The 115,012-nt window shown below is 56.6% G+C and carries 106 protein-coding genes (2 of these 106 only partly in view); 66 read left to right on the forward strand and 40 right to left on the reverse strand.

The genetic code is table 11. From position 1 onward, the window contains the following. Nucleotides 1–118, forward strand: partial view of a peptidase gene (locus AAC060_RS05695; protein ID WP_339823936.1) — the final stretch only. The gene continues 620 nt to the left of window position 1, outside the view; 118 of the gene's 738 nt are visible here — the last part of the coding sequence; the start codon falls outside the window, past its left edge; it ends in the stop codon at nt 116–118. Here the strand turns inward: AAC060_RS05695 and AAC060_RS05700 are convergent. After that, nucleotides 115–2,136, reverse strand: a complete 2,022-nt coding sequence (locus AAC060_RS05700) for a GMC family oxidoreductase N-terminal domain-containing protein (protein ID WP_339823939.1) — start codon at nt 2,134–2,136, stop codon at nt 115–117. The genes AAC060_RS05695 and AAC060_RS05700 overlap by 4 nt on opposite strands. Nucleotides 2,137–2,338: 202 nt before the next feature. Here AAC060_RS05700 and AAC060_RS05705 point away from each other — a divergent pair, with 202 nt between their 5' ends. The 3 genes from AAC060_RS05705 to AAC060_RS05715 all read left to right on the forward strand — a co-directional run bounded on the left by AAC060_RS05705 (nt 2,339) and on the right by AAC060_RS05715 (nt 5,063). Further along, a complete protein-coding gene (locus AAC060_RS05705; protein ID WP_339823942.1) occupies nt 2,339–2,908 on the forward strand; it encodes a hypothetical protein in 570 nt (189 codons plus the stop codon). A 3-nt stretch (nt 2,909–2,911) separates the two neighbouring features. Next, complete coding sequence (locus AAC060_RS05710) at nt 2,912–3,637, forward strand: hypothetical protein (RefSeq protein WP_339823944.1); 726 nt, start codon at nt 2,912–2,914, stop codon at nt 3,635–3,637. A gap of 121 nt (nt 3,638–3,758) precedes the next feature. Next, nucleotides 3,759–5,063 (forward strand): FAD-dependent oxidoreductase, encoded by a 1,305-nt coding sequence (locus AAC060_RS05715; protein ID WP_339823946.1) that lies wholly within the window; start codon nt 3,759–3,761, stop codon nt 5,061–5,063. A gap of 28 nt (nt 5,064–5,091) precedes the next feature. Here AAC060_RS05715 and AAC060_RS05720 read toward each other — a convergent pair whose 3' ends face one another. Beyond that, a complete protein-coding gene (locus AAC060_RS05720; protein WP_339823949.1) occupies nt 5,092–6,444 on the reverse strand; it encodes a hypothetical protein in 1,353 nt (450 codons plus the stop codon). A gap of 60 nt (nt 6,445–6,504) precedes the next feature. Further along, complete coding sequence (locus tag AAC060_RS05725; RefSeq protein WP_339823951.1) at nt 6,505–7,410, reverse strand: alpha/beta hydrolase; 906 nt, start codon at nt 7,408–7,410, stop codon at nt 6,505–6,507. A gap of 78 nt (nt 7,411–7,488) precedes the next feature. Here AAC060_RS05725 and AAC060_RS05730 point away from each other — a divergent pair, with 78 nt between their 5' ends. Next, nucleotides 7,489–9,231, forward strand: a complete 1,743-nt coding sequence (locus AAC060_RS05730; RefSeq protein WP_339823953.1) for a D-aminoacylase — start codon at nt 7,489–7,491, stop codon at nt 9,229–9,231. 52 nt (nt 9,232–9,283) lie between these two features. On the opposite strand, the gene AAC060_RS05735 is transcribed toward AAC060_RS05730, so the two are convergent. The 3 genes from AAC060_RS05735 to dnaN form a co-directional block, all read right to left on the reverse strand. Beyond that, nucleotides 9,284–11,365, reverse strand: coding sequence for a TonB-dependent receptor (locus AAC060_RS05735; RefSeq protein WP_339823955.1), 2,082 nt, complete (start codon nt 11,363–11,365; stop codon nt 9,284–9,286). Nucleotides 11,366–11,462: 97 nt separating this feature from the next. Continuing rightward, a complete protein-coding gene (locus AAC060_RS05740) occupies nt 11,463–11,909 on the reverse strand; it encodes a hypothetical protein (protein ID WP_339823957.1) in 447 nt (148 codons plus the stop codon). Between the two features lie 400 nt (nt 11,910–12,309). After that, on the reverse strand, nt 12,310–13,425 hold the full coding sequence (dnaN, locus tag AAC060_RS05745) for a DNA polymerase III subunit beta (RefSeq protein WP_339823959.1): 1,116 nt from the start codon (nt 13,423–13,425) through the stop codon (nt 12,310–12,312). A 229-nt stretch (nt 13,426–13,654) separates the two neighbouring features. On the opposite strand from dnaN, the gene AAC060_RS05750 reads away from it, so the two are divergent. From AAC060_RS05750 to rlmN, 3 genes are read left to right on the forward strand one after another with little or no spacing between them, the layout of a single operon-like run. Then, a complete protein-coding gene (locus AAC060_RS05750; RefSeq protein ID WP_339823961.1) occupies nt 13,655–14,299 on the forward strand; it encodes a histidine phosphatase family protein in 645 nt (214 codons plus the stop codon). Then, nucleotides 14,296–14,790: a hypothetical protein gene (locus AAC060_RS05755; protein WP_339823963.1), complete on the forward strand. Its 495-nt coding sequence runs from the start codon at nt 14,296–14,298 to the stop codon at nt 14,788–14,790. Before AAC060_RS05750 ends, AAC060_RS05755 begins: the two co-directional genes overlap by 4 nt. A 33-nt stretch (nt 14,791–14,823) precedes the next feature. After that, nucleotides 14,824–16,071, forward strand: coding sequence for a 23S rRNA (adenine(2503)-C(2))-methyltransferase RlmN (gene rlmN / locus AAC060_RS05760; RefSeq protein WP_339823966.1), 1,248 nt, complete (start codon nt 14,824–14,826; stop codon nt 16,069–16,071). Between the two features lie 249 nt (nt 16,072–16,320). Here rlmN and AAC060_RS05765 read toward each other — a convergent pair whose 3' ends face one another. Further along, nucleotides 16,321–16,860, reverse strand: a complete 540-nt coding sequence (locus AAC060_RS05765) for a porin family protein (protein ID WP_339823968.1) — start codon at nt 16,858–16,860, stop codon at nt 16,321–16,323. A 227-nt stretch (nt 16,861–17,087) separates the two neighbouring features. Here AAC060_RS05765 and AAC060_RS05770 point away from each other — a divergent pair, with 227 nt between their 5' ends. From AAC060_RS05770 to AAC060_RS05870, 21 genes are all read left to right on the forward strand, one after another. Continuing rightward, nucleotides 17,088–17,900, forward strand: a complete 813-nt coding sequence (locus AAC060_RS05770) for a cytochrome b/b6 domain-containing protein (RefSeq protein WP_339823970.1) — start codon at nt 17,088–17,090, stop codon at nt 17,898–17,900. Continuing rightward, nucleotides 17,897–18,655: a molybdopterin-binding protein gene (locus AAC060_RS05775; protein WP_339823972.1), complete on the forward strand. Its 759-nt coding sequence runs from the start codon at nt 17,897–17,899 to the stop codon at nt 18,653–18,655. The genes AAC060_RS05770 and AAC060_RS05775 overlap by 4 nt, the downstream gene beginning before the upstream one ends. 35 nt (nt 18,656–18,690) lie before the next feature. Beyond that, nucleotides 18,691–19,941 (forward strand): cyclopropane-fatty-acyl-phospholipid synthase family protein, encoded by a 1,251-nt coding sequence (locus tag AAC060_RS05780; RefSeq protein ID WP_339823974.1) that lies wholly within the window; start codon nt 18,691–18,693, stop codon nt 19,939–19,941. A 119-nt stretch (nt 19,942–20,060) separates the two neighbouring features. Then, nucleotides 20,061–21,278 (forward strand): argininosuccinate synthase, encoded by a 1,218-nt coding sequence (locus AAC060_RS05785; RefSeq protein ID WP_339823976.1) that lies wholly within the window; start codon nt 20,061–20,063, stop codon nt 21,276–21,278. A gap of 90 nt (nt 21,279–21,368) precedes the next feature. Next, nucleotides 21,369–22,343, forward strand: coding sequence for a calcium/sodium antiporter (locus AAC060_RS05790; protein ID WP_339823977.1), 975 nt, complete (start codon nt 21,369–21,371; stop codon nt 22,341–22,343). A gap of 125 nt (nt 22,344–22,468) precedes the next feature. Beyond that, nucleotides 22,469–23,026 (forward strand): ribosome maturation protein RimP, encoded by a 558-nt coding sequence (gene rimP / locus AAC060_RS05795; RefSeq protein WP_339823979.1) that lies wholly within the window; start codon nt 22,469–22,471, stop codon nt 23,024–23,026. A gap of 2 nt (nt 23,027–23,028) precedes the next feature. Further along, nucleotides 23,029–24,660 (forward strand): transcription termination factor NusA, encoded by a 1,632-nt coding sequence (gene nusA / locus AAC060_RS05800; RefSeq protein ID WP_339823981.1) that lies wholly within the window; start codon nt 23,029–23,031, stop codon nt 24,658–24,660. Then, nucleotides 24,641–25,324, forward strand: coding sequence for a DUF448 domain-containing protein (locus AAC060_RS05805; RefSeq protein ID WP_339823983.1), 684 nt, complete (start codon nt 24,641–24,643; stop codon nt 25,322–25,324). The genes nusA and AAC060_RS05805 overlap by 20 nt, the downstream gene beginning before the upstream one ends. A gap of 63 nt (nt 25,325–25,387) precedes the next feature. Further along, nucleotides 25,388–27,970, forward strand: coding sequence for a translation initiation factor IF-2 (infB, locus tag AAC060_RS05810; RefSeq protein WP_339823984.1), 2,583 nt, complete (start codon nt 25,388–25,390; stop codon nt 27,968–27,970). Between the two features lie 102 nt (nt 27,971–28,072). Further along, nucleotides 28,073–28,483, forward strand: coding sequence for a 30S ribosome-binding factor RbfA (gene rbfA / locus AAC060_RS05815; RefSeq protein ID WP_339823986.1), 411 nt, complete (start codon nt 28,073–28,075; stop codon nt 28,481–28,483). Between the two features lie 89 nt (nt 28,484–28,572). Continuing rightward, entirely contained in the window at nt 28,573–29,151 is a 579-nt protein-coding gene (locus AAC060_RS05820; protein WP_339823988.1) for a thymidine kinase, read from the forward strand. 100 nt (nt 29,152–29,251) lie between these two features. Beyond that, the gene (locus AAC060_RS05825) at nt 29,252–29,794 is read left to right on the forward strand and encodes a GNAT family protein (RefSeq protein ID WP_339823990.1); all 543 of its coding nucleotides are present in this window, start codon (nt 29,252–29,254) and stop codon (nt 29,792–29,794) included. A 2-nt stretch (nt 29,795–29,796) separates the two neighbouring features. Beyond that, nucleotides 29,797–30,525 carry a hypothetical protein gene (locus AAC060_RS05830; protein WP_339823991.1) on the forward strand — a complete coding sequence of 243 codons (729 nt, stop codon included), beginning with the start codon at nt 29,797–29,799 and terminating at the stop codon, nt 30,523–30,525. A gap of 27 nt (nt 30,526–30,552) precedes the next feature. Next, entirely contained in the window at nt 30,553–31,527 is a 975-nt protein-coding gene (gene truB / locus AAC060_RS05835) for a tRNA pseudouridine(55) synthase TruB (protein WP_339824707.1), read from the forward strand. 25 nt (nt 31,528–31,552) lie between these two features. Beyond that, nucleotides 31,553–31,822, forward strand: a complete 270-nt coding sequence (rpsO, locus tag AAC060_RS05840) for a 30S ribosomal protein S15 (protein ID WP_339823992.1) — start codon at nt 31,553–31,555, stop codon at nt 31,820–31,822. Between the two features lie 267 nt (nt 31,823–32,089). Beyond that, a complete protein-coding gene (gene pnp / locus AAC060_RS05845) occupies nt 32,090–34,381 on the forward strand; it encodes a polyribonucleotide nucleotidyltransferase (protein WP_339823993.1) in 2,292 nt (763 codons plus the stop codon). Nucleotides 34,382–34,572: 191 nt separating this feature from the next. Continuing rightward, on the forward strand, nt 34,573–35,358 hold the full coding sequence (locus AAC060_RS05850) for an outer membrane protein assembly factor BamD (RefSeq protein ID WP_339823994.1): 786 nt from the start codon (nt 34,573–34,575) through the stop codon (nt 35,356–35,358). Between the two features lie 56 nt (nt 35,359–35,414). Further along, nucleotides 35,415–37,079, forward strand: coding sequence for a DNA repair protein RecN (gene recN / locus AAC060_RS05855; RefSeq protein WP_339823995.1), 1,665 nt, complete (start codon nt 35,415–35,417; stop codon nt 37,077–37,079). Nucleotides 37,080–37,220: 141 nt separating this feature from the next. Next, on the forward strand, nt 37,221–37,631 hold the full coding sequence (locus AAC060_RS05860; RefSeq protein WP_339823997.1) for an endonuclease domain-containing protein: 411 nt from the start codon (nt 37,221–37,223) through the stop codon (nt 37,629–37,631). A gap of 160 nt (nt 37,632–37,791) precedes the next feature. Then, nucleotides 37,792–40,101, forward strand: coding sequence for an NAD-dependent DNA ligase LigA (gene ligA / locus AAC060_RS05865; protein WP_339823999.1), 2,310 nt, complete (start codon nt 37,792–37,794; stop codon nt 40,099–40,101). Between the two features lie 44 nt (nt 40,102–40,145). Further along, a complete protein-coding gene (locus AAC060_RS05870) occupies nt 40,146–40,994 on the forward strand; it encodes an alpha/beta hydrolase-fold protein (RefSeq protein WP_339824001.1) in 849 nt (282 codons plus the stop codon). 53 nt (nt 40,995–41,047) lie between these two features. Here the strand turns inward: AAC060_RS05870 and AAC060_RS05875 are convergent, their stop codons facing one another. Next, nucleotides 41,048–41,734: a TIGR02117 family protein gene (locus tag AAC060_RS05875; RefSeq protein ID WP_339824002.1), complete on the reverse strand. Its 687-nt coding sequence runs from the start codon at nt 41,732–41,734 to the stop codon at nt 41,048–41,050. A 29-nt stretch (nt 41,735–41,763) separates the two neighbouring features. On the opposite strand from AAC060_RS05875, the gene phhA reads away from it, so the two are divergent. Next, nucleotides 41,764–42,660: a phenylalanine 4-monooxygenase gene (gene phhA, locus AAC060_RS05880; protein ID WP_339824003.1), complete on the forward strand. Its 897-nt coding sequence runs from the start codon at nt 41,764–41,766 to the stop codon at nt 42,658–42,660. A gap of 661 nt (nt 42,661–43,321) precedes the next feature. Here the strand turns inward: phhA and AAC060_RS05885 are convergent. After that, a complete protein-coding gene (locus tag AAC060_RS05885; RefSeq protein ID WP_339824004.1) occupies nt 43,322–44,314 on the reverse strand; it encodes a 50S ribosomal protein L11 methyltransferase in 993 nt (330 codons plus the stop codon). Nucleotides 44,315–44,317: 3 nt separating this feature from the next. Then, entirely contained in the window at nt 44,318–46,198 is a 1,881-nt protein-coding gene (locus AAC060_RS05890; protein WP_339824005.1) for an ABC-F family ATP-binding cassette domain-containing protein, read from the reverse strand. A 163-nt stretch (nt 46,199–46,361) separates the two neighbouring features. Between AAC060_RS05890 and AAC060_RS05895 the strand changes: the two genes are divergently transcribed. Together AAC060_RS05895 and AAC060_RS05900 are read left to right on the forward strand one after the other, a co-directional pair. Further along, entirely contained in the window at nt 46,362–47,993 is a 1,632-nt protein-coding gene (locus AAC060_RS05895) for a M20/M25/M40 family metallo-hydrolase (protein WP_339824710.1), read from the forward strand. A 128-nt stretch (nt 47,994–48,121) separates the two neighbouring features. Beyond that, nucleotides 48,122–49,414: a DUF4010 domain-containing protein gene (locus AAC060_RS05900; protein ID WP_339824713.1), complete on the forward strand. Its 1,293-nt coding sequence runs from the start codon at nt 48,122–48,124 to the stop codon at nt 49,412–49,414. A 14-nt stretch (nt 49,415–49,428) separates the two neighbouring features. Here AAC060_RS05900 and AAC060_RS05905 read toward each other — a convergent pair whose 3' ends face one another. Both AAC060_RS05905 and AAC060_RS05910 read right to left on the reverse strand, forming a co-directional pair. Further along, complete coding sequence (locus tag AAC060_RS05905; protein WP_339824006.1) at nt 49,429–50,109, reverse strand: spermidine synthase; 681 nt, start codon at nt 50,107–50,109, stop codon at nt 49,429–49,431. Next, the gene (locus tag AAC060_RS05910) at nt 50,106–50,819 is read right to left on the reverse strand and encodes an SDR family oxidoreductase (RefSeq protein WP_339824007.1); all 714 of its coding nucleotides are present in this window, start codon (nt 50,817–50,819) and stop codon (nt 50,106–50,108) included. The genes AAC060_RS05905 and AAC060_RS05910 overlap by 4 nt, the downstream gene beginning before the upstream one ends. A 201-nt stretch (nt 50,820–51,020) precedes the next feature. Between AAC060_RS05910 and sdhC the strand changes: the two genes are divergently transcribed. Genes sdhC through sdhA form a run of 3 tightly spaced genes read left to right on the forward strand, consistent with a single transcriptional unit; the run spans nt 51,021 to nt 53,655 of the window. After that, the gene (sdhC, locus tag AAC060_RS05915) at nt 51,021–51,434 is read left to right on the forward strand and encodes a succinate dehydrogenase, cytochrome b556 subunit (protein WP_339824008.1); all 414 of its coding nucleotides are present in this window, start codon (nt 51,021–51,023) and stop codon (nt 51,432–51,434) included. Between the two features lie 14 nt (nt 51,435–51,448). After that, nucleotides 51,449–51,838 (forward strand): succinate dehydrogenase, hydrophobic membrane anchor protein, encoded by a 390-nt coding sequence (sdhD, locus tag AAC060_RS05920; protein ID WP_339824009.1) that lies wholly within the window; start codon nt 51,449–51,451, stop codon nt 51,836–51,838. Beyond that, the gene (sdhA, locus tag AAC060_RS05925) at nt 51,838–53,655 is read left to right on the forward strand and encodes a succinate dehydrogenase flavoprotein subunit (protein WP_339824011.1); all 1,818 of its coding nucleotides are present in this window, start codon (nt 51,838–51,840) and stop codon (nt 53,653–53,655) included. The genes sdhD and sdhA overlap by 1 nt, the downstream gene beginning before the upstream one ends. Before the next feature lie 265 nt (nt 53,656–53,920). On the opposite strand, the gene AAC060_RS05930 is transcribed toward sdhA, so the two are convergent. Continuing rightward, on the reverse strand, nt 53,921–54,211 hold the full coding sequence (locus AAC060_RS05930; RefSeq protein ID WP_339824013.1) for a GIY-YIG nuclease family protein: 291 nt from the start codon (nt 54,209–54,211) through the stop codon (nt 53,921–53,923). A 131-nt stretch (nt 54,212–54,342) separates the two neighbouring features. Between AAC060_RS05930 and AAC060_RS05935 the strand changes: the two genes are divergently transcribed. After that, the gene (locus AAC060_RS05935; RefSeq protein WP_339824014.1) at nt 54,343–54,963 is read left to right on the forward strand and encodes a LysE family translocator; all 621 of its coding nucleotides are present in this window, start codon (nt 54,343–54,345) and stop codon (nt 54,961–54,963) included. Nucleotides 54,964–54,976: 13 nt separating this feature from the next. Here the strand turns inward: AAC060_RS05935 and AAC060_RS05940 are convergent, their stop codons facing one another. Both AAC060_RS05940 and AAC060_RS05945 read right to left on the reverse strand, forming a co-directional pair. Then, nucleotides 54,977–55,468 carry a hypothetical protein gene (locus tag AAC060_RS05940; RefSeq protein ID WP_339824016.1) on the reverse strand — a complete coding sequence of 164 codons (492 nt, stop codon included), beginning with the start codon at nt 55,466–55,468 and terminating at the stop codon, nt 54,977–54,979. 22 nt (nt 55,469–55,490) lie between these two features. Next, entirely contained in the window at nt 55,491–56,639 is a 1,149-nt protein-coding gene (locus AAC060_RS05945; protein WP_339824018.1) for an alpha-hydroxy acid oxidase, read from the reverse strand. Nucleotides 56,640–56,766: 127 nt separating this feature from the next. Here AAC060_RS05945 and creD point away from each other — a divergent pair, with 127 nt between their 5' ends. Beyond that, nucleotides 56,767–58,182, forward strand: coding sequence for a cell envelope integrity protein CreD (creD, locus tag AAC060_RS05950; RefSeq protein ID WP_339824020.1), 1,416 nt, complete (start codon nt 56,767–56,769; stop codon nt 58,180–58,182). 45 nt (nt 58,183–58,227) lie between these two features. Here the strand turns inward: creD and AAC060_RS05955 are convergent, their stop codons facing one another. Further along, nucleotides 58,228–59,139 carry a neutral zinc metallopeptidase gene (locus AAC060_RS05955; protein ID WP_339824022.1) on the reverse strand — a complete coding sequence of 304 codons (912 nt, stop codon included), beginning with the start codon at nt 59,137–59,139 and terminating at the stop codon, nt 58,228–58,230. A 125-nt stretch (nt 59,140–59,264) separates the two neighbouring features. Between AAC060_RS05955 and AAC060_RS05960 the strand changes: the two genes are divergently transcribed. The 7 genes from AAC060_RS05960 (at nt 59,265) to AAC060_RS05990 (ending at nt 65,068) form a co-directional block, all read left to right on the forward strand. Continuing rightward, on the forward strand, nt 59,265–60,050 hold the full coding sequence (locus AAC060_RS05960; protein ID WP_339824024.1) for a 3-hydroxybutyrate dehydrogenase: 786 nt from the start codon (nt 59,265–59,267) through the stop codon (nt 60,048–60,050). Next, nucleotides 60,047–60,637 (forward strand): DUF4893 domain-containing protein, encoded by a 591-nt coding sequence (locus AAC060_RS05965; RefSeq protein WP_339824025.1) that lies wholly within the window; start codon nt 60,047–60,049, stop codon nt 60,635–60,637. The genes AAC060_RS05960 and AAC060_RS05965 overlap by 4 nt, the downstream gene beginning before the upstream one ends. Nucleotides 60,638–60,708: 71 nt before the next feature. Then, nucleotides 60,709–62,031, forward strand: coding sequence for an amidohydrolase (locus AAC060_RS05970; RefSeq protein ID WP_339824026.1), 1,323 nt, complete (start codon nt 60,709–60,711; stop codon nt 62,029–62,031). Next, the gene (locus AAC060_RS05975; RefSeq protein WP_339824027.1) at nt 62,032–62,397 is read left to right on the forward strand and encodes a hypothetical protein; all 366 of its coding nucleotides are present in this window, start codon (nt 62,032–62,034) and stop codon (nt 62,395–62,397) included. Between the two features lie 162 nt (nt 62,398–62,559). Next, nucleotides 62,560–62,979 carry a rubrerythrin family protein gene (locus AAC060_RS05980; RefSeq protein ID WP_339824029.1) on the forward strand — a complete coding sequence of 140 codons (420 nt, stop codon included), beginning with the start codon at nt 62,560–62,562 and terminating at the stop codon, nt 62,977–62,979. 108 nt (nt 62,980–63,087) lie between these two features. Continuing rightward, nucleotides 63,088–64,419 carry a heterodisulfide reductase-related iron-sulfur binding cluster gene (locus AAC060_RS05985; protein ID WP_339824030.1) on the forward strand — a complete coding sequence of 444 codons (1,332 nt, stop codon included), beginning with the start codon at nt 63,088–63,090 and terminating at the stop codon, nt 64,417–64,419. Nucleotides 64,420–64,474: 55 nt separating this feature from the next. Further along, nucleotides 64,475–65,068, forward strand: a complete 594-nt coding sequence (locus AAC060_RS05990) for a DUF3501 family protein (protein WP_339824031.1) — start codon at nt 64,475–64,477, stop codon at nt 65,066–65,068. Here the strand turns inward: AAC060_RS05990 and AAC060_RS05995 are convergent. After that, nucleotides 65,065–65,475 carry a hypothetical protein gene (locus AAC060_RS05995; protein ID WP_339824032.1) on the reverse strand — a complete coding sequence of 137 codons (411 nt, stop codon included), beginning with the start codon at nt 65,473–65,475 and terminating at the stop codon, nt 65,065–65,067. The genes AAC060_RS05990 and AAC060_RS05995 overlap by 4 nt on opposite strands. Before the next feature lie 195 nt (nt 65,476–65,670). On the opposite strand from AAC060_RS05995, the gene AAC060_RS06000 reads away from it, so the two are divergent. The 5 genes from AAC060_RS06000 (at nt 65,671) to AAC060_RS06020 (ending at nt 74,112) form a co-directional block, all read left to right on the forward strand. Next, nucleotides 65,671–67,062, forward strand: coding sequence for a short-chain fatty acyl-CoA regulator family protein (locus tag AAC060_RS06000; RefSeq protein ID WP_339824033.1), 1,392 nt, complete (start codon nt 65,671–65,673; stop codon nt 67,060–67,062). Between the two features lie 162 nt (nt 67,063–67,224). After that, nucleotides 67,225–68,613: a TIGR03013 family XrtA/PEP-CTERM system glycosyltransferase gene (locus AAC060_RS06005; protein WP_339824034.1), complete on the forward strand. Its 1,389-nt coding sequence runs from the start codon at nt 67,225–67,227 to the stop codon at nt 68,611–68,613. A 1-nt stretch (nt 68,614) separates the two neighbouring features. Beyond that, complete coding sequence (prsK, locus tag AAC060_RS06010) at nt 68,615–70,711, forward strand: XrtA/PEP-CTERM system histidine kinase PrsK (RefSeq protein WP_339824036.1); 2,097 nt, start codon at nt 68,615–68,617, stop codon at nt 70,709–70,711. Further along, nucleotides 70,708–72,093 (forward strand): PEP-CTERM-box response regulator transcription factor, encoded by a 1,386-nt coding sequence (gene prsR, locus AAC060_RS06015; RefSeq protein ID WP_339824038.1) that lies wholly within the window; start codon nt 70,708–70,710, stop codon nt 72,091–72,093. Before prsK ends, prsR begins: the two co-directional genes overlap by 4 nt. Before the next feature lie 6 nt (nt 72,094–72,099). After that, a complete protein-coding gene (locus tag AAC060_RS06020) occupies nt 72,100–74,112 on the forward strand; it encodes a tetratricopeptide repeat protein (protein ID WP_339824040.1) in 2,013 nt (670 codons plus the stop codon). A 7-nt stretch (nt 74,113–74,119) separates the two neighbouring features. Here AAC060_RS06020 and AAC060_RS06025 read toward each other — a convergent pair whose 3' ends face one another. Beyond that, nucleotides 74,120–74,464: a GntR family transcriptional regulator gene (locus tag AAC060_RS06025; protein WP_339824042.1), complete on the reverse strand. Its 345-nt coding sequence runs from the start codon at nt 74,462–74,464 to the stop codon at nt 74,120–74,122. A gap of 70 nt (nt 74,465–74,534) precedes the next feature. After that, complete coding sequence (locus tag AAC060_RS06030) at nt 74,535–75,149, reverse strand: nitroreductase (RefSeq protein WP_339824043.1); 615 nt, start codon at nt 75,147–75,149, stop codon at nt 74,535–74,537. Nucleotides 75,150–75,308: 159 nt separating this feature from the next. Here AAC060_RS06030 and AAC060_RS06035 point away from each other — a divergent pair, with 159 nt between their 5' ends. From AAC060_RS06035 to AAC060_RS06045, 3 genes are read left to right on the forward strand one after another with little or no spacing between them, the layout of a single operon-like run. Continuing rightward, nucleotides 75,309–76,898: a peptide MFS transporter gene (locus AAC060_RS06035; protein WP_339824045.1), complete on the forward strand. Its 1,590-nt coding sequence runs from the start codon at nt 75,309–75,311 to the stop codon at nt 76,896–76,898. 16 nt (nt 76,899–76,914) lie between these two features. Then, complete coding sequence (locus AAC060_RS06040) at nt 76,915–78,315, forward strand: amidohydrolase (RefSeq protein WP_339824047.1); 1,401 nt, start codon at nt 76,915–76,917, stop codon at nt 78,313–78,315. Then, entirely contained in the window at nt 78,312–79,607 is a 1,296-nt protein-coding gene (locus AAC060_RS06045; protein WP_339824048.1) for an amidohydrolase family protein, read from the forward strand. The genes AAC060_RS06040 and AAC060_RS06045 overlap by 4 nt, the downstream gene beginning before the upstream one ends. Before the next feature lie 3 nt (nt 79,608–79,610). Here AAC060_RS06045 and AAC060_RS06050 read toward each other — a convergent pair whose 3' ends face one another. Next, a complete protein-coding gene (locus AAC060_RS06050; protein ID WP_339824050.1) occupies nt 79,611–80,603 on the reverse strand; it encodes an aldo/keto reductase in 993 nt (330 codons plus the stop codon). Then, nucleotides 80,600–81,820, reverse strand: coding sequence for a cation:dicarboxylase symporter family transporter (locus AAC060_RS06055; RefSeq protein WP_339824051.1), 1,221 nt, complete (start codon nt 81,818–81,820; stop codon nt 80,600–80,602). The genes AAC060_RS06050 and AAC060_RS06055 overlap by 4 nt, the downstream gene beginning before the upstream one ends. 174 nt (nt 81,821–81,994) lie before the next feature. On the opposite strand from AAC060_RS06055, the gene glmM reads away from it, so the two are divergent. From glmM to AAC060_RS06080, 5 genes are read left to right on the forward strand one after another with little or no spacing between them, the layout of a single operon-like run. Then, nucleotides 81,995–83,335 (forward strand): phosphoglucosamine mutase, encoded by a 1,341-nt coding sequence (glmM, locus tag AAC060_RS06060; protein ID WP_339824052.1) that lies wholly within the window; start codon nt 81,995–81,997, stop codon nt 83,333–83,335. Continuing rightward, on the forward strand, nt 83,335–83,562 hold the full coding sequence (locus tag AAC060_RS06065) for a DUF1272 domain-containing protein (protein WP_339824054.1): 228 nt from the start codon (nt 83,335–83,337) through the stop codon (nt 83,560–83,562). Before glmM ends, AAC060_RS06065 begins: the two co-directional genes overlap by 1 nt. Then, nucleotides 83,556–83,747, forward strand: a complete 192-nt coding sequence (locus AAC060_RS06070; RefSeq protein WP_339824055.1) for a hypothetical protein — start codon at nt 83,556–83,558, stop codon at nt 83,745–83,747. The genes AAC060_RS06065 and AAC060_RS06070 overlap by 7 nt, the downstream gene beginning before the upstream one ends. Further along, nucleotides 83,744–84,517: a bifunctional hydroxymethylpyrimidine kinase/phosphomethylpyrimidine kinase gene (gene thiD / locus AAC060_RS06075; protein WP_339824057.1), complete on the forward strand. Its 774-nt coding sequence runs from the start codon at nt 83,744–83,746 to the stop codon at nt 84,515–84,517. Before AAC060_RS06070 ends, thiD begins: the two co-directional genes overlap by 4 nt. Next, nucleotides 84,514–85,071: a ribonuclease HII gene (locus AAC060_RS06080; RefSeq protein ID WP_339824059.1), complete on the forward strand. Its 558-nt coding sequence runs from the start codon at nt 84,514–84,516 to the stop codon at nt 85,069–85,071. Before thiD ends, AAC060_RS06080 begins: the two co-directional genes overlap by 4 nt. On the opposite strand, the gene AAC060_RS06085 is transcribed toward AAC060_RS06080, so the two are convergent. Beyond that, nucleotides 85,068–86,099, reverse strand: coding sequence for an acyl-CoA desaturase (locus AAC060_RS06085; RefSeq protein WP_339824061.1), 1,032 nt, complete (start codon nt 86,097–86,099; stop codon nt 85,068–85,070). The two genes, AAC060_RS06080 and AAC060_RS06085, sit on opposite strands and share 4 nt — an antisense overlap. Before the next feature lie 332 nt (nt 86,100–86,431). Here AAC060_RS06085 and AAC060_RS06090 point away from each other — a divergent pair, with 332 nt between their 5' ends. Next, nucleotides 86,432–87,583, forward strand: a complete 1,152-nt coding sequence (locus tag AAC060_RS06090) for a DNA methyltransferase (RefSeq protein WP_339824063.1) — start codon at nt 86,432–86,434, stop codon at nt 87,581–87,583. Between the two features lies 1 nt (nt 87,584). Continuing rightward, nucleotides 87,585–88,721 carry a dihydropteroate synthase gene (gene folP, locus AAC060_RS06095; protein ID WP_339824065.1) on the forward strand — a complete coding sequence of 379 codons (1,137 nt, stop codon included), beginning with the start codon at nt 87,585–87,587 and terminating at the stop codon, nt 88,719–88,721. Nucleotides 88,722–88,883: 162 nt separating this feature from the next. Here the strand turns inward: folP and AAC060_RS06100 are convergent, their stop codons facing one another. The 3 genes from AAC060_RS06100 to AAC060_RS06110 form a co-directional block, all read right to left on the reverse strand. Beyond that, nucleotides 88,884–90,131 carry a M14-type cytosolic carboxypeptidase gene (locus tag AAC060_RS06100; RefSeq protein ID WP_339824067.1) on the reverse strand — a complete coding sequence of 416 codons (1,248 nt, stop codon included), beginning with the start codon at nt 90,129–90,131 and terminating at the stop codon, nt 88,884–88,886. Between the two features lie 17 nt (nt 90,132–90,148). Further along, the gene (locus AAC060_RS06105) at nt 90,149–93,139 is read right to left on the reverse strand and encodes a TonB-dependent receptor (protein WP_339824069.1); all 2,991 of its coding nucleotides are present in this window, start codon (nt 93,137–93,139) and stop codon (nt 90,149–90,151) included. A gap of 311 nt (nt 93,140–93,450) precedes the next feature. Further along, complete coding sequence (locus tag AAC060_RS06110) at nt 93,451–94,692, reverse strand: threonine ammonia-lyase (RefSeq protein WP_339824071.1); 1,242 nt, start codon at nt 94,690–94,692, stop codon at nt 93,451–93,453. 75 nt (nt 94,693–94,767) lie between these two features. Here AAC060_RS06110 and AAC060_RS06115 point away from each other — a divergent pair, with 75 nt between their 5' ends. From AAC060_RS06115 to AAC060_RS06130, 4 genes are all read left to right on the forward strand, one after another. Then, complete coding sequence (locus AAC060_RS06115; protein ID WP_339824072.1) at nt 94,768–95,640, forward strand: NAD(P)-dependent oxidoreductase; 873 nt, start codon at nt 94,768–94,770, stop codon at nt 95,638–95,640. Between the two features lie 15 nt (nt 95,641–95,655). Continuing rightward, on the forward strand, nt 95,656–97,326 hold the full coding sequence (locus AAC060_RS06120) for an amidohydrolase family protein (RefSeq protein WP_339824073.1): 1,671 nt from the start codon (nt 95,656–95,658) through the stop codon (nt 97,324–97,326). A gap of 201 nt (nt 97,327–97,527) precedes the next feature. Continuing rightward, entirely contained in the window at nt 97,528–97,761 is a 234-nt protein-coding gene (locus AAC060_RS06125; RefSeq protein ID WP_339824074.1) for a hypothetical protein, read from the forward strand. A gap of 161 nt (nt 97,762–97,922) precedes the next feature. Continuing rightward, nucleotides 97,923–98,675 carry an arginyltransferase gene (locus AAC060_RS06130; protein ID WP_339824075.1) on the forward strand — a complete coding sequence of 251 codons (753 nt, stop codon included), beginning with the start codon at nt 97,923–97,925 and terminating at the stop codon, nt 98,673–98,675. Between the two features lie 93 nt (nt 98,676–98,768). Here AAC060_RS06130 and AAC060_RS06135 read toward each other — a convergent pair whose 3' ends face one another. The 3 genes from AAC060_RS06135 to arfB all read right to left on the reverse strand — a co-directional run bounded on the left by AAC060_RS06135 (nt 98,769) and on the right by arfB (nt 101,408). Then, nucleotides 98,769–100,121 (reverse strand): RcnB family protein, encoded by a 1,353-nt coding sequence (locus tag AAC060_RS06135; RefSeq protein WP_339824076.1) that lies wholly within the window; start codon nt 100,119–100,121, stop codon nt 98,769–98,771. A 161-nt stretch (nt 100,122–100,282) separates the two neighbouring features. Then, on the reverse strand, nt 100,283–100,768 hold the full coding sequence (locus AAC060_RS06140) for a GAF domain-containing protein (RefSeq protein ID WP_339824077.1): 486 nt from the start codon (nt 100,766–100,768) through the stop codon (nt 100,283–100,285). Between the two features lie 241 nt (nt 100,769–101,009). Further along, nucleotides 101,010–101,408 (reverse strand): alternative ribosome rescue aminoacyl-tRNA hydrolase ArfB, encoded by a 399-nt coding sequence (gene arfB / locus AAC060_RS06145; RefSeq protein WP_339824079.1) that lies wholly within the window; start codon nt 101,406–101,408, stop codon nt 101,010–101,012. A 364-nt stretch (nt 101,409–101,772) separates the two neighbouring features. Here arfB and AAC060_RS06150 point away from each other — a divergent pair, with 364 nt between their 5' ends. Beyond that, nucleotides 101,773–102,480 (forward strand): response regulator transcription factor, encoded by a 708-nt coding sequence (locus AAC060_RS06150; protein WP_339824081.1) that lies wholly within the window; start codon nt 101,773–101,775, stop codon nt 102,478–102,480. Between the two features lie 82 nt (nt 102,481–102,562). On the opposite strand, the gene AAC060_RS06155 is transcribed toward AAC060_RS06150, so the two are convergent. The 5 genes from AAC060_RS06155 to AAC060_RS06175 all read right to left on the reverse strand — a co-directional run bounded on the left by AAC060_RS06155 (nt 102,563) and on the right by AAC060_RS06175 (nt 106,456). Beyond that, nucleotides 102,563–103,330, reverse strand: a complete 768-nt coding sequence (locus AAC060_RS06155) for a metallophosphoesterase family protein (protein ID WP_339824082.1) — start codon at nt 103,328–103,330, stop codon at nt 102,563–102,565. Between the two features lie 108 nt (nt 103,331–103,438). Next, nucleotides 103,439–104,620, reverse strand: a complete 1,182-nt coding sequence (locus tag AAC060_RS06160; RefSeq protein WP_339824084.1) for a saccharopine dehydrogenase NADP-binding domain-containing protein — start codon at nt 104,618–104,620, stop codon at nt 103,439–103,441. A 54-nt stretch (nt 104,621–104,674) separates the two neighbouring features. After that, complete coding sequence (gene dcd, locus AAC060_RS06165) at nt 104,675–105,229, reverse strand: dCTP deaminase (RefSeq protein ID WP_335653044.1); 555 nt, start codon at nt 105,227–105,229, stop codon at nt 104,675–104,677. A 19-nt stretch (nt 105,230–105,248) separates the two neighbouring features. After that, nucleotides 105,249–105,941: a GH25 family lysozyme gene (locus AAC060_RS06170; RefSeq protein WP_339824087.1), complete on the reverse strand. Its 693-nt coding sequence runs from the start codon at nt 105,939–105,941 to the stop codon at nt 105,249–105,251. A 32-nt stretch (nt 105,942–105,973) separates the two neighbouring features. Further along, on the reverse strand, nt 105,974–106,456 hold the full coding sequence (locus tag AAC060_RS06175; protein ID WP_339824089.1) for a UPF0262 family protein: 483 nt from the start codon (nt 106,454–106,456) through the stop codon (nt 105,974–105,976). A gap of 152 nt (nt 106,457–106,608) precedes the next feature. Between AAC060_RS06175 and AAC060_RS06180 the strand changes: the two genes are divergently transcribed. Next, nucleotides 106,609–108,108, forward strand: a complete 1,500-nt coding sequence (locus AAC060_RS06180) for a replicative DNA helicase (RefSeq protein ID WP_339824091.1) — start codon at nt 106,609–106,611, stop codon at nt 108,106–108,108. Between the two features lie 76 nt (nt 108,109–108,184). Continuing rightward, nucleotides 108,185–108,631: a DUF3592 domain-containing protein gene (locus AAC060_RS06185; RefSeq protein ID WP_339824093.1), complete on the forward strand. Its 447-nt coding sequence runs from the start codon at nt 108,185–108,187 to the stop codon at nt 108,629–108,631. A gap of 43 nt (nt 108,632–108,674) precedes the next feature. Here the strand turns inward: AAC060_RS06185 and AAC060_RS06190 are convergent, their stop codons facing one another. The 7 genes from AAC060_RS06190 to AAC060_RS06220 all read right to left on the reverse strand — a co-directional run. Then, complete coding sequence (locus tag AAC060_RS06190) at nt 108,675–109,457, reverse strand: phosphoadenylyl-sulfate reductase (RefSeq protein ID WP_339824094.1); 783 nt, start codon at nt 109,455–109,457, stop codon at nt 108,675–108,677. Then, nucleotides 109,450–109,875, reverse strand: a complete 426-nt coding sequence (locus tag AAC060_RS06195; RefSeq protein WP_339824095.1) for a DUF934 domain-containing protein — start codon at nt 109,873–109,875, stop codon at nt 109,450–109,452. Before AAC060_RS06195 ends, AAC060_RS06190 begins: the two co-directional genes overlap by 8 nt. Then, the gene (locus AAC060_RS06200; protein WP_339824097.1) at nt 109,868–111,502 is read right to left on the reverse strand and encodes a nitrite/sulfite reductase; all 1,635 of its coding nucleotides are present in this window, start codon (nt 111,500–111,502) and stop codon (nt 109,868–109,870) included. Before AAC060_RS06200 ends, AAC060_RS06195 begins: the two co-directional genes overlap by 8 nt. 1 nt (nt 111,503) lies before the next feature. After that, nucleotides 111,504–111,800 (reverse strand): DUF2849 domain-containing protein, encoded by a 297-nt coding sequence (locus AAC060_RS06205; RefSeq protein ID WP_339824098.1) that lies wholly within the window; start codon nt 111,798–111,800, stop codon nt 111,504–111,506. Continuing rightward, nucleotides 111,797–112,588, reverse strand: a complete 792-nt coding sequence (cobA, locus tag AAC060_RS06210) for a uroporphyrinogen-III C-methyltransferase (RefSeq protein ID WP_339824099.1) — start codon at nt 112,586–112,588, stop codon at nt 111,797–111,799. Before cobA ends, AAC060_RS06205 begins: the two co-directional genes overlap by 4 nt. A 102-nt stretch (nt 112,589–112,690) precedes the next feature. Beyond that, the gene (gene astD, locus AAC060_RS06215) at nt 112,691–114,100 is read right to left on the reverse strand and encodes a succinylglutamate-semialdehyde dehydrogenase (RefSeq protein ID WP_339824100.1); all 1,410 of its coding nucleotides are present in this window, start codon (nt 114,098–114,100) and stop codon (nt 112,691–112,693) included. 136 nt (nt 114,101–114,236) lie between these two features. Beyond that, nucleotides 114,237–115,012, reverse strand: the 3' portion of a protein-coding gene (locus AAC060_RS06220; RefSeq protein ID WP_339824102.1) for a YdiU family protein. Its footprint extends 625 nt past the window's final position; 776 of the gene's 1,401 nt are visible here — the last part of the coding sequence; its start codon lies beyond the right edge, outside the window — the gene reads right to left on this strand; the stop codon is at nt 114,237–114,239.

A 115,012-nucleotide genomic window follows, 5' to 3' on the forward strand; every position in this document is an offset into this window, starting at 1 on the left:
TACGCAACAGCAGAGGATCGAAAAAGACGATCCCTATTTTCAGGCAATTTCTGAAGGCTGGGGGGATGCATTGAAAAATGCGTTTCAATCACTGCCCGATTTCAGCTTTAAAAATTAACCGAAGCGCCTTTTTCCCGCCATCGCCCTGTGCGCCATCGCCATCGTGGTGAGCTGTGCGTTGACGCGTATGCAGCTTGGCATCACGCTGGCATCGGCAACATAGCAATTGGTTGTATTGTGCACGCGCTGGTTAAGATCAACAATGCCCTTATGCGGGTCTATGTTGATCGCATTGCCGCCGTGGGGATGGGAACTCGACAGGACGACATCATCCGGCTCGACGATTGCCTCTTCGTAAAAGGCGTCAATCTCGTCATGGCTCATGTCACAGGTCAGCGTCTGGCCACGGAGCAGGGCTGGGTAGACTTCGATTGCGCCGTTGAGAAAATGCACCTTGGTCATTGTCGCCAGCGCGCGGCGCAGTAGAGCCAGCTCCTCCTCGCCGATTTTCAGCTTGAGCTTGCCATTTTCCATATAGCCGAGCCGGTCGGCGGGAAACAGGACGCCTGCGGAAACCAGCCGGTTATAATTTTTCATCCGCTCATAATGGTCTTCAAACCATCCCGGCACGAGCGTAGCCATGCTCATCGGCGGCTGGAAATGGCTTTCGATCAGAAAATCACCGCGATCGACATAGGTCGCCATCTGGTCTTCGTTCCAGACGTTCACGTCCATGCCCTCGGGCATCAGGGCGACCACCGGGCAGGCGATGTTGAGCGAGATATTGGTCCCTGATTGCAGGATACCGCTATTGTAGAGCAGATTGCTGGAGGCGAGCGCTCCGGCTGCCACCACCACGCCTTTGCGGGCACGAATTGTCCGCTTCTGGCCGTTGGCGAGCCTGATCTCGACGGCCTTTGCGACCCGCTTGCCATTGGCGCCTTCGCCCCACAGGATTTCGGTAGCTTCGGCTTTGTGCAATATCCGGGCCGGCTTGTCGCGCGCATCGCTGGTCGCATGGGTCAGGAAGCTTTCCGGCATCGCTTTTTTCCGGCCATAGGGGCAACCGGTGTTGCAATAGCCGCAATATACGCATTCGCTATCCGCTGTTTTCGGTCCGTAGTTTTTCCTGAACCAGGCGGTGACCGCCTTGTGGTCCATCGGGTCGCTCGATTGGGCCGCATATTTGTTCCAGCCGTCGATCAGATGCGGACCGTTGTTGCGACCGGTGACATGGTCGATTTCCGATACTTCGAGCGCATTTTCTACCGCCTCGTAACTGGCCGCAAGTTCCGCTTCTCCGACCGGAGCGCCGAGCTTTGACCAGATATCATAAACATCTTCGGCGTCCGGATGGACGAGCCCTTCATGCTTCATCCGGAGGCAGATGCCATTGTTGATGACGGTGGAGCCGCCGACGACGCGACCCTGAAACACGATGATGTCGCGGTCGGATGTTGTTTGCAGGGCGCCATCCTTGAACAGACGCGCGGTCATCCGTGCTTCTTCATGGGTGATGCGGGATGAGGGATAATGGCTGCCGGCTTCGATGATCAATGCCTCGTGCCCCTCGTCGGCGACCGCAGCAGCAGCAACGGCGCCGCCAGCGCCGGAACCGATTACGATTACATCGGTTTCTTCCGGGATGGCCTGATGGCCGACGAAGACTTCGGCGGTCAGATCGCGGCACGTTTCACGACGAACCGGACGTTCACCGGCGGCGGAGCGGTCACGTTGCGCCGGCAGTTCGTAAGCGAGGTCGGCCAAGACCGGGTTGTCGAAATTCTCTTCTTCATCGCCATGCTGCCAATGGCCATAATAGCCGGCCAGGATGACGCCCTTGGTCCGTGCAATATCCTGGAACAGATCGATCCGCGCGTTCCGCAGCCGCCGGTTGATCAGTCTTTTTCGTAAAGCCGGTGTCGCGACCAGGAAAAGCGGGCCGCCGAGGACCAGAAACAAGCCATAGAGCGCCATCCCGATTTCATCCGGCTTGTCGCCGTCGATGTTGGAAAAATGTTCCTGCAGGTTCTCGACCACCTGGTCGGCGGAAATCACCATTTTGCGGTCGTGAAACAGAGCTTCTGCCGTCGCCTTTATGATCAGCGCCTGCAGTCGATTGAATGGTTTCTGCAATTTCCCTCTCCCTCGGTGCGACCCGGGGTGTCTATTGTTGCGCTATAATCCTCCGGAGCGTGATCGTCCATGACTATGCCACACCGGTTGCGGCATGCTGCGATTTTTCTATCCGGGTTTTAGTCAGGATGTGATTAAAGGCACTGCTTGTGACAGCGCGGATGATAGGATATGTTATGTTCATAACAATCGAGAGTTTGTCATGCGAAAAGAAGTCCGTCGTTTCCGTTCCAAACTGGTCGTCGCTATATCTGTTGCGGCACTGGCGATTCCCGCGCCCGCTTCGGCACAATTTGGCGGGTTGTTCAAAAAGAGATCGTCGAGCACGAGCGCCGGCAGCGCGTCGAAGGATTGCGCCACCGATCCGGCAAACTCGATTGGCAAATCCATATTGGGTAACATGATCGGAGATTTTACCGGGCGGGCCACGCGCAGCATGGGCGTCATCGGATCCTATATTCCCCGGGCAGAAGTAGCGGACACGCTGACCAACAGTATCGCGTGCCAGCTTGATCCTGACGAGCAGTTGCAAGCGGCGGATGCGACGCGCGACGTGACGCGATCCGCAGAAGTTGGCAGCAGCGCGGAATGGACCAGTCAGACACGTGCCAATGTATCGGGAAGTTCTACCGCGACATCAAAAACGCAAACGGCAGATGGCACAAGTTGCATGAGCATCACCGATGTCATCATTGTCGATGGCGAAGAAACCCGCGTGTCGAAGCGGATGTGCAAAGGTGCCGGTGAAACGCGCTATGTTGTGATGGTCTAAAAAATGAGCAATAGAAGCAAAGTCATAAGAGCCGTAATTGCCACTGCCTCTTTATTGGTCATGGGCGCCAGTGATGTAAAGCCCGGCATGGATCCGGACAATCCGACTTGCCCGCGCTATCCCAACTGGTCGTCGTCTGCGAAGATGGAACTGACTCCCGTGGATCGCAAAGGCACCAAGATATTGCTCGCCGAGGGCGCGATTGATGCCGGGCTGCCCGACCGGTTGCGCAAGGCGCTGGCGAAGAACCCGGATATTTCCGAAATCTGGCTGCGCTCGCCCGGCGGTGTGGCAAGAGCGGGCAATGAAGCCGGCCGCGTGATCCGGGAGGCGGATGCCTCTATCATCACCCGCATTCCCAAGGGATGGACCTGTTTCAGCGCGTGCAATTTCGTGTTCATGGGCGGCAGGGCGAGGATCGTCGAACCCGGCGCCCATTTCATGGTCCATATGTTCACCATGACCGGCGATCGCAACGCGATCAATTACAGCATCGAGATGGGGACGGATTCTACAGTCGGCCTGATCGGCGAAGTGGAGCAGGAAAGTGCGCTGCTAGCGACAGAAGACAATGACTTTCTGATCCGCATGGGTGTCTCGCGCAAATTATTGTCGGAAGTCATGTATAAAACCAGCGCGGTCAAAAGCGGTGACAGCGACAAGGCGACCCGTCGCTGCCTGACCGAAGAGGAAGCGCTGCGTTACAATGTGGCCAATGTAACCGGCTAGAACGGCATGTGAAGCAGCCCGGCCTCCCGAAAATGACAGCCATGCTTTTGCTTTTCTTTTGAAATTATGGCGTTAGCATGGGCGAGAGCCAATCGGGCCAGATAATCGGGGAGGCAGCATAATGCGTCATATTGCGATCATCGGATCGGGACCTGCAGGCTATTATTCGGCAGAAGCCGCGCAGAAGAAATTTGGTGAAGAGGTCGCGGTCGACATTATCGACCGGCTACCCGTCCCTTTCGGTCTGATCCGCACTGGCGTTGCACCCGACCATCAATCGATCAAGGCCGTCTCGCGACGCTACGAGAAAACCAATCTTGGCGACAATGTGCGCTTCGTCGGCAATGTCACGGTTGGCGAGGACGTCAGTGTTGCCGAATTGCAGGGCCTCTATGACGCCGTGGTGCTGGCAACCGGCGCGCCGAATGACCGTGTTCTCGATATCCCCGGCAGCGACCTTCCCGGTGTCATCGGCAGCGCTGCTTTTGTCGGATGGTATAATGGCCATCCGGATTTCAAGGATCTCGATCCGCCGCTCGACGCCACATCGGTCGCGATCATCGGCAATGGCAATGTAGCTCTCGATGTCGCGCGGATATTGGCGAAGACCGAAGATGAATTTGCCGGCAGCGATATTGTCAGCCACGCGCTCGATGCGCTGAAGAATAGCAAGATCAGGAAGATCACTCTGCTGGGCCGGCGCGGCCCGCACCAGATCGCGATGACACCGAAAGAACTGGGTGAACTGGGGCATTTGCATCAGGCGCGTCCGGTCGTCGATCCACTCGACTTTCCCGATGAAGGCGATGATGCGATGCTCGAACCCGGCATGCGCAAATCGGTCACCCATTTGCGCAGCTTTTACGAGCGGGCTGGGGAACTGCTCGACAAGCCGATCCAGATTGATTTCGATTTTTTCGCCATGCCGGTTGAAATTCGCGGAGACGGCAAGGTCGAGAAGCTGGTCATCGAGCGCACCGTGCTGGATGCCGATATGCGCTCCAACGGGACCGGCGAACAGTACGAGCTTGATTGCCAGATGGTGATCAGCTGCATCGGCTATCGCACCCCGCCGATCGAAGGCGTTCCCTATGAACATGGTCGCGGCCGTTTTGCCAATACCGACGGACGGATATTGCCCGGCCTCTATTGCGTCGGCTGGGCGCGGCGCGGCCCGTCGGGAACCATCGGGACCAACAAGCCGGACGGCTTTGCAATTGTCGATGCCATCGCCGAAGATATCGGTTCGGGCAATCGGAAGGAAGGCCGCGCAGGACTGGATCGATTGCTCGACGAGCGCGGCGTAGAAGCGGTCACCTTCCGCGACTGGAAGAAAATCGAGGAAGCTGAAATTGCGAGAGCACGAGACGGTTCACCGCGCGAGAAATTTACCGATATCGCCGACATGATTGCAGCGCGGGGTTAATGTAGATTTCCAAAATAATTTATCCGGCTTATTCTGCCTCAATCGAATTCGTATTTTCAGATATTGTATTGGGGCTTACAGTCTCTGGACTGACTCGTTCTTGCGACAGTTTCGGAGGTGGAGGAGCCCACTGCCGTATATGCTGGCCCACCGATTCATAAAAATGTGGGACTGAAGTTTCTAACTCTTGGATTATTGTTCTGGTTTGGCCGAACCGATTGCCCAAATCTACCGGCATGATAACATCAAAACCGACGACCGTCATTTTGCCTTTATCTTCGCCAATCCTGTCTGGGTTCTCTCGTAGGTCACTCAAGGGCAGCTGAGTGGTTGGTGAAGATCCGGGCCAATACATTCTGATATGTGCTTTTGAATCTGCCTGTTTGGGGATCTGTCGTAACAGCCAATTCAAGCGAGCTTTATTCGAGACTTTATCGCCGGGAGCCTTGACGTACATCGAGTTTAGAATGGAGCGACGGCGTAGATCGACTATCACCGATAGGGGTGATGCCGCATCAGGCACGTCCAAATTGATAGCCAATGCCTGCTTCGAAACGAGTTCCTTTACGTCGCTCTCGAACTTTGCTCCCGGACTTGAAGATTCTGCGCGTGATAGTTTTTCACGCACAAATGTACCGAGTTGACGGCTAAGGATAAGACTCAGATCTTTTGTTTCTTGCTGCCAAGCTTCAACGACGGCATTGAGGTCATCGTTGCGCACCAGTTTTCCGCCAGCTTGCACTAGAGCGCACACTGCACTCCATGCTTTCGGCATTTGAGAGAAGCCTTCCACCCCTGCGCTTGGGTGACTTATAAAACGCAGGAATTCTTTTAGGATATTTGCTTGCTCTTCATCTTCAATGTCCTGATTTGCAGTTAGCAACCGTGCCACAGTCATTATTTGCATCCAGGAAAAGTGATATAGCCCGATGCCCTTGAATTTTGTTGAGATGATTTTGACTGGATGATGGTCGGGTACTGTCGCAAATTGGTTCGAGATTGTTATCACGGCATCAATTTTTTTCGATTTTGCTATATCCAAATAGCGCTCCAATTGATCGTTTGATATCTCGGACTTTCCCACTTTTGCTTCAACGAGCGCCGACCAAGTGCGTTTTCCGGTTTCTAAAACGATCAAACCATCTGGCCGTCCCAGCTTTTTGTCAGTCAGATTGTTGAAGTTCACTTCCGTGTAAGTCGAAATTATCGTGGTCGATCCAATTCTTTGGTTAATTGAGTTAAATAGATTTTGAGAAAAACCTCTAACGAAAGTGAGCGTCGCTAAGAAAATAGAGAGTGTTCTGCCTTCTTTGGAAGTGTCTGCTAGAATGGGGAACAGCCGAGCCCGTTGAGGGTTCATTAAATCAGGTAGGTCCGCCATGTCAGTCTCCCATTTATTTTTGGATGTCTTAACTATTGTGGCCCTTATACTCAAATTAATCTAAAATTGGTCTGGTTTGTCCAACCAACCCCGCAATATCGCGTTCACCTTTTCCGGCGCTTCCTGTTGCACCCAGTGCGACACGCCGGGCAGGCGGTGCAATTCTAGATTTGGCACCCACTCTTCGGTGCCGTCGGTGCAGCGGATGTCGATTGCTGCATCTTCTTCTCCCCAGATCATCAGGGTCGGGATATCTACAATCCCGTCGCCGATCTCTCGCACGTCCTTGGTGCGGAGCAGGGCGCGGTAATAGTTGATCATCGCGCGCAAGGCGCCGGGGCGGCTGGCGGCGTCGGCGTAGACTTGCAATTCGCTATCGGGAAAGCGGCTTTTGTCGACGGCCATATTGGAAAAGGCCTGTTTGATAGGTTCCGCTCCGTTTCGTCCGAACAATTTTTCGGGCAACCACGGGATCTGGAAGAAGAAAATATACCAGCTTTTCCTGAGCTGATACCAGTGCCGCATTTCCCGTTGCGCGCATTTTGGATGCGGCACATTCATGATCACCAGTCTGGTCAGCGGGCGTATCTTTTTGATCGCGAAATGCCAGGCGATGATCGCGCCCCAGTCATGGGCGATCAAGGTGACTTCTTCCGCGCCGCTGGCATCGATCAGGGCTGCGATGTCCTGGACCAATATGTTCAGGCGATAGGATTCGATACCCTCCGGTCTGCTTGATCCGCCATAGCCCCGTAAATTAGGCGCCCAGACGCGGTAGCCCATCTCGGCGAGCATCGGCATCTGGTGACGCCAGCTATGGTTCAGTTCGGGGAAGCCATGCAGGCAAAGGGCGAGCTTTTTGCCTGCACCCGCGGTTGCCACTTCGAAACTCTGGCCGTTGGCTTCGATCCATTCCACCGCGATGCCACTCGACGGTTCGGGATTCCATGAGACATTTTTTTCCATATTTTTATCTTGCACGAGGACGCTTTAACCAACCAGTTAAATCTGTTATAGCACCGAAAAAAATAAAGGAGAGAGTCGATGCATGATATGGTTATACGCGGGGGAACCGTGGTTGATGGTACGGGCGGAGCGCCCTTTGTCGCCGATGTCGCGATTGACGGTGATCGCGTTTCGCTGGTCGGAACGGTAACGGCGCAGGGCCGCGAAGAGATTGATGCATCGGGAAAATTTGTCACCCCCGGCTTTGTCGACGTGCACACCCATTATGACGGGCAGGCGACGTGGGACGATGAAATGGCGCCCTCGAGCTGGCATGGTATCACTACAGTCGTGATGGGCAATTGCGGTGTCGGTTTTGCGCCGGCCCGGCCCGATCGTCACGAATGGCTGATCAATCTGATGGAAGGCGTGGAGGATATCCCCGGTACTGCGCTGGCCGAAGGCATGAGCTGGAACTGGGAAACTTTCCCGGAATATCTTGACGAGCTGGAAAGAATGCCGCGCACCGTCGATGTCGCGACGCATGTGCCGCATGGCGCGGTCCGCGCCTATGTGCTGGGCGACCGGGAGAAACCCGGTGCGGTGCCGACACAAGATGAAATCGACCAGATGTCGCAGATTGTCGAAGATGGCCTGAAAGCGGGCGCTCTCGGATTCTCGACCTCGCGGACGATCCTGCATCGCAGCATTGACGGCGAACTTGTTCCTGGCACGACGGCGACGAAGGAAGAATTGATAGGTATCGGCCGCGCGATGGGCCGGGTCGGCTATGGCGTGTTCGAGATGGCCAGCGATCTCAACAAGGAATGGGATGAATTCGGCTGGATGGGCGATCTCAGCCGCGAAACCGGTTTGCCGGTGACCTTTGCGGCGCTGCAGTCGATCGCCAAGGAACAGACGCTCGACGAGCAGATCAGCAATATGCGCGCGGAAAACGATAATGGTGCCAATATCGTCGCGCAGATTGCGCTGCGCGGAAACGGCATTGTCATGGCCTGGCAGGGCACGGTGCATCCCTTCGTCCGCCACCCAAGCTGGGTTGCGATGGAAGGCCTGTCCTGGGATGAAAAATATGCCAAGCTGAAGGATCCGGCGTTCAAGACACAATTGCTGAGTGAGAGTGCCGAGATGCCGGAGCAGGTCGATATCGTCCCGGTCTTCATGATCATCACGCAGGGCTGGCCGGTGCAGTTCGAGATGGACCTGGATTTCAATTACGAGCCGCAGGCGGATGAAAGCATCGCTTCTCGTGCCGCTGCCGCTGGCAAATCGGGCGCGGAATATGCCTATGACCTGATGATGACCGATGACGGCAAGGGCTTTATCTATCTGCCCTTGCTCAACTATATGGACGGCAATCTCGATTTCCTCGAAACATTGCAGCAGTCCGATGACACGGTGAACAGCCTGTCGGATGGCGGCGCGCATTGCGGCACCATCTGCGATGCCGCGAGCCCGACCTTCATGCTCGAATACTGGGTGAAGAACCGGACGCGCGGGACGATCAGCATCGAGAATGCCATCAAGCGGCAATGTCTGGATACGTCACGGCTCTATGGCCTGAACGATCGCGGCGTGCTCAAGCCCGGCTATCTGGCGGATGTCAACGTGATCGATATGGAGCGGATCAAGCTGGGCAAACCATGGCTGGCGTTCGACCTGCCAGCGGGCGGCAAGCGCTTGCTGCAAAAGGCTGATGGCTATGATTATACGATCAAGTCGGGGCAGGTGACCTTCAAGGGCGGCGTCGTGACCGACAAGCGTCCCGGCGGCCTGATCCGCGGTCCGCAGATGGTCGAAATGCTCGAAGCGGCGGAATAGTTATAGGAGCGCAGCCGGATTGCCGGCTGCGCTCCTAAATCAATCGAGAGGATCAGAGTCCGGTCCAGCGTAGCCGGACAAAGGCACTCCTGCCTGCACCCGGTAAACGCGCGCCAAGCGCCACGTCCGAACCGCTGACGCGATTGTAGCCCGCGAGATGGTCCGTATAATTTTTGTTGAACAGATTTTCCACGCTGGCGTCGAGCGACAATGTGGATGTGAGTGCAACATGGCCGAATAATCCAGCGAGTAAATAACCGTTACTGGGCTGTTCGCTATTGGTGGCAGACACTTTGTTCTGGTCTGCAAAAGCGTGCAATTCGGCACCCAGATGCCAGACTTCCTCTTGCCAGCTCAAGGCCACGCGAGCGTTCGGCGGTGTGATGCGATACAGATCGTCATCAATGTCGCGTCGTTTTGCGCGGACATAACTGGCCGTACCGTCCAGATGCAAAGGCCCGCTTATATGCCAGCCGAAATCCAGATCGGCGCCGTAAAATTCCGCATCGACATTGCCAAAGCGTAACGGTGTGGGATCGCCATTCATATTTGCGACCATTTCCACCGGACTGTCGATAACGACTGGAGTGTCATCATATGGCACGCCCTGAATGAAATCATCGACGCGCCGATAGAACAGCGTTGGCCGTGCATAGAAACGGCTATCCTGATAGTCGAAACCAATTTCGGCGATCCAGGCTTTTTCATTGCCGAGATTCAGATCGCCGACATAGATATTACCGTCGGCAAGGCCACCACTTGCGCCGGTTGGCAACCATGAAAAACGCTCAACGGCATTGGCGACACGGGTCTTGTACGCAAAGGACAGGCGGGGTTTGAAGTTTCCCATATCGCTCCAGAAGCGTGCTGTGACATCGACCGTATTATCGGACCAGGTGCGATCCCACGCGGCGAAACCATTCGCGAGCATGCGTGGGCCCATCGGAACGGCGCTGCCCAACAACGGCGACCCTGCCTCCATCCGGTGATGGTCAAAGCGGGCGCCGATTTCGGCTTCCACCGGTCCAAATCCAAGACGGCTTTCCACGAAGGCACCCACCCGGCTGCCGGAAATATTATTGAGCGATGTCAGGAAAAAAGCCGTATTCGAGGGATTGGTAATCCGCACATCCTTGTCCAGTGTCTCAACATCTGCGCCAATCCGGACATGGCGTTCCGGGGTTCCGATGCGTAGCGCGGTGGCAGCCGTACTGGTGTCCGCATCGGCAAAAGTGCCGCGTTGATCCGCCGGGCTGGCCGGACCTTGTCGCAGAGAAAAATTATCCATCAGATGCCGGATCGCGACGTGCCCCGCTTCCACTTCAAGATATAGATTGTCATCGAGCTGCCCTTCATAGGCCAGGCTCAGGAAGTCCGTGTTGAAATACTGGATATCCATTGGGAAAGGCGGGTTGCCGGTCGGATCGGTTTCCTGCCGCCGGTAAGACAGGGTCAGGCTGCCGTCCCCGACTTTCAGTCCCGCATGGGCACCAAAATTCAGGCGCTCGAAGCTGGATGATGCAATGGTCCCGTCGGGGAATTGCAGGTTATCGCCTTTCTCGTAGGACGCGATTACACCGAATTTGACCCGCTCATTGGACAGGCTGACAAGCCCACCCATTAAATAGCTATTGTCGCCGCTGCGATAGCCGGCGGTTAAATCAGCGTGGGGTTGCATTGCAGAGCCTTGGGAGAACTGCGCTTCCTTTAGAATGGCATTGACGCCACCGCCAAGGCCCGGACCTTTGCGAACCGGGCTGATACCGCGATCCACTTCGATCCGGTCCACCAGAGCCATAGGTGCATAATGAAGCGGCGGGTCCATTAAATTGGGTCCGCCCGACGAAAAGCGCTGTCCATCGATGCGCACCAATATCCGGTCGCCAAACAGGCCGCGATACTGGACCTGGCCGGACAGGCCGCCATTGTCGAGCAAGGCGGCACCCGGTGCGCGGGCAACCAGCGACGCTGCGTCAGGGGTAGAAATAATTTCCTTGTCGCTTTCGATCTCGTCGGTGGTCGCCGTGGCGCGCTGACCGGTGACTATGATATCGGTCAGCGGGTCAGTCTCGGCAAAAGCGGGCGAGGCAAGGGCGATGTTCGCCGTAAAGGCGGTCAATATTGTTCTGTTCATGATAAATCCCAAACGGCCATGTCCCACTGTGTGGGAGGGCCGGAAAAATGCAAATGGTGCGATCAACCGCCAATCAGGGCGAAGGTCGCGCGCTATTTCAGATGTTTTGGGAAACTAAAGGCGGCCCGGTTGCGGGCGGGACGTTGATCCGGTTGCGCAGCGCAAAGCGGCGCGGTTCGGACGGTTCGTGCGTGGCCGGAGCCAAGGTGGACATTGCGAGCTCTGGTGTGGAAGAAGCCAGACCAAAGGACGTGCCACCGGCGAAAGCACAGGCAGGCGTTGATGGTTCTTGTTCGGGTTCCGGCGCGCTCTCGTCCTGCTGACCATATACCAGCGATAGCAGGTCAAAGTCGGGATTGTCTGGCGTTATCACCAGCTTGCTGTCGGCGTGGCCGGAGCACAGCTTGATCGCAAAGCCGCTGGCAGTTTGCGTGGGCATGAAGCCTTGTGGCGCAAGTGCGCTCAGCAATATTGCGAGCAAAGCGAAAGCGTGAATCGCCGGGTTGGTTTTCAGGAACCGGGAGAGGGCGAGGGGCCGAGTCATTGTTTATGCGGGCGCTATATTGCGCCGCGGGAGTAAATGCTAGTGTTCTCGGACGGGTCGGCTGCGAGAAGCCGAACACTCAATACAATATGGTCAAGGTTCAAGGGTCGCAGCTTACATTTCCGTCACCCCAGCGCAGGCTGGGGCCCAACCCGATCTGGCGATGACCAGCAAGTTTTGCACTTGGCGAGAACAAGCGGGAGACAGCAACATTGGTATAGGCTCCAGCCTGCGCTGGAGTGACAGGATTGAACGCAATTGGATGAGACCATGCAACGGTTTGCTGCCGTTTGTGGTGAGCTTGTCGAACCACCCCTGTAGCCGAGAGCTGCCCTTCGACAGGCTCAGGACGAACGGAGCTCATTAAGTCTACGCAACCCTCTCCCTCAACGGAGAGCTATCAAACCCGCATCGGCATCAGTACATAAAGCGCCGTCGACTTGTCATTCTCGCGAATAAGTGTCGGTGCGCTGGCGTCGGCCAGATGCAGTTCGACGGTATCGCCTTCGATCTCGCCGAGAATATCCATCAGATATTTCGAGTTGAAACCGATTTCGAATGTGTCGTCCTTATAGGAGCCGGGCACTTCTTCTTCAGCCTTGCCATTTTCGGGCGAGGTGACGGAAAGTGTGATCTTGTCATCGCCGAGCGCCATTTTGACAGCACGGGTTTTTTCGGTGGCGATGGTCGAGACGCGGTCGACGCCCTGGGCGAAGCTTTTTGCGTCGATCTTGAGCAGCTTGTCATTGCCGGTCGGGATGACGCGTGTGTAATCGGGGAAGGTGCCGTCGATCAGCTTGCTGGTCAGGATCGCGGTGCCGAGGGTGAAGCGGATCTTGCTTGCCGACAGGTCGATCTGGACCGATGATTCATTGTTCTCGTCGAGCAATTTACGCAGTTCATTGACGCATTTGCGCGGGACGATCACGTCGGGCATGCCTTCTGCACCGGCGGGCCGGGGCAGAGTGACGCGGGCGAGGCGGTGGCCGTCGGTCGCGGCGGCTTTGAGCACCGGTGTTTCTTCATCCTGCACGTGCAGGAAAATACCGTTGAGATAATAGCGGGTCTCTTCGGTCGAGATCGCGAAGCGGGTCTTGTCGATGATCTGGATCAGCGAGCTTGCAGGCAGTTCGAAACTGGTCGGCAGTTCGCCTTCGGCAATGACCGGGAAATCGTCGCGGGGCAGCGTCTGCAGGTTGAAGCGGGCGCGGCCGGCGTTGACCTTCATTTTGCCATCGGCAGCGTCGAGCTGGACCTGCGAACCGTCGGGCAACTTGCGGGCGATGTCGAACAAGGTGTGTGCGGAAACTGTGGTCGATCCCGCGGTCTCGACCTGGGCTTCGACGGTTTCAACGACCTGAAGGTCGAGGTCGGTTGCCATCAGCTTGATGCTGCCGTCGGCGCTTGCCTCGATCAGTACGTTGGACAAAATCGGAATAGTGTTGCGCCGCTCAACCACGGACTGGACATGGCCCAGGCTCTTTAGCAATGCCGCGCGTTCAATGGTCGCTTTCATAAACCGTCCTTCTTGTTCCCGATCAACCGTGAAAATAGCTGTGCGAATGACTCCGCACGGCTTCACGGATAGTTACCCGCTTCATTAACAATAAAGTGCCGCAGGGCAAGCCTGATCGCGGCCCGATGTCCGATAATGCCGTGAAAAACTGTGGAAAAAACTAGTGAGGCGGGTAAAGCCGCAGTTTCATGGGATGGTTTTTGCCATTTTGGAACGGGACAGGAAAGATATGAGCGGCATCAATACCAATGGAAAGCGTCTGTTTATTGCGCGCCACGGCGAGACAATCTTCAACCTCGCGGCGCGGATCCAGGGCGACCATGTCCATACGCCGCTGACCCGCGCCGGTTTCGCCCAAGCCGATGCGATGGGGCGCGCTCTTGCGCTGCACCTTGCGCCAAACCCACCGGCTCTCGATCTGATCGCTTCGGATACCGACCGGGCGCTGCAGACTTTATCTGTGGTCGCCGAGCATGTCGGGGCCGACTGGCATCAGGCGCGCAGCGACGCGCGGCTTCAGGAAATTGATATGGGGGAGTGGGGCGGCGTCTATTACCGGGATCTGGCCGGCAAGCTCGAAATCGACGAAGAGGAGCGGTTGTTTGCCACGGTGGCTCCCGGTGGCGAAGATTATCGCGATATTGCGAAACGACTGGAACATTGGCTTGCAGAGCAGAATTTTACCCGCGACGCTGTCCTGATCAGCCATGGTATGACCAGCCGGGTATTGCGCGGCCTGCTCGTTGGCGCCGATCCGCACCCGCGCTTTGGCGCGCCGATCGCCGCAGGCCTGCCGCAGGGTTCGATCGTGCAGATTTGTGACGGCGTGGAAGAGATTATCCACACCGGCGGAGGGGAAGGGGAGAAGGCTTGAAAAAGCGGCTCATTCTTCTGGGGCTTTTTGTGTCCGCGATTCCGGGGCCGGTGGTCGCGAAGGATTCCCTCGGCATATTCAACAGCTGGGGGGCGTTCCGCGATCCGGAAATCCCGCGCTGCTATGCAATTGCGGAATCGGAAGAGATTAATGGCAAGGCACAACGCAAATCCTATGTCAGCATCGGGTTCTGGCCCAAACGCGAGATCAGGCGGCAATTCCACGTTCGCCTGAGCCGGAACCGGTCAACCAATAGCCGGGTGACCGTCAGCATCGCCGGTCGCCGGTTCCAGCTTACCGCCAATCGCTCTGATGGCTGGTCGCAGGACAAGCGGATGGACGCCGCGATCATCGCCGCGATCCGTTCGTCCACCAGCATGACCGTCGAAAGTGTCGGCCGCGATGGCAAGTCGATCGTCGATGCCTACCGGCTGCGGGGCGCGGCAACGGCCATAGACGCGGCATCGCTCGGTTGTTCGCGGTTGCGGTAGATTTTCCTGCAGACACTCCCTATATGCCGCTTCATGCAGATACCCGGCCATATAGATCCCGTTCCCTTGCCATCCAAGGTTACCCCGCGTGAAGACGGTCGCGTCGACCTCATTGGTCTCAGCGTTGCGGAAATCCGCGACGTTCTGATCACTGCGGGACTTGAAGAAAAGCAGGGAAAACTGCGCTCCAAGCAGCTGTTCCACTGGATATATCATCGCGGGATCAACGATTTTGCCCTGATGACCGATATGAGCAAATCACTGCGGCCCTGGCTGGCTGAGCGCTTCGTGATCGGGCGACCGGAAATTGTCGAAGCGCATCTGTCGGAAGACGGTACCCGGAAATGGTTGCTGCGCTCTGCCGACTCCCAGGATTATGAAATGGTTTTCATCCCTGACGAGGATCGCGGCACATTATGTATTTCCAGTCAGGTCGGCTGTACGCTCAATTGCCGTTTTTGCCATACCGGCACGATGCGGCTTGTGCGCAACCTGACGCCCGGCGAGATCGTCGGTCAGGTCATGCTGGCGCGTGATGCGCTGGGCGAGTGGCCGAAAGGCGTCATGGACTTTGCCGAGGAAGGCGAAGCGGATAATACCAAGGAATATAATCAGGCCTATAAGTCTGACGGACGCCTGCTGACCAACATCGTGCTGATGGGCATGGGCGAACCATTGTATAATTTCGAGAATGTCCGTGATGCGATGAAGATTGTCATGGACGGCGACGGGCTTGCGCTCTCCCGCCGGCGGATCACGTTGTCAACCAGCGGCGTTGTACCGATGATTGCCCGGGCCGGAGCGGAAATTAACGTCAATCTCGCGATTTCCCTGCACGCGGTGAACAAGGAAACCAGAGACGAGATCGTCCCGCTCAACCGCAAATATTCGATTGAGGAGCTGTTGCAGGCTTGTGCCGATTATCCCGGAGCCAATAACGCCCGGCGGATCACCTTTGAATATGTGATGCTGAAAGACAAGAATGACAGCGATCAGGATGCCCGCGAGCTGGTCAACCTGCTGCGCAATTATGATTTGCCCGCCAAGGTGAATCTGATCCCGTTCAATCCCTGGCCCGGTTCGGACTATGAATGTTCGACCCCCGAACGGATCAAGTCATTTTCAACGATCATCTTTAACGCCGGTATCAGCGCGCCAATCCGGACCCCCAGAGGTCGCGATATCATGGCGGCTTGCGGCCAATTGAAATCCGCGAGCGAAAAGAAAAGCCGGGCGGAACTGGACCGGCTCGCCGAAGAGAAGCAGGCTGCGCTCGGCTAGGCTGCTGCGATCAGGCCAGTTTCGATCATTATATTCGATATGGCGGCTGTATTGTTCCAGCCATCGGTCTGCAGGATAGGCAGTGAGAAACGGAATTTGCCTGTGATCGCAGTCTACCGGGATTTTTTCTGTCGGTCAGATAGATACTCGTCTTGATGATCTGAATAAACCTGGATTGTAATTAAAGCGCAAAAAAAGGGCGGGTATTGCTACCCGCCCGATCTGCATTATTGATTTAATCCGGCTGAATTAGAATTGCATGCCGAGACTGACGAGGCCCTGGTTACGGGAAACACCGTCTTCGTAGTTGCTGTAACGATATTCGCCGCGGGCGAACATTTTGTCGCTCAGCTTATATTCGACACCGGCACCGACACGAACGCCGTCGGCGTTATAGCCGCCCAGTCCGGGGGAAGACACGCGAGCATTGGTATAGCCTGCCTTGGCATAGAGCAGGGCGGAGCCGCCTACGACATAACCAAGACGTGCGCCGGCATACAGATCACGGCCAGCATCGATGCGACCTCCTGCATTGGAAATTTTGCTGGTGGACTCGGTTGCTTCGAGCTCGGCACCATAGACAAGATTGCCCGACTGGACGTCATAGCCCAGCGCAGCACCGTAAAGAAATCCATCAACATTATCGACTCCGGCAATATCCAGGTCAATATTGTCATATCCAGCGATTGCGGTGGCTTTTACGCCGGAAAAATCGCCTTTTTCCTGAGCCATTGCGGGGGACGCAAGCACAGATGCTGCAATAGCAACTGCTATTGTTACATTTTTCATTTTATTTGTTCCTTGGTTTTACGATTAAATGACCGCTACTATTATTGATCTTAAATTCTTCTTTCGCGGTCGACTGTTGATATAAGTTTACAAACCTGAATGACAACTGCACGAATGAATTAAAATTGTAACAAATGCCGTTCTCGCGGGCTGTGTTGTGGATATGCAACAGTCGCTCGTTGTAACGTCGGGCTTGGCAACGCCGAACCAATGGCTAGAGTGCGATCATGCCGAAGGACGCCATCATTCCCCGCCAGAAACGTCACCGTCTGACCACGCGTCTGTGGCACTGGACCAATGCTCTCTGTCTGATGGTGTTGTTGATGAGTGGTCTGACGATTTTCAACGCCCATCCTCGACTCTATTGGGGCGAATATGGCGCGAATGATGACTATGCCTGGATGGCAGTGGGGTCTTCGCAGACTATGGGTTATTTGCGCTTGGGGGAGCTGCGCATCGAGACAACAGGCTTTCTGGGCAATTGGCAGGATAGTCAGGGCCGGACCCAGAAATGGGCTTTCCCGGGTTGGGCGACCATCCCTTCAAGCTATAGTCTGGCCGATGGCCGACGCTGGCATTTCTTTTTTGCCTGGATATTCAGCTTCGGTCTGGGCTTTTTCATGCTGCGGTCGCTTTGGAGTCGCCACATTCAGCGCGACCTTCATATGCGGCGCGAGGAATGGCGGCCGTCGCATCTGTGGCGGTCTTTCCGCAATCATACGAGCCTGAGGGCAATCCGCCAATCGGCCGGTGAGGATTATAACAGCATCCAGAAGCTGAGCTATATCGGGGTGATTTTTATCCTGTTGCCCCTGATGATTTTCACGGGTCTGACCATGTCTCCCGCGATGGACGCCAATTGGCCGTTTCTGACCGATCTGCTGGGTGGCCGCCAGTCGGCGCGTTCGCTTCACTTCATTACAGCGTTCCTGCTGGTGCTATTTTTCCTGATTCATATGGCGATGGTTCTGCTTTCCGGTCCATTTCGGCAAATCGGAGCGATGATCTCGGGTGGTGAGCGGATGGAGCCGTCTCTATGACGATTATCACCCGCCGGAAATTGATCAGCAGCGCGGCGATCGGCGCGGGCAGCCTGTTGTCTGGCTGTGATGCTCTTAACCGGAGTCCTGCCTTTCAGGATATTCTGGCAAGTGCCGAAACCGCCAATTTCACGGTCCAGCGCGCTCTGGGTGACCGGATGCAGCTGGCGAGCGAATATGGCGTCGCCGATCTTTCTCCCAAGTTCCGGGCCAACGGCACCCGCGATCCGGGGACTGCCGATTATGCCGCCAGCGCGGCCCAAGGTTTTGGCAATTGGCGGCTCCGGCTTACGGGTCTGTTCGCCAAGCCCCAGCAATTCAGCCTCGCGGCGCTGCAATCCTTGCCACAGCGGACACAGATCACCCGGCACGACTGTGTCGAGGGCTGGAGTGCGATCGGGAAGTGGACCGGCGTCCCGCTCAAAATTCTGCTGGATCTTGCGCAGCTGAAAAGCAGCGCGAAGTTTCTGGTGTTTCACTGTGCCGACAGGCTGGGCGGCAGGCCTTATTACGAGAGCATCGACCTGATTGACGGCTTCCATCCGCAGACGATGCTGGCGTACCGGTTGAACGGGGAGCCGTTGCCAATCGAGAACGGGGCACCGCTGCGGCTCAGGGTCGAGCGGCAACTGGGTTATAAACAGGCGAAATATGTGACAGGGGTAGAAGCTGTGGCATCATTGGCCGGGATTGGCGAGGGCAAGGGCGGTTACTGGCAGGATGTCGCCAATTATGAGTGGTATGCGGGAATTTGATTTTGCGTTTGTTGTGTTTTCTTGGGAGTGAATGAATGTCGATTTTGGGACGTTTTCTAAAAAGTGTGATCGAAAAGGGTTCGATAAAGGTCACGCATCCCGACGGATCGACTGAAACATATGGCACGCCGACAGACGGCTATCCCGATATCGGCATCCGGCTCGCCGACAAGAATGTGGTGCGGCAGATATTGCTCGATCCGCGGCTCGGTGCTGCAGAGACGTTCATGGATGGCCGGCTGATCGTTGAACAGGGCGATATCATGCAACTGGTGCAGCTGTTGCGCGCCAACAAACCCTTCGAGCGCGGCGGAAAGCTCAAGGATCCGAGCGCATTCAAAAAGCTTCGTGACCATTTGGCGGGAAGCCTTGACCGGATCAACTTCCTGGGGCGGTCGAAAAGCAATGTCGCGCATCATTATGATATCGGCAACGATCTCTACGACCTGTTTCTGGATGACGACCTGCAATATAGTTGCGCCTATTGGGACTACGACCGGCGCGGGCCGGACATGACGCTGGAACAGGCGCAGGCTGACAAGAAGGCGCATATCGCCGCGAAGCTGGATTTGAAGCCGGGCCAGCGGGTGCTTGACATCGGTTGCGGCTGGGGCGGCATGGCGCTCTATCTGCACCGGACTACCGGCGTTGAAGTGCTGGGCATTACGCTGAGCGAAGAACAGCTAAAAAAGGCGCGGGAACGGGCCGAGAAGGAAGGCGTGGCCGACAAGGTGAAGTTCGAACTGATCGACTATCGCGATCTTGCCGTGCGCGATGCGGGGGCGTTCGACCGGATTGTCTCGGTCGGTATGTTCGAACATGTCGGCACGCCGCAGTTCCGCACCTTTTTCCGGTGCTGCGCCAATCTTATGACCGGTGACGGGGTTATGCTGCTGCACACGATCGGGCGGATGGGAGGTCCCGGGACGACCGATGCCTTTACCCGCAAATATATCTTTCCGGGCGGTTATATACCGGCGCTGAGCGAAACGCTGGCGGCCAGCGAGCAATTCCGCCTGATCGCGACAGATGTCGAGAATCTGCGGCTTCATTATGCTTTCACCCTGAGGGAATGGTATAAAAGAACCGTGGAAAACCGGGAAAAGATCATCGCGCTATATGACGAGCGTTTCTACCGGATGTGGATATTCTATCTGGCTGGAGCAACGGCGGCGTTCGAAAATGGCGGCATGTGCAATTATCAAATCCAGTTCAGCCGAAACAGGCGGACTTTACCGCTGACCCGGGATTATATCGGCGAGACCGAGAAGAATTTGACGGCGTAGTTTTCTTTTCACGTTGCGCCAGAGACCTTATCTATCGTGGATATATCATATTGCGCCGAAATTTGGACCCTGTTAGGCGGCCAGTCTAATCTGGGTTCTACTCTTTGAAAGACGATAAAATGAGCGATTCCGTAAAGCGTGTGGTTCTGGCCTTCTCCGGCGGCCTCGACACCAGCGTTATTCTGAAATGGTTGCAGCAGGAATATCAGTGCGAGGTGGTGACTTTTACCGCCGATCTGGGGCAGGGCGAAGAACTGGGTCCTGCGCGACGGGTCGCCGAAACGCTCGGTGTCAAACCGGAACATATTTTTATCGACGACCTGCGCGAAGAATTCGTCAAGGATTTTGTCTTTCCGATGATGCGCGCCAACGCGCTTTATGAAGGTCTGTATCTGCTCGGCACCTCGATCGCGCGGCCGCTGATTTCCAAGCGCCAGATTGAAATTGCCAAGCTGACCGGAGCCGACGCCGTGGCCCATGGCGCTACCGGCAAGGGCAATGACCAGATCCGCTTCGAGCTTGGCTATTATGGCCTTGATCCAGACGTGAAGGTAATCGCTCCGTGGCGCGAATGGGATCTCACCAGCCGCACCCGGCTGATCGAATTCGCTGAAAAACATCAGATTCCGATTCCCAAGGACAAGCGCGGGGAATCGCCATTTTCCTGCGATGCCAATATGCTGCACACCTCTTCAGAAGGCAAAGTGCTCGAAGATCCGTGGGAAGAAGTGCCGGATTATGTCTATTCGCGGACCAATAATCCCGAAGATGCACCGGACAAACCGGAATATATTACTGTCGATTTCGAGCGCGGCGATGGCGTTGCGATCAATGGCGAGGGGATGAGCCCCGCGACCCTGCTCGAGAAGCTCAACGACTATGGCCGCGAACATGGCATTGGCAGGCTCGACCTCGTCGAAAACCGCTATGTCGGTATGAAATCGCGCGGCATGTACGAAACGCCGGGTGGCACCATCTATCATGCGGCCCATCGCGGTATCGAGCAGCTGACACTGGATCGCGGCGCAGCCCATCTCAAGGACGAGCTGGCACCGCGTTATGCCGAACTGGTCTATAACGGTTTCTGGTTCTCGCCGGAGCGCGAGATGCTGCAGGCAGCGATCGACCACAGCCAGGCGCGGGTCAACGGCACCGTCCGGCTGAAACTCTACAAGGGATCGGTCGACGTGGTCGGGCGGAAATCCAAGGACAGCCTCTACAGCGAAAAAGTCGTCACATTTGAAGATGATGCAGGTGCTTATGACCAGAAGGACGCAGAAGGCTTCATCAAGCTCAACGCGCTGCGGTTGAAACTGCTTGGCAAGCGCAATGGCTAAAATCTGCAGTGATCCGCGCTTGTCGCGGAGCTGCGAAGATGTCGGGGCTCAGGGCCTCGATATCTTCCGCGGATTTGCGGTGATTGTTTCATGCTGATCCCGTTACTTCTGCTCCTCGCGGGCTTTGTCATCCTGATCGTTGGTGGCGAGTTGCTGGTGCGCGGTGCGGTCCGGGTGGCGGAGCGGGCAGGGATGTCAGAGCTTTTAATCGGCTTGACAATCGTCGGTTTCGGCACGTCCGCGCCGGAGCTTGTGGCCAGCGTTGAAGCGGCGCGGGCGGGATCTCCGGGCATTGCCTGGGGGAATATCGTCGGTTCGAATCTCGCTAACAGTCTACTCATTCTCGGTACGGCCTCGCTGATCCTTCCGGTGGTGGTGCCAAGGGGGCCGTTGTGGCGCGATGGCGGACTGGCCCTGGTGGCGACGGTGGCCTTGTGGCTGGTTGCCAGCACGACCGGTATTACGATCGCGATCGGCAGCGCTTTTCTGGTTATTCTGTTAGCCTATCTCGGGTACGCCTACCGGGCCGAACAGACGCAGCCGGCTGGCGCGAGTGCTTTACACGAAAAGGCCGAGTCTCTCGAGATTTCAGATACACATTTGCATGATGAACAGCCGCTGTGGCGATCAATTCTGGTGTTGCTTTTCGGAATCATCCTGATCGTGCTGGGCGGTCGCTGGCTGGTCGACGGCGCGGTCGATCTTGCGCGCCTCGTCGGCATGAGCGAAGCGGTGATCGGTTTGACCGTGATCGCCATCGGCACCTCGCTACCCGAACTCGTAACTTCGGTGATCGCAGCTTATAAAGGCGCGAGTGCGGTGGCACTGGGCAATGTTCTGGGCTCCAATATTTTCAATCTGTTGCTGATTGGCGGCGTTACCGCCCTCATTGCGCCCGGTACGATCCCGGGTGAAATCACCAATTTCGGGCTGCCGGTGTTGATCGCTGCTTCGGTCCTGCTGTTGATATTTGCGGCAACCGGACGCAGGATATCCCGCATGGAAGGCGGAATATTGCTGGTCACTTATCTGGTTCTGCTCGTCTATAATATTGTGGCTGTTTGAATCAGACGTTGCAATCTCCAGAATCTGTCCCTAAATAGCGGTCATCCCAACATTGTGAGATTTGAAGGGGCTGGCGCCAGACGGGGCCGGCAGCCAAGGTTTTTGCATACGGAAATGGAATTTATTTGACTGATATAGCGACACTGACAGATCTGATTAAGCCGGAAGCAGATGCTTTGGGCTTTGATCTGGTGCGGGTGGAGTTCGTGTCCGGAGCGGAAGAGCCCACTTTGCAAATCATGGCCGAGCGTCCGGAAACCGGGCAATTGGGTATCGATGACTGCGCTGCCTTGTCGCGCCGCATCTCGGCAAAGTTCGATGTGATGGAAGAAGAAGGCCGCGACCCGATTGACTATGCCTATCGGCTGGAAGTCAGTTCACCGGGCATCGACCGGCCGCTAACGCGCGCATTTGATTATCAAAACTGGTCCGGCCATGAAGCGCGGATCAACCTGATCGAGGCTATCGCCGGCAAGAAACAGCTTCGCGGCCAGCTTGAAGGCATTGAAGGCGACATAATAAAGATTGACGATCGGGAGACGGGAAGTCAGGAGACGCCCTTGGCGAATGTCCATAGTGCGAAACTGATTCTGACTGACGCACTGATTGCTGCAACCATTCCGGTTTCCACCGCGGGTGCAGACGAGATTGAAGAACAGACTTTAGAAGAACAGGAAGACTAATCATGGGCAGTGCTATTTCAGCCAATAAAGCCGAATTGCTCGCTATTGCGACCGCCGTTGCAACGGAGAAAATGATCGACAAGTCGATCGTGATCGAAGCGTTGGAAGAGGCGATCCAGAAAGCGGCTCGTGCCCGCTATGGCGCAGAGAATGACATTCGTGCGAAACTCGACGTCAAAACCGGCGATTTGCGCTTGTGGCGGGTTGTCGAAGTGGTTGATGAAGTCGAAGATTATTTCAAACAGGTCGATATCAAGCAGGCGGAAAAGCTGGAGCCAGGCTCCAGCGTCGGCGACTTCATTGTCGATCCGCTGCCGGAAGTCGATCTTGGCCGTATTGACGCGCAATCTGCCAAGCAGGTGATTTTCCAGAAGGTCCGGGATGCCGAACGCGACCGGCAATTTGAAGAATTCAAGGAGCGCGCCGGAGAAATTATCACCGGTGTGGTGAAATCGGTTGAATTCGGCCATGTGGTCGTTGACCTCGGACGCGCAGAAGGCGTGATCCGCCGCGACCAGCAAATCCCGCGCGAAGCCGCACGGGTCGGAGATCGCGTTCGTGCGCTTATCCTTGATGTGCGCCGTGAAAATCGCGGACCCCAGATATTCCTTTCCCGTGCCCACCCTGATTTCATGCGGCATCTGTTCGCACAGGAAGTGCCGGAAATTTACGATGGCATCATCGAAATCAAGGCGGCAGCCCGCGATCCTGGCTCTCGTGCCAAGATCGGTGTGATCAGCCACGATAGCTCGATTGATCCGGTTGGCGCTTGCGTCGGCATGAAGGGTAGTCGCGTCCAGGCTGTCGTGCAGGAAATGCAGGGCGAGAAAATCGACATCATTCCCTGGTCGGAAGATATTGCGACATTCGTCGTCAATGCCTTGCAGCCAGCGACGGTTAGCCGCGTTGTTATCGACGAGGAAGAAGGCCGCATTGAAGTCGTTGTTCCTGATGACCAGCTCAGCCTTGCCATTGGCCGCCGCGGACAGAATGTCCGTCTGGCCTCGCAGCTGACCGGCCTTGCCATCGATATCATGACCGAAGCGGACTCGAGCGAAAAACGGCAAGCCGAATTTGCTGCCCGTACCGAGATGTTCCAGGAAGATCTGGACGTTGATGAAACATTGTCGCAGCTTCTGGTAGCTGAAGGTTTCAGTGAACTCGAAGAAGTCGCCTATGTCGCACCGGAAGAAATCTCCAACATCGAAGGTTTTGACGAAGAACTGGCAGCTGAACTGCAGAACCGTGCTCTCGAGGCGCTGGACCGGCGTGAAGCGCTTGCGCGGGAAAAACGCACCGAGCTGGGCGTCGAGGATGCAATTGCCGAACTGCCACATCTGACCGAAGCCATGCTGGTGACGCTCGGTGAAGCGGGCCTCAAGACGCTGGACGATGTTGCCGATCTCGCGACTGACGAACTGGTGCTGAAACGGAAATCGGAACCGCGTCGCCGCAATGACACTCGCAAGCCCGAGCCGGACGGTGTGTTGGCCAAATATGGCCTGACCGAAGAGCAGGGCAACGAGATCATCATGGCAGCACGTGCGCACTGGTTCGAGGACGAAGACGAGCCAGCGGCAGCTGCTGCGACCGAAGAAACCGGGGAGGACGCAAATGCGGAATCCACCCAATGAGACGCGGTCTAACCCTCTAGATCGCACGTCACACCGTAAATGCATTTTAACCGGAGAGAGCTTCTCTCCGGAGCAACTGGTGCGTCTGGCGATAGGGCCGGATGGACAAATCGCGCCGGACGTGCGGGCAAAAGCACCGGGTCGCGGGGCGTGGATCAGTGTCGATCGGGCTGCGCTCGAGACGGCGCTTGCCAAGGGCCAGCTTAAGGCGGCTTTATCGCGTTCCTTCAAGACCGGCCCCCTCGATATTCCCGCCAATCTGGCAGACCAGCTTGAAAAAGCGCTGGGACGCGCCACATTGGACAGGCTGGGGCTGGAAGCCCGTGGCGGAACTTTGTTAACCGGTTCTGAAAAAATCGAAACTGCCGCAAGGCGCGACGATCTGTTCATGCTGCTTCACGCGTCTGATGCGGGGCAGGACGGGTCTTCAAAACTTGCTCAGGCCTGGCGCGTTGGCAGTGATCGGGAAGGGCAAGATTTACGCGGGATGACTTTGCCTGTGGACCGTCAGTGCCTTTCTGTGGCATTGGGCCGCCAGAATGTTGTTCATATCGGGATTATAGATAAACGCGCAGCAGAGCGGCTTTCGCATATGCTCGCAAGATGGCTTCACTTCATCGGTAGCGATGAAGTGCCGGATGAAGCGGAAAAGAAAGTTGCTTAATCTGGTCTAGGAAGACCAGGTAATATATTGAAAATGTTTATTTTTAGGGATTAAGTCTGTTCGATGAGTGAAGATACAAAAGATACGCCGAAACCTGCACGCAAGCCCCTGGGGCTGAAGCGTTCGGTTGAACCTGGCGAAGTCAAACAGACGTTCAGCCATGGACGCACCAACAAGGTGGTGGTCGAGGTCAAGCGCAAGAAGCTGGTTGGCAAGCCTGGTGCCGTGGAAGCGGTCAAGGAAGTCGTCAAGGAAACGCCCGTACCTGCGCCCGCGCCCGCTCCGGTGGCCAAGCCTGCGCCCAAGAAAGCGCCAGTAGCACCGAAAGTGGATGATGGTCTGACCCGTCAGGAGAAACAGGCAAAATTCCTGCGCGAAGCGGAAGAAGCCCGTCTCGACGCCATGCAGGAAGCTCGTAAACGCGACACGCGCGAGAAGAAAGAGCAGACCGCAGAAGAGAAAAAGCGGGCGGAAGAAAACCGCAAGGCCGAAGTAGAGCAAGCGCGCAAGGCGCAGGAAGAAATCGCAGCTGCAGAAAAAGCGGCTGCCGAGGCACCTGCTGCTGCCGAACCCGCGTCGCCAGGCACGCCGGCAGAAGCGCCAGCGACAACACCGGCCGCGACGACCGGTACAACTGCTGCGCGACCACCGGCTCGCAAATTCACGCCCGTGGAAGCGCCAAAACGCCCCAAACCGGAAAAAGAAAAAGAGAAACAGAAAGTCGGACGCGACGATCGCAACGATCGCCGTCAATCGGGCAAGCTCACAGTCAACCGCGCTCTGCGTGGCGAAGACGGCGCGGCACGGGCGCGTTCGCTCGCTGCCCTGAAACGTGCCCGGGAAAAAGAAAAACGTGCTCAACGGTCGGGTCGGCCATCCGAGCCACGCGAAAAGCAGATCCGTTCCGTTATCGTGCCGGAAGCCATTACCGTACAGGAACTGGCCAAACGTATGGGCGAAAAAGGCGCGGACCTCGTCAAATCCCTGTTCAAAATGGGTTCGATGGTCACCGTCAACCAGACCATCGATCAGGATACGGCTGAATTGCTGGTCGAGGAATTCGGCCATAACATCCAGCGGGTTTCCGAGGCTGACGTTGAAATCAACACCCAGGCCGATGTCGATCCGGAAGAAACGCTACGGCCACGTGCTCCTGTCGTTACGATCATGGGCCATGTTGATCACGGCAAGACCTCGTTGCTTGACGCGTTGCGCGGGACCGATGTGGTTGCCGGCGAAGCTGGTGGTATTACTCAGCATATCGGCGCTTATCAGGTGACCATGAAAAATGGTGACAAGGTTACGTTCCTCGATACGCCGGGCCATGAAGCCTTTACCGAAATGCGGATGCGCGGTGCCAATGTCACGGATATCGTGATCCTGGTCGTTGCTGCCGATGACGGTTTGATGCCGCAGACGATTGAAGCGATCAATCACACCAAGGCGGCAGGCGTTCCGATGATTGTCGCGATCAACAAGATCGACAAGGAAGGCGCCGATCCGACGACGGTTCGTACACGTCTGCTTGAACATGAAGTGATCGTCGAAGAAATGTCCGGTGATGTTCTTGATGCCGAAGTCTCGGCGCTCAAGAAAATCGGTCTCGACGAACTTATGGAGAAAATCCACGTTCAGGCCGAATTGCTCGAACTGAAAGCGCGTCCCGACCGTCCTGCAGAAGGCTCGGTTGTCGAAGCGAAGCTCGACAAGGGTCGCGGTCCGGTTGCAACTGTGCTGATCGAACGCGGTACATTGAAACGCGGCGATGTCTTCGTCGTTGGTTCGCAGACCGGTAAGGTTCGCGCGCTGATTGATGACAAGGGTCAACAGGTTAAGGAAGCCGGACCTTCGACACCGGTCGAAGTGCTGGGTATCTCCGGCGTTCCATCTGCCGGCGACAAGCTGACAGTGGTCGAAAACGAGGGCCGTGCCCGCGAAGTTGCTGCCTATCGTGCGGAACAGCAAAAGCTGAAACGCACCACGCAGGCTCCAACCAGCCTCGAGAATATGTTCTCCGCTGCGGCAAATAGCGCGGTCGAATTCCCGGTATTGGTTAAAGCCGATGTCCAGGGGTCAACCGAAGCCATTGTCCAGGCGCTGAACAAGATCTCGAACGACGATATCAAGGTGCGCATCCTGCACAGCGGTGTCGGCGCGATCACGGAATCGGACGTTACTCTGGCCGGAGCCAGCAAGGCACCGATCATCGGTTTCAACGTACGACCCAATGCAAAGGCTCGGGAAATTGGTAAGCGCGACGGTGTCCGCTTCAAATATTTCGACATCATCTATGCTTTGACCGACGATATTCGCGCGGAAATGGCTGGTGAGCTGGGTCCCGAGAAGATCGAGAATGTCATGGGTCGTGCCGAGGTCAAGGACGTGTTCAAGTCCGGCAAGAAAGACAAGGCAGCCGGTTTGCTGGTTACCGAAGGTTCCTTGCGCAAAGGCTTGTTCGCCCGTCTTACCCGCAACGATGTCATCGTCAGTGCAACGACCATCGCATCACTGCGGCGGTTCAAAGACGACGTTGAAGAAGTTCGCGCCGGTATGGAATGTGGCGCGGTGCTCGAGGATACCAACGACATCAAGCCGGGCGATATGCTCGAGGTGTTCGAGGTTGAAGAGCGCGAGCGGATTATTTAATTCCACTCCCGGTTACGGGAAGGGGCAGGGGTAGGCCTTCGGGCTACCTCGACCTTCCCACCCCCGACCCCTCCCGCTAGCGGGAGGGGGGAGATAGCAACGATGGCAAAATATAACGATACATCTCCGGAAGGACGTTCGGTCCGCTTGCTGCGCGTCGGCGAGCAGGTCCGGCATATCTTGTCGGAACTGCTGATGCGCGGTGAGGTGCATGATGCGGTGCTGACATCGCATAGCGTTAGCGTTACTGAAGTGCGCATGTCACCGGATTTGCGCCACGCTACGGTGTTCGTGAAACCGCTGCTCGGCGCCAACGAGGCGGACGTGCTCAAGGCGCTGAAAACCAACACCGCATTCTTCCAGAAGGAAGTCGCGAAGCGGGTGCAGATGAAATATGCGGCAAAACTGAAATTCCTGTCCGATGAAAGCTTTGATACCGCCGAGCATATCGAAAGCCTGCTGAATAATCCCAAGGTTGCGCAGGATTTGGCGAAAGAGGCCGACGAGGACTAGCCCCGTTCGTCCTGAGCTTGTCGAAGGGCGGTTTCAGGGCGCAAAAGTGCTTCGACAGGTTCAGCACGAACGGTTATGGAGCGGAGCTTATGGCCAAGCTCTATTTTTATTATGCATCGATGAATGCCGGGAAGTCGAGCAATCTGCTGCAGGCGGCGTTCAACTATGGCGAGCGCGGGATGAAGGTCATGCTGTGGACCGCAGCAATCGATAATCGGGAAAGTTTCGGTGCCATCGCCTCGCGGATCGGCCTGCACGCCGATGCGCATCGTTTCGGCGAAGATACGGATCTGTTCGCTGCAGTCGAAGCAGTACATCAGCAAGCCAAGCTGGCCTGTGTGATGATCGACGAAGCCCAGTTTCTGACCGAAGATCAGGTCTGGCAATGCGCGCGACTGGCGGACGAGAGCGGTGTTCCTGTGCTTTGCTATGGTCTGCGCACCGACTTTCAGGGCAATTTATTTCCCGGCTCGGCAAAGCTGCTCGGCATTGCCGACAGTCTGGTCGAACTGAAAGCGGTGTGCGAATGCGGACGCAAGGCGACGATGAACTTGCGGATTGACGAAGCTGGTCATGCGGTTGACGCCGGCGAACAGACCGAAATTGGCGGAAATGAGAGCTATATCGCGCTGTGCCGCAAGCATTTTAGGGAGCGGTTGAACGGATAGTTTAATCGTCATTCCAGCGAAGGCTGGAATCCAAAGCAAGATTATGACATGCGGAAATTGGGTTAGGCCCCAGCCTCCGCTGGGGCGACGAGTGAGATTGATGGCAGAGAAGCTTTCCAAAATACTGGCCGACGCCCCCGTTCGTCTCGAACCGCTGGCCGACCATCATCTCGAACCGCTCCGCGCAGCCTGCGCAGAGGATCAGGAAATCTGGGACATTTACCCGGTATCGATGCTGGACGAGAATTTCGACAAGGCGATCCAGTCCTTCCACAACACCAGCAATTGGGTCCGCTTTGCAGTGATTAATAGCGGGACCGACACGGTTGTCGGCATGAGCAATTATATCAACCCCGATCAGACGACCAAAGTGACCGAAATAGGCGGAACCTATATCGCGCCGTCGGTGCGTGGCAGCGGATTTAACGGCATTATGAAAAAACTGATGATCGACCATGCCTTTGCCTGTGGATTTACGCGCATCGAATTTCGGGTCGATACCCGCAACAAACGCTCGATGGCGGCTGTGTTGAAACTCGGTGCGACGCATGAGGGTACATTGCGCAAGAACCGCATTACCTGGACGAATTATGTCCGGGACACAGCAGTTTTCGGACTGCTCAAGGAAGAGTGGAGTTTGTGAAGATGAGACTTTTGATCCTTGCCCCGGCGTTGCTGTTAGCAAATACAGCAAGCATTGCACGTGATGATGTCGGGGATCAATCCGGCGCTGCTTCAATTCCTCAGAATTCTACTTCAGCCGAAGGATTTGTTCCCGATGGTTGGTATCTGGAGAAATCCGTCGAGGGTGATCTGGATAAAGATGGTCTACCGGATCTGGCGCTTATCATCCGGCAGAATGACCCGAAACTGGTCATTGAAGGTAACGGTTTTGGCACAGGCCCATATGACGGAAACCCGCGCACAATCGTGGTGGCGGTAAAGCAAGCGGGTGGCGGATATTTGCGGATCGCACAGAACGACCAGATCATTCCCGTTACCGGCGGCCCGATGATCGATGATCCGATTGACAATGCCTCGGATGGCTCGCTGACTATCGACAAGGGCGTCATGCGGTTAAATATTGGTTTTTGGTCCAGCGCCGGGGCCTGGGACATGTTTAACCGGATATTTTCGTTTCGGCTGAAGGGCGCGCAACTGGGGTTGATCGGCTATGACAATCATCATGTGCACCGTGGGTCCGGAGCATTGAATATCGTCAGCATCAATTATCTTACGCGGCGCAAGAGAACCGAAAACGGCAGTATTGAAGACGAACATGTTCCTGAAGTGTGGAGCAAGATCAGTCGCAAGCCGCTGATCCTTTTCGATGATATCGGCGATGGTTTCGCTTTTGATCCCGATAAAAATTAGTCTTTTCAGACAGGATATAGATTGACGATGGAAAAGCCCCATGGCTGGATCATATTGGACAAGCCGCTTGAACTGGGATCGACGCAAGCCGTTGGTGCGGTGAAGCGCAATCTGCGCGAAGCGGGGCTTCTTGGCAAGGGCAAGGGCAAGCTGAAGGTCGGTCATGGCGGGACGCTGGACCCGCTGGCCACCGGGGTTTTGCCGATCGCGATTGGCGAAGCGACCAAGCTGTGCGGGCGGATGCTTGATGCCACCAAAATTTACGAATTTACGATCGGCTTCGGTAGCGAGACCGAGACACTTGATGTCGAGGGGGAGGTAACGGAATCATCCGACCATCGACCGTCTCTGGCAGATGTTGAAGCCGTTCTGCCGCAATTCACCGGGCCGATAGAACAAATCCCGCCGAAATATTCGGCGCTTAAGATTGATGGCAAGCGAGCCTATGATCTGGCGCGGGCCGGGGTTGATGTGGAGATGAAAATGCGGGGGGTGACGATATATTCTCTTACAGTTCGTCATCCTGAACTTGTTTCAGGATCTCGAGAGGTCCTGAAACAAGTTCAGGATGACGAACTATTGGATGAAATAACCCTCGCGGCCACGGTCTCCAAAGGAACTTATATCCGCTCTCTCGCGCGTGACATCGCCCGGGCTGTTGGTACGTTCGGTCATGTCACCATGTTGCGCCGTACCAAGGCCGGTCCGTTCACCTTGAAAGAGGCGATTTCGCTGGACAAACTCAACGAAATTGGTAAGGGCGCGGACATTAAACAATACCTCTTGCCGCTTGAGGCGGGGCTGGACGACATCCCGGCTTTCGACCTCGACCCTGATCAGGCAAGAATGCTTCGGCAAGGCTTAACGCTGGACGAGCAGGATTTGATCGGGAACCCCGCACTCAACGGGCTTTTTCTTGCAACAGAGAATCTAGGTTCTCCGGTTGCTCTGGCAGAGATTGTTGATGGCACCGTGAAGGTGGTCCGCGGGTTCAATATGTAAAAGATGTTCGAAGGAATGATGAATAATGACGATTACCGCAGAAAAAAAACAAGAACTGATTAAAAAATTCGGCCAGACAGAGGGCGATACCGGTTCTCCGGAAGTTCAGGTTGCCGTGCTCACAGAGCGTATCGTGAACCTGACCGAGCATTTCAAAGGCCACCACAAGGACAATCACTCTCGTCGCGGATTGCTGATGATGGTGAATAAACGGCGGAGCCTGCTTGACTATCTTCGCAAGAAAGATGTCGCGCGTTACGCCAAGTTGATCAAGGACCTTGGTCTCCGGAAATAAGAGTTTCGAAGGCGGCCTCCTGAGTGGGGCCGTTTTCACTTTGTGCATCTGTGTAAACAGGTGCCCGTCTCCAGAAAGTGCCAATTTACGCAAACTTGGGAGATGGACTTCCGCCCTGGCGGAGGAGCAGATCGGCAGATTCTTGCAATAAGGTGAGAATCGGCCAAGCAAAGGGGCGCAATGACCCCGAACCGCTGTTCAGCCGGATTGCTGGACACAAGAAAGCCCCCGCACTGCATAGGGCAGGCGGGACAAAGGAAAATACGAATGTTTGATATCAAAAAAGTCGAAATGGAATGGGGCGGACAGACCCTCACTCTCGAAACGGGCCGGATTGCCCGCCAGGCTGATGGCGCGGTTCTCGCGACCCTCGGCGAAACGGTTGTACTGTGCGCAGTTACCGCCGCCAAATCGGTACGTGACGGGCAGGATTTCTTCCCGCTGACCGTTCACTATCAGGAAAAATTCTCTGCCGCCGGTCGTATCCCGGGCGGCTTCTTCAAGCGCGAAGGCCGTGCGACGGAAAAAGAAACGCTGACATCGCGTTTGATTGACCGTCCTTGCCGTCCGCTGTTCCCCGAAGGTTTCTACAACGAAATCAACGTAATCTGTCAGGTCATGAGCTATGATGGCGTCAACGAACCCGACATTCTGGCAATGGTTGCAGCTTCTGCTGCGCTGACCATCTCCGGCGTTCCTTTCATGGGACCAATCGGTGCGGCTCGCGTTGGTTATAAAGAAGGCGAATATCAGCTGAACCCGTCGATGGAAGAAATCGCCACAGGCGAACTCGATCTGGTTGTAGCGGCTACCCAGGGCGCAGTGATGATGGTTGAATCGGAAGCGCAAGAGCTTTCCGAAGAAGTCATGCTCGGCGCCGTAGCGTTTGCCCATGAAGCGTCCAAGCAGGTTGCTGGCCTGATCATCGATCTGGCTGAACAGGCTGCGAAAGAGCCCTGGAAGCTCGATGCCGGTGATGACAATAGCGAAATCAAGGAAGAACTGCGCAAGCTGGTCGGAAAAGATATTGCTGCGGCTTACAAGAAAACCGACAAATCAGATCGTTCCGACGCGCTGAACAAGGTTCGCGACAAAGCCAAAGAAAAATATGCCGACGCAGACGGCCAGACCCAGATGACCGCCGGCAAGATGGTCAAGAAGCTGGAAGCCGAAATCGTTCGCGGTGCCATCATTAAAGACGGTACGCGTATCGACGGCCGTAAGCTCGATCAGGTTCGCCCGATCGAAGCCATGGTCGGCTTGCTGCCACGGACCCACGGTTCGGCTTTGTTCACCCGCGGTGAAACACAGGCGATCGTGACCACGACCCTGGGCACCAAAGACGCCGAGCAGATGATCGATGGTCTAGACGGTCTGAGCTACACCAACTTCATGCTGCACTATAACTTCCCTCCTTATTCGGTTGGTGAAGTTGGACGTTTCGGATTTACTAGCCGCCGCGAAACCGGCCATGGTAAGCTCGCTTTCCGCGCGCTCCGTCCGGTATTGCCGACAGTGGAAGAATTCCCTTACACGATCCGCGTTCTCTCGGACATTACCGAGTCCAACGGTTCGTCCTCGATGGCGACCGTTTGTGGCGGTTCGCTTGCGATGATGGATGCTGGTGTGCCTCTGGCGCGTCCGGTTTCCGGTATTGCGATGGGCCTGATCCTCGAAGGCGAAGAATTTGCGGTTCTTTCCGACATTCTCGGCGACGAAGATCATCTCGGCGACATGGACTTCAAGGTTGCGGGTACCGAAAAAGGTATCACCTCCTTGCAGATGGATATCAAGGTAGCCGGCATTACGCAGGAAATCATGAAGTCTGCTCTGGAACAGGCCAGTGGCGGTCGCGCTCATATCCTCGGTGAAATGAGCAAGGCGCTCAGCGGCACCCGGACCGAAATGTCCGAACATGCTCCGCGCATCGAAACCTTGCAGATCAACAAAGAGAAGATCCGTGAAGTTATCGGTACCGGTGGTAAGGTGATCCGCGAAATCGTTGCTGAAACCGGCGCGAAAGTCGATATCGACGACGAAGGCCTGATCAAGGTTTCTTCTTCCGACAAATCCCAGATCGATGCGGCAATCGCATGGATCAAGGGCATTGTTGAAGAAGCCGAAGTCGGCAAAGTCTATGACGGCAAGGTTGTAAACCTCGTCGACTTTGGCGCATTCGTGAACTTCATGGGCGGCAAGGACGGTCTCGTCCACGTTTCTGAAATCAAGAATGAGCGTGTCGAGAAGGTCTCTGACGAACTGAGCGAAGGCCAGGAAGTCAAGGTCAAGGTTCTCGAAATCGACCAGCGCGGCAAGGTCCGTCTGTCGATGCGGGTTGTTGATCAGGAAACTGGCGAAGAGCTCGAAGACACGCGTCCTGCACGCGAACCACGCGGTGACAAGCCTCGTGGACCACGCCGTGACGGTGCTGGTGGCGGCGGTCGCGGACGCGACGGCGGTGGCCGTGGTCGTGACGGCGGCGGACGTGGCCGGAACAACGACGGTCCAAAGGATGAAGGCGGCGATATTCCATTGCCTGCTTCGATCACCGAAGACTAGATTTTCGCAAAATGAAACAGCAAGGGGCCCGGAGCGATCCGGGCCCTTTTCTTTGCCGGGTATATTTCCGGCTGCATCGTCCGATTAATGTCTTGTAAAGCTGAAACAGAACAGGGAGTATCGTTCTGCTCCAGCGGTTTTTTTGCTTTGTTCTTGGCTGGATGAAAACAAGCGGTTAAGAGGTCTGCCATATGAAAAAACACATTCTCAAATGGGCCGTATTGGGCCTCTCCGCTTCGCTACTTTCCGGTTGTGCTCTTCTGGGAGGAGGCGGTGGCGGTAGTGGTACCGACACGAAATACGTCGCTCGCGATGTGGACACGCTATATAATGCGGCAAAAGACCGGCTTGACCGTGGCCAGTACAAGGTTGCGGCGGCGTTGTTCGATGAAGTCGAGCGCCAGCATCCCTATTCACCCTGGGCCCGTCGCGCACAGCAGATGAGCGCGTTCAGCTATTATCTCTCTGGCGATTATAACAAGGCGATAGAATCATCGCGTCGTTTCCTGTCGATCCATCCGGGGAACAAGGACGCCGCTTATGCCTATTATCTGATTTCGCTTTGCTATTATGAGCAGATCAGCGATGTCACTCGCGACCAGAAGATCACCGAACAGGCGCTGGCGTCTCTCGGCGAGGTTTCCCGTCGCTATCCGAACACGCGCTATGCCGCGGACGCCCAGCTGAAAATGGATCTGGTCAATGACCATCTGGCCGGCAAGGAAATGGAAATCGGCCGCTTTTACCAGCGTCGCGGCAAATGGCTCGCCGCAACCATCCGGTTCCGCACCGTGATCGAGAAATACCAGACCACCACTCATACACCGGAAGCGCTGATGCGCCTGACCGAATCCTATCTTGCGCTGGGTGTTCCGACAGAAGCGAAGAAGACGGCTGCTGTGCTGGGTGCCAACTATCCCGGCACCAAATGGTATGAGCGCGCTTATGATCTCGTGAACAAGCACGGGGCCAGTTAGCATTACAGATGCTGCAATGCGTTGCAGCTAGAGTAAACGTGTTTTAAGAGGGTATTGTGCTGCAGTCCCTTTCCATTCGCGATATTGTACTGATCGAGGCGCTTGATCTCGAATTCGGGTCGGGCCTGACGGTGCTGACCGGCGAGACCGGAGCGGGCAAGTCGATCCTGCTCGACAGTCTCGGACTGGCGCTCGGTAATCGGGCGGATAGCGGTCTGGTCCGGCAGGGCACGGAAAAGGCACAGGTTACCGCCAGTTTTGCTTCACCCGCCAAGGGCAGCAAGCTGGCCGCTACGCTCGCCGAAAATGATATTGAAATCGAACCCGGCGAGCCGCTTATCATCAAGCGATCGGTCAAGGCCGATGGTGGCAGCCGCGCCTTCATCAATGACCAGCCCTGTTCGGCAACCCTGCTGCGCACGGTGGGCGGACAACTGATTGAAATCCATGGCCAGCATGATGATCGCGGTCTGATCAACCCCAAGGGGCATAGGGCGTTGCTCGATGCTTTCGCCGGTGTCGAAGGCAATGTGGTTCGCGATGCCTATGACGCCTGGCAGGCCGCGAAAACGGCGCTGGAGCAAGCGAAGCTGGAACAGGAAACGGCGGAAAACGACCGCGAATATCTCGAGCATAGCGTTGCCGAACTTTCGAAATTTGCACCGCAACCGGGCGAGGAAGAAGAACTCGCGCTGGACCGGGCGACGATGATGAAGGGCGAGAGGCTGACCGGCGATCTCGAAGCGATTCGGGCGGCCTTTGACGGCTCCAACGGCGGGCTGGCCTCGCTGAGAGCGGCGGCGCGGCGGCTCGACATGATTTCCGAAGGTCATCCCTTGCTCGGCGAGGCGCTGGAGTCGCTGGACCGCTCGATTATCGACGCCAGCGAAGCCGAGGACAAGCTTAACGAAGCGGCGGCTGCGCTGAGCTTCGACCCGCAGCGACTCGACGATATGGAGACCCGGCTGTTCGACCTGAGAGGGCTGGCGCGCAAGCATCGGGTGGAGCCGGACAAGCTTTCTGATCTGCTCAACGATCTGCAGAACAAGCTGGCCGCGATCAGCGATGGCGGCAAGACATTGGAAGATTTGGAAGCATCTTTGGCCGGTGCGAAACAAGCCTACATTGTGGCTGCGGAAAACCTGCGGGCGCAGCGGAGCAAGGCGGCCAAAGCGCTCGACAAAGCGGTGGCAGGAGAATTGGCGCCGCTCAAACTGGATGCGGCAAGATTTGAGACTTTGCTTGAACTATTACCCGAAGAGCATTGGAATAAAGGTGGAATGGACCGGATCGAGTTTCTGATCTCGACCAACCCCGGTGCGCCACTGGCCCCTCTGGGCAAAATTGCATCGGGTGGTGAACTTTCCCGGTTCATTCTCGCCCTGAAAGTGGCGCTGGCCGAAGAATATGGCCTGAAAACGATCATTTTCGACGAAGTCGACCGCGGCGTCGGCGGCGCAGTGGCGTCGGCTATCGGCGACCGGCTGTCGCGCCTGTCCAGGGGCGCCCAGCTGCTGGTCGTGACCCACAGCCCGCAGGTCGCCTCCAAGGGCGACGCGCATATGCTGATCAACAAGTCGCTCAGCGGCACCGTGTCGCGCACCGATGTCAGCGCGCTGGACGACGAAGGCCGGCGGCAGGAAATTGCGCGGATGCTCTCCGGTGCCGATGTGACCGATGAGGCGAGAGCGCAGGCAGATCGGTTGCTGGAGGGGGTTTAGTGTTTTTCGGGATGTCACCTTTTAAGCCCCTCCTTTTTAAAGGAGGGGTTGGGGTGGTTTCGGTCCACTATTCGCTGCGCGAGCGATGTTCACACATCGCCACCACCCCAACCCCTCCTCTGAAGAGGAGGGGCTAGATTCGTGACTGATCGTGCCACTCTTCTCGTTCGTGCTAGAGAGATGCGGCTCAATCCTACCGAACCGGAAAAGCGGCTGTGGCGATATCTTTCGGCTTCGCAACTGGGCGGCCATAAATTTTGCCGTCAGTCTGTGATCGAATATTATATCGCGGACTTCTTTTGCCCGTTTAAAAAGCTGATTGTTGAAGTGGATGGTGATACGCATGATATCGATTCTGACTTCAAGCGCGATGATCGATTGCGGACAAAGGGATATCGGACGGTGCGTTTTAGCAATTTGGATGTGATGGGGAATATGGACGGGGTGCTGTCGGTTCTGCTTGATGTGTTGGAGGATACTCCGGATCGGTGGAAAGAACGTGGTGCCTCCACCACCCCAAACCCCTCCTCTGAAGAGGAGGGGCTCAAGTGAGTCAGTGCCTTACTAACGCTGTTAGTGATCAAGCGAGCCCGTTTCAGCCCCTTCTTTTTAAAGGAGGGGTTGGGGTGGTTCTGTGCCGCATGTCGCTGCGCGAGCGATGCAAGAGCATCGCCACCACCCCAACCCCTCCTCTGAAGAAGAGGGGCTTTTTGTGAGCGTTATTCCTCCAAAAGACCTCTCCGAAGCCGATGCCGCCAACGAACTGATGCGCCTGGCGCGAACGATCGCGAAGCATAACAAGCTTTACCACGCCGAAGACACGCCGGAAATTTCCGATGCGGATTACGATGCGCTGGTGCGGCGGAATAACGAGCTGGAAGAGGCCTTCCCGCATCTGGTGCGGGAGAATAGTCCGAACAAGCTGGTCGGGGCGGCGGTGGCGGCTTCGCCTTTGTCGAAGGTCACCCACGCGCAGCGGATGATGAGCCTCGACAACGGTTTTTCCGACGAGGATATCGCCGAATGGCTGGCGCGGGTGCGGCGGTTCTTGAATCTGGACGAGGGCGCGCCGGTGGCGGTGACCGCCGAGGACAAGATTGACGGGCTGTCCTGCTCGCTCCGTTACGAGAAGGGCGAGCTTGTGCTCGCCGCGACGCGCGGGGACGGGCAGGTTGGTGAGGATGTGACCGCCAATGTGCGGATGATTTCGGATATTCCGCAGCAATTATCCGTTCGTGCTGAGCCTGTCGAAACACAGCCTTCGGACGAGGGGGACCCTTCGACAAGCTCAGGGCGAACGGTTTTCTCCAAAATCCCCGACCTGTTCGAAATTCGTGGTGAAGTTTACATGGCCAAGGCCGATTTCGCCGGGCTAAACGAGCGGCTGATGGACGAAGGCAGGGCCGATGCGGAGACCAAGGGCGTCGATTTCGATCCGGAAAAAATTCGCCAGTTCGCCAATCCGCGCAACGCCGCTGCCGGTTCGCTGCGTCAGAAAGACGCCAGTGTCACCGCCAAGCGGCCGCTGAAATTCTGGGCGCATGGCTGGGGCGTGCATAGCGAAGTGCCGGGCGAGACGGCGTTTGACGTCATGAAGGCAATTGAAAGCTGGGGCGTGCCGGTTTCGCCGCTGGTCAAGCGCTTCGAAACGCTCGACGAGATGCTCGCCCATTTTCGCCATATCGAGGCGGAACGGGCCGATCTGGATTATGATATCGACGGCGTGGTCTACAAGGTTGACCGGCTCGACTGGCAGCAGCGGCTTGGTTTTGTCGCCAAGGCACCGCGCTGGGCATTGGCGCATAAATTCCCGGCGGAACAGGCGCAGACGACGCTGGAGAGTATCGATATTCAGGTCGGGCGTACCGGCAAGCTGACCCCGGTGGGGCGTCTGAAACCCGTCACCGTGGGCGGTGTGGTGGTGTCCAACGTAACATTGCACAATCGCGATGAAGTCGAACGGCTGGGGGTGCGACCCGGTGATCGGGTGGTGATCCAGCGAGCAGGGGATGTAATCCCACAGGTCGTGGAAAATCTGACCCGCGACGAAGAACGCGAACCTTATCATTTTCCGGATCATTGCCCCGAATGCGGCAGCGAAGCCGTCGCCGAGGAAGGCGAGGTTGATGTGCGTTGTACCGGCGGCCTGATCTGCCCGGCGCAGCGCTTCCAGCGTCTGGCGCATTTTGTCTCGCGGGTGGCGCTGGATATCGACGGACTCGGTGAGAAAAGCATTGCTGAATTTATCGAAGCAGGCTGGCTTGAAAGCCCCGCTGATATTTTCCGCCTGCATAAGCATCGCGCTGAAATCCTTGCCCGCGAAGGCTGGCAGGACAAGTCTGTGGATAATCTGTTGGCGGCTGTGGAAAAGAAACGCCAGCCGGACGCGGCACGGCTGTTGTTCGGATTGGGCATAAGGCATATTGGTACGGTGACGGCGAAGGATTTGCTGAAGAATTTCAGGACTTTGCCGCGGTTGCGGGAAGTTGCGGAGATTGCGCAAGAATCGGCAAAATACCGTTCGTCTCGAGCGCAGTCGAGAGACGGTGATGACGCGGATCCCGGTGTCTCGAACTCGCTCGACACAAACCGCGAGGCTTCGCCCGATCCGACCGGAACGGAAGCGGGTGATGCGGCGTGGGCGGAAATTACGTCGATTGATGGCGTGGGCCCGACGGTGGCGGAGGCTCTGGCTGATTTCTTCCATGAGCCGCATAATCGCGCCGTCTGGGAAGCCCTGCTCGGCGAAGTATCACCCCCCGATTATATCGTCGAAACCCGCGACAGCGCGGTGGCCGGAAAGATCGTGGTCTTCACCGGCAAGCTGGAAACCATGAGCCGCGACGAAGCCAAGGCACAGGCCGAGGCTCTGGGCGCGAAAGCTTCAGGGTCGGTTAGTGCAAAAACCGATCTGGTGGTCGCTGGACCGGGTGCAGGGTCGAAAGCGAAGAAGGCGGCGGAACTGGGGATCGAAGTGATAGACGAGGCTGCTTGGGCGGAGATTGTCGCCGCGGCGGGTTAGGTTTTACGAAAATCATCCCCGGTCATTTTTGAAAGGGATATAAGTTGAAATTTCCAGCGATAGCCATGGCGCTTTTCATAATTGGTCTTTCACCTTTGCACGCACGGGATAGCATCACGTCCGAACCGCTGACGATCGGAACCTCCTATCTGGTCTCGACCCATGGGGTCGAGCGACGCGTGAATGTCGTGCTTCCCGCCGATTATGACAAGAGCGACAAGACTTATCCCGTTTTGATCATGCTGGATGCCGGATTGCAGCAGGATTTTTACCTGAGCCTTGGCATGGAGCGCTGGAACCAGCTTTGGCAGCGCAGCGCACCGGTCATCTTCGTCGGTGTCGAAACCGTCGATCGCCAGAGAGAGTTGCTGCCACCAACCGGTGCAGAGGCCGAAATGGAACGCTATCCCACAGCGGGAGAAAGCGCTGCCTTTCGCAAATGGTTGTCGGCCTCGATTCTGCCCTTGGTAAGAGGCCAATATCGGGACGACGGCCGCGCATTTCTGGCCGGGGAGAGCGCTGCTGGACATTTTGTCGCCGAAACCTGGGCGGTCGCGCCAGCCTTGTTCGATGGCTACGCGGCCCTGTCGCCCAGCCTGCAATGGGACAGTCAAAGCCTGTCGCATAGTCTGGCTGGCATGGAGAAGCAGGATCGGCCGCCCTTGTTCATTTCGCTCGCCGACGAAGGCGGGGAGACCGAGGAGGGGGTGCTTCGCTTTGTTGCGGAGGCAGGCTCTAACCTGTGCTTTGCCGACCGGCGCACCGAATTGGCCCATGCCACCACGCTGCACGGTTTGTTACCGGAAGCTTTGCAATATCTTCTGCCGACAAAAGCCGACTGGCTGGAGGAATATGGCCTGACATTGCGTTGCAGTGATAAAATGGGTGACTGAATAACGCTGTGGCGTGGTTCGATTGTTTCGGACGCTCTTAAAGGAGGCACCGTTCACTCCGCGCCTTCCGGAAACCAGCGCATCACGCCGCCCTGGAACGGGGTCCATCGCCCGGTGCGGATACCCGCCTGTTGCAGGACATCGCTGGTCCAGTTGTTGCAGGTGTAGAAGGCGCTATAATGGCCGTTGGCCTCGTAAAAGAGGTCATCCTTGCCATAGCCGGGCGTCGGCAGGGCGCGATACTGATCGTCGAGGACGAAGCGCGCTTCTATCTCCCTGGCGATTTTGCGATATTCGGCTTCGCTGACTTTCAGGCGGCGGCGGTAATAGGGATAAGCCTGTGGATATTTCAGGTGATAGACGTGGATAAGTACGTCATCGCTGCCCCAAATTGCGCTTAGGGCATCGGCGGGCCGGAGGCCGGTCCATCGGGGGGCGTTGCGATAGACGCCCTCATGGCCCCAGCCGATCAGGATATGGCTGCCATAAAGCGACGGGTCCGCCAGATGTTCGGGGCGGATCAGAGGCGTCCAGTCGTGGACATCGCTCCGGATCGGCATGATGATACCGGTGTGCAGGCCGTTGGTTTCGATGAACAGTTCGATGCCGTCATCGGGGCTCTGCCAGTTCTGGTTGGCGGGGAGCAGGCTGCCGCACAGCGCCGCCAGCAGATAGAGGGCAATGACGGTGCCCAGCGCAATGACCGTCCGTTTCAACCATTTGAGCGAGCTAGTTGCCATGGAAACCTTTTTTGCTGTAAGATGCGGTCATGCCAAGCACCCCCGAAACCGAAACCCATGTCTATGACAAGCCGCCAGCACACGCAAATGCCGACTGGACGATCGATCAGGACTGGAAAAGCTATTCCGCTGAAGATCACGAGACATGGGACATATTATTCGCCCGCCAGCAGGAGATGCTGCCGGGCAGGGCGGCGCAGGCGTTTCTCGACGGCATCGATATATTGAATCTGTCGCGGCCCGGCATTCCCGATTTTGAAGAGCTCAACCGGATATTGATGGATGCCACGGGATGGCAGGTTGTTGCGGTTCCCGGACTGGTGCCCGATGATGTGTTTTTCGACCATCTCGCCAACCGGCGCTTTGTCTCCGGCAATTTCATCCGGCGGCGTGACCAGCTCGACTATCTGCAGGAGCCGGATATTTTTCACGATGTCTTCGGCCATGTGCCGATGCTCGCCGACCAGAGGTTCGGGGATTATATGGCGGCTTACGGACGCGGCGGGCTGCGGGCATTGAAATTTGGCACGCTGAAACAGCTGGCGCGGCTTTACTGGTATACCGTGGAATTTGGTCTGATCCAGGAAGCAGGAGGCTTGCGCATCTATGGCGCGGGCATCGTTTCCAGCTATGGCGAGAGCGTCTTCGCGCTCGACGATCCCAGCCCCAACCGGATCATGTTCGATCTCGAACGGGTGTTGCGCACCGAATACCGGATCGACGATTATCAGCAGAATTATTTTGTCATTCCCAGTCTCGACGAACTGCTGCGCGTGACCGTGGAGACCGACTTCAAGCCGGTTTATGACAAGATTGTGGACTTGCCCGATATCAAGATTGCCGAGATTGTGGCGGGTGACGAGGTGCTGACCGAGGGTACACAGACATATGCGCTTTCGAAGGCAGGGGAAGCTATGGTCGTTTAATCGCGCACCGATCCGTGGCGAGCGCCCGCATTGGACTCACGCGAAGCCGCGAAGCCGCGAAGCCGCAAAGCGACTGCTCGCATAGATCCAGCCTTTGTGGCTTTGTGTCTTTGTGCGAGCCCTGACAATATTGCGCCTCACCGAAGACTTTACAGCAGAGACCGGTTTTATTTTCTGTGACCTTTGCCCTGAAGCGGCAGTTCTCCTGCCTTTTCCTGCCTTCAGCCGGGGGTCGAGTGTGACCTTCCAATTAAACCGGTTCGGACGCACTATTCTGACATCAATCAGCTCCGCTGTTCCTTTTCAGAATGTCAAAGAGCCTGTTCCCCGCATATCGTACGAGCCGCGGAGAAAATAAGCGATCGGGTCGGGTGTAGGAAAGCGGTTTTCCAGAGTCGGGGGCCTGATCACTTTCATCTCTGTCACCCCAGCGCAGGCTGGGGCCCACCCCGATTTTGAATGAGGGGGAGTGTTTCCTACTGGTCGCAATTGGTTTGGGTGCCAGCCTTCGCTGGCATGACGGGAGCGGGGAGGCGTTGTTCTGGTTCAAGAGAATCCAGCTATCAGTGAACTATACTCAAACCACCCCCGGCCGCAAATTTGGGAGATGGACCGCAAAGCGAGTCACACGGCTTGCTTTGCCCTTCGCAGGATAACAACCCTAAATCTCCCCGAAATAATCCGGTGCCAGCGGTGATTTCCTCTGGTGCGCTTTGCGGCGCCAGCCGTATTTTTTTGATTTGACCAGAGTCAGGCTCGGCCATTCATTGTCCAGTTGCGTGTGTCGCAGTCTAAACCCTTCGCGGACATAGGCGCGGACGACTTCGGCTTTCTGGCGGCTCAGCAGACCGGCGAGCAGGAGCACGGTTCCGGTGGTTGCTGCGGCGGCGATTTGCGGGGCGAGGCCGACAAGGGGACCGGCTAATATATTGGCGATGATCAGGTTATAGGGTGCGCGTTGCTTCAACGCCGGATGATCGAGGCCATTGCTCTGGACCAGCCGGATCTGGCTGCGGCGATTGCCCAATGGAATCGCGTTCTGACGGGCATTTTCCCCGGTGACCGTGACCGAGATCGGGTCAATATCGCTGGCGATGAGCTTGGCGTCTGGCCAGAGATGGTGGGCAGCAAAGGCGAGTAGGCCGGTGCCGGTGCCGATATCGGCAATATTGCGAAACCGGTGGCCGGTTCGCTTGAGCCGGTCGAGGCTTTGCAGGCAGCCCATTGTGGTTTCGTGATGGCCAGTGCCAAAAGCCTGTCCGGCGTCTATGCAGAGATTGGTCAGCTTCGGATCGGCGGACGGCTGGTCGCTCGACGTATGAACGAGGAAACGTCCGGCGCGCAAGGGCTCTAGGCCTTGCTGGCTCAGCGTCACCCAGTCCTCGTCTTCGAGCATCTCGACGACCGGCTCGAAAGCGGCTGCTTCGGCAGAGGGCGACAATTGCAGCAGATTGTCGATCAGCGCCGCATCCGGTTCGATCTGGCAATAGACGTCGATCACCCATGCATCAGGGGTTTTGGAATCGATTTCGCTGGCGACAATCGTCGGGGTGGAATCGCTGCCCGCAATGAACAACTGGTCTTCCGCCAGCATGTCCGCTTCGGCTCGGGTGCAGGGGAGCGATACTTTCCAGGTCGTGGTCAACGCGGCCACCGATCAGCCATTGCCATTATCCTGTTCCAGCTTGTCACTGGCTTCCATCCATTTTACTTCGGCTGCGTCGAGCTTGTCCTGCGTTTCGGCGCGGAGCTTCATCAGGTCGGTCATCGACAGGTCGGCATGTTTCGGATCGGCGGATGCCGGATCGAACATCGCGCGGTCAATGGCGGAGACTTCCTCGCCGAGGACCTTCATCTGCTTTTCCGACGCGGTGACGGTCTTGCGCAATTCCCCTTGCTGCTTGCGCCGTTCGGCGGCTGCGCGGCGTTCTTCCTTGCGGTTGCCGCCGCTGCCCTTGCCGCCCGCTGATCCCGGCTGGTTCTTGCCGAGAACAAAATCGGTATAATCCTTGAGCGTGCCGGAAAATTCCTCGGCCTTGCCGCTGTCGACCATCACCAGCCGGTCGGCGGTGAGTTCAAGCATATGGCGGTCATGGCTGACCAATATGACGGCGCCGCTATATTCGTTGAGCGCGTGGACGAGGGCTTCGCGCGCATCGACGTCGAGATGGTTCGTTGGCTCATCGAGGATCAGCAGATGCGGGGCATCGCGGGTGATCATCGCCAGCGCCAGACGGGCGCGTTCGCCGCCGGACAGCTTGCCGACCAATATCGTCGCCTTGTCGCCGGAGAAGCCGAAGCGGCCGAGCTGGGCGCGTACCGCTCCCGGCTTGGCATCCTTCATCAGCCGCGTCATATGTTCGAGCGGGGTGTCCGAGGTGTCCAGTTCCTCGACCTGATATTGAGTGAAATAGCCGACGGTCAGCTTGCCCGATTTGTTGATCGAGCCTTTTTTCGGTTCCAGCTGGCTGGCGAGGAGACGGGCGAGCGTGGTCTTGCCGTTACCGTTCCGGCCGAGCAATGCGGTCCGGTCGTCCGGGTCCAGCCGCATGTTGAGGCCGGAGAGAATGATATTGTCGCCATAGCCGACCGAAGCGTCATCCAGCGTGATCAGCGGCGGTTTCAATTCTGCGGGGCTGGGAAAATGGAAAGTCAACGAGGGGTCGTCAATCGCTTCAGCAATCGGTTCCATGCGGGCGAGTGCCTTGACGCGGCTCTGCGCCTGTTTCGCGCTATGCGCCTTGGCGCCCCAGCGGGAGACGTAGGATTGCAGCTTCTCGCGCTGGGCAATCTGCTTCTCGCGCGAGGAAGCGAGCTGTGCCTGCCGTTCGGCCCGCTGCTTCTCGAACGCATCATAGCCGCCCGGATAGAGGGTGGTTTTACCGTGCTGGAGGTGCAGAATATGGTCGACCACATTGTTAAGCAGGTCGCGTTCGTGGCTGATAACGAGGATCGTCGCCTGATAGCTGGTCAGGAAATTCTCCAGCCACAGAGTCGCTTCGAGGTCGAGGTGGTTCGAGGGTTCGTCGAGCAGCAATAGTTCGGGTTGCGAGAATAGCAGAGCCGCCAGAGCGACGCGCATCCGCCAGCCACCGGAGAAACTGTCCATCGGCTGTTGCTGGGCCGCTTCGTCAAAGCCAAGGCCGATCAGGATCTTGGCCGCACGCGCCGGAGCGCTATGCGCTTCGATCATGTTCAGACGTTCGTGAATTTCGCCGATCCGGTGCGGGTCGGCGGCGGTTTCGGCTTCCTCAAGCAGGGAAGCGCGTTCTGTGTCCGCTGCCAGCACGGTGTCCAGCGGACTATCCTGTCCGGCGGGCGCTTCCTGGGCGATATAGCCCATGCGCGCGTCCTTGGGCATGTCGACGCTGCCGTCGTCGGGCTCGAGAAATCCTGCAATGACCTTCATCAAGGTCGACTTGCCCGCGCCATTGCGGCCGATCATGCCGACGCGCGCGCCGGGGGGCAGTGCAGCGGTCGCACCATCAAGGATCACAGTGCCGCCGAGGCGCACGGTTATATTACTGAAATTAAGCATGGGCAGCCGTTAGCGGAGCAAGTGCATTAGTGCAAAAGATAGCGTAAAAAACTTCACGTGCAAATGCAGGCTGATAGGCTCATATTATCCGTTCTATTGATTTTGCAGGAGTTTTGCTTTGTTTTCAGGTCGCACCGCTACGCTGTTTTCTGCCACTGCCATGATGATTTGTGCCCCCGCCTTCGCCCAGGCTGCGGATCAACCGACAGAGATAAGCGCCGAGGAAATCACCCGGACCGTCAAAACCATGACATTGGACCAGTTTGAAGGCCGTGCACCGGGTACAGCAGGCGAAGACAGGACAATCGGCTATCTGATCGGTCGATTCGAGGCTCTGGGGCTTGAACCCGGCGGTGTCGACGGTACTTGGACGCAGCCGGTGCCATTGTTGCACACGGCTCTCGGTACGCCGGACAGGCTTTCGTTTTCCAGCAAGGGCAAAAGCACGGCGTTACATGCCGGCAAGGATATCTATGTGTCGACGCTGCAGCCCAGAGACCGGGCGGTGGTCGAGGACGCGGAAATGGTTTTTGTCGGCTATGGCGTGACCGCGTCCGAGCGGGGATGGGACGATTATAAGGATGTGGACCTGAAGGGAAAGGTCGCGGTCTTTCTGGTCAATGATCCTGATTTTGCCGCCGCTTCCGACGAAGCCGTTGCGGACAAATTCGGCGGCCGTGCGATGACCTATTACGGCCGATGGACCTATAAATTTGAAGAAGCATCGCGGCGCGGCGCCGTTGCTGCGCTGATCATCCATGAAACCGAAGCAGCTGGCTATGGCTGGAGTGTGGTTGAAAGCCCGCAAGGCGAGAATTACGGCATCGCCAAACCGGACGGAGAAATGACGAGTCTTGCCTTGCAAGGTTGGATAAGCGATGAAGCCGCGCAAAAACTGTTTGATGGCGCAGGACTGGATCTTGCGAAATTGCGGGTCGCGGCGAGAAAGAGCGATTTCAAGCCGGTGGCTATCGACAGCAAATTCGCGGCTTCTTATCCGGTGAAACAGGAGGTGGTGAAAAGCCAAAATGTGTTCGGCAAAATCACCGGCAAGGCGCGGCCGGACGAAACCATCATCTTTGGCGCGCATTGGGATGCCTATGGCGAAGGACCGCCCGACGAAGACGGCAACGTCTATCGCGCCGGTGCCAATGACGACGCGCTCGGGATTGCAGGGATCATGGAAATAGCGCGCAAGTTCAAATCCATGCCGCAGCCGGACCGGACGATCGTGATTGCCGCATGGAGCGCCGAAGAGCGCGGACTGCTCGGTTCCGAAGTCTATGCGCAGGCTCCTATATATCCGGTGGAAAAAACCGTAGCCAATCTGGCGATCGATGTTCTGCAAACCGCTGGCAAGGCGAAGGACGTCATATTGGTCGGCAAGGGGCAGGGGACGCTCGAAGATGATCTGGCCAAGTTTGCAAAATTGCAGGGGCGTGTGGTGACCGAAGAAAGCCTGCCCGAGCGCGGTCTGTTTTTCCGCGCGGATCATTTCTCGCTTGCCAAACGCGGTGTGCCGGTGCTGCTGATGATGAGCTTGGCGGGTGCCTCCGATCTGGTCGAGGGCGGCAGGGCAGCGGGCCAGAAGTGGATCGATGACTATACCGGCAAATGCTATCATGCGGCCTGCGATGCCTGGTCGCCGGACTGGAATCTGACCGGCGCGGTGCAGGATATCGATGTGATGTTCGACATCGGCAATAGCCTTGCCTATTCGAAGGACTGGCCGGAGTGGAAGGCCGGTTCCGAATTCAAGGAACTGCGCGATGCGAGCGCCGAAGCGCGGCAGTAGGCAGGTATCTTGAACCGCTCCGAGGCAGCTTATGGGACATTACGTATAGGTTCTTGCTGTCACTAACCTAACGAACGGCACATGAGCTTTGCCGAAACCGATATGCGCGACGGGATATTATATTGGCAATGCTGACGGAATTCTCTGGGGAGTGGCTGATTTACCGCGATCTAGCGATCGCATTGGCGGCGGGCTTGCTGATCGGTGTCGAGCGCGGATGGACGATGCGCGACGAGCACAAGGGCGCCCGGGTCGCCGGGATTCGTACCTTCGGTCTGATCGCCGGTGTCGGCGGTCTGGTCGCGCTGATTGCGCAAAGCCTGAACCTGATAATGGCGGCGATCCTGCTTGCCGGCATAGTGATCATGTTGGGATTCAGTCACGCCAAGACGATCCACGAACCGGACGGGCGCAGCATCACCAATTTTGTGGTCTCGCTTTTGACTCTCTGTCTCGGGCTTCTGGCGGGCAGCGGTTATCCGGCGCTGGCCATGGCCGGAGCGGCGATTACGACCGGGCTGCTGTCGATGCGCTCGGAGCTTCATGGGTTTCTGGGCAAGCTCGGGTCGACCGATATCAATGTCATGATCCGCTTCGCCCTGATCGCGCTTGCGGTTCTGCCGTTTCTGCCCGACCGCGATTTCGGGCCTTATGATGCGTTCAACCTGCAGCAATTATGGTTTGTTGTCATATTGGTCACTGGCCTGTCTTTCACCGGCTATGTCGCCAACCGGATTTTTGGCGAGGCGCACGGGACGGTTGTGACCGCGGTTATTGGCGGCGCTTATAGTTCCACCGCGGTAACCGCATCGCTGGCCCAGCGATTGCGCGGCGAAGAGAGCAACAGGCGCACATTGTCGGCGGGCATCGCTCTGGCCTCGGCGGTGATGTACGTCCGGGTATTGCTGCTGACCTTCATACTCGCGCGTTTTGCCTTTGTGCCGCTGGCGATGATCCTGACACCGGCCGCGCTGGTGGCCGCTGTCATCGGGTTGCTGCAGCTGCGCCGTAGCGGGGCCGCCAAAACCGACAAGAGCGTCGAAACGCGCAACCCCGTGCGCTTGCTGCCGGCTTTCTTCTTTGCGCTGACGGTGGCGGCAATGTCGCTGGCGGCGCGGTGGGCGGAGGCCGAATTCGGCACCAGCGGGATTGCCTATCTGGTCCTGATCATGGGATCGTTCGATGTTGATGCCGCGATAATAACGCTGGGGGCGTTGCCGCCGGAGACGATATTATCCAATCTTGCCGGCTTCGTGCTGGCGATGACGGTATTGGCCAATATGCTGTTCAAGACCGGCGTGGCCGGTTTTACCGCAGGCTGGAAGAAAGGGCGCTCCGCCGTCGCCGCTCTGGCCGCGAGCAGCATTGTTCTGGCTATTGCCGGTCTGGTGAGTTTTGTGGCGTTTGATATCCACTTCTGAAGTCTAGGCTCTAGCTAGCTGTTCGCCGCCAGCCAGATCGTATGTTTCGCGCCTTTGCCGTTGCTGCGCGCCGGGACCGTATTCACATCGACGGTAAAACCTGATTTTTTCAGTCGCGACGTAAAGCGCGTATCGCCTTCGCTAGACCACACCGCCAAAATTCCGTTGGAGCGGAGCGCTTTCTTGGCCTTGGCCAGGCCAGCGATGCTGTAGAGCCGGTCATTGGCTTCATGGGTCAGGCCATCCGGACCATTGTCCACGTCCAGCAATATGGCATCATATTCGCGGTCTGCCTTGTTGATCACATCGCAGACGTCGCCGGTGGTGATGGTGACGCGGCTGTCGTCGAGACATTTGCGCGACAGATCAGCCATCGGCCCGCGCGCCCATTTGACGATGGCGGGGATCAGTTCGACCACTTCCACATGCGCTTGCGGTGGCAAAACCGACAGAGCCGCACGCAAGGTAAATCCCATGCCATAGCCGCCGATCAATATCCGCGGGTTTTTCACTCCGAGGCGTTTGCAGGTGAGGGTGGCTAGCGCCTCTTCCGATCCGCTGAGCCGGCTGTTCATCAGTTCGATGCGTCCGAGCATGATCGAATATTCGTCCGCGCCCTTGAGCTCTCGGCGGAACAGCCGGAGTTCGTCGCCGCCGGGGATGGGCGCTGTGTCGAGAAGTTCGCGAGCGATCATCGGACAAAACTCGCGCCATTGGCGTCTAGTACCGCGCCGGTCATGCTGGGCGGGGCATCGAGCGCGCAAAAGCGAGCGATCGAGGCGATTTCCTCGGGCTGGGCGACGCGGCCAAGCGGGATGTCGGCGAGCAATTTGTCGCCGCCGCGGCTTTCCAGATAATCTTCGGCCATACCGGTCATGGTGAAACCGGGGCAGATCGCAAAAGCCAGTATCTCGTTCTTCGCATAGGCTCTGGCGATAGTCTTGGTCATCGCCACCATGCCGGCCTTGGACGCGGCATAATGCCAGTGGTCGGGGCTGTCGCCGCGATAGGCAGCGCGGCTGGCGATATTGATGATCCGGCCCGGTTTGTCTCGCTGCTGGAAATGCAGGACAGCATGGCGGCACAGCTCTGCGGAAGCGGTCAGGTTGATGGTCATCGTCCGGTTCCAGCTTTCCAGCCAGTCATCGCTCGCGATCGGATTGGGGTCGAACAGGCCGGCATTGTTGATCAGCACGTCGATGCGACCGTCCAGCCGGTCCAGCGCCTCTTCCCAGAGCCGATCAGCTGCGCCTTCCCGAGAGAAATCAGCCGCGAGCAGGCCATTTGCGCCCGTCGTGCTCTGGCCAACGGCCGTGACATTGTCCCGATCCAGCGATTCGACGATGGCCTTGCCAATGCCGCGGCTGGCTCCGGTTACCAATATATGTGTTTTTGCTTTGCTCATGCCGGATGGACTAGAACGACAAGGCGCGCGCGTCCATGGATGATGCAAATTTCGTGATTTTGATCGGCGTCGCAGGAACTGGCACTAATAAATTGATCAAATCGGGTGCATCCGGTTTGCATGAGACGTGCTTTTCGCTAAGGGAATGGTTCGATTTCAAAGACTCCGGCATGACCCGGAGAGATTGTTCAGGGGAATATAATGTCCGGCGTATCAGGTTCAGCATCGAACAGACCGCTTTCACCGCATTTGCAGGTGTATAAATGGGGGCCGCATATGCTGGTGTCCATTCTCCATCGGGTGACCGGTGACGGCATGGCGCTGGTTGGCGTTCCGCTGCTGGTCTGGTGGCTGTACGCGATTTCCGCCGGGCCGGAGAGCTATGACTATTTTCTCAGCTGGTTCAACTGGGGCTATTTTGGCTATATCGTTCTGGTCGGCATGAGCTTTGCCTTTTTCGAGCATATGTATTCGGGTCTGCGCCACTTCGTGCTGGACGCTGGCGCCGGCTATGAATTGCAGACAAATAGAATGTGGTCGATCGCCGTGCCTCTGGCCGCGATTATCACCACCGGCGCGATGTGGCTTTACATCGTTTCCAAGAATATTTTTTAGGTAGGAATCGGAACATGGGTTCAGGAACCAATATCGGCCGGGTACGCGGCCTCGGATCGGCGCAAGAAGGCGCGCATCACTGGATAGTGCAACGGGTCACCGCGGTCAGCAATTTGCTGTTGGTCCTTTGGCTGGTATTCTCGTTGATCCGGCTGCCGAATTATGAACATGGCTTGATGATCGAATGGCTGTCCTCGCCGTTGGTAGCGGTACCGATGATGTTGATGCTGGTCAGCATCTTCTGGCATATCCGGATCGGCTTGCAGGTCCTGATCGAGGATTATGTCCCGGATCATGGCATGAAATTCGGCCTGATCCTCTTCCTCAACTTTTTCGCCATCGGCGGTGCGGCTCTGGGAATATTCTCGGTCGCTAAAATAGCCTTTACCGGAGTGGTAGCATAATGACTGAACAATCCACCCAGCCTGCTTACAAGATCATCGATCACACCTATGACACCGTTGTTGTCGGTGCCGGAGGCTCCGGCCTGCGCGCTACCATGGGTGCTGCGGAATCGGGCCTGAAAACGGCCTGTATTACAAAAGTATTCCCGACCCGCTCGCACACTGTTGCAGCACAGGGCGGCATCGCCGCATCTTTGGGCAACAACACGCCGGACCACTGGACCTGGCATATGTATGACACGGTCAAGGGGTCGGACTGGCTCGGCGACCAGGACGCGATCGAATATCTGGTGCGCGAAGCACCGCAGGCGGTTTACGAGCTGGAACATGCTGGCGTACCGTTCTCGCGCAACGAAGATGGCACGATCTACCAGCGCCCGTTCGGCGGTCATATGCAAAATCTGGGCGAGGGGCCTCCGGTCCAGCGTACCTGTGCTGCTGCCGACCGTACCGGCCACGCGATGTTACACGCGCTCTATCAGCAGAGCCTGAAATATGACGCGGATTTCTTCATCGAATATTTTGCCATCGACCTGATCATGGAAGACGGCGAGTGCCGGGGCGTGATCGCTCTGTGCCTCGAAGACGGTTCGATCCATCGTTTCCGCAGCCACGCTGTGGTACTGGCGACCGGCGGTTCCGGCCGCTGCTATTTCAGCGCGACTTCTGCCCATACCTGCACCGGTGACGGCGGCGGCATGGTGCTGCGCGCTGGTCTGCCCTTGCAGGATATGGAATTTGTCCAGTTTCACCCGACCGGCATTTACGGCGCCGGCGTGCTGATCACCGAAGGCGCACGCGGCGAGGGCGGTTATCTGACCAACAGCGAAGGCGAGCGTTTCATGGAACGCTATGCGCCGAGCGCGAAGGATCTGGCCAGCCGCGACGTTGTTTCGCGCTGCATGGCCACCGAAATCCGCGAAGGCCGCGGCGTCGGTCCGGAGAAAGATCATATCTATCTCCACCTCGACCATATCGCGCCGGAAGTGCTGGCCGAACGGCTGCCGGGTATCACCGAAACCGGCAAGATTTTCGCCAACGTCGACCTGACACGTGAAGCGCTGCCGGTGGTGCCGACGGTCCATTATAATATGGGCGGCATACCCTGTAACTATCATGGCGAAGTGATCAATCCGACCAAGGACGATCCGGACGCGATTGTTCCGGGCCTCTATTCCGTCGGTGAAGCGGCCTGTGTTTCCGTGCACGGTGCAAACCGTCTCGGTTCAAACTCGCTGATCGATCTCGTGGTCTTTGGCCGCGCAACCGGTCTGCGGCTCAAGGAAAAGCTGGTGCCGAACGCGTCGCACAAGCCTTTGCCTGCGAACTCCGCCGATCTGGCGCTGCAACGCCTCGACCATTTCCGCAATGCCAAGGGACCAATCCCGACCGCCGACCTGCGCCTCGAAATGCAGAAAACGATGCAGGCGCATGCTGCTGTGTTCCGCGACAATGTCTTGCTCGACGAAGGCGTCGCGGCGATGGACAAGGTCAACGCCAAGCTTGCCGATATCGGCGTCACTGATCGCTCTTTGATCTGGAATACCGATCTGATCGAAACGCTCGAACTCGACAATCTGATGAGCCAGGCGATGGTCACGATGAAAGCTGCCGCCAACCGCAAGGAAAGCCGCGGCGCGCACATGCAGGAAGATTATCCCGATCGCGACGACAAGAACTGGATGAAGCACACCGTCATCACCTTCGAAGGCTGGGGCGGCCAGGGCGGCAAGAGCGAGATCAGCTATCGTCCGGTGCATGATTACACGCTGACCGACGAAGCGAAATATGTGGAGCCGAAGAAGCGGGTTTATTGATTTCTGGCGGAGTGAGAACAACTACCGTTGTTAACTGTCGCCCCAGCGCAGGCTGGGGCCCAAACCGGACACAAATGGGGGAAGAGTGTTTCTTCAACGCACCATTGGTATGGATGCCAGCCTTCGCTGGCATGACGGTTTAGGCGTACTTGATATTATCATCGTCACTCCAGCGTAGGCTGGAGCCTAAACCGGTCTTAAATGAGGGAAGTCTGGTTCCTCATCGCACCATTGGTTTGGATGCCAGCCTTCGCTGGCATGACGATCAGGCATTCAGATCATCCCATAAATCGCGCCATTCCGGATTGTCCTTGATAATCAAATCCGTTTTCCATCGGCGCTTCCATGCTTTCATCGCCTTCTCGCGAGAGATTGCTTCGTAAGGAGAAGAATATTCTTCGATATAGACGAGCCGCTCGAGGCCATTCTTACGACAGTAATCTGAGCCGGTGCCGTTCTTGTGCTGGAATATGCGCGCGGGGAGGTTTGAGGTGACCCCGATGTAGAGCGTGCCAAAGGGCTTGTTGGTCATAATATAGACATAGGCGCGTTTCATGAGTTTGTAGGTAAAGGGAGAGTGGTTTGGGTGCCAGCCTTGCCTGACCTGACAGGCTGGAACTGTTAAATATTCTACGCAAAATCTCCCAACCACTTCCCGCCATCGTCCAATCCCGATAGAAGCGTCTCATGCTCGCCCCGATGCTCCCCTCCTTTCTGCTCGTCGTCTTGCTCGTCGAACTGACGCCCGGTCCGAATATGGGCTGGCTGGCCGTGCTCAGTGCGAGCGAGGGCAGGCGCGCGGGCTTTGCGGCAACCGCCGGTATTGGTCTGGGACTGGCGATTGTAGCGGCGGCATCCGCATTGGGGCTGGCGCAACTGGCGCATGAATCACCTTTGATCTTCAACCTGCTGCGTTATGCCGGATCGGCATTTCTGCTCTGGCTGGCGTGGGAGGCGTGGGTTGGCGAGCGGGAAGTCTCGCCCTCGGCCATTCACAAAAATGGGACAGCCGCAAAGTATTTCCGGCGCGGACTTCTGATCAATCTGCTCAATCCGAAGGCAGCTTTATTCTTCATCGCGGTGCTGCCGGTCCATATTGTCGCAAACGGGTCGGTCGCGATGCAAACCGCGCAGCTTTCGATCGCCTATGTAGCGGTTGCCACCACGATTCATATCACCATCGTCCTGCTCGCCGGTCGCGCGCATGGCTGGCTCAGCACCGGCCCTTATGCGCGACTGGTCAGGCGGGGCTTCGCAGTGATGCTGGCCGTTATCGCAATATGGTTTTTCGTTGATACGTTCCGCTGATATCGCTTTTTAATCAAGGTTTGGCCGGGGCTTTGCATCCTTTTTGCAGACCCACGCCTTTCAGAAAGCCGCGCCGGACCGTTCCGGCATAGACGGCGATATTGTAACGCCGACGCTCGGCATTGGCGCCGGTAACCTCGCCGATAATTCCGCCAAAGGGAATGATCGAGCCGACGGCGCTACCCGCGACCCGGGCAGCGGTTTCTTCTCGTTTTTTGGCTAGGCTCTTGTCGACCTTCTCGTTGACGTCCGGACCCAGCACTTCGTTGAGCTCGCGCACTTCCGCGATGATCGCGCTGCAATTGCGCATCCCGCTGACCGAATAGGGATCGTCCTGAATATCGATCAGTTTCTGCGGGACTTCCTTGCCGTCAAATGGTTCGGTGACCTTGTTGCCTGCCGATTCCAGCGTCGAATCCTGTGGAGCGCCTTCTTGGGCCAATGCCGTGGTTTCGAGCAGGCCGATGGCCATTAACAAGCCGAGCGAGTGTTTCATTCTTTTCATTTCTATCCCCTGACCGCGTAGCTCAGCGAAAGCGCAGATTGTCGCGGTTCAATTGATCAACCGCCGTGACGCCCATTAGTTTCATGTCGCGTTCAATTTCATTTTGCAGCAAAGACAATATCCGCTCCACCCCGCCCTGTCCGGCGGCTGCGAGGGCGTAGAGATAGAGGCGCCCGCCCGAGCAGGCCTTGGCGCCGACGCTCAACGCTTTGAGCACATGGCTGCCACGGGTAATGCCGCCGTCGCAAATCACGTCGAGCTTGTCGCCGACCGCATCACAAATTTCGGCCAGCTGGTCGAAGGGTGCGCGGCTGCCGTCGAGTTGCCGGCCGCCGTGGTTGGAAACCATGATCGCGGTCGCGCCAATATCGACCGCGCGCATTGCGTCGGCCACGGACATGATACCTTTCAGGCAGAATTCACCGTCCCAATCCTTCGCGATTTCCTCCGCCATCGCCCAGTCGAGCGACTGGTCGAGCATATTGGTGAAATAGTCGGCAACGGAATTGGGGACGCTGCTGCCTTCGGATACATGGTCTTTCAGATTGGACAGTTCGAACTTCTCGCGGAACATATAGTTCAGGCCCCAAGCGGGTTTCGCGGCATAGCTCCAGAAACTGGTCGGGGTGATCCGGGGCGGGCTGGTGAAGCCGGACCGCAGGCAACGTTCGCGATTGCCACCGACGATGGTGTCAACGGTCAGGGTCAGCGCGTCGAACTTCGCGGCCTTGCAGCGCTCGACCATCGACCGGTTGAGATCCTTGTCCTTGTGGACATAAAGCTGGAACATTTTCGGCGTGCTGATGCTCTCTCCGATTTCCTCTATGCTCACCGTCCCTAGTGAAGAGATACCGAAAAAGGTTCCGAATTTTTCAGCGGCGCGGGCGACGGCATGTTCGCCCTGCCAGTGAAACAGCCGTTGCAGAGCGGTTGGCGAAAGGAAGAGCGGCATCGCCAGCTTCTGCCCCATGACCGTCGTGCTCATGTCGATAGTCTCGACGCCGGTGAGAACATTGGGCACCAGATCGCAGCGTTCATAGGCGGTGGTGTTGCGCCGACGGGTTACCTCGTCGTCTGCTGCGCCGTCGATATAGTCAAATATCGGAAAGGGCAGGCGTTTCTTGGCAAGCGCACGGAAGTCGTTCACATTGTGGCAATCGGAAATATTCATAACGGCCTTTCGATTTGGCGTGCGTGTGCCTCTGCTCGTCGCAGCGGATATATGGATGATACATAGAGCCTAGACGAACCGGGGCGTTGCGCAAACTAAACTTGTTGGGACGGAAGAGGGAGATATTATGACGGAGATACAAGACAATCAGGGTGACCCGGGGAAACCCGAGCGATCGCCCGGCAGGAAATTCCTGATGGTATTGCTAATGGGGTTTCTGATAACCATTCCGTTGTTCACCGTCTGGCTGCTCAACTATGACCGGCAGAGCCAGAGCGAAACCGCGCAGCAATCGATCGTCTCGGGTTGGGGCGGTCAGCAGGTTTTTGCCGGCCCCCAGATCGTGCTGCCCTATCAGGCGAAGGTCACGGAATCTGTGGAGCAGAACGGCAAGACGGTAACCCGGACCAATATTGTGAGCCGCGAATTATTTGTCGCGCCGGAACTGGTGAAACTGGACAGCAAGTTGAACACCGAAACCAAGAAACGGGCGATTTACGAGGTCATTGTCTATGACACGGCGATTACCGGGTCCGCGGTGTTCAAGCTGCCCGACGATCTCGATCGTTATGGCGTGACCCGCGACCGGATTGATTTCAGCCGCGCGGAACTGCGCTTTGGCCTGTCGGACGCCCGCGGTCTCGCGGGAGACAATAAGGTCAGCGTCAATGGTGAAGCGCTGGAACTGCAACCCGGCAAGGGGCTTGGCGCTACGGGAAATAGCGGCTTTTTCGCCTTTCTCGATAGCAGCGCGCTGGAAAGCGGCGAAATAGAAGCCAAGTTCGATGTCCGGTTCAAAGGAAACCAGAGCCTGACAATTGCGCCCAATGCCGGCCAGACCGAATGGACCGTCCAGTCGACATGGCCACACCCCAGCTTTGCAGGGAGTTTTCTTCCGGAAAGCAGAACAATCAATGCCGACGGCTTTGAGGCGAAATATGTGATTACTAATCTGGCGCTCGGTACATCGCTGATCGCCAATGACGCGGGCGAGGAGGTGCACCCGATGCGTGCGAAGGACATGTCCTATAGCGGCGCTGAATATGGAAATGCTGTTGCCGCTAGCGCGACCGTCGACTTGATCCAGCCGGTTGATCTCTATGGTCAGGTCGACCGGGCGGCCAAATATGGCTTCCTGATCATCGGTTTCACCTTTGTCGCGTTCCTGCTGTTCGATCTGATCGGCGGGGTGCGGATATCATCGGTGCAATATATATTGGTCGGCGTTGCGCTGGTATTATTCTTCGTGCTGCTGCTGGCATTTGCCGAGATCATCGGCTTTGCATGGGCCTATGTCATGGCATCGTTGGCGACGATCGGGCTGATCACTGCCTATTCGGCGTCGGTATTGTCAAGTTGGCGAAGGGCCTCGATCATCGGCGGGTTGCTCGCCGGTCTCTATGGCGCGATTTATATCCTGCTCAGCCTCGAAGCCTATTCGCTGCTGATCGGATCGCTGCTGATATTCGCGGCACTGGCCGGAGTGATGTTCGTTACCCGGCGGCTTGACTGGTCCGCTACGATCAGCCGACCAAAAGCATAAATATAAACGGGCTCCGGCGCTGTGCCGCCGGAGCCCGTTATTTTTCTAGACCGCACCCGCCGCGAATGTATCGCACGAGGATGGATCGCCGGTCTGCATGCCCTTGCGCAGCCAGGCCATGCGTTGTTCGGACGATCCGTGGGTGAACATGCTCTCGACCGGTTGCTGGCCGGCTCCGCGCATCAGCGTATCATCGCCGATGGCATGGGCGGCGTTCAGGCCTTCCTCGACATCGCCGGGTTCCATCCGGTCGGCATTTTGCGCAGCCCATACGCCGGCATAGCAATCCGCCTGCAATTCCATCCGCACCTGCAGCGCATTGCCCTCGGCCTTGCTCGCACTGCCTTGTGCCTTGCGCACCTGCGCGGCCACGCCGGTCAGATTCTGGATATGATGGCCGACCTCATGCGCGATCACATAGGCTTGCGCAAAATCGCCCTTCGCGCCCATCCGGGTCGCCATTTCGCGGAAGAAGCTGGTGTCGAGATAGACGCCCTGATCCGCCGGGCAATAAAAGGGTCCCATCGCCGCTTGTGCTGCGCCGCAGCCTGATTGACCGGACTGGTCATAGAAAGTGAGGGTGGTCGGACGATAGGTTTCGCCATTCGCCTGAAATAATTTGGACCAAGTCTGCTCGGTCGAGGCGAGCACCTGACAGGCGAATCTTTCTTCTGCTGTATCGCAGGCGACATTAGCGCCGGAGCTTTCCGACTGGAAACCGCCCCCGCCAGCTCCATCAGCGAGCTGCAGGCTACCGCTGCTGAAATACATGAAGGCTAGCGCCGCGCCGCCAATCAGCAAGATAGTGCCGCAACCCATTTTACGGCCGAGCAGCATCGGCAGAAAACCGAGCAAAAGGCCGAGGCCTCCGCCACCACTGCCGCCGCCAAAACTTCCGCCGCCGCCGCGGCCCTGATCGCGAACATTCTTGCTGGGATCCAGATCGTCCAAACGCATATTTATCTCCTCGTCCCGTTCCAATTCGCCTGATTCAGGAAAAAGCGCAAGTAGCCCCGATTTCTTTTACAAAAGCATTGCAGTCCGGTCCGACAGTTTTAAGGTCGCCGGAAAGGAGACTATGCATGTTTTTAAAGGGTAAGGTCGCGCTGATTACGGGTTCAACATCGGGCATCGGCGGCGGCTATGCGAAAGCGCTGGCGGCAGAAGGCGCGGCGGTGATGATCAACGGCTTTGGCGATGCGGGCGAGATCGAAGCGCTGCGTCAGGAACTGGAAACGCTGAGCGGTGCCAAGGCGGCGTACAGCAACGCCGACATGACCAAGCCGGAAGAAATCCGCCAGATGTGCGCCGATTGCGTGGAGCAACTGGGCGCGGTCGATATATTGATCAACAACGCCGGTATCCAGTTTGTCGCGCCGGTCGACGAATTTCGCGAGGACAAGTGGAATGCGGTGATGGATATCATCCTCAACAGCGCTTTCCATGCCACCAAGGCGGTGGTGCCAGGGATGAAGGAAAAAGGATGGGGCCGGATTATCAACACCGGATCGATGCACAGCAAGGTCGCAAGCCCCTATAAGTCAGCCTATAATGCCGCGAAACACGGGCTCGACGGGTTTGGCAAGACGGTTGCGCTCGAGGTTGCGACCCATGGCATTACGGTCAACACGATTTCGCCGGGCTATACTTGGACACCTTTGGTCGAGGGTCAAATTCCGAATACCATGGAAGTGCGTGGCCTGACGCGCGATCAGGTTATCAACGATGTCCTGCTGGCGCCGCAACCGACCAAGGAGTTCGTCCAGATCGACCAGATCGCCGCGCTGGCGATATTCCTGTGCAAGGATGAAGCGCGATCGATCACCGGCGCGAATATCTCGATCGATGGCGGGTGGACTGCGCAATGATAGCAGGGCTTCTATTGCTGGCTGCTGCTGCGGCTGCAGAATCACAGGCAGAAACGCAATGGCCCGAACAGGCAACGGCTGCCGATGCGGCACGACTGGAGCGATGGGAAGAGGCGCTGGAAATCGGTCGCGCGGGCGTTATCGGAGCGGGAGAAGGCGCGTTACTGACTGCTCGTTCTCCGCTGTTCGAAACCGGCGCGGCTCTGGCGAATAGCGATATTCCGCAGGGCCTCTACAATTGTTCGATCACCAAGCTGGACGGCAATCCGGACGGCGGACTACCCTATATTGCCTATGATCCGTTCAGATGCCGGGTCGTGGATGACCATGGTCGCAAGCATTTTACCAAATTGACCGGTTCGCAGCGCACGATCGGCTGGATCGACAAGGTGGACAAGGATCAGTCAGCCTATCTCGGGACGCTGATCTACCATTATGAAGATAGGCTGGTACCTTATGGACGGACCGCGAAAAGGGATCAGGCTGCCGTCGTGCAGCGCATTGGACCGAATCGCTGGCGGATGGTGTTTCCGTTTCCCGAATATGAAAGCAAGGTCGACGTGATGGAGCTGACACCGGTGGAATGAATATTGGACCTGACAAGCGTCCGTGATCGGGTTAGTCACGGGAAAATAGTAAATGATTGGGGATTATGAAAATGCGGAAGTTTATGAAATTGGGTTTGCTGGCGGCGGCTTCGGTACTGGCGTTCACTCCGGCTCAGGCTGACGGGTTGAAGGATGCCATTACCGCCGATCTGCCCTCGCTGATGGAAATTTACCGCGATCTGCACAGCAATCCCGAACTCAGCGGCGAGGAAGTCCGTACGGCGGCAAAACTGGCTGTCGAGGCCCGGCGTCTCGGGTTCAAAGTAACCGAAAAAGTCGGCGGCACCGGCGTGGTTGCGGTCATGGAAAATGGCGAGGGGCCTACGGTGCTGCTTCGTGCCGACATGGACGGCTTGCCGCTTGAAGAGAAAACCGGGCTGGCTTTTGCCTCACGGGTGCAGGCCAAAACGCGTCAGGGCAATGACACGTTCGTGATGCACGCCTGCGGCCATGACACGCATATGACCGGATGGGTCGCCACGGCTCGCCAACTGGCTGCGCGCAAGGGTGAATGGTCCGGCACGCTGGTAATGATATTGCAGCCGGCCGAGGAAACGGGCGAGGGCGCTCTCGCTATGCTGGAGGATGGACTTTATACCCGCTTCCCGAAGCCTGATTATACGCTAGCTTTTCATGATGCCGCCGGCGTGCCCGCGGGATATATCGGCTATGCGTCCGGCTTTGCTCTGGCCAATGTCGACAGTGTCGATATTCAGGTGAAGGGCGTCGGTGGTCATGGTGCCTATCCGCATACGACCAAGGATCCGATCGTACTGGCCAGCCGCATTGTCGGTTCGCTGCAGACGCTAGTCAGCCGTGAGCTGGATCCACAGGAGCCCGCGGTTGTAACCGTCGGCAGTTTTCAGGCCGGTTCCAAACATAATGTCATTTCGGACGATGCGTTGTTGCTGCTCACCGTGCGCAGCTATGGCGATGACACACGGGCCAAGTTGCTCGAGGGAATCCAGAGAATTGCGCGTGGCGAGGCGATTGCCGCCGGCATGCCTGAGGACCGGATGCCGGTTGTGACGTTGCGCGAAACAGAATTTACGCCGGCTACCTATAACAGCCCCGAATTTTCTGTCGAAATGGCCAAGATTTTCGAAACCCGCTTCGGCAAGGACCGGGTTGTGCAATCAAAACCGGTCATGGGCGGTGAGGATTTTGGCCGCTATGGTCGCGGCGACGACAATATCAAAAGCATGATCTTCTGGGTCGGTGGTGTGCCAATGGCGGAATATCAGGCATCGCTGGCCGAAGGTACGAAACTGCCGTCGTTGCACAGTTCCTTCTGGGCACCCGACGCAGAAAAGGTGATCGCAACCGGTGCCGAAGCGATGACCGCCGCGACTTTGCAGATCCTGAAGAAATAGATGGTCTGGCGGTGCATCCTGCTTGTGTCGATGGCACTTCCGGTTGCGCCGCTTGCCGCTCGGGATCCGAGCGAAATCGACCCCACCTATTTCGAAGGACGCTGGTCCTTCATCGATGAAGACTGCACGGCGCCGACCAACTGGACGTTGATTGCGGGCGGGAATTTTGTATCCGAGGATCTCGTCGGTATCTGGACCTGGCAGGAAGGCGAGCTGGTTTTGAATCTCGACGATCTTGCGATTGACGAGGAAAGCGGTGAGCCGGGCGGGCGGTTCCGGATGGATGGTCCAGTCACATTGGTGGATCAGAATCGCTTTGATTTCACGATCGCGCCCGATGTCTATCAGCTGAAACGTTGTCCGTGAGAATAAATCGCTATTGCGAGTAAGTCGCAACAAACTGATCGATATTTCCGATTACTAAAGATCAAAAAATTCGATGGAATGCGCTCGCGCGCGCGCCTACCAAACGGGTAACCCGATTCTCGAAATCGGTATTCATTTCAATTACGCCAATAGGAGAAGACCATGGGACTTGCTGGAAGCAAAACCGAACAGAATTTGAAAGACGCCTTTGCCGGAGAAAGCCAGGCCAACCGTCGTTATCTCTATTTCGCCCAGAAGGCCGACATCGAAGGCTATAACGATGTTGCAGCCGTATTCCGGTCGACCGCAGAAGGCGAAACCGGCCACGCCCATGGTCATCTCGAATTTCTTGAAGAAGTTGGTGATCCGGCAACCGGCCTCGCGATTGGTGCGACTTCAGATAACCTGAAATCGGCGGTTGCGGGTGAAACCCACGAATATACCGATATGTATCCGGGCATGGCGAAGTCGGCCCGCGAAGAAGGCTTTGACGAAATTGCCGACTGGTTCGAAACGCTTGCAAAAGCCGAAAAGAGCCACGCTGGCAAATTCCAGAAAACTCTGGATACGATGGACGCTTAAGCGTTCAATCCCAGGGAACATGCTGTCGCCGCCCGCTTCCTCCGGAAGGGGCGGCGGCACAATCCTTCCACTTGAAGATTCCGCCCTTACGGCGACAGGAAGCATATCATGACTGAAGGCAGCTTGGGCGCGCCGACGCGGCACCCGATCCCATGGCAGGAGGAATCCTATTATGACGAGGAAGCGCTGGATCTGGAACTGCGCCGTGTCTTCGATATTTGCCATGGCTGCCGTCGCTGCTTCAATCTGTGCGACAGCTTCCCCCAATTATTCGACCTGATTGACGAGAGCCCGAACGAAGAAGTCGAGGACCTGAGTGCTGGCGATATCAGGAATGTCGTCGATGCCTGCACGCTTTGCGACATGTGCTTCATGGTCAAATGCCCCTATGTCCCGCCGCATGAATTTGATCTCGACTTTCCCCATTTGATGCTGCGCCACCGGGCGGTTGAAAACCGCAAGGGCAAAACCGGTCTGGTCGACAAGCAACTGGCCGAAATCGATCGCAACGCCAAACTGGCCGGAACATTTTCCGGTATCGCCAATTGGGCTTCCGACCAGCAGAACGGGCTGACCCGTGGTGTGCTCGAGCGGGTCGCCGGTATCGACAAGCGCGCCCATCTGCCGGAATTTCAAGATGTACCGCTAACCTACCAACATGTCGGTCATGGCCCTGTCGCTAATCCCGATGCCCCGGCTTTTGGTCGAAAGGCAGCCATTTACGCGACTTGCTACGGCAATTTCAACGACCAGACCGCCGGCAAGGCCGCGCTCGACGTGCTGTCGCACAATGGTGTTCAGACCCGCGTCGAATATCCCGCCTGTTGCGGCATGCCAAAGCTGGAAAATGGTGACTTGCCTGCGGTGGCTTCCTCCGCCGAAGAAGTCGCTGCCTTTTTTGAACCGATTATCGATGAAGGCTATGACATCGTCGCATTGACACCCAGTTGCGCGCTGATGATGAAATTCGAATGGCCGCTGATATTGCCGGATAATGCAGCGGTAAAGAAACTAGCCTTGGCGACGCGCGATCTCAGCGAATATGTCGTCGAGATTGCCGCAGACAAAGGGCTTGTCCCGATTGCGCCGATGGATGCAAAAATCGGCATACACTTTGCCTGCCACAGCCGTGCCCAGAATATGGGACCGAAAGCGATGCAGATGCTCAAACTGATTCCCGAAGCCAAGCCATCAATCACCGAACGCTGCTCCGGCCACGGCGGGAAATGGGGCATTTTCAAGGAAAATTTCGACAAGGCCGTCAAGGTCGGCCGTCCGGCCGCCCGCTCGGTCGCAAAAGGCGATCCTGACTATATGGTCAGTGAATGTCCGCTGGCTGGCCCGCATCTGAAGCAGATCATGGCAAGCGGTGGTCAGGCGAATGTGCCGGAACGGATCGGTCACCCGATAGAACTGCTGGCCAAGGCCTACGGGTTCTGACGACTGGCTTTGCCGACACATGCCGTAAAACGGACAAGATTTTTGAGGATATAATATGCCCCGCGATACCCATCAAATTACCAATGAAGACATAATCTCGCTCGAAGATTACGAACTGATCCGCAAGGATAAACGCCAGGAATCGATCCTCCGCAAGAAATTCCGGCGGATCGCCATCGGTCCCTATGCGACAATCCAGTTTGAAAGCTGGGAAAGCATGTGGTTGCAGATCCAGGAGATGCTGCGGATTGAAAAAGGCGGCGCGGAACAATTGGTCGACGAACTGGCTGCCTATAATCCGATGGTTCCGAACGGATCGGAATTTACCGGCACGTTGATGTTTGAAATTGACGAGGAAGAGCGCCGTACGGCTTTTCTGAAGACGCTAGGCGGTGTTGACCGGCATATTCATCTTGTGATCGGCGACGAGAAAATCACCGCCGAACCGGAGCAGGACATTGACCGTACCCGCGCTGACGGCAAGGCCAGTGCTGTCCAGTTTGTCCATTTTTCGCTAACCGCCGAGCAGGCAGATAAGTGGAAAAGCATGGAAGGTCAGGCGATGGTCCAGATCGACCACCCCAATTATGGCCATGCCGCGATTATCAGCGAGGAGTGCCGCCGCGATATGGCTCGCGACCTCGACTAGTGATCGTTGTTGACGGGCTTGATCTCTATCGGATTTTCCCGACTGCCTTTTTCACCCGGCTTGGGACTTTTTGCCGAAGCGATATCGCCGTTGCTTGCGAAGGACCTGCTCCCCGATGGCGGGTCACCCCATGATGCCGGGCGTCCGGAACCGCTGTCCTCTTGATCTGATTTGTCGCCGCTATTATCGTTCAGATGAACCAACGGTTCGCCAAATGTGAAGGACTCGCCTTCGTCCTCGTCCTCATAGCCCCAGGCATCTTCCGGCGACTGAACCGGGGCAGGTGGCGGGGCTGCTTCTTCAACCTCGTCGACCACGGGCTGCGGGTTCGCAGTTTCAGCCGACGGAGCGATGAGATAGATCAGCACTCCGGTGGAGAGGACGAAGATGAGCGATTCTTTAAGCATGACGGGGTACCATTTTCTTTAAATCTCAAACCTGAAATAGCCCTTTGCGGTTAAGAAATATTTACCTTGTAACGCCGCAAAGAGATTGGCTGGACGCTGAAAATGCAACCTGGGCACGAAGTCCAATGAGTCAGTTTTTGTAAACGCAGCGCGATATCTCTTGAAATCATGTAAATAAATTTACATAATAGGGCGATGACAAATCCCAAACTTTTTGCCGGCGCGGCGATCAAGCGGCTACGGCGCAGCGCCGCCATGACGCAGGTGGCGCTTGCCCAGGCGCTCGATATTTCTCCGAGCTATCTCAATCTCATCGAGCGCAACCAACGCCCGCTCAGCGCCCGTTTGATGCTGCTTCTGGCGGACAGATTTGATTTTGATCCGCGGCAATTGATCGCGGCGGAGCCCGGCGGCGGGATTGATGCTATCCGTCAGCGACTGGCCGATCCGCTGTTTGAAGACCTGTCTATCGATCGGGCGGAACTGGAGGAATGGTTGATTGCCTCGCCCAATAGCGCAGAAGCTTTTGTACGACTATTTGACAACCGCAAGACTGCGGGAGAGACAGGCGAAAATATCGCACCAGATCCCATCCAGACGGTGCGTCGCGAGATCGAACGCTGGCGCAACTATTTTGCCGATCTCGATTCGATAGCGGAGAAACTCGCGGACGAATTGCGCCTTGGCGCGGGCGATCTTTATGGAGCGATAACCGAGCGGCTGAGGGTCAAGCATCAGCTGATGATCCGGATATTGCCGGAGACGGTATTGGGCGACAAGCTGCGCCGTCTCGATCTACACGCGCGACAACTGCAACTCTCTGAAATGCTCGACCCGGCGTCGCGTACCTTTCAGGCCGCGTTGTTGCTAGGCCAGATAGAAGCCAAAGGCGAAATTGATGCGCTGGTTGCGGGCGGTAATTTTACCGATCGCTCCGCGGAGAAATTGTTCCGTCGCCATCTATCGGGCTATTTCGCCGCTGCCCTGATGATGCCATATGAGCGCTTCCTGAAAGCCTGCGAGCAATCAGGCTATCGTATACAGCTGCTCCAGCGGCGTTTTGGTGCCGGTTTCGAACAGGTTGCCCATCGTCTGACAACGCTACAGCGGGTCGGATCACGCGGCCTGCCGTTTTTCATGGTCCGCATTGATCGATCAGGAATGATATCCAAACGCTATGCCGGGGCCAGCAACGCTCCGCTGGTGGAAAGCGCGTATCGCTGTCCGCTCTGGGATATTCATCGGGTTTTTGAACAACCCGCAGAAATCCATTCGCAACTGGTCGCTCTGGAAGACGGTTCGACATGGTTTACCCTGTCGCGCGCGGTGCAAGGCATTGGCTCTGGCGCTGGTGGTTATACACCGGCTTTTGCCATCGGGCTGGGCGTTTCCGCAGATGTCGCTTCGGCGCTGCATTATGCGCGCGGCCAAGACCTCAGCGTCGAACATGCGGTGCCCATCGGTCTCGGTTGTCCAGCCTGTACCCGCCCGCAATGTTCGCAGCGGTCGGCACCCCCGCGCAGCCGCCCGCTCAAATTCGATGACCGGGAACGGGGATTGACGCCCTTTGACTTCGTCCACGACTAGCCTGGAAGCCTGAAACTTGCGGTACCAGGGTGAGAAACTGTCGATATATTGAACAATATTAACGAAATCGGGCGATTTCGTGCAAACATGCCTGTAAAATTTACCGACAGATAACTTATTTTCCTTATGGGCATTTCGAGCCAAGGAAAGTTCACGCGCAATATGATCCGATTGTTCAAACATTATATCCCTTACCCGATCCTGTTTCTGGGTTTGATCGATTTCCTGCTGCTGCTGATGGCGGCAGAAGCCGGCTGGATATTCCGTGCGCTTCAAATCGATATGTCGGTCGGTTCCATCGCAGAACGTCCGGGGCCGATTTTCAGCTTTGCCTTTGCCCTGCAACTGGCGCTTATCGCCGTTGGTGTCTATGGCCCGGAGGCCCTGCAATCGCTGCGGTTCGCCGCCGCCCGCATCATGGTTGCGATATCTCTGGGGGTAATTTTTCTTTCGTTGCTGGCATTTGCCATGCCCGGCATTACGCTGTGGCGCTCAAACTCGCTATACGCCATGCTATTGGCGATCGCGTTTTTGATGGTGATCCGGATTTTGCTTCGGGTCCTGTTCGACAGCGACAGCTTCAAGCGTCGTTTGCTCATTCTCGGTGCCGGCCCGCGGGCCGGGCGCATTGCTCTTCTGGAAAAGCGTCAGGAAAGTGGTTTCATCATCGCCGGCTATGTCGACATGAATGAAGGCCCGACGGAAATCGAAGGGGCGGTTCGGCGTCAGGATATCGCTAATCTGCCGCAGCATGTGATCGATCTCGAGGTCAGCGAGGTGGTGCTGGCGCTCGAGGAACGGCGTAACTCCCTGCCGGTTGCCGACCTGTTGACGATCAAGACGACCGGTGTCCATGTCAACGATATGTCCAGTTTCGTTGAACGCGAAACCGGACGCGTCGATCTGGATAGCGTGAACCCCAGCTGGTTTATTTTTTCCGACGGATTTTCTTCGGGTCGCCGACTGTCCACCGTATTCAAGCGGGGATTTGATATTCTGTTGAGTTTCCTGTTGCTGGCGCTGACCGGACCGGTGATTTTGCTCTTTGCCCTGTTGATCAAACTGGAAAGCCGTGGTGGCGCGTTTTTCAAACAGGAACGTGTTGGACTCTATGGTCAGAAGTTCAGCATCCTCAAGCTGCGCTCGATGCGAGCAGACGCCGAAGCTGGTGGCAAGGCGATATGGGCATCAGAGAATGATCCCCGGATAACGCGGGTTGGAAGTTTCATCCGCAAGGTACGGATCGACGAATTGCCCCAGGCCTGGAGCGTATTGAAAGGCGAGATGAGTTTTGTCGGGCCGCGCCCCGAACGGCCGCAATTTGTCGATGACCTGCAAACCAAAATGCCATTTTATACCGAGCGGCATATCGTCAAACCAGGCATCACCGGATGGGCGCAGATCAATTATCCTTATGGCGCATCGACCGAAGATGCCCGGCACAAGCTGGAATATGATCTCTATTATGCCAAAAATTACACACCCTTTCTGGACTTGTTGATCATTCTCCAGACCATTCGCGTGGTTCTCTGGCCCGAGGGTGTGCGTTAAGATGTCCGCGCTTCTCACTCATATCAGTACATTTGGACATGGCGTCGCGGCCATATTATTTGGCGCGCTTGCCATCTGGCAATTTCAGCGGAAGGTCGAGCGTAGCGAACAACATATCTGGCTGGTTATTGCGATAGCGCTGACCAGTTTTTGGGCATTGTCGATCGCAGTCGAGGGCTTCTTGTCGCCGATCGCCCGTTTTGCCGAGTCCTTACGCAACTTTGGCTGGCTCGCCTTCATGTTCATTCTGCTGCGGTCCGGAGAAGGGCGTAACGAACCCAAAACCGTCAACGGCATCTATATCGCGCTGGCATTTGTTCTGCTCGGCCAGATCATAGTAGATGCGCTGCTGCCTGCTTTTGCGGGAAGTCCGCGCCTTGAAGGTGTCACGTTATACACGTCGCTGGTGATGCGGATGATCTTTGCCGTGGGTGCGCTTGTGCTGGTCCATAATCTATATTCGATTTCCGCGCCGGAAACCCGATGGGGGATCAGGCTCCCAATGGCTTCGCTGGCCGCGATCTGGACCTTTGATCTCAATCTGTTCACGATTACCTATCTGACACAGCAATTGCCGCTGGAATTGCACGCGATGCGTGGGGCGCTGATGGCCATTATTGCGCCTATTCTTGCTCTGGCATCGGTTCGCAACACCGAATGGAATCTGACGCTCTCGCGGAGCGTGGCCTTCCGTTCATTATCACTCGTTGTGATTGGCAGCTATCTCCTGATGATGGTCGTGATTGCTACGGCATTGCAGATCATTGGCGGCGACTATGCTCGTCTGGCCCAGATCAGTTTTCTGTTCGGCACATCCATTGGGGCGTTGCTTCTGCTCCCTTCGGGACGGTTTCGGGCATGGCTGAAGGTCAAACTGGCCAAGAACTTTTTCCAGCACCGTTACGATTATCGTGCGGAGTGGATTCGCTTTACCGACACAATCGGTCGTCCCGGTACCGATAGCGCGCCTTTCCATGAAAGGGTCATCAAGGCGATTGCCGATATCACCGATTCGCCAGGTGGCATTTTGCTTATGCCCGACGATTCCGGTCAATTGATGCTGCAGTCCCGCTGGAACTGGTCTTCGATTCACGTACCGGCGCGGGCCTGCACCGCCCGTACCATCGCCTTTTTTGAAGATTCCAGTCATATTGTCGAATTTGACGCGCTGCGTGCCGATAAGGACGACAAATGCGACCCGTCAGCCATTCCGAACTGGATGACCAGTGATGAACAGGCGTGGGTGGCGGTTCCTTTAGTTCATTTCGATCGCTTTATCGGACTGATGCTGCTGGCGCGACCGCGGATCAACCGCACATTGGACTGGGAAGATCTGGATATGTTGCGCGTAGTCGGGCGGCAGGTCGCCAGTTATCTGGCCGAAGCGCGCAGTCAGGAATCGCTCTCCGAAGCGCAAAGATTTGACGAATTCAACCGCCGGATGGCGTTCGTCATGCATGATATCAAAAATCTTGTCAGCCAATTGAGCTTGCTTGCACGAAACGCCAAACGTCACGCCGACAATCCTGAATTCAGGGCAGATATGATCGAAACATTGCAGGATTCAGCCGATAAAATGAATGGTCTGCTGGAACGCTTGTCGCAGCATAACAAAGCCAGGCAGGAACCCCCCAAGCCGGTAAAGGTACGAGAATTGCTCCAGTCCATCATCGAGAAAAAGCGGATATTGCATAATATGGAAACCACCCAGATCGACGATCTGACGGTGATGGCGGATCCCGCCCGGGTCGATCAGATCCTCGGCCATCTGATCCAAAATGCCATCGATGCCAGTGCCGAAGACGAGCCGATCTTTATCAACGCCCGTCGCCGCGACCTCAGCGTCGCGATAGAAGTACGGGACGAGGGGGCCGGTATGTCGAGCGAGTTTATTCGCAGCCAGCTGTTCAAGCCTTTTGCCTCGAGCAAAAAAGGCGGCTTTGGAATTGGTGCCTACGAAGCCCGGGAACTAGCCCGGGCAATGAAGGGGCGTCTGGAGGTCGAAAGCAAGGAAGGGTCCGGTAGCCGGTTCACGCTGATCCTGCCTCTCGCCAAGCGATTGTCGGACGACAAACCCGTAGATGAAAGGGCCGCATGATGCCGGGCAAGAATCAACCGAAAAAAGAGAAGCTGCTGATCGTTGAAGATGATCCAGGCCTGCAGAAGCAACTCAAATGGGCCTATGACGACTTCGACGTTATCGTCGCAGGCGACCGGGAAACCGCCATTGAGATGCTGCGTGCGGAAGAACCGGATGTAGTGACGCTCGACCTCGGTTTGCCACCGGACCCCGATGGCACCACCGAAGGCTTTGCGACGATGGACGCCATATTGAGCCTGAAGCCCGATACGAAAGTCATTGTCGCGTCCGGTCATGGTGAAAAAGAGAGCGCTCTGCGGGCGATCTCGGGCGGTGCCTGGGACTTTTATCAAAAGCCGGTCGATATTGACGAACTGGGTCTCATTGTCCGGCGCGCCTTCCATGTCCGCAAACTGGAACAGGAAAATGCCCGTCTTGCTGCACAGGGCAATGGCGAGGGCCATATCTTGGGCCAGATCATCACGGGTGCCCCGGAAATGCTGAAAGTCGCTCAGATGATCGAACGGGTGGCCAACACCAATGCGTCGGTGATGTTGCTGGGTGCAAGCGGCACAGGCAAGGAATTGCTCGCCAAAGGTCTGCATGAATCAAGCGACCGGAGCGGGAAGGCCTTTGTCGCGATCAATTGCGCAGCCATTCCGGAAAACCTACTTGAGTCCGAATTGTTCGGTCATGAAAAAGGGGCCTTTACCGGGGCGATCAAGACGACCGAAGGCAAGATCGAACAAGCCGATGGCGGAACGCTTTTTCTGGACGAAGTCGGCGACATTCCGCTGCCGTTGCAGGTGAAATTGCTGCGGTTCCTGCAAGAGCGCGTGATTGAACGGATAGGGGGGCGCAAAGCGATCCCTGTAGACACGCGGATCGTTTGCGCCACGCATCAGAATCTTGAAGAGATGATCAAGGACAATATGTTTCGCGAAGATCTCTATTACCGGCTTGCCGAAATCGTGATCAAGATCCCGCCGCTATCCGGCAGGTCGGGCGATGCGAGTCTGCTTGCCCGGCATTTCCAGAAGAAATTCGCGGCGGAAATCAATCCGGCGGTTAAAGGTCTGGCGCCCGATGCGCTTGCTGCATTGGAAGCCTGGCATTGGCCCGGCAATGTCCGCGAACTGGAGAACCGGATCAAGCGTGCGGTGATTATGGCCGATGGCAAGATGATCGCCGCAAAGGATCTGGATCTGGACGTGGATGAAGATGCCGTGGGTGATTTGCTGAACCTCAAGGCGGCACGAGAGGCCGCCGACCGTTCGGCGATCCTGCGGGCTATTTCCCAGACCAGCGGCAATATTTCCAATGCGGCAAAATTGCTCGGCATCAGCAGACCAACCTTATATGATCTGCTCAAACAATATAAATTGCAGCAAGCAAGCTGAGTGTTGATGATGCATTTTCCCCCGGCATTGCTTTTTTGCCGCAAACCACTGGTTAAACCACTGGTTCTGGCCGCAGCGTTGGCGCTGGGCGTCGTTGGTGTTCCCACGTCTATCTATGCGGCCAGCGAAGGCAATGCCGATGCCCGTGAGGCCTTTGCCAATGCCGAGAAGTTTCGCGCCCGTCGTGATGTAAGGTCCGCCCGGATCGAACTAATGAATGCGATCAAGGCCGATCCCGAATGGATTGAAGCGCGCGTAGCGCAGGCTGAGGTCCTGCTCCGGCTTTATGATGGAATTGCCGCAGAAGCGGAGCTTGACCATGCGGTGGAACTGGGTCTCGAGCCGGCTGCGGTACGGCATCTCTATGGTCATGCCTTGTCTTTGCAGGGCAAGGCGCAAAAGGCGCTGGATCAACTGCAGGCGGATGATATTCCTGCCGAAAATAAGGGCTATGCAGCGCGGATTCTGGGTAAGGTGGCTCTGCAGTTCGGTGACGAACAGCTTGCCAGCCTGTCTTTCAACCGGGCGATGGAGCTGGATCGCCGGAATCCGGATCTGTGGGTCGAGATTGCGCGTTTCCGCGCGGATTCCGGAGATCAAGCCGGTGCGACAAACGCGGTCGATGAAGCGGTGAAGCTGGACCCTGACAATATTCGTGTGCTGCAATATCGCGGCGAGTTGCTGAGATTCCAGTTCGGTCTGGGTACGGCGCTGCCGTGGTTCGAGCGGGCGCTGGAGATTGATCCCAATGATGTGCCGCTGTTGACGGAATATGCAGCGACGCTGGGTGATATGGGGCGGATGACCGAGATGCTTACGGTCGCGCGCAAAATCATTGCCCTGGATGGTCGCAACCCGCGGGCATTTTTCATGCAGGCGGTTCTGGCAGCGCGGGCGGGTCAATATGGCCTCGCAAGGCGATTGATGCACCAGACAGAAGGCGCGCTGGACACTGTTCCGGCGGTCATGCTCGTGCAGGGCATCATCGAACATGGCGAAGGCAATTATAACGCCGCCGTGGATAAATTTGGCCGGCTGGCCTCGATCCAGCCTGACAACCGGCAAGTGCAAAATCTGCTGGCGCGTTCGCTCTATCTGGCCGGAAGCGCGGTCGATGCTGTCGATGTTCTGAAATCCCAGGTCAACCGGACCGGTGCCGACCCTTACGCCTTGTGGCTGGCCGGGCGCGCGCTCGAATCATTTGATGAACGCGGTCAGGCGGCAGGCGTTATGAATCGCGCCGCTATCCACGATACCGGCAGGGAAGGCGCGATTGTCGAGGACGTGCCGCTCGGGATATTGTCGGCCGAAGCGCAGCGAAATCCGAATGACGCGCGGGCAATGGTTCCCTATATTCGCGCGCTCTACAATGCCGGTGATTATGTCACGGCCTTTGCCGAGGCAAAACGGCTACAAGAGAGTAACCCGGGCGCCAGTGCGGCGCATATACTGGTGGCCGATGTCGCTGCCGCGATGGGTAATTTTGACGAAGCGCTTGATGCGCTCGGTAAAGCGCGCAGCATCCGTTTCTCCGAACCGGTTATGCTGCGTCTGGTCGAGGTGCTGCGGTCCCAAGGCAATATGCAGAAATCGGGCGAGGTTCTGGCACAATATCTCACCTATAATCCGAGCAATATCGCCGGACTGCGCTGGATGGCCTATGCCCATCTCGAAACCGAAAACTGGTCCGTTGCAGCCCATCTTCTGGAGAATCTGCGCCAACGGATTGGCGAGAATGATGCGTTGATCATGGCCGGGCTGGCGCAGGCCTATACCGGACTGGGGCAGAACGATAAGGCGATTGCCGCCGGACGGATTGCCTATCGGGTACAACCATCAAGCCCGGTCGTATCACATCTTTATGGTCTCGCCCTGATGGCGGACGGCGAGCGGAAACAGGATGCGATAGCGCTGCTCAAAAAAGCGGTCGCTATCGTGCCGAAAAATGCGCTCTATCGGGAAAGTCTGCGGCGCGCCCGTTCCGTCGCGGCGATGAGCCGGAGCAAAGCGGAAAGTTGAACGCCGTTCAGGCTTCGCTTTTTACCAGATCATCGATCGACAAATCCAGCCGCTTCATCTGGCGCTCGACGGGGGGCCAGACATTCTTGATAAAATCTTCCCGTTGCGATTTGCGCAGGCGATCTTTGGCGCCCGCCGCGACGAACATGCCGACGCCGCGCTTAACCGTGACGAGTCCGTCCTCCTGGAAGCCCTGATAGGCTTTTGCGACGGTCAGCGGGTTGGCACCCTGATCCGCTGCAAAAACGCGGACCGATGGCAGCATGTCGCCTTCACGATATTCGCCATCCAGGATGGATTCGGAGATAATGTCGCGCAATTTCAGATAGACGGGTTTGCTTGATTTGTTCATGCTGCCTCACTGCCATAATACAGCCATGCAGGCAAGGCGCAAGTTCAGCTTTTTCCGCAATCTGGTAAAATCAGGTACCCACCTCGTTCGCGCATGCGGGGTTCCAGAATGAGAATATATCCTTGAGTTCCGGTCTCGGTCGTTCGACCAGTTCCGCGTTGGATGTCCCGAGGTAGATGAAACCCGCGATTCGTTCCGGATCAGAACCGAACAGATCGCGCACGTCTTCATTAAAGGCAGGCCAGCCGGTGATCCAGCCACCGACAAAACCCATGGCATGCGCGGCATGAAGAATGTTCATCGCAAAGGCGCCGCAGCTCAGTTCCTGTTCCCAAAGCGGGACTTTGGTTGATTCTGCCGGTGAGGACAACAGGACAAGCAGAGCAGGGGCCTCGTTCGCCATATTTTCGAGTCCTTCCAGTTCCAGTCGCCCGGCATCCGGTTTCTCCTTGCGATAGGCCTCCGTAAAACCTTGCGAGAGGCGGGCGCGCTGGTCGCCCGCAACCGCTATCACGCGCCAGGGTGCTAGCTTGCCATGATCCGGCGTTCGCATGGCAAGGGAGACAATGTCCTGAATTTGCTGATCGTTCGGGCCCGGTGCAACCATGTTGCGTGGCCGCCCCGAACGTCGGGAGGGCAAATAGGCGGCAAGGCTGCTAAGGTCATTAAACTGGTTTTCGCTCATGTCTTTCACTTTGGAAGAGACGGGGCCGATTGCAAGGCGAATATGCGATAAACCGGTCTCGCTTGTAACAATCTACTTCACTTGCGCATTTTTTTCATTAGGGTGCGGGGCAACCGGACTGCATCATACAGTCCACACAGTATATCGGGGAGTTCATAAATGGCGGGTGAGTATTTGGAATCAGGCGATGCAAGAGGTACGTTCCTCGGCCATCCCAAGGGACTGTTTGTTCTGTTTTTTGCCGAAATGTGGGAACGGTTTTCCTATTATGGCATGCGCGCCCTGCTGATATTCTATCTCGTTCAACACTGGATGTATTCGGATAGCGAAGCGGGCGTAATTTACGGCGCCTATACCGCTCTGGTCTATATCACGCCGGTTGTCGGCGGCTATCTGGCCGACCGTTATCTTGGCCAGCGCAAGGCGGTTGCCTTTGGCGCTCTGCTCCTGACCTTCGGCCATTTCCTGATGGCTTTCGAAGGAGATGGCGGTGGTCAGGCCGACCCAGCTATCAACATCTTCTGGCTGGCGCTTGCCTTCATCATCGTCGGTTCGGGCTTTTTGAAAGCCAATATTTCGGTCATCGTCGGCCAACTCTACACGCGAACCGACATCCGTCGCGACCCGGCCTATACGATTTTCTACATGGGCATTAATCTCGGTGCCGCGATGGGAGCGATTATCGCCGGCTGGCTTGGCCAGACCTATGGCTGGTCTTACGGCTTCGGTGCCGCCGGACTGGGCATGTTGCTCGGCCTTGTCGTATTTATCTGGGGCAAACCGCTGCTGGTCGGTCGTGGTGAAGCCAATGATCCCAAGCTTCTCGAAAGCAAGGTCGGTGGCATCAAATTCGAATGGCTGCTGTATCTTCTCAGCTTCGCGACCGTCGGTCTTGTCTGGATCTTGATCCAGTATCAGGCTTTGGTCGGCTCGCTGTTGGGTATCGCCGGCGCCATATTGGTCATTTACGTTCTCTACACGGCGGTTGCCAAACTGGATAATCAGGATCGCGATCGTATCTTTGCGGCGATGTTCCTGATTTTCGGTTCGATTCTGTTCTGGGCCTTGTTCGAGCAAGCCGGTTCTTCGCTGAACCTGTTTACGGACCGCAGCGTTGACCGGAATATCATGGGCATTGAAGTCCCTGCTTCCGTGTTCCAGTCGATCAATGCGATCTATATCGTATTGCTGGCGCCTGTATTTGCGCTGCTCTGGACCATGCTTGGCCGCAGAGGGCTTGAACCTTCCGCACCGGCGAAATTCGGTCTTGGGTTGATTCAACTCGGCGCGGGCTTTCTGGTACTGGTCGCCGGTGCGCTGGCAGCCGGAACCGGCAATCTTACCCCGGTCCTGTTCATTTTCCTGATCTACCTGCTGCATACGACCGGTGAGCTTTGCCTGTCTCCGGTAGGCTTGAGCGCGATGAACCGCCTCGCGCCTTCGCATATGGCGAGCCTGATCATGGGTACATGGTTCTTTGCTTCCGCCACCGGCAACTTTGCTGCCGGATTGATCGCTTCGGCGGTCGGCGCAGAAGGTGCCGGTCCCGATCGTGTGCTGGAAGTCTATTCAACCGTTGGCTGGGTAGCAGTCGGTGTTGGTGTTGCGGTGATTTTGATTTCGCCACTGATCAAGAAACTGATGCATCTGGATACGCTTGCTGACGACAATGTCGGTGACGATCTGGAAGGTCAGGCCGAATTTGGTGACCCGCAGTCCGCTGGTACCCACCCAACAACAAAACCATAAGACAAAGGGGCTTTCTATGAAATTTCGGGCTTTGCTGGCGCTATTTGCCGGCGGATCGTTGTTGGCCGGTTGTGCGGCCACCGCAGCGGACACCAATTCGGCCAGCAAGGCAGCGCCCGTTAAATCGAGCAAGTCGGGCAAGACGGCTTTCCCGTCGACGTACAAAGCCTATCCTTCTACTCCCACCGCCGTTACCGGCGTGACCATCTTCGACGGTGAAGGCGGTCGGATCGACAATGGTACCGTGTTTATCGCGGGCGGAAAAATAACCTCGGTCGGTGGCGCTGATACCGCTATCCCCGCCGACGCAACCATCGTTGACGGCTCCGGCAAATATATCACGCCGGGTATCATCGATGTGCACAGCCATCTCGGCGACTATCCGACGCCCAGCGTGTCGGCGCATAGCGATGGTAATGAAGCGACATCTCCGGTGACCCCTGAAGTCTGGGCGGAACATAGTGTCTGGCCACAGGATCCCGGTTTCTCGCGGGCGATGGCCAATGGCGGGATCACCTCGCTGCAAATTCTTCCGGGTTCGGCCAATCTCTTTGGTGGTCGGTCGGTTACGCTGAAGAATGTTTCGGCGCGAACCGTGCAGGCGATGAAATTTCCCGGAGCGCCTTATGGTATGAAAATGGCTTGCGGCGAGAATCCGAAGCGCGTTTACGGCGGTCGCAACCGCATGCCATCAACCCGGATGGGCAGTCTGGCGCTCAACCGGCAGACATGGATCGACGCGCAGGAATATCGCAGCAAGATGAATGACGCCAAGCCGCCGAAGCGCGATCTCGGCAAGGAAACATTGGCCGCTGTGCTGGACGGAGAAATATTGGTCCACAACCATTGCTATCGTGCCGACGAACTTGCCCAGATCATCGATATGTCGAAGGAATTCGGCTATAAGGTAACCGCGTTCCATCATGCGGTCGAAGCGTATAAGATCGCTGATATTCTGGCGGAAGAAGGCATATGTTCTGCCGTCTGGGCCGACTGGTGGGGCTTCAAGATGGAAGCTTATGACGCCATTCCGGAAAACGCGGCACTGCTGCAAAAAGCCGGCGCTTGTGTGATCATCCATAGTGATGATGAAAACCAGATTCAGCGGCTCAACCAGGAAGCGGGCAAGGCGCTTGCCGATGGCCGCGCGATGGGGATCGAAATCAGCGACGCCGAAGCGATCCGCTGGATCACGCTCAATCCGGCGAAAGCCATGGGCATTGATAAAATGACCGGTAGTCTGAAACCGGGCAAGATGGCCGATATGGTCTTGTGGAACGGCAACCCGCTCAGCGTTTACTCGCGGCCGGAGAAAGTCTGGATCGACGGGGCGCTATTGTTTGACAGTGGCGATCCAAGCCGACGTCCGGTCAGTGATTTCGAACTCGGCCAACCTGGTGAAGGAGACGTGAAATGAAGCGCTTTGCAATATTGCTCGGCTCCGCTGCAGCGCTGATCGCCGCTCCTCTTGCGGCGCAGACCACCGCCATCACCGGCGGCAAGGTCGTGATCGGCGACGGTAGCGCGCCTATCGAAGGTGGCACAGTGCTGATCCGCAACGACCGCGTTGTCGCTGCCGGTGCCAATGTCAATATTCCCGCCGATGCGCGGCGGATTGACGCGACCGGTAAATGGGTCACCCCGGGCATTTTTGCCGGGTTCAGCCGCATCGGCCTTGTCGAGGTCGGCGCGGTTACCCAGACCAATGACATGAACTCCAGCGGCTCGCCTTTCTCGGCGGCCCTCGATGTTCAATATGCAGTCAATCCCTTTGCTTCTCCGGTTGCGGTGAACCGCGCGGCAGGGGTCACGCGGGCGGTTGTCTCGCCGAGCACTTCCAGTTCGATTTTCGGTGGCTATGGCGCTGTCGTCGATCTCGGGCAGGATGAGAATCCGATCACCAAGGCGCGCGCCTTCCAGTTTGTCGAACTGGGCGAAACCGGACACAGCCGGGCAGGGGGCAGTCGTTCTGCCTCGCACATCCAGTTCCGGGCGTTGCTCAACGAAGCGCGTACCTACGCGCGCAACCCGGCAGAATTTGATAGCGACCTGCTAAAGGCGTCGGACGCAAAGGCATTATTGCCGGTCATCAACGGCAGCACGAAACTGCTCGTCCACGTCGAAAGCGCGAATGATATTTTGAAGGTCCTGGACCTGCGAAAGGATTTTCCGGCGTTGAAGCTGGTTCTGGTCGGAGCGAATGAAGGCTGGCGCGTTGCCGGTCATATCGCCGCAGCGGGCGTGCCGGTTCTAGCATCTGCTCTGAGTGACTTGCCTTATGGCTTTGAAGACCTGTCGGCGACCCAGTCGAATATTGGCCGGATGAAGGATGCCGGCGTCAAGGTGGCAATCGGCATGATCAACGACAATGATGCCCATCAGCTGCGCTATTCGGTGCAATATGCTGGCAATCTCGTCGCGCTTAACAAGGTCCCGCGCGCCACCGGTCTGACCTGGGACGAGGCGTTTGCCGCGATCAGTTCCGTGCCTGCCGACATCATGGACATGAGCGGGCAACTCGGCTCGCTAAAAGCCGGTCGTCAGGCGGATGTTGTGATCTGGACCGGTGATCCTCTGGAGCTTTCGACACAGGTGGAGACAGTGATTATCGACGGCGTCGACCAGTCGCTGAGCAATCGCCAGATGCGGCTGCGCGACCGGTACGGCAATCCGGCCCCGGGTGCTTTGCCAAAGGCTTATGATCGCTAGTCGCTAGAGGCGCACCATCGACATCATCCGGTCGCCATAGCGGAGACCTGCGGTGCCCCCAACGGGCGCTGCGGTTTCCAGCTCGTCGAGATCTGCTTCGTTCAGTTCGATGTCGACGGCGGCCATGCTGTCTTCCAGAGTGGCCCGTCTTTTCGAGCCGGGAATAGGCACGATAAAGTCACCCTGGGCCATGAGCCAAGCGAGGGCAATTTGTGCCGGCGAGCAGTGATGCCGTTCGGCTACGATTTTTACCACGTCGACCAGTTTCATATTCAGAGCGAAATTCTCTTCCGAATAGCGGGGGTCATTGCGGCGGTAATCATCTTCCGGCAGATCGTCCCGGCTGCTGATCTGGCCGGTCAGAAAACCCCGGCCCAGCGGGCTGTAAGGAACAAAACCGATGCCGAGGTCCTGACAGACCGGCAGGATATCTTCCTCGATACCGCGCTCCCACAGGGAATATTCGGACTGCAAGGCGGCAATCGGGTGGGTTGCGTGCGCCTTTTTCAACGTTTCGGCTCCGGCTTCCGACAGGCCTAGATAGCGGACCTTGCCTTCTGTCACCAGTTCAGCCATCGCGCCGACCGTTTCCTCGATCGGGACACTGGGATCGACGCGATGCTGGTAGAACAGGTCGATCGTATCGATGCCCAGCCGGAGCAAAGATCCCTCGCAGGCCCGGCGAACATTGGCCGGGCTGGAATCGACGCCGGTCACCTGACCATCCTTGAAAGCGAAGCCGAATTTGGTCGCGATGACCAGTCGCTCGCGGCGTCCGCGGATCGCCTGTCCCAGCAATTCTTCATTGACATGAGGGCCATAGACTTCGGCCGTATCGAAAAAGGTAACACCCAGTTCGATCGCCCGGTCGATAGTCGCGAGGCTTTCGGCCCTGCTGGCCATGCCGTACATGGCTGTGCCAATTCCGGCCATCGGCATACAGCCGAGACCCAGCGCGGAGACTTCCAGTTCGGGTCCGAGTTTACGATATTTCATGTCATATCTCCTTCGCTTCTGGCGATTGTCGCCGTCACGGCCATATTCGTGCTGACATTGGCAACCGTCCGCATGATATCAGGAAAGGTCTCTATTGCCAAAAGCAGCACCAGTGGTTCGATCGGGACGCCCATGGCGATGCAGATTGGCGCGATTGACGTGATGAAGCTGATCGAGCCGGGCAGGCTGACCGCTCCCATGGTGGTAATCGCTGCCACGACCACTCCGATGGCCAAAGCGCCGACTGACAGTTGAATTCCCATCAGATGGGCAACGTAAATGGCAACTGCGAGGTTCATGCAAGGGCCGGTCGCGCGGAACAAGGCGACCGCGATCGGTAGTACAACATCGGCCGAGCGTTCACCGACGCCCATGGCTTTGACGCCATTGACCATGGCAGGCAAGGACGCGAGCGAGCTTTGCGTGGAAATCGCTACCGCCTGAGCTCTTGCCGATGCCTTGAAAAATGCAATGGGGCCGCGCTTGCCGCCGATATAAGTGAGCACATAGCTGAACACCCAGACCACCGCGCCGATGCTGCTGACGATCAGGACATAGTGGAGCAAGGCGCCAAAGGCCGCCAGTCCTGCGTTGGCACCAACGCCAAGCGCCAGAGCGAAAACACCCAGCGGTGCCAGTGCCAACACCCATTGGATCAGGATTAGCAGCGCGTCGGCAACGGCATTGAAAAACTGGTCGAGCATCATTCTTTGCGCGTCGGGCAGGCGGGTGATCGCAAAGGCAAATGCCAGGGCGAAAACCATCAACGGCAGCACCGCATCTTCTGCAGCAGAGGCAATGGCATTGGTCGGAATAAGCGCGCGGAGGAATTCGCTGAACGGAGGCACCTCGCCCGGTGGCGCTGCACTTCCCAGTGCAGACCGCAACGCTGCTGCTGCGTCCCCGTCCAGCGGGAACAGCTCGAGCAAAGCGGGCGTCACGAAAGCGGCCATGGCCGAAGAGCACCAGAGGATGAAAATCATGAACAATATGGCGCGAGCGGTCATCCGTCCGGCACGGGCCATGGAGGCTGCCTTGCCGATGCCGACGATCAGCAGGGTGAATACAAGCGGGATGACGGTCATGCGCAAGGCGTTGAGCCACATGTTGCCGATCACATCAGCCGCTTCGACGAGCAACGCGTTTCTGGTGCCGACAAATAGCCCGACCAAAATGCCGAGAACCAGAGCAAGCAATATGATTAGTGCTTTTTTCAATATCCCGGTCCTCTGCGATGTTCGAATGGACCATCAACCATGACGGCCAGCTTCTGGCAAGGGATGATTATGTGTAAATTTTGGGATTGAATTCATTCCTTCTTGGTTTCCGGCGGTTCGATGGGCTAGAGACATGCGGAACAGGGGGCTGTCCATTTTGGGATGTAAGTTGATATGACCAAGAAATTTTTCGGTACCGACGGCATTCGCGGTCTGACCAACAAGCACCCGATGACCGCGGAAATTGCCATGAAAGTCGGGCAGGCCGCCGGACGGCATTTTCTGCGCGGAGATCACAAGCATCGCGTTGTAATCGGCAAGGATACCAGGCTTTCGGGCTATATGATGGAAAATGCGCTGGTTGCCGGTTTTACCAGTGTCGGCATGGATGTCGTGCAGGTTGGTCCTATGCCAACGCCTGCAGTTGCCTTGCTTACAAGGTCGATGCGCGCCGATCTCGGGGTGATGATATCGGCCAGCCACAACCCCTATTATGACAATGGTATAAAATTATTCGGTCCCGACGGGTTCAAGCTGTCGGATGAAGACGAACTGACAATCGAAGCCTATCTTGAGGAAGAAACGAAATTGGCGGAGCCGGCGGATATTGGCCGCGCAAAACGATTTGAAGATGCCCGCGGCCGTTATATCCATGCCGTCAAGATGTCGCTGCCGGACGATATCAGACTGGATGGCCTGAAAATCGTTTGCGACTGCGCCAATGGCGCCGCTTATCAGGTGGCACCGTCTGCATTCTGGGAATTGGGGGCCGAGGTTGTCACCTTAGGGATCAGTCCCAATGGTTTGAATATAAATGACAAATGCGGTTCCACCGACCTTGCGATTTTGCAGGAAAGGGTGGTCTCTTCCGGCGCTCATATCGGCATTGCACTGGATGGAGACGCCGATCGTCTGATCGTTGTCGATGAAAAAGGGCAGGTCGTTGACGGTGATCAGCTTATGGCATTGATCGGGTCTAGCTGGAGCCGCGACGGCTTGCTGCGCGGTGACGGCATCGTCGCGACGGTGATGTCCAATCTAGGCCTCGAGCGGTTTCTGAAATCCCAGCATCTCGATCTGGTGCGGGCGAATGTCGGTGACCGCTATGTTCTCGAAGAGATGAAAAAGGGCGGTTATAATGTTGGCGGCGAGCAGTCCGGCCATATGATCCTGCTGGACCACGGCACCACCGGCGATGGTACGGTTGCGGCCTTGCAGGTATTGGGGCAGCTGGTCGAAAGCGGCAATCCCGCCAGCGAACTGCTGCACCTGTTTGATCCGGTTCCGCAACTGCTCAAGAATGTCCGCTATAGTAGCGGCCAGCCGCTCGAAAACGAGAAGGTCAAGGCTGTGATCGCGGAAGCGGAAAAGGAACTGGAAGGCTCCGGTCGCCTTCTGATCCGGAAATCGGGAACCGAACCGCTGATAAGGGTGATGGCAGAGGGTGATGACGAAGTTCAGGTCCACGCTGTCGTCGACCGGATTTGCGCCGTTGTCGAGGAAGTGGCTCGCTGATGCTGGCGATGCGTCCCGATTGTGAAAGCTGTGGCAAGGATTTGCCCGCCGAGCAAGCCGGTGCGCTGATCTGCAGTTTCGAATGCACTTTTTGTGAGAGCTGTAACAGCGACAAGCTCCACGATATCTGCCCCAATTGCGGTGGTATATTGAAAACCCGGCCGACCCGTTCAGCGGAACTGCTGGCAAAATACCCTGCCTTTACCGAACGGAAATATAGATGTTGAGTTTTCTCGATGCGATGGATGCCAGAACCATTGTGGTCATCGGTCTGATCCTGCCGGTGCTGGTGACGCTGGTCCTGTTCTTTTTTGCACGCGGTTTTTTCCGGCGGTTCTGGATATTGATCCTCCTGATTGCCGCGGCGCTCGAATGGTTCCTGATCGTTCAGGTCGGGCCGCTGTTTCTGTGACCGGAAAATGCCCGCGGATATTGTCGATCGCCGGTTCCGATAGCGGCGGCGGCGCTGGCATACAGGCGGATATCAAGACGATCACCATGCTGGGCGGCCACGCGATGACGGCGATTACCGCGATCACCGCACAAAATACTATGGGTGTTCAATCGGTTCATCCAATACCCACTGCAATGATAGTGGAGCAGATTGAATCGGTGGTCACTGACATCGGCGTTGATGCGGTCAAGATCGGCATGATCGGCAGCGCCGAAGCGGCGCGGGCGGTGGCGCAATATCTCGACAAGCTCAGCATCGCAGTCGTCTTCGATCCGGTGATGGTCGCGACAAGTGGCAGTACATTGGCCGATGCCGACACGATCGCCGCCTTTGGCGAACTGATGGACATTGCCTCTGTGGTCACGCCGAATTTGCCCGAGCTGGCGGCACTGGGTGGCAAGGACGAGGTTCTGGGGCATGGCTGCCATCTTGTCGTCAAGGGCGGTCATGGCGAGGGGGATGTCGTTGTCGATGAACTATATGCGCCGGGCGGCCTGATCAGACGGATCGAGGGCAAGAGGCTCGATACCAGTGAAACCCATGGCACCGGCTGCACCTTTGCCAGCGCACTGGCTTGCGGACTGGGCAGTGGAATGGCGCTTGAAGCGGCTTTTGAGCAGGCGATATCTTTCACGCGGATCGCGATATTGGAAGCACCGGGGCTTGGCCAAGGCAGCGGTCCGCTCGGCCATCAATTTGTTACCGACTTTCAGGACGATGATCGATGATCGCAGGTGTGGATGAAGTGGGCAGGGGCCCGCTCGCTGGCCCGGTCGTGGCCGCTGCGGTAATCCTGCCCGATGACCATAACATCATCGGACTCGACGACAGCAAGAAGCTGACCGCCAAAAAACGCGCTCGACTGGAACTGGAAATTCTCGATTGCGCCCGTTTTTCGGTAGCGCAATGTTCCGAGATCGAGATTGACGATATCAACATCCTCCAGGCGACCATGCTGGCGATGACCCGGGCGGTGGACGGCCTGAATGATGTGCCCCGTCATGTGCTGGTCGATGGCAACCGCTTGCCCAAGTGGAGCTATTCAGCCGAATCGGTGATCGGCGGGGACGCTATCCATCCGTGCATTTCCGCAGCCTCGATCCTTGCGAAAGAATTTCGTGACCGATTGATGATCGCCGCCGCCGAAGAATATCCGCAATATGGCTGGGAACGGAACAAGGGCTATGGCACGGCGGAGCATCTGGCGGCGCTCAGGCAATATGGGCCTACGCCGCTACACCGGAGAAGCTTTGCTCCGGTGTCCCAGATGGAGATGCTTTAGGCTTCCACCTCTGCCGGCTTCGGCGCGATCTTGCGTTCTGCCAATACCCATTCGCCGCTCTCGCTTTTGATATATTTGGGCTGGCGGGTCACGTTCCAGACCAGACCCATTTTCTCCAGCAGCAGCAGGACATAGCCAGCGATGTCGATCTCCCACCATGCCATGCCCTGAAAGCTGGCGCGCGGATGTTTGTGGTGGTTGTTGTGCCAGCCTTCGCCAAAGGTCAGCAGCGAGAAAAGGAAGCTGTTTCTGGATGTGCCGACGCCTTTGGTGTGACGCTGTGATCCGACAACATGGGCGTAGCTGGAAATGCCGAGGGTGATCTGCAGAACGACAAATGTCCGGAAATAGCCGCCTATCAGGATCGTGCTGATGACATGGTCCCAGCCGCCGAAGGCAAGGCCCCAGATGCCGGGAAAGATGATCAGCGAGAATATCAGCCAGTACCAGCGGGTCTTGTGCAGCCAGAGCACGACATCATTGTCGGCAAGTCCCTTGCCATAAATGCTGGTGTCGGTGACGCAATCGTCCATGAACCAGCCGAAATGTGAGTGGAACATGCCCTTCAACCGGCTGGTCTTGCGCCCGCGGCCATCAAGCCAAGGGCTGTGCACGTCGCCGATTTCATCGCTGTGAGCGTGGTGACGCCGGTGGTCGGTGGCCCAGCGCAATACCGAAGACTGGATCGACATTTGCGCCATTGCGCCGAGTATATATTGCATCGGCACCGATGTCTCGAACGCCTTGTGCGAATAATAGCGGTGAAAGCCGAGCACGATGCCAAGCATCAATATGATATATCCGGCAATGAATGCCGACCATTCGACCCAGCCGGTGTCATAGGTGAGCATATACCAGACCGCAGCGATCGATCCGAAAATCTTCGATCCGAAAACAATCGCATATTCCCGGCGCTTTTCGCGCCCGGCTTCGCCGCCGACTATGACGCCGGGATGCGGGCGGGGTTCATCGCTATGCTGAGAAATGCCGTTTTCTTGCTGATATTTATCGCGAAAATTGCGCGCCATCTGTTTTCCGACCCCCGTAATGCTAGACTGTGGAGCTAGTCTGTTGATTCAGCATATAGCCGGAACGCTCCTTTTTGGGAATCAAATTTGAATTCGGGCAATTTCGCGAAAAAAATCAAATATATTTTTCCGACAGAGTCTTTTCCGTCACACCACTAGGGATTGAGTCTGGCTCTCCGGCATTGACTCCATATCTGGTGACGGACTCGTTTCGTTCTTTTTCGCCGAGTCGCGTTAACCATAAAGATACGCCTTTAACCTATGTTAACGGCCTTGACCGCCGGCCATTTCGGACTCACCGTTAGCGCTGTTGGAAAAAGGAATAGAGTTTCATGGGGATTATCGAGCGCATTCACGCGCCCAAAACACGCACCGCACCACGCGCTGCACCAAGCACCGCAAAAAAGGCTGTCGATCTGCCACTGGGGCAGATATTGAAAATGGATTGCATCGAAGCCATGGCGTCACTGCCTGATGCATCGGTCGATATGGTGTTTGCTGATCCTCCCTATAATTTGCAACTGGGCGGCGATCTCTTCCGTCCCGAAGGCGGGCAGGTGGATGCCGTGGATGATGCCTGGGACCATTTTGACAGCTTTGCCGCCTATGATGCCTTCACCAAGGCCTGGCTCGCGGAAGCACGCCGCATTCTCAAGCCAGACGGCTCCCTCTGGGTTATCGGCAGCTATCATAATATTTTCCGGGTCGGCGCTACATTGCAGGATCTGGGCTACTGGATCCTCAACGACATCATCTGGCGCAAGGCCAATCCGATGCCGAATTTCAAGGGAACGCGCTTCACCAACGCGCACGAGACCCTGATCTGGGCATCGAAGTCGGAAAAGGCGAAATATACGTTCAACTATCGGGCGATGAAAAATCTCAACGACGAATTGCAGATGCGCAGCGACTGGGTCATGCCGATTTGCGGCGGCCAGGAACGGCTGAAACGCAACGGCAGCAAGGCGCATCCGACGCAAAAGCCGGAAGCATTGCTTTACCGTATCATGCTGGCGACGACCAATCCCGGTGATGTTGTGCTCGACCCGTTTTTCGGCACCGGCACGACCGGCGCGGTTGCGAAACGACTGGGCCGCGAATGGATCGGTTGCGAGAAAGAGGACAGCTATTGCGAAGTCGCTGAACAGCGGATCGCTGAAGCTTTGCCGCTCGATGAAAGCTCGCTCAAGACCATGCAGTCGCCCAAATCCAAGCCACGGGTTGCTTTCGGTACTCTGGTCGAAACCGGCTATCTGAAGCCCGGTGACGAATTGTGTAGTAAGAACCGCAAGTTCAAGGTCAAAGTGCGGGCCGATGGCTCGGTGCTCTGGGATGGACAGGAGGGCTCGATCCACAAAATCGGAGCCACCGTACAGGATGCGCCGAGCTGCAACGGATGGACCTACTGGTATTATGATGACGGCAAGACGCTGAAGCCGATCGACAATCTGCGCCAGACCTATTTGCTGGCGACCGAACCCTGATATGGGCGCGCCATTGGAAGATTTGGAAGCATGTGGAGCGGATGCCAGACTCTATCTGAAGCCTGTTGGACTGGTTGACAGTCCGCAATGGCATGATGGTAAAAATCGACGTTTAAACAATAGTTTAACGTGGTTTTCTCAGATAGAATATCTGATTGTTGAGGCCGGAAAGTCGAACCTCCGGGGGCTCGTAAATGTCACCCAGTGGCCGGAATGGTCAAAAACTCTTTCCGAGCCGCTGGCCGAGCGGGCGGCGGGGCAATTTGCCAATCTGATCCGGCATCACGAACCGCTGCAATGCGGAGAGCGCATCATCCGGTTCGACCAGCCGCACGTGATGGGCATATTGAATATCACGCCCGACAGTTTTTCCGATGGTGGCAAGCTTCAGGACGATCCCGAAAAGGCGGCCGAAGCGGGCCTGGCGATGGCGGTTGCCGGCGCGTCTATCCTCGATATTGGCGGGGAAAGCACCCGGCCCGGCGCGAACCCGGTATGGGAAGGCGACGAGATCAAACGCGTGGTGCCGGTGATCGAGAGGCTGGCCCATTGCGGCGCCGTGATATCGATCGACACGCGCAAGGCAGCGGTGATGGAAGTGGCGATTGCGGCGGGTGCGCATTTGATCAACGACGTTTCGGCCCTGTTGCACGACAAACGATCGCTTGAAGTCGCCGGTGTTTCCGGTCGTCCGGTTGTGCTCATGCACGCGCCGTCAAGCGGCAAAAACCCTCATAAAAGCGATGGTTATGGCAATATTGTCACCGATACGCTCGATTGGCTCGAACAAAGGGTCGCCGATGTCGTCGCGGCAGGTTTCGAGCGCGACAAGATCATAATCGATCCGGGCCTGGGTTTCGGCAAGTCGCTGGCCGACAATCTCGCCCTGATGAACAATATCGCAATGTTTCACGCGCTCGGCCAGCCCTTGTTGATCGGTGCCAGTCGCAAACGGATGATCGGCGCTCTGTCAAAGGAAGCACCGGTCGATCAACGCCTCGGCGGTTCAATCGCTTTCGCCCACCACGCGATACAGCAGGGTGCGCAAATCGTCCGGGTGCATGATGTGCCGGAAACGGTTCAGGCCCTGCAAGTCTGGCGCGGCATGCGCGACGCCGGGGTTACTGCGCCGGTTTAGACCGGACTCCGCGATATCTGGAAAGCGGACGGCGGTCATGGGTTTGTGGGATGGCCGGGATTGGGTGGTTTTCTGCCCGTCCGCTTCACAAAGAGGGCATTGATTTTTCAAACTGCCATAGTGGCGTTCTGATATGTGATTGGCTTCGGACGCTAACCCGTCCTAATTGTCGGCTAGCAAGGTCTCCATCATTGCTCGAGCTGCCTCCGTGCCTAACTTTGCTATCAGAATACGGTTCGTCTCATCCCCGATTTCGAAGGTGAGTGTCGGTACGCCGTATTTTTTATGCACATAGTTTTTTGAATTAGCCTGTCCGAGATTGTGATTAGCATCGCGGTTTACGGTATAGTCCGGCATTTTGGCTTGCAACAGATCGAGCCATTTTTTCAGGAACAAGGGCGGATTAGTGGGGTAGTCATCCGGGATGGTATAAAACACATCATTCTGGGTGGAATGAAAATCAACGAACAGACGAAGCTGCTTATCCGGTGCTGTTTCTATGTCTCCGAGCAACTTGTCCATTAATCGCGTTTCGGGTTGCGCAAATGGTCCCCAGTCGCGGTTCAGGTCGGTGCCGCCAGTGTTATGCCGCCAATAGCCGTGATCGACGCCGTCGGGATTTAATACCGGAACGACTATAGTTTCAAACCGCGCACGAAATCGCCTGGCGAGCGGATCGTCGGACAGGAGGGTTTCAACGAACGGCATCATCACCAGCGCGCTAGTTATTTCAGGGGGATGTTGCCGACCGATCAAGACTATCTGTTCACGCGGTTTGCTTCCGGTTGCTGTGATCGACATCGCCGGAATATCTTTGCCTTCGGCAGATTTCCCGAGCAGGAACTGTTCAACCAATGGCGATTGCGATGCCTGCTCGACCCATGCAGCATAATCCGATGACGAGATAATCTCCTGACCCGCAACGAACATCGGCTTGTCGCCCAGAGTGATTGTCATTCTTGCCTGCGCGACCCCGTCAATGTCTTCTACGGTAATGGAGTCTGGCGACAGACGTGTCCAGTTCAGGCCATCGGTACTGGTCTTGGGCCAATAGCGATGACCGCAATGCTCATAGGAGAGATTGACCTGCACCGTCCCTGATTTGCGCGGCGTCAAACGAAACGCATACCAGGCGCTGCAGTTGATCGGTGGTTCGTCTTCCGGCTCAATCTTTATGGCGAGACCGGTTTGGTTCACCGACTTGCAGGACGCTATGTTGCCGCTCGGAAAATCGGTATCGAGAACTACATCTGGAGTTTCGCAGAGACCGGAAGCCGCTACAGAAGATGCAACGTCAACGCTATCTGCGCAGCCGCTGAGAACAAGAGCAAGGGGCAACGCGGAAAGATAATATCTGGTCATATTCGCACCGTGGCAGGATTTGGTGGTGGCGGAGCTGGAATGATCCATAGCCCCGCCAACCAGGATCAGAACTTTTTACGAATTTCCGCGAAGAGCGTGCGACCCTTGCCGCTATGCTCGGCGCCGTAATAGCCATAGCTTTCGTCAGCAATTGGTGGATCGCGGTCGAACAAATTGTTCGCGCCGATGCGGATGCGCGTATCGTTCAGTGCACCTTTACCTTTAAAGGTATAGCCACCCGACACATTCACGACAAACCACGAACGGACCGGCAAGGAATCGCCTGCGACATTGGTTGTGCTTGGATCGAGGAATTTGCCGGTATATTTGCCGAACAGGTTGATATCGAAGTCACCGATATCCCAGTTCACCGAAGTGCTGAATCGCCATTTGGGGCGGCCATCAACCAGGAGCAATTCGCCCAGACCTTCGACCGGGAAATTTGCCTCGAGCAGAGCTTGGCCGTCGGTGCTTGGTACCTGGAAGAATGACCTCAAACGAGCCGCGTTGAAGCGGATGTTGAAGTCTCCGATCGGGGTGGCGCCGATGTCGTAATAAGCACCAAAGTCAATACCCGTCGAAGTGCGGCTATCCAGATTCAGATAAGGATCAAGTATGAATGTGATCGGGCCCGCTGGATCGCCGGCAAGGCTTGAACCCGCAAACAGTGCGATGGTATCGGCATCGACCGGACCGCGCAGCACATTGGGGTTGAAGCTGCCCTGTGTGCGCAGCAGCAGATCGAGCGCGACCTGGTTCTGGAAGCCAAACGTTCCCACCAGGCCTGTTTGCTTGATCCGCCAATAGTCTACGGTGAAGGTAAAGCCGGGCAGCTCCGGCGGCGAAAGAATGATGCCGGCATTGATGCTTTTGGTGTGTTCGGGGTTTAGCTCGTTGGTGCCAGTACGCAGACTGGAAACGCTGGATCCGGCACAGTCATCGACGTTGTTAATGCCAGCCTCGCCTCTTTCCACACGTGGCAAACAACGGACGAAATCGTCTGTTGTATTACTACGCGTTGTTCCGACATCGTTAACCTGGGCAAGGTTAGGCGCGCGGAATCCCTTGGACCAGGCACCCCGAAACGTAAACGCCTCGTTCAAGCTCCACGAAGCCGCGATGCGCGGAACAAACGTGCTTCCCACATCGGAGAAACTCTCGAACCGGCCGGCAAACTGCACGTCAAACTTGCGGATCAGCGGGATATCCATGTCTTCGCTGACCAATGGCACGAACACCTCGGCAAAGGCCGAATACACCTCCCGGTTACCTGACGTGTCAGGACTTGGGCTGGTACCCAAGATGTCGCTGGTATCGAAGAGGCCAGAAACGGTGTCCGTAAAGGTAATCGTTCCGTCGGCGCGCGGATCACGGTCGTCGAGAAACGTCTCGCGGCGGGCCTCGACGCCTAGTGCGATACCCAAATCTCCACCGGGAAGCTGGAACAGGTCATTCCGAGAGATCTTGAAGTCGGCTAGGGCAAGCGTGGTTTCTCCTTTGCGGAAAACGTCCACGAGAAAGCTATCGATCGTTGCCTGATTGTTGAATCCGCTACCTTCGGTATTCGAGTTGGTCAGGCTACCCCCGCTAAACGGGTTATAGGCTGATGCATCGGTCCGGTTAATCGCCGCCTGATAGAGGGTTTGTGAAATGCGTGTGGCGCGGTCGGTCGTGTTGGCCTGCGTATAGAGGATCGCACTATCGAAATCCCATTCACCAATTTCGCCACGCAATCCGCCAAGCAGCCGCCAGCTGTCACCGGTGACCTCAATTTCGCGCGGGCCCGCATCAATGGGCCGATATCCGACAATCTGCACAGTCAGACCTGCAGCGGGAACATTCGTACCCGTCACGCGGTAAGGATTAGTAGGATCCGCTGCACCAAACGGATTGTAATAGGCGGTTTGTGAAACAGTTACCGGCGCAGCGCCTAGCGGAGCCGATTGTTCGATAGTCCGGTTCAGCTTCGAATAATAATAGGATCCTTCAGCATAAAACTCCATGCCATTATCAAATTCGTGATTGAACAAGGCGTAGGCATTATAGCGATCGCGTTCCGAATAAAGGTTGGATACCGGCGCCGTATCATAGCGCAGATCACTCGTTATAGCACTGGTGGTGCTGCCGTTATCGATACAATATCCAGGATTTTGACTGAGCTGGATATTGCAACCGGTATTGGCTGAAGGCTGGATGTGGAAATCATCATCGCCAACCAGGTTGACACTTCGGCTCGCCTTGAAGCGACCCCAAGGCGTAATCGTGCTGCGGTTGTCGAGCTGGGAATCACCTTCAAAACTCGTGCCTTCAAAGAAGCGCTGGAAATTGTCGGTTGACGAAAAATCCTGTTCGGTCGCGAGGATGCCATTGCCGTGGAAATAACTGCCATACAGCGTCAGGTTCGTTTTGCCTTCGTTGAAGTCAAAGCCTACGCCGCCGAAAATATTATACTCAAACTGCGAGGTACTATCGGAGAAATCATATCGCCCCTGCAAGAAGCCACCTTTCATATTTCCTTTCAACTGGGTATCGATAACCCCGGCGACAGCATCCGCGCCATAAATTGGCGAAGCACCATCGCGCAACACTTCTACGCGGCGGACGGCGCCGGGTGGAATGGTGTTGGTGTTGGGTGAAACGACCGGCACAAGCAATTCGGTCTGGAAGCCCGGGTTTAGCACCATGCGTCGACCGTTTATAAGTAGCAGAGTATTGCCGGTTCCAAGATCGCGCAGATTGATCGAAGCCACATCGCCGCGTGCTGCGTTTGCGCTACCGACCGTGTTCTGGTCGTTAAAAGCAGTTGCGCCGATTTGCGGAATTGATCGGAAAAGTTCGTCACCGGTAGTGGCACCGGTTGCCTCGATCTGTTCTTCCGTCAGTACTGTAACCGGAAGAATATCGTCAATTTTTGCGCCTTTGATCTGGCTACCTGTTACAACGATGACACTTTTATCTTCAGCCGAGTTTTCGGCCGTTTGAGCGAATGCACTATCGGCGCTGATCAGCGCCGTTGTCCCGAGCAAAAGCGCGCAGACATTACGGATTCCAGACATAACTTAACCCCCCGTGTAGAAAAACAGAAAACAAGCAGAACGAAATAATATTCAAATTTTAAAATGGTGGCTGCCAATTTGCGCATTGTCCCCGTGCAACATTTCGGTCAGCTAGCAATCTAGGGCGCTTGTTTTCGGTAGTGGTCAATCGAGATTCGGATCGAGATCGTAAAATTGTTCATTAATGCGACATTAATGTTACACAGGAGCTTCACGCCTGACATCAGCTCATGAGTGTTACTATTTGATCCCCGAACGACCACAATGGGGCCAATTGCTATCGTCTTTCGCCCCCAAAGCAGACATTGGGCTCAATCGGCCAGTTCAACCTGCCGGACGTCATAGCCGGACTTGTTGAGGTCGGCGATCAGGCCTTCCAGCTGTTCGCGGTCTTTTGCTTCGCATTCGATATCCGTGATCAGGCCTTTGGCCGGCAGGTTGGTGAAAACCCGCTGGTGATAGACTTCGATGATATTGACTTCATGCTCGGCAAATTGCTTCACGACATTGTAAAGCGCGCCGGGCTGGTCGCGAAGATGCAGGCGTAGCCGCGCGAGGCGGCCCGAGCGAGCGAGATCGCGGAGAAGGACGTTGGCCAGCAGGCGGGTATCGATATTACCGCCGCACAGCACGAGGCCGACTTTCTCGCCCTTGAATTTTTCCTTGTTGCTCAGCAACGCGGCAAGGCCGGCAGCACCGGCGCCTTCAACGACTGTCTTTTCGATCTGCAGCAGCAGGCTGACAGCGCCTTCCAGTTCGGCTTCGCTGACCAGCAAAATCTCGTCGACATATTTCTTGATGATCCCGGCGGTAAATTCGGATGGATTGCGCACGGCAATGCCTTCTGCCAGCGTATCGCCTCCGGCCGTCAGGGTTTTTCCGTTCAATTTTGCGTACATGCTGGGATAAAGCGCTGCCTGCACGCCGGTCATCTTGATGTCCGGGTTGATCGCAGATGCTGCGGTTGCCATGCCGGAAAATAATCCGCCGCCGCCGATGGGAATGATCAGCCGGTCCAGATCGGGAATGGCTTCGAGCATTTCGATCGCCACGGTTCCCTGACCGGCTGCGACATGCGGGTCATCAAAGGCGTGGATGTAGGTGAGGCCGCGTTGATCGGAGAGCAGCATGGCATGAGCATAAGCTTCATCATAATTGCTGCCGAAGATGACGATCTCGGCACCATGGCCGCGGGTCTGTTCGACCTTCACCATCGGTGTCGTGCTGGGCATGACGATTGTCGCCGGGATGCCCAAATTTTTCGCGTTATAGGCAAGGCCCTGAGCATGGTTGCCGGCCGATGCCGCGATCACGCCAGCCTTGCGCTTGCTTTCGTCCATCAGCAGCAGCGCATTGAGCGCACCGCGTTCCTTATAGGCTGCGGTAAACTGAAGATTCTCGAATTTGAGAAAGACTTCGGCGCCGCTCAGCTCTGACAGGGTGATGCTTTTCAGCGTCGGGGTGTGAACGACGCGGCCCTTGATCCGGTCGTGCGCCGCTTTCACGTCCTCGAAATCGAAGGAGGGAAGGGCGGATTTCTGCATATCATTCATATCGCCTGTGCCCCTAACGCATCTGGCCATCGAGGGAAACAATGATTATGGCCGTACCAAAGGTTAGGGAGATTTATGGCAAATATCGGATTTATCGGGATGGGCGTGATGGGCGGTCCCATAGCGGGTCATCTGGCCAAAGCGGGGCATGAGCTCACCGTTTACAATCGCACCAGATCCAAGGCCGAAGCCTGGGTTGCGCAATATGGCGGAACTCTGGCCGAGAACCCGGCGGCAGCGGCCCGTGACAAGCAGATTGTAATTACCTGTGTCGGCAATGACGACGATCTTGCCTCTGTTACGATGGGGCGTGACGGCGCTTTTTCGACCATGGGATCGGGTTCCCTGTTCATCGACCATACGACCGTTTCCGCGCGGATCGCGCGGCAGTTGGCGGTCGAAGCCGAAGGCCTGGACATCCATGTCGTCGACGCCCCGGTTTCCGGTGGTCAGGCCGGCGCGGAAAATGGCACCTTGTCGATCATGTGCGGCGGCAGCGAGGAAGCCTTTGCCGCAGCCGAACCGGTGATGTCGGCTTATGCCGGACGGATCGTCCATGTCGGACGAACCGGTGCCGGACAGACGACAAAAATGTGTAACCAGATCGCGATTGCCGGGGTTCTCGAAGGACTGTCGGAAGCACTGCGCTTCGCTCAGGCCAGCCAGCTCGATCTCGACAAAGTCCATGAGGCGATCTCGGGCGGTGCGGCGCAGAGCTGGCAGATGGACAATCGCTGGGCGACGATGGCGCAGGACAAATTTGATTTCGGCTTTGCCGTCGACTGGATGCGCAAGGATCTCGGCTTGGCGATCGAGGAAGCGCGTACCAATGGCGCGACCATCCCGGTGGCGGCGCTGGTCGACCAGTTTTACGCGGAAGTGCAGGCCGCAGGCGGCGGACGCAATGACACGAGTTCGCTGGTATCCCGCCTCCCGAAAAGAAAATAGACTAAGGTAGTTGATATGGCAGGTTGGCTGAAAAATTGTAGTACGGCACTGGGTGTGATTGCAGGTACGGTCTTGCTCGCGCCCGCGGCTGCCCATGCCGACAGTCTGATCGAGAATGTCAACGGCATGACCCTCGACAGCGATGGCAAGATCATCCGCTTCGCCGCGATGGTCGTGGATGATGAAGGCAAGGTCAAGCAGTTGCTGGACCGGAAAGACAAGCGTCCGCGCGACGTGGATTTCCAGTTTGACGGCAAGGGCCAGACCCTGATCCCGGGCTTTTTCGATGCCCATGGCCATGTCATGGGGATGGGTTTCGGGGCGCTGACGCTGGATTTGTCCGACACCAGGTCTCTGGAAGAAGCGCTTGCCAAGATCGCGCGATATGCGGCAGACAATCCGAACCGGCAATGGATCATCGGCAATGGCTGGAATCAGGAGGTCTGGGGACTGGGTCGCTTTCCCACCGCGGCTGAACTGGATGCGACAGTCTCCGACCGTCCGGTATTCCTATCCCGCGTTGATGGTCATGCCGCCTGGGTCAATGGTGCGGCAATGAAAGCGGCGGGCATCTCTGCTTCAAGCAAATCCCCTTCTGGCGGAACGATCGAGAAGGCCGGCGGCAATCCAACCGGGATCTTTGTCGATACGGCGATGGATTTGTTCGGAAATGCCATTCCCGCTCCCCGGCCGGTGGAGAATGATCTGGCGCTGGGCAAGGCGCAGGATATATTGCTCGCCAACGGGGTAACGTCGATTGCGGATATGGGCACGACGATGCAGGACTGGCAGAGTTTTCGCCGGGCAGGCGATGCCGGCCAGCTTAAAATCCGGATTGTCTCTTATGCTGCGGGTATCGATAATATGATCGCCATAGGCGGCCCCGGACCATCGCCATGGCTATACGACGATCATCTCAAGCTGGCCGGCGTGAAACTCTATATGGATGGTGCCCTGGGATCGCGCGGCGCCTTGCTCAAAGCGCCTTACGCCGACAGGCCCAAGGAGAGCGGGTTGGCTATGCTGACGTCGGCGCAGCTGAAAAACAAGATGAGCAGGGCGGCCATGGATGGTTTCCAGATCGCGGTGCACGCCATCGGTGACAAGGGAAATGACGAAGTCCTGTCCGCTATCGAGGAAATGCAGGCGACATATAAGGGAGACCGGCGCTGGCGGATCGAACATGCCCAGATAGTCGATCCGTCCGACATCAGCCGCTTCGCCGCTTCCGGAACGATCGCCTCGATGCAACCTGTTCACCAGACATCCGACCGGCTGATGGCGGAGGCGCGGCTCGGCCCGGATCGTCTGCACGGCGCTTATGCCTGGCAGTCCTTGCTCGCTTCCGGGGCAAGGCTCGCGTTCGGCACGGATGTTCCCGTGGAATCATCCGATCCCTTTGCCGGACTGGGCGCTGCGATGACGCGGGAAGATGCCACAGGCCAGCCGTTCGGAGGATGGATGCCCGAAGAACGGCTGAGCCGCGAACAGGCATGGCAGGCCTATACAAACGGAGCGGCTTACGCCGCTTTTGCCGAGGATCGCCTGGGCAGCCTCGAGGTGGGAAAAAGGGCGGATTTCCTTATTATTGATCAGGATATTCTGCTGGCAACCCCGGCGCAGGTTCGCAATATGCGGGTTCTCCAGACCTGGATTGCAGGCAAGCCTGCATTTGTTCGAAAATAGAAATGAGAGGCTAAGTGCCTTGCAAACAAGCTTACTTGAGCAATTGATTGGTATTTGCAGTTGTGCAGAATCTTGAATCGGGCTAGTAGTTTACATAGGAAGGGATGGATGTAATGAAACCCTTCTGAACTACTGGGGCGTACTGAAGGGCCAAATTTTGGTCTTTTAACCTTTGTAAATTGACTAAATTGGAGCATTATTATGAATTTCGGTAAATTGGCTGCGGGTATCGCAGCGGTAGCTTTGGTAACGGCTCCTGTCGCTGCTCAAGCCGCAAACAGCGCAGCGCCTGCTGTTGAGCGCGTTGGTGCGACTTCGTCGTCTTCGGAAAAGCTTGAAGGCAGCAATGGCATCCTGATCGCCGTTCTGGCAGCTGCAGCGGTTATCGCTGGCATCATCATCATCGCTGATGATGACGATCCAACAAGCCCCTGAGCTTTTGCAAAATAAATTTGAAACGGGGCGATTTTCGCCCCGTTTTTTTTTCCGTCCGTCAGAATCAATATGAAAATACGTGGTAAATCACCTTTTCATTTTGTTCCCTGCATTGCATATTGTCCATGCCGATTCTGAAAATGTAACAAAAGGCTGGCAATGTGACTGCACCCGTTCGCTTCCCGCGATTTTTTGTAACCAATCCGAGCCCGTGCCCCTATTTGCCCGGCAAGAGCGAACGCAAGGTCTTTACCGAACTCAACGGCCCCCATACTGACGAGCTGAACGATGCGCTCGGACGGATCGGATTCCGCCGGAGCCAGAATGTGGCCTATCGGCCGAGTTGTCTGGATTGCAAGGCGTGCGTTTCGGTTCGGGTTGTCGCTGACGAATTTCGTCCCAACGCAACCCAGAGAAAGCTCATCCGCCGCAATCAGGATCTGGTTGTCGAAGCTTGCGAACCCTGGGCAACAGACGAACAATATCAACTGCTGCAGAAATATCTCGCCAAGCGCCATCCCGGCGGCGGCATGGCCGAAATGGACGAGATGGACTATTCCGACATGGTCGAGCAATCGCCGGTCAAAAGTTTTGTGATCGAATATCGTGAACCAACCGAAGACGGTAGCAAGGGACCTCTGGTCGGCGCCTGTCTGACCGATCAGCAGGGCGATGGCCTGTCGATGATTTACAGCTTCTTCGACGCAGAGCATGGCGAACGCGCCGGTCTCGGAAATTATATCATCATGGATCACATCCTGCGCGCCAGGACAGCCGGATTGCCTTATGTCTATCTCGGCTATTGGGTCGATGGCTCGCCGCAAATGGAATATAAGGTCAGATATCAGCCAATCGAGCGGCTTGGTCCGGAAGGTTGGCAAAGATATGACCCAACCGATCCACTGAAACAATAACCCCCGAACCGAAATGGTTCGCGATAAACCAAGTCAAAAAAAAGCCTGCTGACCGAACGAGGTCAGCAGGCTTTTTTTCTATATGTGACCCTGTCAGTCGTACATGCAGCGGGCCTGTTGGCATCCCTTCAGCGGCGCAGCTTTTGGTGCCGGTTTCCAGACTTTCTTCGCTGCCGGCTTCCACTGCTTCTTGTAGGTCGGCTTGGAATAGACGACTTCCTCTTCGATGTAGGTCGTCGTCGTTGTGGTCGTAACCGGTGCGGACTGGATGATGATTGTCGTCACCATCGGTTGCGCCTGCGGATAATAATATGCCTGACCATATTGTCCGTTCCAGCCGCTGGGATAGGTCGGATAGGTCTGGGGCGGTTGCGGCCGAGGATGGTGGACCGGCGGGTGCGCAGGATAGCGCGCGGTATCTTGCCGGTCATAACCATGTTGTTTGAGGAGTTTGCGGCAACGATCGCTTCCCTGATCAATCGCCGCTCCGGCAACCGCTCCAACGCCGCCGCCGATCAAAGATCCGCCCAACCGGTTTCCGCGGCCTGCAATCCGGTTGCCAGCGAAGGCGCCAATCGCACCGCCGACAATGGCTCCGCCAATTCCACTACTTTTCTTGCACTGTTCAAGATAGGCGAGTTCTTCGGCGCGCTCGTTGTCAAAACCTCGGTCATCCGGATAAGGAACATAATGTTCCTGGCTTGGGTCCCGCCGGTCCGCACGTGATCCCCAATGCGGAGCCATGTTGGCGTCACCAATGAAGGTGCCGGAATATTCGCCTTCATATGTCCGGCCCTCGGCATCACGATAGGTGCCTTGCCATTCGCCCTGGTAACTGCCGTCTTCGCGATATTCGCCATTCCAGTCACCCTGATAGGTCGACTGGTTGCTATTGTAGGCGGACGGGGTGGATAAAACACGGTCGTCGCCGGCAAACACGCCGGGATCATAAGTAGCCCGACCGTCGCGATAGCCGTCGTCATAGCCTTTGTTATAACGGTCCCAGTCAACATTGTAGCGGGCATCCTGAACGACACCGTAGCGGTCGGTCAGGACTGCATCGTCATAATAGCGCGACCAGCCATAGCCGGCACTTGGCTGTCTCAGTCCGTAATAGCCGAAGTTGCCGATGAAATAGCTGGGCTGGATATAGGTCCGGGGCAGGCGGAAACCGCGAAGCGGTTTGCGATAGCCGTTGCCATAGCCGACGCGGCCCTGGCGAACAAAGCTTCCGCCCTGCCGATGACCTTTCATCTGGCCGGCATTGCTGCTGCGCGGCATGGATCTGGTTCCTTCTGCCGGTCTCGCCAGCGCCGTTGAAGAAGCAAAGGAGAGGTCGATCAAGGACCTCGTTGCGTCCGCTGACAGCGAGTCGATGGCAGCATGGGCTGACCCTGGTGCCGTGGCTAAAACACCGGCAAGGCCAGCAAATAAAAGGGTCTTCATGGTTAACAACTCCCTAGTTTCGAGCACGCACCGAGCGTGTTCGACCGAAATCTGGTTAACAGTTGTTTACCATTTTTCGGCGGCTTTGGCCATTAGGGGCTTGTAAAATAGAGTAGATTTACGCCGGTGTGTCGAAATGGGGCATATTGGTTACCGTGGCTTTAACCAAGACTCTTAGCAATTGCTCCGATCAGCTTGACCATTCCGGCCTCATCCGCCGGACCAAAACGGTCGGGCAGGGGGCTGTCGAGGTCGAGCACAGCAATGACCACACCGTCTTTCAATATTGGTACGACCAGTTCACTGCGGCTATCGGCATCGCAGGCAATATGGCCGGGAAAGGCATCGACATCAGCGACCCGTTGCGTAAGGCCGGACGCGGCGGCGGTGCCGCATACGCCGGATCCGATCGCGATCCTGATGCAGGCGACCTTGCCCTGAAACGGACCGAGCACCAGCTCTCCATCCACCACCCGGTAGAAGCCGGCCCAGTTGAGGTCCGGCATATATTGCCAGATCAGCGCCGCGACATTGGCCATATTGGCAATCGCATCGGGCTCGCCGTTCACCACAGCGGACGCGGAGGATGTCAGGTCGGCATAAAATTCTGCTACCGGCTGGTTTTTATCAATGGCAATGTCGAACATGATTATACGTCCCGCCTTTCAGGCTAGTCTTCGGTTTCCGGTTTTTTCACCGGATCATATTTTGCGAACCAGCCCATGATATTGTCGACGAGCGCTTTGGTCTGCCGGTAATTAGATGGGATGCAATGGCGATCCTTGCAAGCGCTGCATCAACGTTCGGGATTTTCTATGTGATATATATGCGTTCATCATAGCCCGATATATGTTGGCCAAAACTCTTGGGGCGGGCGAGCCAGACCGTTCAGTCCAGCCCCGGCTTCCCGCGCGTCTTCTTGACCGAAGCTTTCTTCTTCTTGCTGTCGACCCGCCGGGCCTTGGCCGCTCTGCTCGGCCGTGTTTTGATCCGGCGGGCATCGCGCTGATAGGCATCTTCGATCATCTCCGCCAACCGCCGGCGCGCTTCGGCCCGATTGGCCTCGCGGGTGCGATATTCGCGCACCGTGAACACCAGTTCACCACCAATGGTCATTTTGCGCCCGGCCAGGACCTTCAACTTTCGGAAAGCATAAGGCTCCAGTCGCAGTGCGTAGACATTCACCCGCATCTGCACCGCAGTGGCCACCTTGTTAACATTCTGGCCGCCCGGTCCACTGGCCGCCAGAAACGTCTCGGTGATCGCGCTTTCGGGAATATCAACCATGTTCTCGTTCCTAGCGCCATGAACCGCCGTGCAACAGGGCTTGTTAACGAAGTTCGTCATTTGTCGTCAAAATCGCTTCTTATATTACCCATTTCATAACGAAATCTGGTCCATTTCTGGAAAAACCGCATCATTTCGGATCAAAACCGGCAAAAAGTTAATTTTTTTTTGAGGGATGCCGAGAGTCCGTAAACGACTCGTTTCTGCGGGTTCCAGAGTCATATGACTCCTCGCGACTCCTGTTGAATCCTGCCTTAGGGAAAAATTAACCTTTTACGTTCATTGATCTTATGGTTAATAAATGATCCATCGGGTCGGCACACTGGTCGATCTGGAGCGAGTAAATTAAAAAAGGGGCTGCCTGATGCGCGTGCTGCTGATTGAAGACGAACCAACGACTGCAAAAGCGATTGAGCTGATGCTGACGACCGAAGGTTTCAACGTTTATACCACGGACCTGGGCGAAGAGGGCCTCGATCTCGGCAAGCTTTATGATTATGATATCATATTGCTCGATCTTAACCTGCCGGACATGCATGGTTATGATGTGCTCAAGAAGCTGCGCGTTGCGAAAGTGCAAACGCCCGTTCTCATCCTTTCCGGTATCAGCGAAATGGACAGCAAGGTCCGCAGCTTTGGTTTCGGCGCCGACGATTATGTCACCAAACCGTTCCACCGGGACGAACTGGTTGCCCGCATCCATGCGGTTGTGCGCCGTTCTAAAGGCCATTCGCAGAGCGTCATCCGGACCGGCAAGCTGGCCGTGAACCTGGATGCCAAGACGGTCGAAGTCGATGGCAATCGTGTCCATCTGACCGGCAAGGAATATGCGATGCTCGAGCTGCTCTCCCTCCGAAAGGGAACGACGCTCACCAAGGAAATGTTCCTCAACCATCTCTATGGCGGGATGGACGAGCCGGAGCTCAAGATTATCGACGTGTTTATCTGCAAGCTGCGCAAGAAACTGTCGCTGGCTTGCGGCGGTGAAAATTATATCGAAACGGTCTGGGGCCGCGGCTATGTCCTTAGGGATATGGACGAGGAAACCGCTCCAACCGCTCAAGTCGCCTGAATTACAAAGCACTCACTACCCAAAAACTGGTCTGATGGCCGGACCCATAATCGGCGGAACCTGACTGGTTCTGCCGATTTTTTTATGCCGCCGTATCGAGATACCAGCGTTCCGGCCCTTGCAGCGCCAGCGCCGTCAGCTTTTCGGAATAATAGGCACCGGTGTCGATGCCTATCCGGGTTCCGGTCTCTACAACGTCATCGTTGATCGTATGGCCGTAGACGATGACTTTTTCATGCGCTTCCTGAGCCGAAAGAAACTCTTCGCGGATCCAGCGGAGGTCTTTTGGACGCTGTTCCGATAGCGGCACGCCGGGACGGATTCCGGCATGGACAAAGGCATAGTCACCGACGGTGATCTGATCCTCGAAGCCGGCAATGAAATCGATATGTTCCTGCGGGAATAGTTCCGGAATGCGCTGTGCCAATTGCGTCATATCCAGCTCCATATATTCCTTCATGGTGATTTCGTAGCTCAAGATCGTCTCGCGGCCACCGATCCGGTTGAAGAAGCGGACGGATTTTTCGTTACCGGCCGCCGCCGCCAGATAGACTTCTTCGTGATTGCCCATCAGGTAGCGGACATTACCGAATATTTCTTTAGTCTGCATCGCGGTATCGATGACACCGGCGCTATCCGGACCCCGGTCAACCAGATCACCGAGGAATATAATCTCGCTCTCGGCACTATCCCGCTCGCCATCGTCCTTGATGATCTTGTCGAGCAGCTTCTTTAGCAGGTCGTTGCGGCCATGAACGTCGCCTATAGCATAGACCCGACGCCCCTCCGGGACGGTCGCGCTGTCGATCGGCCGGGATGGCTTCTTTTTTCGTAAAAGACGTTTCAGCATGATGCTAGCAAATTTGTCCTGAGAAACCGGGTTTCAAGGGTCGAAGGCGATATTTTTATATGTGGCGATGCTATTGGACGAAGCAACCTGAATGGTCGCTGATTATCGTCAGCTTTCGACCGTGAAGGTGAGGCCTGCCTTCTCTTCCAGCCGTTGCACCAGCTTCTTGCCCATCAGCGCGCCCGGGGTCCAGACGCCGCCGCCCTTTTTGATATTGTCCTGAGCCAGGCAGAGAGCGGATTCGGCGATCATCTTGGAGGTCGAGCCATAGCCGGGGTCCTTGTCGCCCTTGACGCATAAAGTGGCGGTTTCGCCATCTGCGGTTTCTCCGAGGAACAACAGGTCATAATAGCCGTTTTCGCGCTGTTCCTTGGTCGGGCCTTCGCCGGGCTTGGGAGCATCGTCACCGCCAAAGGGATTGGCTTTTGCCACCATTTCAGCGGCCTGCTTGCCGAGATCACCCGGGCTGGTGACGACCATTTCATCATATTTGAAATCTTCGCCGAAGGGGAAGTCGAGCAGGAAATTGGTCCGGTGGACATTTTTCGTGTTGATAGGCGCCATGACGAACGGTGCGACCCAGCTGTCGATCGTCTTGTCATATTTTGGAAGCAGCATATTGGGCTGGTCCGCTCCTTCGAAACCGGGCGTCAGGCCAAAGCTGCTCGCAAGGATTTTGACGAGGCTCGGATTTTTGGCGATCGCCTTCATCGTTTCTTTCAGGCTGGCGGCGGTTCCGCCAGAAAATGTGCCTTCCATGGCGCGAACCCGTCCCTTGACCCGCGTTGCCGGCTTGGCAAATCGCTTGGTCATTTCCTGCTGCAGCATCAATACGCCGAGATCGAAAGGGATAGAGTCAAATCCGCAGGAAAAACAAATCTGTGCGCCCGATTTCTCAGCCGCTTCCTGATGTTTGTCGATCATCGCGCGCATCCATCCGGGCTCGCCGCACAGGTCGACATAATGGGTGCCATTCTTGACGCAGGCGGCAACCAGTTCGTCGCCATATAATTGATAGGGACCGACTGTGGTCAGCACGACTTTGGTCCGGCTTGCCATCATGTCGATCGACGCGGCGTCATCGGAATCGGCGACAACCAGTGGCGTGTCTTTTGGTGCCGCGATCAGGTCGCGAACTTCTTCAAGTTTTTCGATGCTGCGACCCGCCATCGCCCATTTCGGCGCGTCCTTGCCGACGCCATATTGCTGCGCCATATATTCGGCGACAAGACGGCCCGTATAACCGGTTGAACCATAGATGATGACATCAAATTCGCGTGTATCGGACATAGCGAGCGCTCCTGCAGATTGTTTAATCGGTGGGTTAATCCCCCTGCCTATGGCTTAGAGTTTGGCCAGAGTCACACCTTTTTGCCGCATATATTTACCCGAACGGTCGGCATAGCTGGTCTCGCACGGTTCATTGCCTTTGAGGAACAGGAACTGGCAAGCGCCCTCGTTGGCGTATATTTTTGCGGGCAGGGGGCTGGTGTTGGAGAATTCCAGGGTGACATGGCCCTCCCATTCCGGCTCCAGCGGCGTGACGTTGACGATGATCCCGCAACGGGCATAGGTCGACTTGCCAAGGCAGATGACCAGCACGTCACGCGGTATCCGGAAATATTCGACCGTCCGGGCCAGTGCGAAACTGTTCGGCGGGATGATGCAGCAATCGGTCTTGCGATCGACGAAACTGTCCTCGGCGAAATTCTTGGGATCGACAACGGCGTTGTTCACATTGGTGAAAATCTTGAATTCGTCCGATACCCGAGCGTCATAGCCATAAGAGGACAGGCCGTAGCTGATGCATCCCTCCCGCTTCTGCGCTTCCACAAAGGGTTCGATCATGCCGGAATGTTTCGCTTCATTGCGGATCCAGCGGTCGGATAATATGCTCATATCAGTTTCCTGTTGGTGGTCATGGTCGCACTACGTTCCAGTTTATCGGGCCGTCAACCCCGCTGATCCGGCGCATATCGGAAGCCCGCCACATCACCCAGGGTTTGGTGGCATAGTCGGGCGGGAAAAAATTGGCTTCGAGCCAGAAGGTCCGGTCGATGCCGCTGCTGATATTGTACATTTCCTCGAACTCGCGCGATACGGCGAGGATGGCCGGCTTCTCGCTATGGGCCTCGATCTGGTTGAGGAACATATTTAGCTCGCTGAGCACCAGTGCGCGGCCAGGGCGGTCGCCGCAGCCATTGTCGAAGGCCAGACGCACAGCGGGCGGCAGCATATTGTCGCCGCGCGGAACAGTGGTGACGAACATCGTCGCCTGATCCGTCGCCAGACGACAGAGCGAATAATTGTGGAGCGCGCCATAGCGGATTCCGGATTCCCGGGCACCCTTGATATTGGCAGCGAATTTAGGGTCCCGCTTGGTCGAGCCGTCGGTGGCCTGGATATAGGCAAAGTCGACGCCCGTCGCACCGGCGACATGCCAAACGATATCACCATTGCTGGCATCAACGGAAATGCCCTGCACCGGATATTGGTCCCGTGAAGGCGCCCAGCTGACGGCAATATTACGCAATATGAAGGCGATAACCAGCAACGCCACCGCGATCGCGGCGAGGCCGATTATATTTTTTCTAATGTCTCGACTGGCCACCCTGGCTCCCTGATACGCAGCGGAAGATCCACTCAATTCTTGATATGCAATACGCAGATTAATGTGAAGAGTCTGCGCGCGGTTTTGAAGTCTACCTCGATCTTGCCCTCGAGACGTTCGACCAGTAATTCGGCTCCCTGATCATGGACCCCGCGCCGCGCCATGTCGATGGTTTCGATCTCGGCAGCGCTGGCTTTGCGGATCGCCTGATAATAGCTGTCGCAAATGGCAAAATAATCGCGGATCGGTCGCCGGAACCGGCCGAGCGCAAGGATCAGCGTCTCCAGCGGCTCGCCATTCTCGCGGCCGATGGATATGACCAGCCGGCCCTCCTGGACACTCAGCTGGAGCTGATAGGGCCCTGCATAACCATCGTCATGCGGTTTGAGCGGCTTGAAATAATTTTCCTCGATCAGATCGAAAATCGCGATCCGTCGTTCCTGTTCGATATCGGCGTTGCGCCACAAGATTGTGGCTTCGTCGAGTTCGACGGATATGATGCGCGGATCGGACATTGCGCCCTGTTGCCGCAGCGCCGGTCTCAGGACAAGGGTTTTTGCAGTGCAGCATGACAGTAGAATGTTTTTCCACAGGTCTGTCCCCCGAACTTTACGAGATTTTTCGCGGGCCCTCTTGCCCTGAATCGATTCAGCGTCAATGAAGAGCCATGGCCGAATTGATGCGTTTCCAAAATGATGAACATGAAGAACAGCGCCTGCCGCGCAACGTCGAGGCAGAGGCGACGTTTCTCGGCGCGCTGCTGATCGACAACAGGGTCGCGGAAGATGTGCAAATCCGGCTGCGTCCGGAACATTTTTACGAGCCGCTGCATGGCCGGATCTACGAACAGGCGCTGAAGCTGCTCGACAAGAATATGGTCGCCACTCCGGTAACCCTGAAGCCCTATTTCGAGTCGGACGAAGCAATGCGGGCACTGGGCGGACCATCCTATCTGGCGAAACTGACCGGCGATGGCGCCGGCTTGATCGGTGCCCGCGATTTTGCCAACCAGATTTATGATCTGGCATTGCTCCGCGAACTGGTAAGCGTCGGACGGACATTGGTCGAAAGCGCGCTCGATACCAGCGAGACCGTCGACCCGAAAGAACAGATAGAGGAAGCGGAAACCGCGCTCTATCGCGTTTCCGAAGGCGAGGCACAGGAAGGCGGCGTTCGCTCGTTCCTGCAGGCGTCGACCGAAGCGCTGACCAATGTCGAGCGAGCCTTTAACAGCGGTGGCAAAGTTTCAGGTATTACTACTGGCTTGAGCGACGTGAACGCTAAAATGGGCGGCCTGCACCGAAGCGATCTGCTCATATTGGCGGGTCGTCCGGGCATGGGCAAGACCTCGCTCGCCACCAATATCGCGTTCAATGCGGCGCACCGTTATCTTCGCGATATGGAAGACGGGATCGAGCCGGAAGATTCGCTCGGCGCGAAAACAGTGTTTTTCAGTCTGGAAATGTCAGCCGATCAGTTGGCCACCAGAATCCTGTCCGAACAGGCTGAGATCAGTTCGGAAAAACTGCGGATGGGCGCGATCAGCCGCGACGACATGCACCGGCTTGCGCTGGCTTCGCGGGAATTGCAGGACTTGCCACTGTTCATCGACGACACGCCGGCGCTGACCATTGCGGCGCTGCGAACCCGTGCGCGGCGATTGCAGCGGCGGCAGGGTATCGGGCTGATCGTGGTCGATTATCTCCAGCTGCTGCAGGGCTCTGGTCGCGCCAATGATAACCGGGTCAACGAAATTTCGGAGATCAGTCGTGGACTGAAAACGCTGGCGAAAGAATTGCAAGTGCCGGTGATCGCGCTGTCGCAATTGAGCCGGCAGGTCGAAAGTCGTGAAGACAAGCGGCCACAGCTGTCCGATCTGCGCGAATCCGGTTCGATCGAGCAGGACGCGGATATCGTGATGTTCATTTTCCGCGATGAATATTATCATCTCGCGATCAGGCCGGACCAACCGGATGGCAATTCGACGCCGGAACAGATCGCCAAATATTCCGCATGGGAGGCGGATCACCAGAGCAAGGTCAACAAGGCGACCGTGATCGTCGCGAAAAACCGTCAGGGTTCGACCGGCAATATCAATCTTAGCTTTATCGCCGAATTCACGAAATTTGGTGATCTGGCGCAAGAGGATATGCCCGACGAATATTAGACCGAGGTTTTTTCTTTAGCTCCGGTGGCGGCGACCGGACTGATCGAAGCCGGGCAAGGGAAGGGGGGATACGGCCATGGAAATCTGGATGCGTATCACCATATTGCCGGTTATTTCGCTTTTCCTGTTCGTTGGTCTCTTTATCGGCGTCGATACTTGGCAATTTCGCAACAATAGTGCAGCAGGGACCGCCGAGATCATATCGTTACGCGCAGAGCAAAATAGCACATCAAGCTCGGACGGTCCTTCCCGAGACTTTGTCACTCATTATCCCACTGTCCGTTTCGTTACCGATCATGGCATGGAATATGAGATGGAAACGACGCAGGGCCTTCAGCCACCGATAGCCAAAATTGGCGACCGGGTTCCGGTCCGCTATTCTGTCAACGGAAACAGGGTACAGGTTCGCCTTGAATATGGCGCCTGGCGGGATTGGCTTCTTGCTGGCTCGATCACTTTTTTCAGCCTGGTCTTTTTTATATGCGCGCTGTTTTTAACCAAGCGCGATGTTCCGAAAATCTGACGAATGAGCCTGTGTTGCAGGCGGGCCGCCCGCTAGGCCGATTTTAGAATATCGGATCGTTGGCGCCGCTATCATCGGCTTCCGGCAATGGCGTCACATCTTCGTGAATGCCGCATTCGGACTTGTCCCAGCCTCTCCAGCGACCGGCGCGGGGGTCTTCACCCGGCTTCACTTTCGAGGTGCAGGGCGCGCAGCCGACCGATAGATAGCCTTCAGCCTCAAGCGGATGGCGCGGCAGATCATGCTCTTCGAAATAGGTTTCGAGATCGTCCTTGATCCAGTCGCCGAGCGGATTGATTTTCAAACGGCCATCGTCAATTTCGAAGCGCGGGATATTGTTGCGGGTCACCGACTGGAACGCCTTGCGGCCCGAAATCCAGCTGTTGAGACCGGCTTTGGCACGGGCCAAAGGCTCGACCTTGCGGATCTCGCAGCAGCCGTCGGGGTCATAGGACCAGCGCAGACCGTTGTCGTCTTTCTCGGCCAGAACAGCGGCATCGGGCTCGACAACATAGCTGTTTTTGATACCGAGCGTCCGGACCAAAATGTCCCGATATTCCAGAGTTTCCGGAAACATTTTTAACGTATCGACGAAGGTCACCGGAATGGTCGGATCAACGGCCGCGATCAGATGGAGCAGGACGGCGCTCTCGGTGCCGAAGGATGACACCACAGCGACTTCGCCGAGCTGGCTTTCCTCGAATAATGTCTTGAGCATTTCAGACGTACCGATACCTGCAAAACGCTGGTTCAGCGCATCCGCATCGGCCTGGGTGAAATCCGGGCGAACATCGATCGTGTCGATTCTGCGTGCTGGTTCAGCCATGACGCAATTTCCAGATTGGTGCGCGCTGATCTGACGTTGCCTGATAGACATGTTCAAAGCGTTTGAAGACTTCGTCCATCAGCGTAGGGTTGATCGGTGAATTTGGAGCAAAGGCATCGAAGCCGCATCTCCGCATATGCGAGATCTGATCGAGCAGCACGTCTCCGCTGGCGCGCAATTCTCCGGTATAGCCTGACTCGCGAAGTATCTGCGCAGCGGAATAGCCGCGACCATCTCCAAAGGTAGGGAAATCGACTTCGATCAGCGAAAGGCGGTCGAGAAAGGGCAGCAAGAGCCGCGCATCTTCTCCCGCTTCGATGCGGACAGCAGTCGCGTTCGACTGATCTAGAAAGGAGTCGAGCGAAACCGCTGGCTCTTCATGGACTTCGTCATCGCGCAAACGGATTGCTTCAACCATAAATAGCCTCCTTGAACCGCGCCATCCCGACACGGCGGTAAGTATCGATAAATCGCTCTCCATCCTCGCGAGTTTCGAGATAGAGATCGGTTACCGTTTCAATCGCGTCAATTACACCGTCTTCAGTAAAGCCGGGGCCGGTAATTTTCGCCAGGCTTGCATCTTCCGCACCCGAACCACCGAGCAACAGTTGGTAATTTTCCGTACCCTTTCGATCGACACCCAGGATGCCGATATGGCCGGCGTGGTGGTGACCGCAGGCGTTGATGCAACCGGAGATCTTGAGCTTCAGTTCGCCCAGTTCCCGTTGGCGTCCGAGGTCAGCAAAACGTTCGCTGATTTTCTGAGCGAGTGGAATGGAGCGAGCGTTGGCAAGGCTGCAATAATCCAGACCCGGGCAGGCAATGCTGTCGGTGATGAGGTCGAGATTGGCCGGAGCCAGTCCTGCGTCGTCCAGCTTCTGCCAGAGAGCGTAAAGGTCGCTCTTCTTGACATAAGGGAGGACAATATTCTGACTGTGCGTCACACGCAATTCATCAAAACTATACTGCTCGGCCAGATCGGCCATCAGGTCAATCTGTGCCGAAGATGCATCCCCGGGGATGCCGCCGCGCGGTTTCAGGCTGATCGTCGCAATCGCATAGCCGGGTTGCTTATGCGCGGAGATGTTTTGATCCGCCCAGAGCGCGAAGTCGGGATCAGACAGGTCGAGATTATCGCTCGCCTGTTTGTCATAGGGCGGGTCTTGAAAATATTGCGTGATCCGCGCGAGTTCCTCAACCGGAGGGTTGAGGCCCAGGGTCTTCATATGGGCGAATTCTTCCTCGACCTGGCGGGTATATTCTTCCTTGCCGAGTTCGTGCACGAGGATTTTGATCCGCGCTTTATATTTATTGTCGCGCCGGCCGTAGCGGTTGTAGACCCGCAGGCAGGCCTCAGCATAGCTGATCAGCTCGTCCGCAGGGACGAAGGCGCGGATTTCCGGAGCGACCATCGGGGTCCGGCCCATGCCGCCGCCGACGAAGAATTTCGCGCCCAGTTCGCCCGCATCATTGTGCACCAGCTGGATACCGATATCATGCAGCCGCATCGCTGCGCGATCGGTGTCGCTGGCAATCACGGCAAATTTGAACTTGCGCGGCAGATAGGAAAATTCGGGGTGAAAACTTGACCATTGGCGCAATAATTCTGCCCAGGGACGCGGGTCGGCGATCTCGTCGGCAGTCGCACCGGCGAACTGGTCGGAAGAGATATTGCGGATGCAATTGCCACTGGTCTGGATCGCGTGCATTTCGACCGATGCCAGATCAGCGAGGATGTCGGGCGCGTCTTCCAGCTTGATCCAGTTATACTGGATATTTTGCCGCGTGGTGAAATGGCCATAGTCGCGGTCATATTTGCGCGCGATATGGCCGAGCATCCGCATCTGCTTGCTGCTCAGCGTCCCATAGGGAACCGCCACGCGCAGCATATAGGCATGGAGTTGCAGATAGAGGCCGTTCATCAGCCGGAGCGGCTTGAACTGGTCTTCAGTCAAATCACCGGCGAGGCGACGCTTCACCTGGTCGCGGAATTCCTCGACTCGCGTGTCGACCATTTTCTGGTCATATTGGTCATATTGATACATGTCAGATTACCCATTCGCCGGCGTCGGGATCGGCCGGCTTTAATGTCAGGTCGGGACGAACGGTCGGTCCGAGTGCGCGGACCCGGTCCTTGATATGACCCGGGCGCGGGCCGTCATCTGTCTGTTCGGCGGAGATAATATAAGGCGAGTTCACCCGGCGAGCGGCTTCTTCCCGGTGGAGAATGGCTTCGCCCTTATCGCCAACATCGGTGGCGTCTTTGACAAAGCGCGACCAGTCGAGGCCAGTCCACCAGATAACGTCACCCGTCTTAAGGTCATTTCCGGTCAGTATTTTCAAAATTCAACTCCCGCCAATTGTGCAAATTCCCGAAACTTGTCCTCGGCATCGCCGTATCTCGCCACTTCCCCGACGACCAGCAATGCGGGACTTTGAATATCTTCGCGGCGGACAAGGTCGCCCAAATCGGTCAGCAATGTCCGGAGCGCGCGAAAATTATTGCGGGTGCCGTTTTCCAGCACAGCGACGGGAAGGTCGGGTGCTGCGCCGTCGGCGATCAGTTTTTCAACAATCGCTTCGGCGTTGGCAACGCCCATATAGATGACCAAAGTGCGGCCTTTTCCGGCGAGGCCTGACCAGTCCTGGTCGGAAAGGCCTTTGCATTGACCTGCGACAAAGGAAACCGCGCTGGAGGCATCGCGATGGGTCAGAGGCATGCGGGCTTGAGCAGCACAGCCGAGCGCGGCGCTGATGCCAGGCACGACTTCCACGGCCACGCCCGCGGCAATGCAATCGTCGGCTTCTTCGCCGCCACGTCCGAAAATGAACGGGTCGCCGCCCTTGAGGCGGACAACGACGTGGCCCTTGGCCGCTTCGCTTATCAGAATATCGTTGATCTGGTCCTGCGAAACGCTGTGTAGCGAGCGCTTCTTGGCCACCGAAATGAGGCGTGCGGAAGGCGACGCCATATCCAGAATTTCGCGACTGACCAGACCGTCGTGGACGATGACATCGGCGCGTTGCAGCAGTTTTGCCGCTTTCAACGTCAATAGGTCGGGGTCCCCGGGGCCGGCGCCGACTAGATAGACTGTGCCCGTCTGGGCTGTCTTGTTTGAACTGTTTTCCATGAGGCTGATATGCCCGCATCGAACCATTTGTTCAAAACAGAAGTTTTTGGGGTTGCCTAAGCTTAGCTATTTCAGGGTTGCGGGTACGGGGCCGTCCTCAGCCTATTCGTCTTTCAGCCCGATGCCGATTGATGCCTTGAGTTGCTCTGCTTCCAGCGAAACAACCGGATAGGCGCAATAATCGGCCGCATAATAAGCGCTGGGACGATGGTTGCCCGACAATCCGATGCCGCCAAAGGGAGCCTCGGACGATGCGCCAACCGTCATCTTGTTCCAGTTGACGATACCGGCGCGGCTGTTGGACCAATATTGGTCATATTGCTGGGCTGTCCCGCCGATCAGAGCTGAGGACAGGCCATAGCGGGTGTTATTGGCCTCGGCGATGGCTTCGGCGAAATCACCGACGCGGACGACCTGCAGGATCGGTCCGAACAATTCTATATCCGGGCGTTCGGGAAGATCTGTCACATCGATGATACCGGGAGTGAGGAATGGACGGCCGTCTATCGGCCTCGCCATATGCTTGATCGGCTTGCCACCGTGGCTCATTAGCGCAAGGAAGCTTTCGGTGAGCCCGTCAGCGGTCTCGTTATCGATCACCGGCCCCATGAAGGGGGCAGGGCTGGCAAAAGGTTCGTCGATGATCAGACGGTCGGCGATCCGCTTCACTTCCCGGATGATAGCATCAGAGATCGTATCCTTGACGATCAGCCGGCTAGCAGCGGAGCAGCGCTGGCCTGCGGTCAAAAAGGCCGATTGAACGATCAGCACCGCTGCGCTGTGGATGTCGTCGGTGTCCCAGGCGATGATCGGATTGTTCCCGCCCATCTCCAGAGCCAGTATCTTGTCCGGTCGAGAGGCAAACTGGCGATTCAGGGCGATACCGGTCTGGGCTGATCCGGTGAACAGGACGCCGTCCAGCCCGTCATTGGCGGTCAATTGCTTGCCGGTTTCGGGGCCGCCGTGCAAAATATTGATAACGCCGGCGGGTAGCCCTGCCTTGGCAAATGCATCGACCAGATATTGGCCAACCGCAGGCGTCTTCTCCGATGGTTTGAACACGATGGTATTGCCGGCGATCAGTGCGGGGACGATATGCCCGTTGGGCAAGTGGGCTGGAAAATTATACGGGCCGAGCACGGCGAGAACGCCATGTGGCTTGTGGCGCAAGGCTGTGCGCGTGTTGGCCTGGCTCGGCAACTGGCGTTGCGGTGTCCGGTCGGCAAAGGCAGTCACCGAAATGTCGATTTTCTTGACGACGGAATCGACCTCTGTCCGCGCTTCCCACATCGGCTTTCCGGTTTCGCGGGAAATCAGTTCGGCCAACTCGTCGCTTTTGTTCCGGATCTGGTTGGCATAGCGCCTGACAGCTTCGATACGTTTGACCAAAGCGGTTGCCGCCCACCCAGGCCATGCTTCGCGCGCTCTGGCAACCGCTGCGTCAGCGTCTCCGCTTGTACCGGTCCACAAAGTTTTCCCGGTTGCCGGTTCGATCGATATCAGGTCACTCACAACTACCTCTGTTCTCTACGCATATCTTGTTCAAAAAATGGATATATGGACATCTAACATCATAGATCATAGCCCAAAAAATGCAGAATTCTTATGGTTAATCTGTTTACCTTGCTGTTCGTCGGTGGAAAGCTTCTCAACCATTGCGCAAGGCGGAGCCCATATCACGGATATCAATTATTTTCTGGGACAATATAGTCCAGTCATCGTCTTCCGCGATAGCGGTCCAGATCGCTTCGACTTCTTCGATATGCATCGAACAGGGTTCCGGTTTCTGCCAATAGCCACTGACCGGTTTCCGCGTCCGTGTACGACCGGCAATCAAAGCGCGAAATTCGGAAAATTCGGGTGAATTGTCATCCGGGCTGGCGAGATTTGCAGTTTTGCCCCAATCGAAGAAAAAGCGATCAATCTGCACGGTTTTTTCCGCCAGTCCCTTTTCGGCTGCAACAACCAGATCGCGGTCGCTTTCAAACCCCTCTGACTCGATGCCCAGCCGCCAGCAGAAATGCTCGGTGAAGGCGGTGCCATAGGCTTTGGGAAATCCTTCCAGTGTCGCAACCAGTGGCTCGCTGTCGCTAATCAGACGCAGGGCGCTAGCCAGCTGGGCGAGGTTCCAGTGCAGGGCCTCCGGCTGCCGGGCAAAGCAATATAATCCCTCATGGTCGAAATAGGCGGCGGTAAAGCCGGGCTCCCAATAAGGCGTGAAGCGCCACGGGCCATAGTCGAAGCTTTCACCGGTGATATTGATATTGTCGGTGTTGAGGACGCCATGGACAAAACCTGCGGTCATATAGGCACCGGCCAGCTTGGCGACTTCCTCTGCGACTTTCGCAAATAACTCTGTCGCCGGGTCATCGGTCTGCACGCCGCCATAATAATGTTTGAGGCAATATTCGACCAGCTGCAGCA

This window comes from uncultured Parasphingorhabdus sp. (assembly GCF_963975555.1).
In the GTDB taxonomy this organism is placed as follows: Bacteria; Pseudomonadota; Alphaproteobacteria; order Sphingomonadales; family Sphingomonadaceae; genus Parasphingorhabdus.

What these genes read in the sequence shown, in the direction of transcription:
- AAC060_RS05705 (WP_339823942.1), top strand. Translation starts at nt 2,339, where the DNA reads ATGCGAAAAGAAGTCCGTCGTTTCCGTTCCAAACTGGTCGTCGCTATA.
- AAC060_RS05710 (WP_339823944.1), top strand. Translation starts at nt 2,912, where the DNA reads ATGAGCAATAGAAGCAAAGTCATAAGAGCCGTAATTGCCACTGCCTCT.
- AAC060_RS05715 (WP_339823946.1), top strand. Translation starts at nt 3,759, where the DNA reads ATGCGTCATATTGCGATCATCGGATCGGGACCTGCAGGCTATTATTCG.
- AAC060_RS05720 (WP_339823949.1), bottom strand. Translation starts at nt 6,444, where the DNA reads ATGGCGGACCTACCTGATTTAATGAACCCTCAACGGGCTCGGCTGTTC.
- AAC060_RS05725 (WP_339823951.1), bottom strand. Translation starts at nt 7,410, where the DNA reads ATGGAAAAAAATGTCTCATGGAATCCCGAACCGTCGAGTGGCATCGCG.
- AAC060_RS05730 (WP_339823953.1), top strand. Translation starts at nt 7,489, where the DNA reads ATGCATGATATGGTTATACGCGGGGGAACCGTGGTTGATGGTACGGGC.
- AAC060_RS05735 (WP_339823955.1), bottom strand. Translation starts at nt 11,365, where the DNA reads ATGAACAGAACAATATTGACCGCCTTTACGGCGAACATCGCCCTTGCC.
- AAC060_RS05740 (WP_339823957.1), bottom strand. Translation starts at nt 11,909, where the DNA reads ATGACTCGGCCCCTCGCCCTCTCCCGGTTCCTGAAAACCAACCCGGCG.
- dnaN (WP_339823959.1), bottom strand. Translation starts at nt 13,425, where the DNA reads ATGAAAGCGACCATTGAACGCGCGGCATTGCTAAAGAGCCTGGGCCAT.
- AAC060_RS05750 (WP_339823961.1), top strand. Translation starts at nt 13,655, where the DNA reads ATGAGCGGCATCAATACCAATGGAAAGCGTCTGTTTATTGCGCGCCAC.
- rlmN (WP_339823966.1), top strand. Translation starts at nt 14,824, where the DNA reads ATGCAGATACCCGGCCATATAGATCCCGTTCCCTTGCCATCCAAGGTT.
- AAC060_RS05765 (WP_339823968.1), bottom strand. Translation starts at nt 16,860, where the DNA reads ATGAAAAATGTAACAATAGCAGTTGCTATTGCAGCATCTGTGCTTGCG.
- AAC060_RS05770 (WP_339823970.1), top strand. Translation starts at nt 17,088, where the DNA reads ATGCCGAAGGACGCCATCATTCCCCGCCAGAAACGTCACCGTCTGACC.
- AAC060_RS05775 (WP_339823972.1), top strand. Translation starts at nt 17,897, where the DNA reads ATGACGATTATCACCCGCCGGAAATTGATCAGCAGCGCGGCGATCGGC.
- AAC060_RS05780 (WP_339823974.1), top strand. Translation starts at nt 18,691, where the DNA reads ATGTCGATTTTGGGACGTTTTCTAAAAAGTGTGATCGAAAAGGGTTCG.
- AAC060_RS05785 (WP_339823976.1), top strand. Translation starts at nt 20,061, where the DNA reads ATGAGCGATTCCGTAAAGCGTGTGGTTCTGGCCTTCTCCGGCGGCCTC.
- AAC060_RS05790 (WP_339823977.1), top strand. Translation starts at nt 21,369, where the DNA reads ATGCTGATCCCGTTACTTCTGCTCCTCGCGGGCTTTGTCATCCTGATC.
- nusA (WP_339823981.1), top strand. Translation starts at nt 23,029, where the DNA reads ATGGGCAGTGCTATTTCAGCCAATAAAGCCGAATTGCTCGCTATTGCG.
- AAC060_RS05805 (WP_339823983.1), top strand. Translation starts at nt 24,641, where the DNA reads ATGCGGAATCCACCCAATGAGACGCGGTCTAACCCTCTAGATCGCACG.
- infB (WP_339823984.1), top strand. Translation starts at nt 25,388, where the DNA reads ATGAGTGAAGATACAAAAGATACGCCGAAACCTGCACGCAAGCCCCTG.
- rbfA (WP_339823986.1), top strand. Translation starts at nt 28,073, where the DNA reads ATGGCAAAATATAACGATACATCTCCGGAAGGACGTTCGGTCCGCTTG.
- AAC060_RS05820 (WP_339823988.1), top strand. Translation starts at nt 28,573, where the DNA reads ATGGCCAAGCTCTATTTTTATTATGCATCGATGAATGCCGGGAAGTCG.
- AAC060_RS05825 (WP_339823990.1), top strand. Translation starts at nt 29,252, where the DNA reads ATGGCAGAGAAGCTTTCCAAAATACTGGCCGACGCCCCCGTTCGTCTC.
- AAC060_RS05830 (WP_339823991.1), top strand. Translation starts at nt 29,797, where the DNA reads ATGAGACTTTTGATCCTTGCCCCGGCGTTGCTGTTAGCAAATACAGCA.
- truB (WP_339824707.1), top strand. Translation starts at nt 30,553, where the DNA reads ATGGAAAAGCCCCATGGCTGGATCATATTGGACAAGCCGCTTGAACTG.
- rpsO (WP_339823992.1), top strand. Translation starts at nt 31,553, where the DNA reads ATGACGATTACCGCAGAAAAAAAACAAGAACTGATTAAAAAATTCGGC.
- pnp (WP_339823993.1), top strand. Translation starts at nt 32,090, where the DNA reads ATGTTTGATATCAAAAAAGTCGAAATGGAATGGGGCGGACAGACCCTC.
- AAC060_RS05850 (WP_339823994.1), top strand. Translation starts at nt 34,573, where the DNA reads ATGAAAAAACACATTCTCAAATGGGCCGTATTGGGCCTCTCCGCTTCG.
- AAC060_RS05875 (WP_339824002.1), bottom strand. Translation starts at nt 41,734, where the DNA reads ATGGCAACTAGCTCGCTCAAATGGTTGAAACGGACGGTCATTGCGCTG.
- phhA (WP_339824003.1), top strand. Translation starts at nt 41,764, where the DNA reads ATGCCAAGCACCCCCGAAACCGAAACCCATGTCTATGACAAGCCGCCA.
- AAC060_RS05890 (WP_339824005.1), bottom strand. Translation starts at nt 46,198, where the DNA reads ATGCTTAATTTCAGTAATATAACCGTGCGCCTCGGCGGCACTGTGATC.
- AAC060_RS05895 (WP_339824710.1), top strand. Translation starts at nt 46,362, where the DNA reads ATGATTTGTGCCCCCGCCTTCGCCCAGGCTGCGGATCAACCGACAGAG.
- AAC060_RS05900 (WP_339824713.1), top strand. Translation starts at nt 48,122, where the DNA reads ATGCTGACGGAATTCTCTGGGGAGTGGCTGATTTACCGCGATCTAGCG.
- AAC060_RS05905 (WP_339824006.1), bottom strand. Translation starts at nt 50,109, where the DNA reads ATGATCGCTCGCGAACTTCTCGACACAGCGCCCATCCCCGGCGGCGAC.
- AAC060_RS05910 (WP_339824007.1), bottom strand. Translation starts at nt 50,819, where the DNA reads ATGAGCAAAGCAAAAACACATATATTGGTAACCGGAGCCAGCCGCGGC.
- sdhC (WP_339824008.1), top strand. Translation starts at nt 51,021, where the DNA reads ATGTCCGGCGTATCAGGTTCAGCATCGAACAGACCGCTTTCACCGCAT.
- sdhD (WP_339824009.1), top strand. Translation starts at nt 51,449, where the DNA reads ATGGGTTCAGGAACCAATATCGGCCGGGTACGCGGCCTCGGATCGGCG.
- sdhA (WP_339824011.1), top strand. Translation starts at nt 51,838, where the DNA reads ATGACTGAACAATCCACCCAGCCTGCTTACAAGATCATCGATCACACC.
- AAC060_RS05930 (WP_339824013.1), bottom strand. Translation starts at nt 54,211, where the DNA reads ATGAAACGCGCCTATGTCTATATTATGACCAACAAGCCCTTTGGCACG.
- AAC060_RS05935 (WP_339824014.1), top strand. Translation starts at nt 54,343, where the DNA reads ATGCTCGCCCCGATGCTCCCCTCCTTTCTGCTCGTCGTCTTGCTCGTC.
- AAC060_RS05940 (WP_339824016.1), bottom strand. Translation starts at nt 55,468, where the DNA reads ATGAAAAGAATGAAACACTCGCTCGGCTTGTTAATGGCCATCGGCCTG.
- AAC060_RS05945 (WP_339824018.1), bottom strand. Translation starts at nt 56,639, where the DNA reads ATGAATATTTCCGATTGCCACAATGTGAACGACTTCCGTGCGCTTGCC.
- creD (WP_339824020.1), top strand. Translation starts at nt 56,767, where the DNA reads ATGACGGAGATACAAGACAATCAGGGTGACCCGGGGAAACCCGAGCGA.
- AAC060_RS05955 (WP_339824022.1), bottom strand. Translation starts at nt 59,139, where the DNA reads ATGCGTTTGGACGATCTGGATCCCAGCAAGAATGTTCGCGATCAGGGC.
- AAC060_RS05960 (WP_339824024.1), top strand. Translation starts at nt 59,265, where the DNA reads ATGTTTTTAAAGGGTAAGGTCGCGCTGATTACGGGTTCAACATCGGGC.
- AAC060_RS05965 (WP_339824025.1), top strand. Translation starts at nt 60,047, where the DNA reads ATGATAGCAGGGCTTCTATTGCTGGCTGCTGCTGCGGCTGCAGAATCA.
- AAC060_RS05970 (WP_339824026.1), top strand. Translation starts at nt 60,709, where the DNA reads ATGCGGAAGTTTATGAAATTGGGTTTGCTGGCGGCGGCTTCGGTACTG.
- AAC060_RS05975 (WP_339824027.1), top strand. Translation starts at nt 62,032, where the DNA reads ATGGTCTGGCGGTGCATCCTGCTTGTGTCGATGGCACTTCCGGTTGCG.
- AAC060_RS05980 (WP_339824029.1), top strand. Translation starts at nt 62,560, where the DNA reads ATGGGACTTGCTGGAAGCAAAACCGAACAGAATTTGAAAGACGCCTTT.
- AAC060_RS05985 (WP_339824030.1), top strand. Translation starts at nt 63,088, where the DNA reads ATGACTGAAGGCAGCTTGGGCGCGCCGACGCGGCACCCGATCCCATGG.
- AAC060_RS05990 (WP_339824031.1), top strand. Translation starts at nt 64,475, where the DNA reads ATGCCCCGCGATACCCATCAAATTACCAATGAAGACATAATCTCGCTC.
- AAC060_RS05995 (WP_339824032.1), bottom strand. Translation starts at nt 65,475, where the DNA reads ATGCTTAAAGAATCGCTCATCTTCGTCCTCTCCACCGGAGTGCTGATC.
- AAC060_RS06000 (WP_339824033.1), top strand. Translation starts at nt 65,671, where the DNA reads ATGACAAATCCCAAACTTTTTGCCGGCGCGGCGATCAAGCGGCTACGG.
- AAC060_RS06005 (WP_339824034.1), top strand. Translation starts at nt 67,225, where the DNA reads ATGATCCGATTGTTCAAACATTATATCCCTTACCCGATCCTGTTTCTG.
- prsK (WP_339824036.1), top strand. Translation starts at nt 68,615, where the DNA reads ATGTCCGCGCTTCTCACTCATATCAGTACATTTGGACATGGCGTCGCG.
- prsR (WP_339824038.1), top strand. Translation starts at nt 70,708, where the DNA reads ATGATGCCGGGCAAGAATCAACCGAAAAAAGAGAAGCTGCTGATCGTT.
- AAC060_RS06020 (WP_339824040.1), top strand. Translation starts at nt 72,100, where the DNA reads ATGATGCATTTTCCCCCGGCATTGCTTTTTTGCCGCAAACCACTGGTT.
- AAC060_RS06025 (WP_339824042.1), bottom strand. Translation starts at nt 74,464, where the DNA reads ATGAACAAATCAAGCAAACCCGTCTATCTGAAATTGCGCGACATTATC.
- AAC060_RS06030 (WP_339824043.1), bottom strand. Translation starts at nt 75,149, where the DNA reads ATGAGCGAAAACCAGTTTAATGACCTTAGCAGCCTTGCCGCCTATTTG.
- AAC060_RS06035 (WP_339824045.1), top strand. Translation starts at nt 75,309, where the DNA reads ATGGCGGGTGAGTATTTGGAATCAGGCGATGCAAGAGGTACGTTCCTC.
- AAC060_RS06040 (WP_339824047.1), top strand. Translation starts at nt 76,915, where the DNA reads ATGAAATTTCGGGCTTTGCTGGCGCTATTTGCCGGCGGATCGTTGTTG.
- AAC060_RS06045 (WP_339824048.1), top strand. Translation starts at nt 78,312, where the DNA reads ATGAAGCGCTTTGCAATATTGCTCGGCTCCGCTGCAGCGCTGATCGCC.
- AAC060_RS06050 (WP_339824050.1), bottom strand. Translation starts at nt 80,603, where the DNA reads ATGAAATATCGTAAACTCGGACCCGAACTGGAAGTCTCCGCGCTGGGT.
- glmM (WP_339824052.1), top strand. Translation starts at nt 81,995, where the DNA reads ATGACCAAGAAATTTTTCGGTACCGACGGCATTCGCGGTCTGACCAAC.
- AAC060_RS06065 (WP_339824054.1), top strand. Translation starts at nt 83,335, where the DNA reads ATGCTGGCGATGCGTCCCGATTGTGAAAGCTGTGGCAAGGATTTGCCC.
- AAC060_RS06070 (WP_339824055.1), top strand. Translation starts at nt 83,556, where the DNA reads ATGTTGAGTTTTCTCGATGCGATGGATGCCAGAACCATTGTGGTCATC.
- AAC060_RS06080 (WP_339824059.1), top strand. Translation starts at nt 84,514, where the DNA reads ATGATCGCAGGTGTGGATGAAGTGGGCAGGGGCCCGCTCGCTGGCCCG.
- AAC060_RS06085 (WP_339824061.1), bottom strand. Translation starts at nt 86,099, where the DNA reads ATGGCGCGCAATTTTCGCGATAAATATCAGCAAGAAAACGGCATTTCT.
- AAC060_RS06090 (WP_339824063.1), top strand. Translation starts at nt 86,432, where the DNA reads ATGGGGATTATCGAGCGCATTCACGCGCCCAAAACACGCACCGCACCA.
- folP (WP_339824065.1), top strand. Translation starts at nt 87,585, where the DNA reads ATGGGCGCGCCATTGGAAGATTTGGAAGCATGTGGAGCGGATGCCAGA.
- AAC060_RS06100 (WP_339824067.1), bottom strand. Translation starts at nt 90,131, where the DNA reads ATGGATCATTCCAGCTCCGCCACCACCAAATCCTGCCACGGTGCGAAT.
- AAC060_RS06105 (WP_339824069.1), bottom strand. Translation starts at nt 93,139, where the DNA reads ATGTCTGGAATCCGTAATGTCTGCGCGCTTTTGCTCGGGACAACGGCG.
- AAC060_RS06110 (WP_339824071.1), bottom strand. Translation starts at nt 94,692, where the DNA reads ATGAATGATATGCAGAAATCCGCCCTTCCCTCCTTCGATTTCGAGGAC.
- AAC060_RS06115 (WP_339824072.1), top strand. Translation starts at nt 94,768, where the DNA reads ATGGCAAATATCGGATTTATCGGGATGGGCGTGATGGGCGGTCCCATA.
- AAC060_RS06120 (WP_339824073.1), top strand. Translation starts at nt 95,656, where the DNA reads ATGGCAGGTTGGCTGAAAAATTGTAGTACGGCACTGGGTGTGATTGCA.
- AAC060_RS06125 (WP_339824074.1), top strand. Translation starts at nt 97,528, where the DNA reads ATGAATTTCGGTAAATTGGCTGCGGGTATCGCAGCGGTAGCTTTGGTA.
- AAC060_RS06135 (WP_339824076.1), bottom strand. Translation starts at nt 100,121, where the DNA reads ATGAAGACCCTTTTATTTGCTGGCCTTGCCGGTGTTTTAGCCACGGCA.
- AAC060_RS06140 (WP_339824077.1), bottom strand. Translation starts at nt 100,768, where the DNA reads ATGTTCGACATTGCCATTGATAAAAACCAGCCGGTAGCAGAATTTTAT.
- arfB (WP_339824079.1), bottom strand. Translation starts at nt 101,408, where the DNA reads ATGGTTGATATTCCCGAAAGCGCGATCACCGAGACGTTTCTGGCGGCC.
- AAC060_RS06150 (WP_339824081.1), top strand. Translation starts at nt 101,773, where the DNA reads ATGCGCGTGCTGCTGATTGAAGACGAACCAACGACTGCAAAAGCGATT.
- AAC060_RS06155 (WP_339824082.1), bottom strand. Translation starts at nt 103,330, where the DNA reads ATGCTGAAACGTCTTTTACGAAAAAAGAAGCCATCCCGGCCGATCGAC.
- AAC060_RS06160 (WP_339824084.1), bottom strand. Translation starts at nt 104,620, where the DNA reads ATGTCCGATACACGCGAATTTGATGTCATCATCTATGGTTCAACCGGT.
- dcd (WP_335653044.1), bottom strand. Translation starts at nt 105,229, where the DNA reads ATGAGCATATTATCCGACCGCTGGATCCGCAATGAAGCGAAACATTCC.
- AAC060_RS06175 (WP_339824089.1), bottom strand. Translation starts at nt 106,456, where the DNA reads ATGTCCGATCCGCGCATCATATCCGTCGAACTCGACGAAGCCACAATC.
- AAC060_RS06180 (WP_339824091.1), top strand. Translation starts at nt 106,609, where the DNA reads ATGGCCGAATTGATGCGTTTCCAAAATGATGAACATGAAGAACAGCGC.
- AAC060_RS06185 (WP_339824093.1), top strand. Translation starts at nt 108,185, where the DNA reads ATGGAAATCTGGATGCGTATCACCATATTGCCGGTTATTTCGCTTTTC.
- AAC060_RS06190 (WP_339824094.1), bottom strand. Translation starts at nt 109,457, where the DNA reads ATGGCTGAACCAGCACGCAGAATCGACACGATCGATGTTCGCCCGGAT.
- AAC060_RS06195 (WP_339824095.1), bottom strand. Translation starts at nt 109,875, where the DNA reads ATGGTTGAAGCAATCCGTTTGCGCGATGACGAAGTCCATGAAGAGCCA.
- AAC060_RS06200 (WP_339824097.1), bottom strand. Translation starts at nt 111,502, where the DNA reads ATGTATCAATATGACCAATATGACCAGAAAATGGTCGACACGCGAGTC.
- cobA (WP_339824099.1), bottom strand. Translation starts at nt 112,588, where the DNA reads ATGGAAAACAGTTCAAACAAGACAGCCCAGACGGGCACAGTCTATCTA.